The following is a 115343-nucleotide window of genomic DNA, read 5'->3' on the forward strand; positions in this document are numbered from 1 at the left end:
TTTCACTTTTTTTGAAAAAACGGGTAAAAACCAGTTTAAAAACCCTCTATCAACAAATAATTCACAAAAATCTAGTGTACAAGACCGTTTCAAGGGAGTCGAAGGCGCAAAAAAACAACCGCACACCACGAAAAAAAGCCCCTACTCCTTCCAGACGCTCCTTTTTTGCGGCCTTTCGCCGTTGTTTTCCATGGGAGACAAACGAACTTGCTCCAACGGAGAACCTTTCACAACCAGATGCAGGAGTTTTTCAGACAAACTAACATTCGCCGTACGTCCCATTTCACCCCGGACGTCCACCTTGCCGTACGCAAGAACCTTGCCGCGCTTGACATCGGTAATGGAATACTGGGCCTTCACCGTTTTTACACCCGTTGTATCAGCACGTTCGCTTGCAACAATGACGACTGGCGATATCACCACCGCGATTTCTTCCACGTCATCCCTGTATTTTTCGCGAAGCACCGGCACCTCGACCGAATCCGCATCTGCGCCATAGCGATGCCACTGGGCGCGCCGTTCCAGCGCAAACGCAGAATCATCGACGCTCATTACTTCCGCACGGACGCTAAGCGTCGCCGCGGCATAATCCATCTGCTGCTTGAACCAGCCGCTGAAATTGCCGCCGTATTCAGGCCACTCTTTTTTGAACGACGAATACCCGTCGAACATAGGCTCGGAATACAATATCGTAACACTGCGCGGGACGCCTTCCCATTCAGGATCCACCCAGCCGCCAGCCGGCACATGGTCCCTATAGTAGGAATCTTGCGTGTAGTTCATCCAGTCAACGGCGAGTTTCATTACCGTGGTACAGCCACTCAGCACACACGTCATTAAGAACAACATAATCACAAACGAAGGAGCAGTAAACTTTTTCATCGTCCACTCCTTTTGGGCGCACCGAAATGGACCCCGGCAGAAAGATTCAACACCTCGACCAGGCCGCCCTTGTTGCGACCGCCGATCTCGAAGGAGGAATAGCGCAAGGAGAACTGCGCCCGGATATCGATATCAAGGACATTCGTTACGGGAATAAAGCCATCGGCCTGCACGCCAACGAGCATGGTTCTTGACGACGGGATATCGTCTACACCTTTCATTCTCAAACTTTCACTGACCACTCCAAAAATCACATCGGCAGAGAAATATTTCCATTCCATAAGGGCGAAGCCGCCAGACAGCGCTATGGAAAAATCACTGAAATCGTCACCGGAAGTAGAACCCATCTGGAGCAGGAACAGGATGCGCGACATCTGCCATTCGGCCATGATGTTGAACCCGGTCGAAGGCTCCAGCATTTTTTCCAATCCGCCGGAATACATCGCATAGGAATACCCGCCAAGCAGCGCCCAGTGCATCCACTTGGGAGCCTCGGACAGATGCTGATCCTCGGCAGCCTTCGCCGTCTCGGGGCTTGCTGGAGGCACCCAACCAAGGTAAGGGCTACCGGGATAGCGTTTGCGAAATTCATTCCACTCCGCAATAGAATTGCTATAGTCCATCGGTTCGCCACCGCCATAGTTCAGCGCGAGGCGTTCCAAGTATATGCCGTAAAATTCGCGCGTCTCGCGCGGGACATTCCTCACCGCCATGGCAAATCGCAAATCGCGATGGTTCACGTTGATGGCCAGATGACGCTTTTCGAGCAGACATTCCCCACCAACAACCTGCAGTTTTTCGCGGACCGCCACAATGGAATCGTGTTTCGCGAGCAGAAAATCTATATGCTCCCAGTACTTCGGCTTGTCTATGGCATCGGCATCCTGGATAGCCCTGTTGTACAGGAGGAATTCCTCTTCATAAGAAAGGAGTACAAAACCGACAGGCGGCGCGAGGCGTTCCAGTTCCTCGACAGCCCTTTCCGAGGAATACCCGTAAATGGCATCGCGCTTGGCCTTTTCCAAACTTGAATCGGCAGCATAAGCCACCTGTGCAAGCAGCACAAGGCCAAATAGAACTAAACAAAGCTTTTCTCCTCTGGACATGATCACACCTTACCGAAAAACTAATAGGAGGCCCCGAAAACAACTCGAAGACTCTATTAGAATATATATCAACGTTGCAGATTATGAATGTAATTCGTCAGCGTTTTGCAGCGGTCAGTCGGAACGCCACGCAGGCGATATCGACGGCACGGGGCAGGCTCATCTCGCGGCTCATCCCCTGCGGCAGGTTCCTGAATCCGACATTGCAAATCGTGTCGCAAAGTTTCTGCGCCGCACCTGCGACAGAATCGGCAGGCGAGTCTCCCTCGGCATTGCTCGCGGCATTCTGGAGCATGTTCAAAAGCATGAAACCGGCACCGAAACGTTGCTGTTTATCTACCAGCGTCACAAGTCTCGATGTGTCGGCCACAAGGAAGCCTATCTGCAAAAGCGTATCGCCCGCAAGCTTCACCTTCACTTGACGTTCCACGGCAGAGGCCGGACGTACAAATTTCTGAAGGGGCTGCATGTAGGCAACAAAGGGGCGCTTCACCGGCATCCCGGCGGGCACCAGAGCAGCCGCAGCTTCATTGAACCTGGCGCACTCCGCCCTGTAATTCGCCATTACAATTATGTTGTCTGCAATATCCAGATAGTCACCGCAGGCGCCCGCGACAAGAATGAAGTTCATGCCGGCAGAAGCGAGTTCGCGAATGCGGTCGGTCAGCGGGATAAGCGGCTCGCGCTCGTCGCCCAGCAGTTTGCGTACGCGCATGTCGCGAATCAAGAAGTTCACCGCAGAGGAATCCTCGTCGATGAAGAATGTTCTTGCCCCCGCCTCCATGGCTTCGAGAAGGTTCGCCGCCTCGCTCGTGGAACCCGAGGCCGACAGCGTATTGAAATCCTTCGTGCTGATGCCACCCGGCAAGTCGCGGACAAACATCGAGAGGTCCGTACCGCGAACGCTGCGCCCGTCTTCCACACCCACACGGAGCGCAGTCTCGTCAACCACGATTCCCTCGCGACCGTCACCCGGCACATGCGGGTACACCGCCCGCGTCAAGGCCTGCAACAACGTGGATTTCCCGTGGAACGCGCCGCCGGTAATAACCGAAATTCCCTTGGGGATTCCCATGCCGCGAATTTTGCGTCCGCAAACATCCAGAGTCACAGCCATCTCCGCAGGCGAGGCAAACGGCACGGCTCCCTCTAGAGGCATTTCGCTCAGGCCCGAAGCCCTCGGAAGAACCGCCCCGTCGGGCACGAACGCGCAAAGCCCGCGAGTATCGAGCTGCTCCAGAATTTCCTTGCGTTCGGCAAGCACACGGTAGTGTTCCAGCATCTGGGGTTCGTCCGCCTTGCTGAAATACAGCCCCGCCGACACAAGGTCAGGCAGGACCATCGTCAAGATTTCCGCCGCAGGTTCCGCCTGAATCTTGCGGCCCTCGCCCGGGAGCCTCACCTGCAAGCACACACGAATTTCGCCATTGTCTATCCAAAGGCTATTCCGCACCAACATCTCGGGTCCGGCAGAATCGAACAGGACCGCGGCATCTTTCCCGGGGAACCTTTCCTGCACCAGGCGTCCCAGTTTACGGTATAGAAAATCGCTCAGCGCGAGCCTGCGTTCAAAGCTACCGCCCCATTCCGACGCATACCCGAGCGTCGAAAGAGCCGCTTTGAGAATAACCCTCGAAGGCGGCGCATACGGATCGCCCTGCACATGGATAAATTCCAGCACAAAGTCGCCAAAATCCCATGGTTTTTCAGCGAGGCTCTTGTACAGGCCGTAGTTCTTGCCGCTCAGAATGCGGATTTTCTGGTATAGGGCTTTCATAAAAATTGGCTTTTGGGTGTCTCTTAAAAGAATTTTACCTACAAAATATTATAAAACTCTTCCCACTTCAAGGAAAACTTTATATTTTAGGGGTAAACGTAAATAGGAGTAACACTAATGAAGAAACTTTACATCCTCGCCCTTTTGGTGGCATTCCTTGTCTCGGCCGCTGTCGCAGACGACGACCCGCCTCCCCGCGGAAAGCCCGCAACCGTTACCATCATCACGAACCCGCCCAACAGCGAAGTGTACCTAGGTAACGAACTCCTCGGCAAGAGCCCCATCGAGAACATGCAGGTGCAGTCCGGTCGCCAGACCCTCATCGTCATCGACCAGGGCTACGAACTGGTGAACCAGCGCGTGAACGTGTGGCCGGGCAAGGACAAGCGCAACACCTTCGACTACGGCACCAAGATCCCGAAGGGCCACATCGAAGTGACGACCATTCCGGGCAAGTGCCTTATCTATGTCGACGGCGAAAACTCCGACAAGACCGACGGCGCAGCTCTCACCATCCACAACCTCGACGCAGGCGACCACCTCGTGCGCGCAGAATGCTCCAACCGCAAGTCCGCCGAAATGCTCGTGACCGTGAAGGGTGAAGAAACCGTCAAGATTACGCTCGACGCTAGCGGCAAGAAGAAAAAGAAGTAATCGTCAAAGCACCGCGGGTGCACACGAAGAAACTGCAAAGGACGCCGGATGGCGTCCTTTATTGTATATACGAGGCAAGCTCACGATTGCCGGATTTTTTTCTTCGCATACGCCTGCGTATGCGCGAGGCAAGCACACGCTTGCCGAAGTTCTTATCTCTATCGTCCGCAGGTAGCCTTGACCTGCTGTTCCAGTTCCTTGAACTTGAGTTTGCCGATAGCCTTGGAAACGGCTTCGCTTTCCGTCTTCCCGACACCCTTGGAACTCTTCGAGAAGCTGACCCTGTCACCGGAAACGGAAATGGCGACATCAAATGACAGGAGCTGGTTCAGAGAACTCTTGGGAGTCGACTTTACCTCCGCGGCGAGAAGCGGGTAGCGGGAATCGTTTCCGACAAAGATGGATTGCTTGGCCATCTGGTCGGTAAGCGCCTTGCATCCGTCTGCATTGCCCTTGCAGTCAAGGCGCACATTGCATGCCGGCAGCTTAACCTCGTACTGGACCACAAAGCCCTGGGCCATCCCGGCCGCCTTCAAGATATCTTTCGGGAAGTTGGGAACCAGGGTCAAGGTATGTTGGCCAGCACCGAATTCCACATTCTGGATCGTGAACACGGCAACGCCCTGATCCTGGGTGCGACGTTCGGCGAGCGTCTTGCCATTTTGCACGGCCTTCAGCGGGAAATCCGTCACGATTCCATTCGCATCCGTAACCGTCACGTTCAAGTCGGTGATGATATCCTTGTCGATAACCAGGCGCGCCGGTACGGATTGCACGCTGATGTTCGCGAGGCGCGATGCGATAGCGGCCTTGAGACCGGGAAGATTGTGCTTCAGGTTGAACGATTCATTCAGGGTAAAGACCTTGGCAAGTTCAGCCTTCAACTGCGCATACGGCTGCAGGAGAGCCTCTGCCGCGGCGAGGTTGCGCGCAGCCTCGTCATAGCGGGAAGCGTCCAGGGCGGCGCGGCCGGCAGCTTCAAACTTCTCGAGCTTTTCTTTTGCCGTCGCCATCTGCAGGCGGATGTTGTTCGTCATCTCGTCGATATCGAGCGTGGCCGTCGCGCGGAAGCGCTTGCCTTCCTTCGGGAGCGGAGTCACCTTGATCCACTTGAGGTCGACATCAGTCTTCACGTTCTTGTTGGACGTATAGGTCTGCGAAATCTTCTCCTTGCCTCCAGCGGACACATCCTCCGTATAGAGCTTGTCATCGGTCTTGACCGTCGATGAAACCTGCTTTGCGACACCGGCCATCGCAGTATTATTCGCTTCTTCCTGCGATACGGCAGAAGATGCCGTATAGGTAATGACCTTGCCAGCAAAAGCAGCAACAGAGAACGACAACAGCAAAATCGCAATTTTCTTGATGTTCATCTTACTTCAACTCGATAAGAATAAGTTTCTTGGTGATGTTGATTTTCTTGACTGTCACCGAACCCTTCATGCCGCGACGGACGTAGCTGTAGACTTCCTGCGAATCGGCGAACTTGTTCATGTCCGCGAATACGGTCAGGTCGATAGTCTTCGATGTCATCACGTTCACGCTAACACGCTTGAAAGCCTTCTTCAGGAGCTGATCTACGTCATCCTGGATATCCTCGACACGCTGTTCATCGAACTCTCCCTGGAGTTTCATGATGACCTTGTACTGCACGCCGTTCTTACGGTCCACTTCCCAGTAACCCTTGATTTTCTTCTCGAGGCCAGGCATGGCGCGTGTAGCGGCGGCAAAGACTGCGTCAGCAATTTCGCCACGGGAATTTCCCGAAACCATGGCCTGGCTCGTCTGGCTTCCCAGAAGGCGCGCGGTCGCGGCCTCGTAGGCGCTCAGCTCAATCAGCACGACTCCCTTTTCGATGGATGCCGCAAACTTGACGTAGATATCGGCACCGAGAGCAAGACTTGCAAGATAGGAGAGGTCCTCGTCCGTCTCGGCGATATCCTGCTGCATCTGGATGACCTCGTTCAATGTCTCCTGGCCCTGCAGGGACTTGACTTCGTACTGGCGCTGTGTCAAATAGCTGTTGATGGCTTCGGTCGCCATGCGGTTGTTGGGGTTGCTCTGGAAAGCCTGCAAATCACTCATGCCCTTTGCCTTCTGGGCCGGGACGACGAGAATTGTAGGCATGTGGAAGTCCCCCGCATAGGAGGAATTCGACTGCGAAACCGGCCTCTGGGCCGATGCCGGAGCCACCGCCTGCTGCTGGGTCCTCTGTGCGGGAGCCGTCTTCGGGGCGGGCCTTTCCACCCCATCCAATTCGTCATACGCACGGGAAGCGTCGCGCTTGGTCTCCGTTCGCGATGGAGCCCCGAACGAGAGGCCGACCAGGCAACCGAGGAGAATTATGTATTTTGCGATATTTCGCATATCACACCTTCTTTCAAACATCTTGCGATACACCGGCTACCCCTGCCAAACCGCATCAGGGGTCACCCTAGCATCTTAATAGATAGTAATATATACTTTTTTTCACATTGTCAGAGAAAAATGATACGAAAAGTGTGATAAATATCCTATTTATCCGATAAAAGGACTCGGAAAGAAGGCTTCTGGCCCATTTTCTTGTTTTTTCGGACATTCGAGTGTCCGTTTTTTGATTTTTTTTTCTAGTTTCAAGTTTGAAAGTCAATCCAAGGAGTCTATATGAACTTCAAAGCAGTCCTTGCGGCAGGCGCCCTGCTTGCAACACAGTCTTTTGCCATCATCGGCATCGGTGCTCACTACACCCCCAATTTCGGGACGAAGATGACCGGTTTCTCGGCCACCCCAGACAGGTTCGGCAACAGCGTCGACGTTTCCGATGCGGGCGAAGTCAAGCTGTGGCACGGTGGTTTCAACGAGATGATGCACGGTTTCGGCTTCAAGGTGTGGGTGGACATCCTCCCCATCATCGACGTGGAAGCGACATTCAACATCCAGTTCGGCTCCTACGACGCATCGCTGTTCATGCTCGACCCGAGCCTCGCCCTCAAGAGCGCCATGGGCATGGGCTCCGGCGAAGAATACAAGCTGGAAGACTACAAGCAGATTGACCTCGAAATCGAACTTGGCGGGACCCCGTTCGGCAAGGCGAACCCGAAGTTCGTGCAGATGAACGGCGACATCTCCATTACCTACCCCATCACGTTCATCCCCATCATCCGCCCCTACATCGGCGGCGGTCTCACCTACTACATGAACACGTTCATCCTGAACCAGAAGTTCACGAAGCGCGTCGTCGGTGACACCTACAAGACCCTCATCGACACCTTCAAGGACGAAGCGGAAAAGAAGGTTAACGACATCATGAGCGACCCGACCAAGCTGCTCGACCCATCCGCAGACCCGACTTCCATGGCGATGCCCGACCAGGCCGACATCATGAAGACTGTCTCTGACGCCATGGTCGAGAACCTGCAGGATGCCGCCCTCGAAGAAGGTCTCAAGACCAGCATCGGCGGACATATCCTCGTTGGCGTGCGTGCCAAGCTCCCCATCATCCCGATCGCCGCATATGCAAACTTCAAGTACTACTTTGGCGGAGACTTCCCCGAAGAAGTCGAACCGGGCAGGATGGCCGCCGAAGTCGGCGTCGGCTTTGCACTTTAATTTTAAGGAAGGAATACAAAGGAATCAAAGATGGCTCTCAATCCAAGCAGCACAAGCATCCTCATTGTTGAAGACGAAATTGCAATTGCCGAAGGTCTCGTGGATCTCTGCGAACTCAACGGCTACAACGTAAAGCACGTGGCCGATGGCGAAAGCGGCCTTTCCGAAGCCCTCTCCGGGCAATACGGGCTAGTCCTCCTCGACGTGATGCTCCCTGGAATGAACGGTTTCGAAGTCTGTGACAAGATTCGCGAAAAAGACAGAAGCCTCCCCATTATCATCCTCTCGGCAAAGAACACCGACGAGGACATCATCAACGGCCTCAAGTTCGGCGCCGACGACTACATCCCGAAGCCGTTCTCCGTCCCCATGCTGCTCGCCCGCATCGAAGCGGTACTCCGCAGGAGCAGGCAGTCGCTGGAAAACGAAGGCAAGCTCGCCGCCGGCAACCTCCGCGTGAACTTCCGCGAATACGCAGGAACGCGCGGCAAGGAAGAACTCGCATTCACCCGCAAGGAAATCGAAATCCTCGAATACCTCTGGAACAACCGCGACCACGCAGTGCCCCGCTCGGAGCTGCTCCGTGAAGTCTGGGGCTACGAGAATGCCGAATCCGTGGATACGCGCACCGTGGATATCCACATCACCAAGTTGCGCAAAAAGATCGAGGACGACCCCTCGCACCCGAAGCTCCTGGTCACGTTCCGCGGCGAAGGTTACCAGATGCGGTCGACGCCTGAATGCACAAAAACCGCTTAATTGCAATATTCGTTGCCATCTTCGTTGTCATAGCGGTGCCCATCGCGGGGCTCCTCTATGACTCGTACCTGCACATGCAGGACGACACCAAGGCCGAGTGGGCCATGCACGCGAACCAGGTGCTGAAGATGGCGAACAACCGCATCAAGGACGACCTCTCCATCGAAAACAAGCGGTCGTTCATGGAATACCGCTTCATCAAGGTCGCAAAGACCATCTCGGCGGGCGAACAGCCGACCTATTCCGACCTAGCCCTGAACTACCCCGTAGTTTCGTGCGACAACGACTCCACAAAGAACGACTACTGTAGCCAGTACACAGGATTGATCGGGCATTTCCAGATAGACCCGGACGGCGTTTTCAGCACGCCCTATCTGCCGGCAGGTGTGCTCGGCCAAGTGCAGCTCGAAAACCGCGAAGTACGCGAGTCCCTCCAGAACAAGCTCAAGTTCATTGTCCGCGACATGGGCATCAAGAACAAAAAGGCGACCGCGCAGGATTCACTCAAGAACTCGAGCGCGCTCGACCAGCTCGCAAACGAAGTGGACCTCTCCAAGCGCAAGAAGGGACGGAAGACGCGCGTGGAAAGGACGTCCGAGCAGGAGCAGTTCGCATTCAACGTTGAATCGGCCAAGAGGGATACATCCGGTCTCTACCGCATATTCCCCTATGTCGGCACGATGGACATCTCCATCGAATCGTTCCAGGTCGAACTGGACAGCCGCCACATCGTTTTCTACAGGAACGTGCTGCGCGGCGAAGAAAACTTCGTACAAGGTTTCGTCGTCGACATCCGCGAATACCTGAAGAGCATCGTAAGCCTCGAAATCAGCGAGTACGAGAACAGCGACAACCACCTCTCGCTCCGGTTCTTCAAGAAGGGCGAACAGGTCATCTCGTTTGGCGACAGGAACAACAAGACCCTCAAGGTGTTCGAGGAACCGCTTGCCGAACCGCTTGACGGCATCACCCTCGCCATGTATATCGACCAGGACGCCGAGAAATCCAGCGACCACGGCCAGGTCATATCGAACGGGAACTTGCTCATCCTCATCGGCGGCATCATGTTCCTGTTGCTCGGGGGCGGCCTCGTCTCGATTTACCGGCTCACCCAGAGCCAGCTCAACCTCGCCCAGAAGAGGCAGGACTTTATCTCGGCGGTGAGCCACGAGCTCAAGACTCCGCTAACCTCGATAAAGATGTACGCAGAGCTGCTGCAGAATTCGTGGGTGGCGAACGAGGAAAAGCGGCACAAGTACTACAACCTCATCGCAAGCGAAGCGGAACGACTCACGAGGCTCATCCAGAACGTGCTTAATTTGTCCAAACTCGACGGAAACCGCTGGACCGTACAGCTGCGGCAAGACAGGCCCAAGGCCGTCCTCGACGATTTCGTCGCCACCTACACGCGCAACGTGGAGAAGAACGGGTTCTCGCTTACGGTCACCTGCGATACAAGCGCAAGCGAAGTCTCGCTCATGATGGACCGCGATGCCGTAATGCAGATTCTCATGAACCTGGTGGACAACTCGCTCAAGTTCTCGAAGAATGCCGACTACAAGATGATCGTCATCGAACTCAAGAAGGAAGGGAACCACGTGTACCTCGCCGTGCGCGATTACGGCCCCGGCATTCCGCCTTCCGAAATGAAAAAGGTGTTCCAGGAATTCTACCGCGTCGAAAACGAGATGACGCGCGAAACCAAGGGCACGGGCATCGGGCTTTCCATGGTGAAAAAACTCTGCGCACTTTCGGGAATGACCATCGAACTCGAGAACGCGGGGCCCGGATTGAGGACGAAAATACACTTCCCGCCCGCATCCGTCTAGGCCCTTTTTTTGTATTTTAAGGTAGGTTCCGCTAAAGGAACCTCAGAACGCAACAAGGATTAGGCAATGACACAGGAAGACATTCTCCAGAACCCGGACCAGTACGACCTCTCCATCGAGACCGTCGGCAAGGGGACACTTCGGTCGCCCATGAAGGGCATACAGTTCGTTTCGGAAGAAGACCGCATTAGCCTCACCACGGATGTAAAGCGCATCCATGAATTTTACGAGAAAGGCATCGCCATCCCCTCGCTCGAAGCGGCCGGCCCGCGCGAAACCATTTTCCATGACCCCGCCTGGACACGCGCGGGAATCGTCACCTGCGGAGGCCTCTGCCCCGGCCTCAACAATGTCATCAAGGGCCTGGTACAGGTGCTGTGGTTCGACTACGGCGTCCGCAACATCTTCGGCATTCCCTACGGCTACCGCGGACTCAACCCCGCCTACGGATACTCGCCCATCGTCCTGAACCCGGATGTCGTGGACTCCATCCAGGAAGACGGCGGCACCATCCTCGGAAGTTCCCGCGGCACGCAGGAACCCGCCATCATGGTAGACACCCTGATGCGACTCAACATCAACGTGCTGTTCTGCATCGGCGGCGACGGAACACTTCGCGGGGCGCATGCCATTGCCGAAGAAGTAAAGAAGCGCAGGCAGCCCATCTCGGTTATCGGCATCCCGAAAACCATCGACAACGACCTGAATCTCATCGACCGCACGTTCGGTTTCGAAACCGCCGTACTCTCCGCGACCGACGTGATAACGAGCGCTCACAACGAGGCGAACGGGGCGTTCAACGGGCTCGGTCTCGTGAAGCTCATGGGCCGCGACTCGGGCTTTATCGCCGCCTATGCCGCCCTTGCAACGACCGTCGTGAACTTCTGCCTCATTCCCGAAGTACCCTTCACGCTGGAAGGCCTCTTCAAGGCTCTCGAGAGCCGCTACGCAAGCGGCAAGACGCACGCCGTCATCGCTGTCGCCGAGGGCGCCGGACAGGAACTATTCAAGGACCAGGAAGAACGCCGCGACGCCAGCGGGAACATCCTCAAGAACGACATCGGCGAGTTCCTCACGCGCAAAATCAACGAACACTTCAAGAAGGTCGGCAAGGAAGTGAACATCAAGTATTTCGACCCGAGCTACATGGTGAGAAGCATCCCCGCGAAAGGAACCGACGCCATTTTCTGCTTCCAACTTGCTGAAAGCGCCGTGCACGCAGGCATGGCCGGCAAGACCGACATGGTGGTGGGCAGCATGAACGAACAGTTCAGCCACGTGCCTATCGAATACGCCGTAAACGAAAGGAAGAAAATTGACCCGAACGGAACACTATGGCACGCCGTTCTCGGCGCCACACGCCAGCAGGACTATTTCTCCGGCAAGGGCAAAGGCAACAAGTAAACGTATTTTTATTAACTTTACCGCATGCTGAAAAAAGAAGAAAGACTCCTCATCCGCACCTCGCTCATGGAATACCGCAATATTTTGTTCAAGACATACCACGGTACAGACGAAGAGAAGGGGCGGATAGCGCAGGTCAACAAGCTCCTGCAAACCTGGAAAGTATAGGACCCCATGGGAATCGGCTTCAAGACTTTATTCGTATTCGCATTGGCAGCCAGTGCCGCGTTCGCAAACGAGGATCTCCGTTTTGCGGACTCGTGCTATGCGGCCAGGGCGGAACGAGCCAAGGGCGACAAGGCCGACGCGCATAACGCGAAACTCATGATCGACGCCTATCACAAGGCCACCAGCGACGCCTCGGTCGAAGAAGCCGCCACCGAAGGCTACGTGAAAAGTCTTTTCTTCTCGTTCCGGTTCGTGCCCTTCGACAAGAGCAAGCGCGCGAGAAAGCTCGATTCGCTCAAGACTGCCAGCGAGGATGCCTACGGCAAGTTCCCGAAAAACAAGGAAATCGCACACATCTATGCATCCGCCCTTTCCATGTGGGGTGCCGACAAGAATCCGCTGCAGGCCGTAAAGGACGGCGTCGCCGCCAAGGTCCGCGATGTCGCGACCGCTGCCGAGGACTACCAGGTGCTCGGACGCGCGCATTTCGTACTGCCCTACATTCCGCTAGTCCTTTCATGGCCCGACAAGAACCTCGCCGACAAATACCTGACCATGGCGCTGGAAAAGGACCCAAAAGACTTGTACAACTACTTCTTCCTTGCAGAGCTTCGCTTTGACCAGAAACGCTATGCCGACGCGCTCGACCTTATCGAACGCGGTCTTTCCCGCGGTATCCGGACAAACTATTTCATGGAAGACAAGCGCGGCCGCTGGCAGCTGAAAGAGCTCAAGAAGAAGATTAACGCCAAGCTCGACAAGAAATAGGGCAAAGCGTCAATTAAACTGGCCATCCCAGCCAGGAGTCCGGTCGCTATCCCCCAACAGGTTTGCATGTTGACGAAGTTCAACGACCTTCATCTCCGGAGACCGATAATCTCTTTTTTGAACAATACAAGTGTAACAAGACTGCTTGCAGACCTGTTTCCGAGCCGCAGCCACGGACGCTGAACGCGCCAAATAACTGAAAACATAAGTATTCATTGCGGTAGAATTAAATTATATTTATTATACAGCAGAAATTCCAACTTTTCCCCAGGAGACTCATATTATGGAAGGAAACGCTACCAACCAAAAAGCCATGGAACTACTCCATGAGGCCGCCTTCACCTCTTCCCTTATCAAGGCCAAGGAACGCGAAAGCGGCATTGTAACAGAAGAAAATATGTACCCGGTCAACAAGAAAGAGACCGACCGCATGGCAGAACTTCTGGGACAAGCCGAAGCTGCTGCCGACAACGCCCAAGACCCGGCATTCGTCGAAAAATTCGACCAGCTAAACGATATCGTACAGTGGTCCTACGCCCGTCATCGCACATGGAAGTTTAGCCTTATTTGTGGCGTCATCCTTTTGGCCCTTCTTTTCCTATGGGCACGCAGCAGCAGTCAGGACTCGGTCCAAACAGCAAAAGACACTATCGCAAAAGTCGAAGCCTGGACCGAAAACGACACCACCATCTCTTGGGAAAAGAGCGGAACGCACTTCAAATACACTGAACTCTTCGTCTCTGCAAACAAATGGAAAGCGAACAAGCTGGCCTCGTATAAAAACAACTACCTCGAGTGCGAAAAGAACCTGAAGACCCTCAATAAGTCTCTTGAAACGGCCACCACCGACTCCAGCAAGAATGCAATCCAAAAGCAAATTGAATACAACACAAAAGACATGAACCAGAGCCGTGCCATTTTCGACAGCATTGCCGCGATGAACTTCCAGCAAATCAAAGCCAGTGTCATCGCGGATGAAAATCGATACATCAAGAGTTCAGAATCCAGCGCCACAACCTACCTGGTTTTCATCATCCTCCTTGCCGTTCTCATCGGCCTCTACATCTGGACCGGTTACCCCTATGGTTACGAAATGACGCGCAGCCGCACCCGCAACAAGATCCTCGAATGGGTGCGCAAAGTCGGTTTTTCATTGGCAAGCACGTTCTTCGGCGCTGGACTTGCAGCCAAGCTCTTTGCCGATGACTATATCGTAAAGACCACATTCATGGACGGTCACACCGAAACCCGCAGGGAATCGGACATTGCCGGCACCTTCTTCAACATTATCATAAAATTCGGCCTCATGGCAGTCGGTGCTTTCATCTTCATATTCATCTCCATATTCATCATCTTTATCGAAACCGCAGCCGGCCTGATAAACAAGATCCGCTAGACGATCGCCAAAGCCATTTACCCAACAGAAAAGCCGGTAGCAAACGTGATGAAAACCCCGAAAGTTGTATCCAACTTTCGGGGTTTTCATCAAAGCGGTGCTTTTAAGCTTTGCACTAGGATGAGCGGTCGCTAGCTCTTACCCTGCCTGGACGGCGGTGAGGGCGATCGTGTACACGATGTCTTCGACGAGGGCGCCACGGCTCAGGTCGTTCACCGGCTTCGCGAGACCCTGGAGCATGGGGCCGATGGCGATGGTGCCCTGCGCGCTACGCTGCACGGCCTTGTAGCCAATGTTACCCGCAGAGAGGCTCGGGAACACGAACACGGTCGCCTTGCCGGCGACGGTGCTGCCCGGGGCCTTGAGGGACCCGACGCTCGGCACGGTCGCGGCATCGTACTGCAGCGGGCCATCCACGAGCATCTCGGGGCGGGCTTCCTTCACGATCTTGGTCGCTTCGCGCACGAGGTCTGCATCGGGGCCCTTGCCGCTGTTCATGGTGCTGTAGCTGAGCATCGCGACACGGCTCGGGAGGCCGAAGGCCTTAGCGGTGTCGTCGCACTGCATGGCAATCCCTGCAAGTTCCTCGGCGGTCGGGTTCAAATTGATGGCGCAGTCGCCGTAGATGTAAGTCTTGCCGGGCATGCACATGAAGAACACGGAGCTCACGGACTTGACACCCGGGGCGCACTTGATCACCTGCAGGGCAGGGCGCAGTGTATCTGCGGTAGAGTGGATGGCACCGGAAACGAGGCCGTCGACTTCGCCCATCTTGAGCATCATGGTGCCAAGCATTACGTTATCTGCAAGAGCCGCGCGGGCCTGGTCTTCGGTCATGCCCTTCGACTTGCGGAGTTCCACGAGCGTCGGAACGTACTTTTCGGCGAGTTCAGCACTGGGTTCGATAATTTCGATGTCAGCCGGGAGCTGCACGCCCTGTTCCTTCGCGACCTTCAGGATTTCTTCCTTCTTGCCCACGAGCACGGGAACCGCGATACCACGGTCGATTACGAGCTTCGCTGCCTGCACGGTACGCGGTTCGCTACCTTCGGGGAGCACAATGCGCTTCTTCGCCTTGGACGCCTTGAGGAGCAGGCCCGCACGGAACATCGCCTGGCTCGTCTTCCTTTCGGCGGGTTCTGCGGCGAGGTCCTTCGCGAGGCACTTCCCACAGTGCAGCAGGCGGCACGGGCAGAACAGGTCGGCATCCTCGCTATCGGAATAGATCTTCGCGTCGAGCGCGGTCGCGAGGGTGTCGTTGAACTTCTGGGCCATAACGGCGCTCATGCCAACAGCGCCTTCCACCACGACGGCGTCCACGGAATCAAAGTCCTGCTTAAGGAAGTCGGCGGCAATCTTTTCCATGAGCACGGCGGAGTTGTGCTCCTTGAGTTCGGCAACGGCCTCGGCGCCATTCACGCAGGGCTTGTAGGTGGCGGACTTGAGGCCGGCGGCGGCAACGGCGTCGACGACTTCCTTGACTTTGGCTTCCATATTTGCGGAAGCGACCAGGTAGACTCGATTCATAGAATATCTCCGGAATAAAACTGATTGTTGAACGTGTAAAAAGTAGGTTTTAACCGCGGAAAAAATTGGGGACCTGTCCCAAAAACGGCACCCTTCACCCCGCAGTAAACTTTTATTTACATGAATAGGCTGTTTATGCACGTTTTTTGCACGCTTATTTTAAATTGGAACCCTGCCTCCTGTTGCATTTTTACCCAAAATAAGCGATATTTACAGTATCGCCCCACTTGATTGGGATGTGTAATAAGGAGCGATTATTGTGTGGTATAAGGTTATCACTCGTGTGATTCTGTCGACGCTTGTCATGGCAATGTGCGCCATGTCACAGCCCGGGAAGAACAAGAGTTCTTCCTCGGCCGACGTTGCGTCGTCATCGTCTGTCGCCGGACCCGGCGCAGGCGGTTCTACTGTCGTTATCCGGTTCATGCCGAACTGGACCAACACCAACGCCATCTTGAACTACAAGGGCACGGAGACCCCCATGACCGCAGTCAACAACTACTGCGGCTGGTTCCAGGCGACCGTCAAGAACGCCCCCGCAAGCGGTTTCGAGGTCTTGTTCAAGCAGACCATCGGAAACACTTACGTGACCGCGGAAGGCCCGGAGAAGGTGGCGCGCGACCTGCAGCCCGTCGGGACTCCCATCAACCTCGACAGCGTCGCCGCGCTGAACGACACGCTATGGATTATCGGGAATCCCTCGGGACCCCCTGACCTGTTCTCGAAATACCCGAACCGCCTGGGCGACTGCCCGGTCAAGACGCTCTCGGTGATGATGTTCGACTGGTACGACGGCTCGAACAGGGGCGGACGAAACGGCTACGAGGCACGCGGCGTCCCCCAATACGGCGAAGGCACAAACGAAGACTTCGGCAACAGCGGATGCGGTCTCACGAAGGGAATGGTGGAGCCTACGCTCGGCAGCAACGGCGTCCCGGTCCGCGCAAGGGACTTCCCCTCCAGCTGCACGAACGCGACCCACCTCGACTACTGGTTTTTGCCCGAAGTCATCAACACCGGTGCAGACGGCAAGAAATACACGAACGCCACATGCCGCGACCTGGAACTCGAACTGACCGACGACGGATTCTGGCTCGGCCAGCGTGACGACGGCAGCAAGGAAGGCGGGTTATTCTTCCTCGACGACTTCCGCTGGCTCGACGAGGCCGGAACGGTCGAGAACGTGCATTACGATTCCATCAACGGTAACAAGGGCTTCCACAACTTCGGCTTCACCATGAAAATCCAGGCGAAGTTCGAATACGTGCCCGGCCAGTACTTCGAATTCAACGGTGACGACGACGTATGGGTGTTCATCAACAACCGTCTGGTGGTCGACATCGGCGGACAGCACACCAAGGCTTCGGGCTCGGTAGACCTCGACACGCTCGGGCTTGTCGAAGGCAAGACCTACCCGTTCCACATCTTCTACGCCGAACGCAAGCAGACGCAGTCGAACTTCATGATGCGCACCTCCATCGACCTGCGCACCGAGGCAAGCATATTCCTCACCGACATGCGCTCCACGCGGGATATCAAGAACTACGACGTATGGCAAATCGTGAAGAAGGACGCCCTCAGTTGCGACTTCTCCGCGAACGAGCTTGCAGACGTCGACACCGTGGAAGGCCCGTCCAACTACCGCCTTACCGGCGGCAACCTCGGTGAAGCGGGCGTGATGCTCGATACCGCGGGAATGTGGTTCGAAGGCATCACCATCGAGGACAACTGGTACCAGTTCAGCATCGATTCCGCACGCATCGTAGAGAACAACGGGCTTGCCCCGGGCCACTACTACCTCGAGGTCTCGCTCAAGAACAACCCCGAACAGAAGACCGGCGTGTGGATTACCATCCCGCCGTACAAGGTGCCCACGCTCGTGTTCGCTACCGAGGAATGGAAGAACCTTTCATCGGAGATTTCGGGCGACACGCTACAGATCGGCCAGTGGGCATACGAGATGTACAAGGTGCAGGTGATGTTCGAGGAAGACTGGGCGCAGGTATCCATCTACAACCAGAACATCAACCTTTCTTCTAGCGACCCAAACATGAAGACGGTAGACGAGAACGGCAAGCCCATAAGCAAGGTCGTGCTCGACTCCATGGGCCGTGCCACGTTCTACGTCATCGCGAATGCACCCGTTACGGGAGCGACGCTACAGGCGAAGGGGGCGGCATCTTCTGCGGCAACATGGACCGACCTCGTGTTCAAGGAACCTCCCATACCGCGGATCTCCAGCGCGATATTCATTGACCGCAACGGCGACGGGCGCGGCGACAGCCTGCACATCAAGTTCAACAAGGAGCTCGGCGGCAAGAACAACCTCGACTCGCTCAAGTTCGCATTCGGCGAAGGCTTCCCGGTACAGACAAAAGAAAACTGGAAGGTCTCCAGCAACAATACCGAGCTTTCCATCGTATCGAGCAACAACTGCGAACCCTACAAGCTCTGCGGATTCAGTTCCCTCATCTTTACCGGCGGCAAGGAAGATATCTACACCGGAAGCATCGACACCTGGTTTACCTACACCGAAGGCGGCAAGGGCTACCACTTCCACATCGCGGCAGACCCGCTCGAAGACGGCGTGAACCCCATCGTCACGCAAGCCGTCAAGAACATCACGAAGAACGGCCACGTGCTGAGCCTCACCTTCAGCGAGGCGATCACCGAAGAGACAAGGCAATACTTCAAGGACATGTTCCGATACGTCTGCGTGCGTGGCGGCGAACAGGTCAATCCCGAAAAGCCCATGGGCATAGACAACGGGACTTCCCGCAGCACGATGGACCTGCTCTTTACCGTGACCACCTACGATGCGGTGATTCCCTCCGTAGGAGACTCTGTCGGCTTTGTCCCCGGCGTAGGAGGCTCCACCACGAATGTCGCCGAAGACATGAGCGGGGTAAAACCGCACAAGTACACCCCGATGGTGCGCATCTCGGGACAGCAGGACATGCAGATTACCGGAACCGACGTGCTCCCGCTCTCGCCGGACAACCCCATCGTGCAGGATCCGACAACCACGCAGCCTAAGCTCATCACCAACAAGGATGCCGACGCGAAACAGGTTTCCGATTCTCTCGGCGTGCAGGGGCACCTGGTCGGTTTCGACGTGGCCGAACTCATCTCGACCCAGACCGCCGAAGAAATCGCGAGCCTCGACAACCTCATCTCAACGCTGCTGAACGGAGGCAAGGACGACACCACGTACACTGTGCTCGAGATTACCAAGGAAGAATCCATCGCCCAGCTCATCGAGGCCATCCAGGCAAGCACCATCAGCGGCTTTAGCGACAAGGCCATCACCGGGTTCATGGATTCCACGATCAACGCCAGCAACTACAAGAAGAAACTGACAGGCGATGACCTCCAGCTGTTCGAAGAATACGTGCAGCGCGGAATCGAAGCGAGCCGAGACACCATCGTGAACATCACGACCGCGGCCGACATGGATGTCAGTTCGCTGTTCCAGGACATTATCGACGGGACCATTTCCGCGAAAGAACTGAAGAAGAACGGCGTGAGCGAAGAGGTAATCGAGGCCATCAAGAACGGGACGATTACCGCAAGCAACATCGACCGCTACCGCGACGGGACGCTCTCGCTCGTCACGCCCGACGACGTGAAGCTTGTTTACGAGACCAAGTACTACTCGCACCTCGGCAACTACGTGGGCGGATCCTCGGGATCCATCCTCTGCTCCGACAAGGAAATCTATGGCGACGCGGGATGCCTCGCGAACCCGGGCAACCTGTTCCTCGCATGGAACATGCGCGCCGACGACGGACGGCTCGTCGGAACGGGCGCCTACATTGCGCGCCTGCACCTGAAAGTCGTCGTCGGGAAGAAGACCGCAACGAACATCACGCGCGACCTCCTGTGGGGCGTGCGCCGCGGAGGAAACAACGGCATCAACCTGGGAGATATCCTGAACGAAAAGAAGAAAAAGTAGCATTACGGAACCTTTTTTCCCTACTGTAAATTTCTGTTAACCAAAGATACACGAAAAATGGCCATTTTTCGTGTATCTCCTTGTGTTGTAAACAATTATATGGTTGCATTTTCGTTTACAATAAGGCATATTTAAGGTATAGTCTATTAATGGGATGTTAAAGGAGTAACAACCGTGTGGTACAAGTCTATCACTAGAGTTTTATTGTTGACGCTTTTTGCGGTAGTGTGCGCTATGTCACAGCCAGAGGGTGGCCGCAGCTCAACAACGGTAATCCGGTTCATGCCGAACTGGTCCAATACCAATGCTATCCTAATCTACAACGGAACAGAAACCATCATGACCGCAGTCAAGAACTACTGCGGCTGGTTCGAGACCAAGGTGAAGGACACGCCCGCCTCCGGGTTCGAGGTGACCTTCAAGCAGACCATCGGCAACACCTACGTGACTGCCGACGGACCCGAGATCGTCCCGTCCGGATCGCTCCCCGTCGGGGCCCCGATTTCGCTCGACACGCTCAAGGCCAAAGGCGACACGCTGTGGATTATCGCAAACCCCGTGGACGCACCCGAACTCTACGCGGCATATCCGAACCGCCTGGGCGAGTGCCCCGTGAGGATCCTCTCGGTGATGATGTTCGACTGGCTGCACGGTGAAGGATGCGACGGAATAGAATGCAAGGACAGCAAGCCCTACGCGAACGGCGCGAAGGACGTTTATTTCAACGACCCCATCTACGCCATCAGCAACGACTTCGGTAGCGGCGGCTGCAGCGGATCGTACAACAACTACCAGAACAACGCGAAGGACCAGCACAACACAAGCTACATGTCGGGCATGGTAGAACAGCAGCTGGGCGCAAACGGCGCACCGGTTCGCGCACACGACTTCCCCGAGCACTGTCTCCTCACCGAGCACCTCGACTACTGGTTCCAGCCCCTCGTCATCGGCAAGGACGCCGCCGGCAAGCAGTACACGAACGCCACCTGCCGCGACGTGGAACTCAAGTTGACCGACAAGGGATTCTGGGAAGGCAAGAAGGACGGCAGCAGCAAGGAAGGCGGGTTCTTCCTGCTCGACGACTTTGAATTTCTTGACGATGCGAAGACCGTAAAGAACATCTTCTTCGACACGGGGACCAAGGCCAAGGACGGCAAGAACCACAACTTCGGCTTCACCATGAAGGTGCAGGCGAAGTTCGAATACGTGAAGGGCCAGGAATTCGAGTTCTTCGGCGACGACGACGTGTGGGTGTTCATCAACAGGCGCCTGGTGGTCGACCTCGGCGGACAGCACAGCCAGGTGCGCGGCTCCGTGAACCTCGATACGCTCGGGCTCGTCGAGGGCCAGGAATACCCGTTCCACATCTTCTACGTGGAACGCCACACCGGTTCTTCCAACTTTATGATGCGCACGTCCATGGACCTGCACACCGACGCAAGCATATTCCTCACCGACACGCGCTCGACGCCACTGCTCAAGAACTACGACGTGTGGCAGATCGTGAAGAAGGACGCTCTCTCCTGCAACTTCGACATGAACGAAGGCGCACAGGTCGATACCGTGGAAGGCCCCTCCAACTACCGTCTCACCGGCGGCAACCTTGGCGAAGCGGGCGTGCTGCTCGACAAGACCGGCGAGTGGTGGTTCGAAGGCATCTACATCGAGGACACCTGGGACAAGTTCAGCATCGACTCCGCACGCATCGTGGAGAACAACGCGCTCGCCCCCGGCCACTACTATCTCGAAGTTTCGCTCAAGAGCAATCCTGAACAGAAAGCCGGAGTCTGGATTACCATTCCGCCCTACAAGGTTCCCACGCTCGTGTTCGCGACCGAAAACTGGAAGAAGCTCGGCTCACAGGTTCTCGGCGACACGCTACAGATTGGCGAATGGGCCTACGAGACCTACAAGGTGCAGGTGATGTTCGAGGAAGAGTGGGCGACAGTCACCCTCTACAACCAGAACATCAGCCTCTCCTCCTCCGACCCGCAGATGAGCATCCTCAACGAAGAAGGCAAGCCCATCAGCAAGGTCGTTCTCGATTCTACAGGAAGGGCGACCTTCTACGTCCGCGCGAACACTCCCATTACGGGCGCGACCTTGCAGGCCAAAGGAACGGCGGCATCGGCGGCGACATGGAGCAACCTAATATTCAAGGAACCGCCCATCCCGAGGATTACCTCTGCCAAGATATTCGACCGCAACGGAGACGGACGGGGCGACAGCGTGTGCATCAAGTTCAACAAGGAACTCGGCGGCAAGAGCAGCCTCGACTCGCTCAAGTTCGCGTTCGGCGAAGGATTCCCGGTGCAGAAGAAAGGCGCCTGGAAGACCCACAACAACAATACGGAAATCACCATCGTCTCCAGCGAGACCTGTGAGCCCTACAAGTCATGCGGCTTCAGCTCGCTCGTGTTCACCGGCGGCAAGGACGACGTCTACACGGGCGCCGTCGACACCTGGTTCACCTACACCGAAGGCGGCAAGGAATACAACTTCCACATCAACGCGGACCCGCTCGAAGACGGCGTGAACCCGATTGTCACGCAGGCAGTCAAGAGCATCACGAAGAACGGCCACGTGCTGAGCCTCACCTTCAGCGAGGCCATCACCGACGAGACCAAAGATTACTACAAGGAGATGTTCAACTACGTGTGCGTCCGCGCCGGCAAAGTTGTAGATCCGGACAAGCCTATCGGATACGACAACGGCAGCAACCGGAGCAAGATGGACCTCCTGTTCTCCATGGCCACCTACGACGCGATTGTCCCCTCCGTGGGAGACTCCGTCGGATTTGTGCCCGGCGTGGGTGGCTCCACCGTCAATGTCGCCGAAGACATGAGCCAGAACAAGCCGCACAAGTACACCCCGAAGGTAAGAATCTCGGGCGACCAGGAAATGGAAATCACGGGTCCCGATGTCCGCGGAATCAATCCCGACAACCCGATTATCAAGGATACGACCACGACGCAAACATTCCTCGTCACGAACAAGGATGTCGACGCCAAGTATGTTTCCGACTCTCTCGGTGTCCATGGGCACCTCATCGGTTTCGATGTCGCGGAACTCATCTCCTCGCAGACGGCCGAAGAGATTGCGGCACTCGACGCCCTCATCACGGAACTCCTGAACGGGGGCAAGGACGACACCACCATCACGGTCACGGAGATATCGCGCGAGGAAGCCACCACGCAGCTGATAGAGCTTATCAAGGAAAGCCAGGTGACCGGATTCAGCGACGAAGTGTTCAACGGGATTCTCGAAGGGACCATCACCGCCGACAACTACAAGACCAAGCTCAAAGGCGATGACCTCGCGCTCTTCAACGAATACGTGGAAAGCGGCATCGAGGCGAGCCGCGACACGGTCTACGACATCAAGTCCGCCGCCGACAAGAACATCGGGAGCCTCTTCCAGGATATCATCGACGGGACCATCACCGAAAAGGAACTCAAGAAAAACGGCGTGAGCGACGAAGTGATCGAGGCCATCAAGAACGGCACCATCACGGCAAGCAATATCGACCAGTACCGCGACGGCACCCTGAACCTCGTCTCGCCCGATGACGTAAAGCTCCAGTACGAGACAAAGTACTTCACGCACCTCGGCCACTACGTGGGCGGGTCCTCCGGCGTCATCATGTGCTCCGACAAGTCCGTCTACGGCGAAGAAGGATGCCTCGTGAACAACGGCAACCTCTTCCTCTCCTGGAACATGCGTTCGGACAACGGCCGCCTCGCGGGAACGGGCGTCTACATCGCGCGCCTGCACATGAAGATTATCGTCGGCAAGAAGACCGCATCGAACATCACACGCGACCTGCTCTGGGGCGTGCGCCGCGGCGGCAAGAACGAGATTGACCTCGGCTCGATGCTTCCGAAATCTTCCAAGAAATCCCGCAAGAAATAATATTCTCTCTCATTGAAAATTAAGGGCTTGCGGTCTTGCCGCAAGCCCTTAAATTATCACCCGGGGATTATCCTATACAAAGTTGTACAGGTCGGTGATATCCTCGTTGTTCTTGTCGTACACCCAGAACTGGTTCGTATGCGCATGATCGTCTTCCACGAGGTTGATCTTCATGCCGTGCTTGTATTCCAGGTAGTGGAACATACGGCCGAGGTCCTTGCAGAACACATCGACAAGCGGCGTGCTCACCACGAGGGTCACTTCGCGAAGCTTGCCCTTCGCACGGGCGCGGGCGAGCCAGCGGTCGATCATGCCGAGCGTAGATTCGAGAGTCGGGATACGGCCACCGCCATGGCAGACAGGGCAGAGTTCCGTCTTCTCGGTCATCAGGTTCACGCGGACGCGCTTGCGGGTCACTTCCATGAGGCCGAACTGGCTGATGGGAGCCGGGCTGATGGGAGCCTTGTCGCGGCGGATAGCCTTGCGGAATTCCTGGTACACCGCCTCGCGGTCGGCATCGGTCTCCATGTCGATGAAGTCGATGATGATGAGGCCGCCCACATCGCGGAGGCGCAGCTGCTTCGCAATCTCGTGGCAGGCGTCGATGTTTGTTTCGAGGATGATCTTGCTCTGGTCCTTGCCGTGCACCTTCGGTCCGGTGTTCACGTCGATGGAAACTAGCGCCTCGGTCTGTTCGATGACGAGGTTGCCACCGCGCGGAAGCGGGACCTGGCGCTGCAGGGAGCGCGCATAGTCGTTCTCGATCTTGAAGTATTCGAACAGGCTCTCGCTAGAGCTCCAGAGCTTCACCTTGTCGAGCTTGTCCGGAGAAAGCACCTTGAGGTAATCACGGAGGGCAAAGTATTCGTCGCGGTTGTCGATATACACGTAGTCCGTGTTCTCGCCGAAGTATTCGCGAACAGTCTGCTCGATGGAATCGGATTCCTCGTAGATGCACGTTTCGGCAGGCATGGTCTCGAAGTTGTACTTCGTCTGTTCCCACTTGCTCTCGAGTTCGCGCATCTGCTTGCTGATTTCGAATTCGGATTCGTTCAGACCGTTGGTACGCACGATGTAGCCCACGTCGCGGCCCTTGAGGCGGCGGACCACCTTCTTGAACTCGCGGCGCTTGGACGGGTCGCGCAACTGCTTGGTCACGCCGATGAAGTTCGTCCCCGGCATGCACACCAGGAAGCGGCCCGCAAAGCTCAGGTGCGTCGTCAGACGGGCGCCCTTGGTGCTAATCGGTTCCTTCACGACCTGGACCATGATTTCCTGGCCTTCCTTCAAGATCTCGTCGATGGAGACCTCCTTGGAAGAACCGCCCTCGTCGTCATCGTCGCCATATTCGCGGCGAAGCGACTCGTTCCTGTCCATGGCGTCGTCCTGATGGAGGAACCCGGCCTTCTCGAGGCCGATATCGATGAACGCGGCCTTCAGGGCGGGGAGCACCTTCTGGACGACTCCCTTGTAAATATTGCCCAGGACTCGAGTAGACGAGACGCTCTCCACGACAAGTTCCGCAAGGTCGCCGTCTTCCATGATAGCGATGCGCTTCTCGTAAGGTGTCTTGCTAATCAAAATCCCACGCTTACACTTATTTGCCATAAAACTCCTAGAAGTAAATGCAAAACCAATAAAACTTATAAATCCCTAAAAAGCCCTCCAAAAGTATGGAGCGCTTCCGAGTCCCGGGGGATTCCTTGCGGAAAGTACCGAAATTCCACCCCACGGAACCTAGAGAGCCAAAATATAACAAGACAGGAAGCTTTAGGTAGGATTGGGCCGCCCTTTACAAGGACAAAACGCCCTCTTTCGAGGCACTAACCGCCCAAATGGGTCGGCGGATTGCTCGCGCTGCTCCTGATGGCGGCCTTCTTCTTTTCGACAATCGCATCCGCAATGGAGCGAGCCTTCTCGACAAGCCACAGCCACGACTGGGAGCCTTCCGAATAATCAGCCTCGCCGAACATCTGCACACGGTTGTCCCTGCGAAGGGCGTCGACCTGCTTGAACGCGCGGACGTTGCCCTTGGGATAGACGGCGAAGGTGGCGCCGCCATTGTAGTTCAGGATGCTGAACGCAGGCACGTCGGAAGGGCCGTCGGCGATATAGACCATGTTCTCAAAGGGAACGCGGCGGCTCTCGCGAGCGATAGACGAGTTCACGTCGATCGTATCGGGATACTTGTTGCTTCCCTTGTTGATTTCGAAGAGGTAGCGCGTCTTGGAGGTGTTGTCGAGAGCGCAGGCGACCTGGGTAATCTCACGGTCCGGAACCAGGCCGAGTTCCGCGGCAGACGCACTCGATTTCAGGTCCCCGGCCGCATCCAGGAACCCGGGTTGCAAAGCATCCTCGATGAACTCGCAGCCGTAGATGCCGTCGACATAGGGCGCAATGGCACTCCCGCGAATCGTCTCCGCGAAGCCGGTACTAACAACATAATGTTCCAGACGGATATCGAACGCCTTGTATTTCGGGTCTTCGGCGATAAGCTTCTTCATGTCGCCGAAAAACTGCGGGAGGCCCGGATAAAACACGAGCTCCTTGCCGAACTCGCGAAGCCGGGCGTTGTTGAGTCCCTTGAACAGGCCCGCCTTCACATAGGTGAGGATGTGGTTCAGGTAGCTCGTATCAGCATTGACGGATATGCCCTGCGCGGCATAGCGTTCCCTGAGGGCGTTCGCCTCGTCCCAAAAAATTTTTCCGTCCACGCCGTAATAGCGGAAGAGCGGTTCTTGCATGTAAGAACTGATGAGCGTCTTGTCGCAGTCCCAGACCATCGCGATTACATTCTGTTCAAACGGAGCCTGTTTCATTCCCGCACCTCGCCTTGACGTTACTTTGTTATAAAATAGTCTTCCGGATTTACGGGCACGCCATTCACGCGAATCTCGTAATGAAGCCCGACTCCGGATTCGCGACCGCTCTCGTTCACAATGGCAATCGGGGAACCGCGATGGACACGTTCGCCTTGCTGTACCAGCGACTGGCCCAAGTGCGCATAGAAAGTCTTGACCCCGGGCGTATGTTCGATTTTGACCGAGAGGCCAAACCCGCGATGAGAACGCACCTCGGCCACCACTCCCGCACCGGTCGCGTAGACCGTATCCCCCACATCGGCGACAAAATCTATTCCGCGGTGTGGCAGGTCTATTTCGGTAAACGGGTCATGGATCATCTCGAAGCGGTTCCTGACAGCATGGCCGTTCTTGAGCGGATGCAACACCGGAATCGATGCGGCAAGAGCAGGATTCTTCTCGACTCCATTAAGCAGGTTCTTGAAGGTCGTCTCGATTTCACGGATACTTTTCCGTGGGTACAGGCCATTCGCACCGTCGTCGGCCAAGGCATCATCGAGCGTGAACCCGAGCCCGCTGAGCTTGACGGTACTGTCGCGCAAGAGCTTGGTTTCTTCTGCACGGAGAATCGTCTCGTCCACCGATTCGCGAACCTTCTTTATCTCGCGGGAGATACCCCTATTCTGGCGATACACGGATACGGCGTCGCCATCGGCGACACTGTCCACAATCTTCACGGGAGAAAAAAGCACGAACCCCACGACGGCAAGCACGAAGCAAATTCCCATGACAACAAGCCGCATCGGGCTCACGCGGAAGCTCTTGCTGCCGGACGTCCTTTCGGAGAAGGTATGTATCTCGATTTTTCGCACAGGCTACGGACGCTCCCCGGCAATCTTCTTTTCGAGATCCTCGATACGCCGCTTGCCCTCCTCGATTTCGCCCAGGAGTTCCACAACGGCCGGATCGTCCTTGATTGTCCCGAGCAGATCCCCGCGGACCGCCTGGTACAGCTTCTGGCCCAGGGACTGGAACCTGGTTTTCAGGCGGCTTTCTTCCGTCGCCAGTTCAACCCTCGCCAAAGCGGAGCCCGCAAGGTCCTTCGCCTTGGTTTTGAGCTTATTTATTGCCGTTTCGTTCATGTTCCTTTCCTCTTTCGCCTCTAAAAAATAGTAGTTTTTCACTGTTAAAATCAACGGAGACACAACATGAGTCGAAGCGAACGCAGACGCGCAAAGCAGAATGCAAAGAATTTCGTGCCAAAGAAAAGCAATTCCATGAACAAGTGGGTGATCGTGGCTTTGGCCGTTATCGCAGTCGTATTCTTTGTCGGTACGACTATTATCCAAAGAGGTGCCTAAAAAATGAAGTTCGTTATTGAAAAAACCGTTTTCCAGGATGTACTGCAGGCAGCCATCAACGCCGTCCCCAACAAGTCCACCATCCAAATTCTCAACAACTTCGCGCTGCGCCTCGAAGGCAACTTCCTCGAAGTGAGCGCGACCGACTTGAACCTCGGTATCAGGGTCAAGGTCGAAGTCCAGGGCGAACGCGACGGTTCCGTGGTCATCAACGCACGCAAGCTTCTCGAACTCATCAAGAGCCTCGTCGACCCGAGCATCACGACCGTATCCGTCGACGTGCAGGACTTCCTCGCCACCATCCAGTGGAGCGAACGCGGCAAGGCCTCCATCACCGGTTTTGACGCAAGCGACTTTCCGCCGTTCCCCGAAGTTGCCGAGGGCGAATCCCTGAGCTTCGCCGCTAGCGAACTTGCATTCCTCGCCGAGAAGACGACCTTCGCCTGCTCGACCGACGCCATCCGCCTCAACCTGAACGGCGTATTCCTCGAAGCGAAGGACGGCACCGTCTCTATGATTGCGACCGACGGTCACCGTCTGGGCCGTGCCTCCATCGACCAGGAAGGCGCGAACCTCACGAACGGCGCCATCATCCCGAAGAAGGCACTCCAGCTTATCCTCAATATGGCGAAGTCCGACGCGACCATCGAAATCCGCACGTCGGCCACGCACATCCTCTTCAACACCGGATCCACGCAGGTCATCTCGAAGCTCTTCGAAGGCCCGTACCCGAACTACCGTGCCGTGATCCCGCAGAACTTCGAACGCACCGTGCAGATGAACACGACCGAGTTCCTGAACAAGATGAGGAGCGTGCTCTCGATGGCGAACGCCCGCACCCACAAGGTGCGCCTGCAGATCGACGGCAACACCATGGAACTTTCCGCAAGCGACCCGGATGTCGGCGGCGATTCCCGCGAAGCCATCGCGGTGACGCACAACGGCGAAGGCAACTTCAGCATCGGGTTCGATGGCCGCTACCTCACCGAAATCTTCGGCATGTGCAAGAGCGAAGAAGCCATCATGAAGATGAACAACCCGATTGGCGCCTGCATCATCGAACCGGTGGGCGACAACCTCGGGTTCAGCTTCCTCCTGATGCCGACGCATCTGAACGACGACTAACAGTCCAGACAGGCTGTTACGTATACAGATAAACTAAAAACAGGGTTCCGCACGAGCGGGACCCGTTTTTGTGCCGTCCTGATTTTACGGAGAATTATCAAAAAAGCCAAACCCTTTTCCGGGAAAAAAGATTATTTTAAAACCATGACATTGATGATAATCCAACTCCTGGTTGTGCTTCTCGCACTCTACGTGGGTTCCCGTTACGGGAGCCTTGCCCTCGGCGCGATTTCGGGAATCGGCCTTGCCATCCTCGTACTCGGCTTCGGCCTGCAGCCCGGCAAGCCGCCTACCGACGTCATCTACATCATCATCGCGGCGGTGACCTGCGCAGGCATTCTGCAGGCATCGGGCGGCATGGATTGGCTTATCCAGATTGCGGAGCGGCTGTTGCGCAAGCATCCGAACCACATCACGATTTTGGCTCCGCTCTGCACGTTCTTCCTCACGGTGCTCGTGGGTACCGGCCACGTCGTGTACACCCTCATGCCGATTATCTGCGACATCTCGCTCAAGAAGGGCATCCGTCCGGAACGCCCGTGCGCCGTAGCTTCGGTCGCTTCGCAGGTCGGTATCACCTGCTCGCCCATTGCAGCAGCCGTCGCCTCGTTCGTCATCATCTCAAACGCAAACGGGTTCAACATCAACAACCTGCAGGTCATCGCGATTACGATTCCCGCGTGCCTTTGCGGGCTCATGGCCGCGGCAGCCGTTTCGTACAGGCGCGGGCTCGACCTCGACAAGGACCCGGCATTCCAGGCGCGCCTCAAGGACCCGCAAATGAAGGAATACATGTACGGGAATACCGCTTCCGTGCTCGACAAGGAAGTCTCCAAGGAAGCGAAGCGCGCCGTGTTCATTTTCCTCGGTGCCCTCGCCGTCATCGTATTCTTCTCCATTATGCAGATTGCGGGCCACGACATTCGCCCCAAGTTCCCTACAGGTAAAGTAATTGACGGCGTGGCGCAAATGAAGCCGCTCGCCATGAACATCATCATCCAAATTGTGATGATTGCTGCGGCCGCGTTCATGGTTATTTTCTGCAAGGCAGCCCCCAAGAAGGCCGTGGCGGGCGCCGTGTGGCAAAGCGGCATGGTCGCCGTCGTCGCCATTTACGGAATCGCTTGGCTTGCCGACACCTACTTCGCAAACTACATGGACGTGATGCAGGGCGGCCTCAAAGACATCGTGCAACATTACCCATGGGCAATCGCGTTTGCGTTCTTCGCGGTGAGTGTGCTCATCAACTCGCAGGGTGCGGTGGTGGTTGCCATGCTCCCGCTCGCCTATAGCCTCGGCATCGAAGGCCCTGTGCTCCTGGGCGTGCTCCCGAGCGTGTACGGGTACTTCTTTATCCCGAACTACCCCTCCGATATCGCGACCGTGAACTTCGACCGCTCGGGCACAACCGTCATCGGCAAGTACCTGCTGAACCACAGCTTTATGCGGCCGGGCCTCGTGAGCGTCGTCGTCTCGACAATCGTGGGTACACTGCTCGTGAAGCTGTTCTACTAGAATGCGCCCTACCACCTATAATTTTATATTATAGATGAAATGGCAAACGCAATCCGCAAACGCATCAGCAAGAAAATTACCAAGGCTCTGCACGACTTCAATCTGATTGAAGACGGCGACAAGGTGCTCGTTGCCGTAAGTGGCGGCAAGGATTCGAGCGTGCTGCTGATGGAACTCGCAAACCGCATGGGCAAGTTTTTGCCGAACTGCGAAATCGGTGCGATACATATCCAGAGCGACTTTGCGGACAAGGCCCCGCGCGAATTTTTGCAACGGATGGCGGAACAGTACCCGCAGATTCCGTTTTACTTCAAGGACGTGGCGGTAGAAGGACGCCTCAAGGAAGGGCGCAGCCTCAACTGCTACTGGTGCAGCACGCAGCGCCGCACCGAGCTCATCAAATTCGCCCGCGAAAACGGCTACAACAAGATTGCGCTGGGCCACCACATGGACGACATCGTGGAAACGCTCCTGATGAACATGCTGTACAAGGGCGAGTTCAGCGGCATGCCCCCGATGGTACCCTACGAAAAGTACCCGTGCAGCATTATACGCCCACTTTGCTACTGCGAAGAGAGCGAGATTATCGAATATGCAGAGGACGCGGACATCCGCAAGTTCACCTGCACCTGCGAGTTCTCAAAGGCGAGCCACCGCAAGACAATACGCGAAGAAATCAAGAGCCTCACCAAGGGCAATTCCACCCTCAAGGCTAATTTATTCGAAAGCATGCGGAATATCCGCATGGACTACTTGCTATAGGCGCTCGCGGAGTTTATTCAACCGCAAGACATTTACTGCGCCGCTTGCGCGGCCTTGACGCAGCGCACGGAACGGAAGTCCCCCTTGGGGAAGGCGTTCATGCTTGCGGCCTTGCTGCTGAAATCGAGGAACAGGTAATACGCGAGATCGTCGGGCGTGGCAGTTGCGCTCCAGAAGTAGGCGTAGCCGCCGATGCCGTCGTATTTTTCACCGCGATAGCCCGCGGGGAGCGCGTTAAAGCCGAGCGCGTCGGTACCGTTCCCCTTCTTGAACCATCCGCCGGTGGACTTGAGTTTTTCGCCCGCAACTGCCATGCCGTTCGCAAAGTCCGAACCGCCCGCCTCCGTAATTAGCGATGCAAAGTCCGCGCTGTCCGGGAGGCTCCAGCCTTCGGGGCATGCTGCGCGCGCATCGTCCCAAGTGTAGAGCCGCCCATACTTATCGCAGTTGCGGCTGTCGCCCTCGGGGCACACGCTCCCCTCGGTCACGAAATTCAGGTTCTCCGCAAACCAGGTAAGGCCACCAATCTTTACTACGTCGTAGCTCCGACCGTCGCGCGGGTCGGTAAACGACTCGGAGCAGGCGATAAACAGCACCGATACAAGAAGGCAAGGCAGGTATAAAACGCGACGCATAGGAGAAAAATAATAAACGATATCGCCTGTTTCCTGTAAGAACCAGAAAAAGTGTTTTCGGGAAGAATAAAAAGCGCAGCAGGTTGTATATTTACTTTAGAACAACTTTAAGACGGTACCCTATGTTAATTGAAAAGATTGCATCCCCTGCAGATTTGAAAAAGATGGACACGGAAAGCCTCAAGGTGCTCGCGGCCGAAATCCGCACGGCGCTTTTGAACAAAATTTCCAAGTGCGGCGGGCACTTGGCGCCGAACCTCGGATTCGTGGAGCCGACCATCGCCTTGCATTACGTTTTTGAATCGCCCAAGGACAAGATTGTCTACGATGTAAGCCACCAGAGCTACACGCACAAGATTTTGACAGGCCGCGCCGAAGCGTTCCTGAATCCGGACAAGTACTGGAGCGTCACGGGCTACACCGAACCTTGCGAAAGCGAACACGACCATTTTATGATTGGCCATACATCGACTTCGGTAAGTCTTGCACTCGGGCTTGCAACTGCCCGCGACATCAAGGGCGAAAAGGGCAACGTCATCGCTGTCATCGGTGACGGTTCGCTGAGCGGTGGCGAAGCGTTTGAAGGTCTCGACAACGCGGGCGAATACGCGACGAACTTTATCGTGGTCGTAAACGACAACGAAATGTCCATCGCCGAAAACCATGGCGGACTTTACGGGAGTTTGGCCGAGCTCCGCAGAACGCAAGGCAAGAGCGAAAACAATTACTTCAAGACGCTCGGGTTCGACTACCTGTATGTAGAACAAGGTAACGACATCGAATCGCTCACCGCCGCATTCCAGCAGGTGAAGGATTCAACAAAACCTGTAGTCGTGCACATCCATACGCTCAAGGGCAAGGGCTACAGCTTCGCCGAAAACGCGAAGGAAGGATTCCACTGGGCAGCACCGTTTGATATCCCCACCGGCGTGGTGAACTGGGGCAACGGTGAATCGTACGGCAACATTCTCGGCGACTACCTGATGAAAAAAATCAAAGCCGACCCGAAAGTCGTCGTAATCCATTCCGCGGTGCCCGCAGGCATCGGATTCTTTGCCGATCAGCGTAAAGCGGCGGGCAAGCAATTTATTGACGTGGGCATCGCCGAAGAGCACGCAGTCGCACTCGCCTCGGGCCTTGCGAAGGGCGGCGCAAAGCCCGTGTACAGCACGCACAGCACGTTTATCCAGCGCACCTACGACCAGCTCTCGCAGGACCTGTGCGCTAACAACAACCCGGCTACATTGCTCATTACCATGTCCGGCGCCGACGGCATGAACGACACCACGCACCTCTGCATTTTCGACATCGCGATGATGAGCAACATCCCGAACCTGGTGTACCTCTGCCCCACCTGCGTAGAAGAAGCCATCGCCATGATGGACTACGCCATTGACCAAACGGAACACCCGATGGCCATCCGCATCCCGAACGGAGTCGCGCATAGGAATGTGGCATTCGACAAGGATTACTCCAAGCTTAACACATTCAAGATTGACAAGCGCGGAAGCAAGGTTGCGCTCATCGGTCTCGGGAGCTATTACGCCCTCGCCGAAGAAGTCGCCGCGGAACTTGCCAAGCAGGGAATCGACGCCACCATTATCAACCCGCGATTTGCCACGGGCATCGACTGCGAAGTGCTTGAAGGACTGCGCGCCGACCACCAGGTAGTCGTGACGCTCGAAAACGGCGTGGTCGACGGCGGCTTCGGCGAGAAGATTGCCCGCTTCTACGGCAACAGCGACATGCGCGTGCTTGTGAAAGGTCTCAGGAAAGAATTCTACGACAAGGTGCCCTACGGCGAACTCATGGAAAGGAACCGCCTCACGCCCAAGCAGATCGCGGAAGACGTGATGACGGTGCTGGGGTAGCGCCCCTTTCTATCCCGTTTCCGCCAACTGACGCATCCTCCTTCAGGCTCTTTGATTTTTGTCACAAAGTCCCCTAAAATAAATTGCTCATTTTAGAGAAAACTTATATATTAGAATCAAGGTCGCTTATGAAAAAAAAGAATATACTCAATCTTCTAAAGGAGCAGGCTCAAAAAACCGGGCAAAAAGTGGTCAAAGCGGCCAAGGAGATTGCAGATGATAGCGGTTTATCCACAAAGGAAGGCCGTGAGGAACTTTTAAAAAGAACTAAAGATCTCGCAAATAAAACCAAGGCGTCTATACAGGAGACCGCCTTACGTGGGGCATCTGTCGCCAAAAAGAACGTTGACAAATCAATAGAAACGATACAGAAAAAAAGCAACCAACTAAAAGAGGCCATCAAGAAACAGAAAGAAAAAAAAGCTGAAGCAAATTCTAAAGAAGAAACAAGCAAAGAGAATTCATTAATTACAAAACCGAATGAGACAAAAACAACCCGTTCTAAAAGAAGTCATCAAAACCAACAAAACCAAACAGCAACAATGGTTGGCGTTATCGCGGGAATTGCAATAGGGGCTGTAAGTATTGCCTCTGAATTTTACGATTTTGGAAGTCCTAGTAAAGATACAAGACTCTATAAACCATCTAGCGAACATTGCGCAGTCTATTCTCTAGAAGAAGAATACAACATGATGACAGATTGCATAGATAAAAACGAAGATCAGTACTCTAATGTAGTTGGTGTTTGTGCTGATTATATAAAACAACATGTGTGCGACATGCAAAAAGAACGTAATCAAAATATACACTCAACAAAAATCTATCGCCCAAATAATAAAACTCATTGCGCATTTTTCTCTCTAGAGCAAGAATATCACCTTATGCATATATGCGTAGAATCATGCGATGGGAACACATCGAGATGCTCAGAAGAAATCCGTTTGTTCGAATGCTCTGAAGGAATTACTTATAATGAGGCCGAGCGAAAAGCGGAATCTTGTCCGATAAGGGATAATAACTATTATTACAGATAGAACCTTTTTTACGAATGCAGTATGGATGAACTGTTGACATGGCGCAAGCTTCGAAATGAACTTGAAGACATGCTTAAAGCTCGAGGCATGAGCTATCCGGATGCTGTAAAAAAATACTATTTAAGTTATCCCAAAAGCAACTTCAATACAGACAATTTTGATTATAAAAACAGCGTAGAAAAAAAATATTGGAAAAGACGTCACAAGCATGGCGAAGCCCCTGATGACGACACGTTAAATGGAAAAAATGCGTCTAGGTATCCCAAGGCCATTGAATTCTTCACACAGCTAAAAGACTATCTCATAACGTTAGATTGCCCCAAGTCAGATCAATGGATTGTTGAAAATATGGGATCAGATTTCTTTAGTCGTTTTAGTAATGAAGTCATACAGCCATTAAAAAGAGAAGCCGAAAATCGCCAGAGTGATTGTTCTACAGAAAAAGATTGTACGGATGAACTGTTGACGTGGCGCAGGCTCAGAAACGAACTTGACGACATGTTTGAAGTTTACAAAATCAAATCTCAAAAAGAGAGCTATAATTATCGAGATGCGGTGATTGATTTCTATAAGGCACATCCAAAAGATTTGTCAGAAAAGAAGTTAAAAAGAAAGAATGATATTAAATTAAATTTAAATGGGAATGACCCTATTGCGAATGATTTCTTTGATTTTGAAAGTAGCGTAGAAAAAAAATATTGGAGAAATCGACCTAAGAGTGATGAAGATTTAAGCAACGATCGGCTTGGCGCAAACAATAAATGTAAAACAGAGGATAAAGCCAAATATTTCAAAACCATTAAATCTAGATATTCCAAGGCAATAGAATTTTTCAAGGAACTTAAAAATTTCATCGCTTCGCAGAATCGTATAAAGCCAGACGAATGGATTATTGAAAATATGGGAAAAGATTTTTATAGAACTTTCCGTTCTGAAGTCATTCAACCGGTAAAAAAAGAAATTAAAGAACGTAAGTTTAAGCCATCCAAAGACCTGAACGGCATGGATGAATTTGATTTCTAGGAGATTCCAATAATGAAAAAATTATTCATTGCAATTTGCCTGCTGGGGGCAATAACCTTTACTCGGAGTGAAATACAAACTCCTTCAAAGCAGGATTCTGTGCAAATGTGTCCATGCCCAGAGAAGAAAGGACTTTGGGCTAAAGCAAAAAGCTGGGTTAAAGATAATCCAGAAACGGCAACGGCTATTGGAACAGCCATAGCTGGAGCCGCACTAATGGGATATGAGGCATATAGTGGCTGCGACCGCTATGATATTCTGATAGAATATAAACTTATGCATGCCTGCGTCCAAAATTGCGCAAATGAAAATAAATGCGCTAAAAGTATTTTTGAATGGGAATGCAAGCAAAAAATCAAGCCTCAAAATGCCGAAATGAAACTCAATTCCTGTTCTCTAGAATAAAAAAAACTCCTCAAGATGAAATCCTGAGGAGTAAAGAACAATTAAAAATTACCTATTGGCCTCCCTTGTATAGTTTACTGGTTGGATTCATCTGAACAGAACGGTTTTTATGAACAGCCAAGTACTGTTTGTTGAAACCGCTCGTGCCCTTGTTGGCATTATGTTGGTTTGCGTGATTGTCACGCGGTGAGAGTTTAGACATAAGAGTCTCCTTGTTAATTGTTTATGTTATGCAGCGTCGTCTTCGTCTTCATTATCGGCGCATAGCGATTCAAGCATCTCCTTGCCGAGTTTGAAGTGGACGTCGTAAGATTTGAGATTGCTCTTAGTATCAGGCGTTCCCTTTATGGTGACATCGCCATTTATGGGATTAAGCTTCGCCTTGAAATCGGTCTTGATGTATGTTTGACGCATCATCTTGCCGATTTCGACAAGCTTCACCTTGTCGGAACATAGTTCAACATTTTGCATATTCTTGCCGTATGTCTCGGACATGTCTACAATCTCATGCGAACCCTTGTCATACCAGTGGTCGGGTACGGGCTGAATATTCAGCAAAAACGGGGCGAATCCAGAATCAGGCGTCCACAAGGTAACCGCAAATGCGCCCTTGAGCCCTTGCCATATCTCGCAAGATTCAAACGCTTTAAGGCCTTCCTGAGTAAGCTCGTAGCCATTTATTTTGTCATAGCAAATAAGGCCACTCTGCTTGAAAAAGAAAAGGATGTTTTTCACGGCGCTTAAGCGGGCTTTCCCGTTGTCGCAAAACAGTTCGCGGCAGATATCCTGTTCGTTTGCTTGCGGATGCTCCTGAATGTACATCAGGAAACCGCGTATCCATGGGTTGGGACGCAAAGATTGGATTTCTCCCTTTACAATGCGATAACTGATGTTAGAATTGGTGATGTTGGTAATGTCGAGAATCATGGTTGTCTCCTTGTTGTTAGTTAAAGGTTATGGGTTACATTTTTCAGTTTCTGAACGATACGCCCGAGAGCGCCTTGCCCCTTGCTCATTGCACGCCAGTTGCCTACGTAAACCATCATGTAGCGGGCACGAGTAATCGCTACATTCAGGCGGTTAGGTGCGCCTATAAAACAAGTGGGGCATTGGTTGCTGTAGCTAAGGAATACGAGGTCGGCTTCGTGACCCTGGAAGGAATCAACAGAGCCTGCGCTGTAGGTAACGAACTTGCTGCAGTCCTTGAATACGTGCTGGCAGATGTTTTTCAACTCCTCCGCCTGTTCTTTGTAGAACGACAGCACTGCCACAGACCACTTTTCCTTTTTATTTGGCTTTGCTTTAGCGAACTCACGAAACTTTTCAAGTTCGTTTTTAATCCACTTCTGTTCAGCCTTGTTGCGGTTCTTGTGGTCGCAGCGACCCTTGATGTTTTCCCAGTGGTTGTGCTTCTTTCCGAAGCGGCGGTAATCCCACTCGCGCTTACCATTCATGTGTTCAGAACGCATTGCCTTTCCATCGTAAAACTCGTCGGAGGCGATTTTTGCGATATCCATATGGCAACGGTGCTGAAAGGATAGCTGTATGCGACGTTGGTCCAACATTTCCTTGGGAATGCCGCGGAATAGGGCCAAGTCCTTATATTCGCCATATCCCTTGAGCAACAGTTCCATGCAGGAGGGCAGGTAAATCTGCTCAAAAATATGCAGGTTCTTTTTGCAGTTTTCCTTGTCGCTAGCGGGAATCAGCTTTTCGATTTCCTCCTGTAGGCGGGCTAAAGTACTATGGTCCGCATTCACCTTGTTGTCGCGCTGTTCAAACATACGGATAAGACGCCACGAAACTTCATCGTGCCATTCCTTCGGTGTGTTCTCGTCATAACGGTCAAAAAGAACTTCACGGTTATAGCGAGCAATGCTTACCCATTCCTGCATTTCTTCTTCGTGGAGAATGCGCCCGCTTTTCTTATCTTGGGCAGGGCGCACTGTTGTAATGCGAGGAGCGAGCTTATCGCGGTGATCATTGAATGCCTTTAAGGAACCGACAATAATTGTTGCGCAGGGCAGTATTTCTACGTCCTCTTGCTTGTCCGCATCGGCGAAGAGAATGTCATTTTCCTTGGCGTATTTGCGGTATAAATAAGGCAAGTAGGCGTCTGCTTCGTTTTCCTTCTCCACGAGAATCACTGTTTGACGGAATCCTTTCCCCGACGAAGCCAACAGAGAATCCGACGCGACAGTATATTCATTTCGTTTATCGGCATCCTCCGGATAGCAAATCTGAAGATTTTCGGCAACGTCATCGTCGTTTACATAAGGGGATAGCTGCTTGATGTCACCGACAATGATCCAGTGCTTGCAAAGAACTGCCGGTACCAAGAATTCCTGAACGGTTGTCTTGGAAGCTTCATCGAGAATCATGTAGTCGAAGGGAGCCTCGGTTTGACCTTTCGAATGAAGTTTCTCCATTTCCGCAAGTGCCGCTCCAAAGATAGTGCCCGCCACAATAGGGACGTTTTCTTGGATGATGCTGTAAAGCATCTCGTTATCTTTGGGTTCGCAGTTGTCCAGTAAGAATTGCTGCTCTGCAGTACGATTACCTTCTGGGATGTTTTGGATGCGGCTTTGAAGCGCTTTGGCCTCGGTTTTGGAGAAATTCTTTCCAAGAATGAATTTCTTGCCGTCCGGGCTAATTCTGTCGTTATCGCTATCGCCGTAGCGCAGCACGCAGGCTTTGTCCAAATGCACCTTCAGGCGTTCAAGGATGTTGTCAACGGCCACATTAGTAGAGGCTACCAGTAAAATACGTTTCCCCTTTTTAACCAACTTGACGATTGTTTCCAAAATGGATGTTGTTTTTCCTGAACCTGCAGGCCCCTCTTTTATCGTAAAATCAGGAGTTGATAGTACGTTACACACAAATTGACGCTGCTCGCTATTGCCGGGACGGTTGTTGTCCTTTAGAATCTCATATTCGGCATCGTCCAAAATCTGAGGCGCGAACGGCGGTAACTGGATATTTTCTGACTGCAAAAGGGCTTGTAGCGCAGGTGGGATGACTTCGGGAATAGCGTGCCTTTCTTCAAACGAATCGACCTCGTTACGGACGATTTTGCTTAAATTGGCGCGTATTCCGCTGACATGCTCCATTGCCGATATTTCGGCCGCAATTTGGATTGTGCTAGGAGGCAAGCACAAAAGATGCTTGTCCTTGATTTTTTTGTCCAGAGCGAGGCAAAGTCGCTTCTTTTTCGTTATGGAATCAAATTGAACCTCGCTGGTGAAAACGCTTAACAGATTTTCTGGAAGTAACTGAGCCTTGGGAACTTCCTGTTCTGGGACCTGGTAACACTCTATCGTCTTTTCGAAGGAACGACAGATATCTTCGAACGAAGCGTTGGTACGGTCCGATTCTTTCAATTCATAAACATGCTTGATGTGGGTTCCAAATTCATCGGCGTACTCCTTGGGGCCGATATAATCAGGAACGGCTACGCATGTCTGGTATCCGTTTAGACGGAGTTCAATTTCTTTCTCCAATGCCTGGAGATAATTGACTGCTGTACACATAAGTTACTCCTTTATTATGCGCTTAAATAGCGGTTATAGTGTTTGTGATCCATGAGCAACAAGATTGACGAGTTGTTCATTCTGATTAGTCGAAAACAATCGGTAATCCTGCAGGATTTAAGCTGACTGTCGCGTTGGGTCTTGCGCCAGCGAACTTTCCCGGATTCGACAATCCGATTGGCTTTGACAAGAATTTTGAGAGGGACCGAACCCTCAGTTCGAATTGTGAAATTCATAAGTTTCCTTTTTTGTTGAACCGCAATTGCGGTGGTGTATTTTTTTCGTTGGGACTTATTCACCGTAGATGTCAATCTGCTGGTCAAGCTCGAAGGCTCGGCTAATCGGATGGTTTTCCCCGCCATCGAATACAAAGCTAACCCCCCGATTAGGGACAAAAGGGGACAACGCCCATCTAGGCAAAATGGGCTTTTTTTGCTTATTTTCTAGAAAATCAGAAAGTAGCGGGGATTAGAACTGAAAAGTTGTTATATTGTAATAGGCTCAGGTCCTCCGGCAAATTCGTGCTTAGGAAAGCAACAGAGATGGGCTGCATCCTGTTGCTCAATATCGCCAAGTTTTTTACTTTTCCCCTCCCTGATAAAGCTTGTTGTTGGGATTATCTTGGTTCGCGTGATTGTCCATACGAGCCTTGTACTGGCTGTTATTCGGGTTCATCTGATCCGCATGATGGTTCAGATTAGCTTGGGACTGATTCGATTTCATACATAATCCTTTTAGTCATTCACTTCGACATTGAAGTGTTAAGAAATTAGATTTTCCCCTTTTTAAACTCAATATGGCAAAGGCGGCGTGTTACTCCCAAAAAATGTTTGGTACTAAAAAAGCCATGGTCCTTACCATGGCTTTGAGGATTTGTAGGGTATGTAAAGATTTCTTATTTACTTGAATCTATCTCGATTGTCATTAAGATATTTAAGAATCTCATCAGCTTTGTAGAATTCGGCGACATCCCAACAATTGAACTGTGGATAATCTTTGCTGGTTTTGCTTCGTCCAATTTGGGTAGGATCGCCACCATAATCAATAAGCAACTTAAACATATCAAAGGCTCCATTCTCTATAGCCATCATTAGAGGAGTGTTTCCTACAAGTCCGTTAACATTGTGGCCATAGTTTGGATCCGCTTTATTTTCTAACAGAACTTTAGCTATTTCGTAAAGAGACTCGTTATCATACGATTTAGCTTTTTGTTTTAATTCAGCTTCATTTATAGAACGCACAAAAGGATCATCCATCATTGAATTGACGAATTCAGCAACTTGATCATTTGTTTTCCCTCGAAGAAATTCAAACTGCCGTCGGAATCCATCATAAACTTCAGGACTAGTTCTTTTATTTATAAATTTTTCCAAAGAGATCTTATTTTTATAATGTTTTACGACTCTATAAAGGAGAGTCTCTCGATCCGTTGACTGTATTGCACATTCATTATAATTTTCAGTAGATATCTTTGCTCCCATTTTGATTAGTTTTTTAACGACACTAACATCGCCACAAAGAACAGCCTTTCCCAAGCAGGTTTCTTTTTTCTTGTCAAGAGGAACATTGACAGTCTTAGGATCGTGTACTTTACTACTAATTAAATCAAACAGTATTTTCCCAATTTTTCGTTCTTCTTGGTTGTTGTCGGGAGTCATATGCTCTAAAGCCCAAAATAGTGCCGATTCTCCAGATGAAGTCAACTTATTTACGTCAGCGTTAAGTTCAAGTAATTTTTTTACGGCATCAACATTTTCAAATGCGGTAAACCATACTAGTTGGGGCCACTTTTTCCAATCTGTCACATGCATATAATTTGGATCAGATAATACAGGTTCCTTTAGTGAGTCTTTGTCTATTAATAGAGGCACGTCTACATTCTTTTTTAATGGGATAATTTTTTCATAACCAGTTATCATTTCTTTTGGGAGCATTTTAAAGAAATTGCATATCCATTGGTCTACTTCCCAGTCTTCTACAATGAGCTCCTTTGCTCTTGAATTTTTGTTGACATGAAAGTCCCAATAGTTTTTTTGTTTTTCTAAAACTTCTTCAGTAGTTGGTTTCTCTGTCTTTATGGGTAATCCAAAATGACCAAATAATATTCCATAAGCTTTCATTCTTTTTAAGAATGGACCGTCTTTACGACCGTCTTTACCAAAGCTTCCAACAGACAAAGCTAAATCAAAGAAGGTAAATTCTTTCCGAAAAGGATAAAAAAAGAGATTCCTCCTATCCGCAGAATAAAGTGCTAGGGGGATGGCTTCTTCAAAAATGGAGATTGCACCTTTATAATCGCCTGTTAAAACTTTGGCTTCTGCTTGGAGTAATTTGCTTCGCCATCCAACAGCAGGTTCTTCGGCGCCATAATTATCGCACTTTCGCTCAAAAGATTTGACAATTATGTCGTAATCGGCATTTTTTTGGATAGTCCTTTCCCACATTGTTTTTTGTGAGTCAATAAATTTCTTATGAGCGACATCTGTTATATTTTTATACAAATCGCTTGGAGTGTCTAAATATTTTCTTTCATTAAATATATTGTCAAATATGGTGTTTATATCTAAATCATCGGGAAGGACTTCTGCCCGAGTATTGTGCATTACCATAGAAATGAAAAATATTTCGCAAATTTTTGCATATTTATCGCTAAGTTTAGTTTTATATTTCCTGATACATGCGAAGAGATTCTCCATAGTTGTTTGTCTAGAACCGGTTTTCCATTCGGAGATTTTTCTACGCTCTTCGCCGTCAAACATGTCCATGAAATCGGGCTTTAATTCTTGTGCCAATTCAAAACCGTATTGAAGAGGCTTTTCCGTAATGAGCATCTTATGAGCAATTCTTGAATCGTTGCTAAAAATATCGCATACAAAGTCATGTATTTGTTTTAATCCACACTCTATTAAATATTTGTGGTAATCATTACTTGTTTTAAATATTTCTGCAGGGAAATTGTAAATTCGTCTTTGAATGGAATCGAAAAAATTATCGGATATTCTATTGATAAAGAGTTCGCATTTATTTTGTAAATGCCTAACGGGAGCATTTTTTTCTTTGATTTCGTATTTGAATGGCAATTGGAAAATCATATTCTTGAGATAGATGAGCATCTCAATGTCCAAATAGGAACTTGTTGCCATGCGGTCCAAATGCTTGTCGTAGTTACCTTCGGGACGTGTTCCTAATATGCGGGAGATTAATCGCAAAAGGTCTGCGATTATAGGGAAAGGAGGCGAGAATTTGTTTTCGTTATCCATAAAACTAATTATCCTCAATCGTCATAACATTTTTTTCAAATTTAATATTTGAATATGAAAATGGGGGCTTTATCAATGTTATGCTACTCCCAAAAAATGTTTTGCCTTTTTTGACAAAAAAACGAAATTTTTACTTATAAATATTCCGCAGGCTAACCCCTTCTCTCAAAAAACGGATTTTTACATTTTCTGTAAAACCCGTTTTTTCTAGCCAAATTGAACCATTTCCACAAATTTTTTCATATATTCCCTACTATGGACACGGAAAAGAAAATAGCCCTGATTATCGACTGCGACAACGCCAAGGCGGACGCCATCTACGGCATCATGGAAGAACTCTCCAAGTTCGGGGAGACGAGCATCCGCAGGGCGTATGGCAACTGGAAAGGGAGCAACCCCTGGGAAGAGGTCCTGCATCCGTTTGCGATTCAGCCGATACAGCAGTTCCCCTACACGAAGGGGAAGAATGCGACCGACCTCGCGATGACTATCGATGTGATGGAACTCCTATTCACAGAGAGTATCGACATTTTCGCCATCGTGAGCAGCGATTCGGATTTCACACCGCTCGCCATGAAGCTCAGGGCAAAGTCAAAACAGGTAATCGGGTTCGGCGAAGAAAAGACACCGCAGCCGTTCATCGACTCGTGCAATTCCTTCATCTACATCGACAAGTTCAAGAAGCCGACTGAATCGGACGAGGCGACAAACAACATCGAACCGCTTGATCGCAACAAGCTGCGCGGCAATGCAAAAATCATGAATGCCATCCGCAAGGCAATCAGCGAGGAAGCCGACGAAGCGGGCTGGGCCATCGCATCCAAGATTTCACAGCAGATCAACCGCCAGATTTCGCTGAGTCCCAAGAATTTTGGTTACGCCAAATGGCCCGCCCTTATCCGCGCCACGGAGTATTTCGAGGAAGGAAAGAATTCCAAGGGGCAGCAGGTTTTCCGCATCAAGAAGAAATAACGCTATTTTTCACAAAAGCGGGACAGCGATTGCCACGGGTTCTACGAACCCTCGCAATGACACGCGAGGAGAGAGCAGCAGAACCGCTTGCGGGTTCTATCGCCGAGCCGAAGCAGTCATGCGCTCTGTGCAATGACGCGAAACGCATTGCACTTTAAATCTCAAATTATTTATATTCCCTACTATGCGCGTCACGAATAAACTCATGATTGTTCTCGCTTTTTTCCTCGCCGTCGCCGGCATCATCCATGGCGAAGACGAGATGTATTTTCACGACAACGAGAGCAACGTGGGGATGACCATTTTCCGCTGCGACGGAGTGTACCTGGCCTATCTGGACAACCAGAAAAAGTGGGAGCGCCTGCACTTTGCACCACGCGGAGTCGGCCTGGACGACGGGGGATTCGCCTATGCGGTCGCGGATGTCGACCGGGCTTACGGAGGGCTCGCCGGCTTATCGGGCGAGCTGCGCGTCCTGAGGGTCAACGAATCGCACCCTGTCGCCTTCAAGGAAATACTCAAGAGGGGCTTGATCGAGGACTACGACCCCGCGCGCTACAGGTTCTGGGGACTTCGCATCCTGAAGACAAAAAGGGGGACGCACATCGCCACGAGCACCAACGGCATCGCCTACCGCCTGTATAGGGACGGGAATTTCGTAGGGAGCTACAAGACGACTCTCGAGCTCGAGAGGGATGCCGGACTGAATACCATGATGGATTCTACCGTGACGCTGCAAAGTGCCGGGAAGTTGCCGTTCTACGTCATGCGCCTCGGGAAGACGTATTATGCATACGCTTCGCATATGGACTTGAACAAATGGACTCCGCTCCTGAACAGGATGTTCAAAAACGATCCCGTGTACTTTTCCCTGGAAGACGGCGAAGCCGCGGAACTCCAGACAACTGCACTCAAGGTGAACGGCGGGAAAAAGAAATACGAAAACGCCCCGATGTTCGTCGATTCGGTCGACCTCTTCCAAAAAATCCGGTACGACGCTCTCGCCCACCATTTACGCTTGAAGCCCTGGGAAGAAGGCGCATCCCTGGAAGAGGCGGAATTCCGGCAGTACCAGGACAAAAGCGGCCAATACCTGATTGTCTACCTGGATAAAAATTACTGGGTCTACTACGAAGACCATTCGGAACAGAAGAAGCGGCTGCTCGGAAAGTTCCGCAAGGCCTCCGATGTCGACAAGGCACTAAAGCGACAGTAATCGTGACTCAAATCACGTTCGCCCTCGACGATTGTTTCTCTCTGCCGGAACCGAACGGGGAATCGCATCAGGGCTGCTGGTACACCTCCGACGAAACGTCCGTGACCGAGTTCGAAGTGACAGCCGTCGGGCTGATTACCAGGACATGGACCGTCGAAGGCGGGAAGGTCATGAGAACCACGGACTACGATGACGGCAATGCGCCATCGGTTGAATAAGAATCCAGCATGAGTTCTCTGGATGATGCCTTGGCAGAAGAAAAGGATGGCATCTGCAAAAAGATAAAAACCGCAATGTGCAAGTAATATGAATAGAATTCCGGCCGCGAGGCCGGATTTTTTTATACTGTTTTTTGAATTTTTGATTTTAGGTTCAAAAGAATATATATTTCCGTTATGAAGGTCATAAAGAAAATAATACTCTTTGTATATAATCTCATCGTCGGGTCAATATTCAAATTGCTGTTGTGGGGGCTCATGGCGGGCGTCGTATTCGGCGTATGCATTTTCTTCCCACCGTCACACTGGATAAATGTACTGGATAGCGAGCGCCTGACCGAAGAACAGGCAGCCGAAATCGCCCCAGAGATTACCCTTAAATGGGCAACCGAGACAAGCAAGCTGATCACTCGCGAAAAAGCAGCTACCGTAAAAGCCGGAACCAAGGTCAAGGTGCTTGGAGTCTTTGATGTTTTCGCAGAAGGCGTACTGTGGCATATATATTATGACGAAGCCCAATACCTTATTCAATTGCCCGATGGAAGTAAGGTTATCGCGAAACTGCCCGAAGCCGCCAAATTGGCACGCGCCATAGTCCTAAAAACGGGCGACACGGTCAACGTGCTGGACGTCAACAAAAAAAAGAATACCTATTCATTCAAGACCTCCGACGGAAAGGTCCACAAGTACAACGAGCTCCTGTTTATTCCGTCCACGCTACCGATATACTTCGAAAACACACTTCAAATCTATGCAAGCCACTTCGAAATCGTGAACAAAGTATACAAGCCACTTCCTAAACGTGGGCTGGCATATGTTCCTACAGGTATCTACAAGAAAAAATACACGATAGACCTGTTCGCTGGCAGGTACGGAAAAATTATAGCGCGCGGCCTATCGGGCGTATTCGACGCCCTCCTGATGATACTTTTCATTTTTGTTGTCACCTTCAGCATTTCCCGTCTATTGACAATCATCCCAGTAGGCTCAAACAGTACATTAAAAACTATCGGAGGCCTGTTGTACATTCCGCTTTTCGCCGCCTATCTGCTCTTTGTATGCGGAGTAAGCGGCAACATTTTGATATTGATCGGCGGACTCGTGCATGCCATAAAAAAGACAAACGAGCAAATTGTATTCCACCGTTGCGACTTGTGTCACCATGCATACAAGCTGGACCACCTGGGAAAAGTGCTGATGGACACACTCATCGAAAATACACGCGGGACATTCCACGATACCGAAAGCATGAAGGTCGGGGTAGAAAAAACCGTCGAGCGCGATCTGAACTCGGGATACCAGAGGGAAATCGGAAGCCGGGACATCTACAAGACGCGTTCCGTTTCTGGCGAACGCTGCAAGACCAAGCGCACCGAAACATGGGAACACCGTTTCTACTGCCAGCATTGCAAAAAATACAGCACCTTCGAATTCCAGGTCGTAGAAAAGAGCGAATCGTACAGCAACGTGAAAAAAAGCGACTGGAGATAATCTCCTAGCCGCTCCTCCGAAAATAGGTATATATTTCAGGTATGGCAATCTCGCGGCCCACATTCCGGCATGCACTCCCCGCACTCCTGTGCGGAGCGTTTTCGCTTGCAGCGGGGCCGTTTGCCGTCGCAGTTCATGCAGCGAACGCCGCGGGAATCGCGGGCGTATTCGATGCCGGATGGTCAACCGCCTACTACCCGCAGGATTCCATCACGCACATGCACCAGCGCCTGCACGCGCTCGGGATGGACGAAGTCGTGTTGCAATATGCCGCGGTCGAGGCGACGCACCTGTATTACCCTTCGCAACTGGATTTTCTGCAAAACACGCAATACAAGAACAACGAGCTTTTCCCCAAGAGCATCGAGGCGGCAAAAACTGTAGGCACCAAAATCTGGCTCGGGCTATACTACAATGGCGACAACTGGTATACGCCGCCGACCGCCGAGCAACTTGATACTTTGTCTGCACGCAACCTGAAAGTGCTTGAAGAAATTTACGCGCTGTACGGGAGCGAGACCGTAGTCGCGGGCGTGTACATTCCGCAAGAAATTGCGCGCTACTACTGGGACGGCCTGCGCGATGACGCGACTCCGGAAATGCTCACGGAACACTTCTTGAAGCCCGTTACCGAGGCCGCGCAGGCGAAGGGCTGGAAGGTGATGGCGGCCCCGTTCTACAACCAAAACCTGGAAACTCCCGAGAAACTGCAAACGTTCTTCGAGAACCTCTTTGCCGCAGGATTCAAGCCCGACATCATCGCCGTGCAGGATGGCGTAGGCGCGAGCGACGCAGGCAAGCACCATGCCGAAACTACGAACGTGGGCAACTACGAACGCGCGGTGGCCGAGGCCTGCAATCAATACGGGATTGAATTCTGGGTGGATATGGAACTGTTCCGCACCGACGACTCGCACGCGCTCGCAGACAGCGCAAGGATCTCGGCGCAACTCGACACCGCATACGCCGCGGGTGCCGTAAAGGTCATCGGCTACGACCTGGCCGTTCTCGGGAACGCGGGCCTCAATTCCCTCGAGAAGTGGAAACTGGAATCGAGCGTGGAGCCACCGGCCGGAATTGCGGCACCTCGTACCCGCAACGAAAAATCGCAGAAACGCGAACTCTTCCTGAACGGGCGTTTACAGAACAGCCGTTCCCTGAACGAGAATTCGCAGTATTTCAAGGCAAACGGCGCGAAGGTTAAGCAGAATTAACGCCCACCGGGCCGCAAAAAGTATATATTAGTAGCATGAAGAATCTAGTGGGTTTAGGAATCGCCCTCACCATGGGCTTGGCTACGACTATCTATGCGGAAAGGTGTCCTAACGCATGGCCCGCGGAGGGCGAAAACTACGCCTCCGGCACGATAGACGGTACAAACTACAGTTACGAAGTCTGGCGCGATGGCTACAATGCTTATTTGGAGTGCTACGATGATGGCGGCTACTTAGTTTACTCCAAGGTCGCGGACGCTATCGTGCGCTTTGGTCCCAAGTTCGACGAGCCAAAGACCTTCGACCAGCATGGCAACTTTGCGGCGGACTACAAGTTTCGCACAAAAGGCGGCGGCTTCGGCACCCCCTATTTTCTGGTTGGCATCCAAGGCAATACCACCGAGCCGAAAACCGAATTTTATATCATAGACTACTGGATAATCAGAGATACAGCCGACACATCTGCTTTCGGAACCAGACTCGGCGAATTCACCGTCGATGGCGACACCTACGACATCTGGCAGAACACTGCCAACAACTACTTGGGCGTCCAGGGCGACATATCGTACAAGCGGTATTACAGTATTCGCCGCACCGTACGCGACAGCGGCCACATCGACATTACCGCCCACTTCAAGAAGTGGGAAGAGCTCGGCCTGAAGGTGGGCAAGATAACCGATGTCATGGCGCTTGTGGAAGGGTATAAGGGGCAGAGTTCCATCAACTATTTTCAAATTGACTACTTCAACATCACCGAAACGGCAGATACTACCGGCACAACATCAGACAGCACCGGCACGACAGCGATTTCAAGGCGCGCAAGCCTTCCGCTCCTAAAGGGCGACGCACGCGTGTTTGACATGCAGGGCCGCTACCTCGGCACCGGCGAACAAAAAATCAGCCCTGCCGTCAGGACCGTGAAGAAGCGTTAAATCACTTCACGCACCTAAGGCTATACATTCCGTATAATTCACAAACCCACAGAAGTACATACTCGTCTATTCCGGAACCACCCCAGCAAGACATGTAATTCGAATTTCTTGAGGACGTCCAATAGCGGGCGCCCCATCTTTGTCTAGAAAAGCTCCACGAGCCTGCTTCATCACGCACCGCTCCGCCAGAGGGCAACATGGTAAACCCGGACTCGTTCGTATACGTCCTGTGAGCGACGAACCTGTTTTCATTCATTTCATACCACTTATGCGGACTCAAAAGGTATTCAGCCACATAGGACATGTGGTTGGACGTTTCGATATTGTATTCATGACCGAAATAGCGTCCCAGCTCGATAAAGTCCGAATCCGTCGGTACATGGAATCCAGCGGGGCAAATTCCTGCCACATGTTTCTTATCGTCAATGTAATCTGCCGACAAATCGCATTCCGAAGAATCCTGAGGGCATTCTTCCAAAGTCTTTCCCACCGCCACATGCCACGGATAAAGCCTTCCGTACATATCGCAATTTGCAGAATCATTGTCAAAGCAGTAACTGGAATCTGCCGCATAGTTCAGGTTTTGCGCCATCCAGACCTGGTCACCCAATTTCAAGGTGCGGTACACGTGATTATCACGCTCATCGAGCAGTTCGCCGTATTCCACATCCGGATTCAACAGGCTCACATCTTGGCAATCGTACTTTGAACAGTCATACTGTTTAGAGGGAATCTTTGCAGGCTCAAAGAATTCAGACAAGGTGTAGTCCGAAAGAGAATCCGTCCCTATATACAACTTCGTCAATTCTACGATATTGACATTCTGGTATTCATCTTCCACCTTCAAGCGGATCTGGTAATAATCCGTATCGCCCCAGCGGATATCATCGAGAGTCGTATCCAAGACATTCAACAGGTAATTGGTCGTATCTTTTTTCAAAACGACGGAATCAGAATAAATCGTCTCGTATTTTTCTTTATCATATTCAGCGGCCTCCAAATAAACCTTCGCAATCCTTTCTGCACCATATACGGGCTGAATCAAGTCAAAAGAGAATTTGAACTGGGTCATGTATTTGTCGCTGACCCTATAAATCGAAGCCTTATAATCCTTCGGCACATTCACAATTTCAGGAGCACTTTGGTCGACAACGAATGTAGTATCCTTGACCGCTCCAATAAGCCCCTTTCGGACATTCAAGTTTTCATCGATGGCCCAAGCCAGTTTTTGATCAATCGTGCTATCTGCACCATCGGTCATCAACAATTTCAGGTACATGCTCGTGTCAGGCGCCACAATACCGGAAACCGCCATAAAGCGCAAGGTGTACCGGCCTTCAGGCAACACACCCCAAAGCGAATCCACGGAATACAAAAGCCACGGGGTAAAAGTATCGGGCTTGTAGAATTGCTTTACGGTATCGCCTTTAGAATTCATCAACATCATCTTGTAGATATGCTCGCGGAAACGGCAACCATCGCAGAACACCTCTACATTCTTATGTTCTTCGGTAAAGTCAAGTTTCCAAGCAATCTTGTCAAACGTGCGAGTCAATAAAAATACAACATCGTAAGGCTTGCCGTATAATTCCAACACTGCCTTATAATAGCCATCTGCCAGTTTAGACTTTTTGTCCAGTTCAGTCAGATTGTAGCTCAGGTGCCATACGCGCGAATTAGCCGTATCCTGCACCACCTTCACTTTAAACGAGCCCACTTCCTTATACGATGCAGGAACACCGAGTGTCCTGTATTTTCCTTCAACGGATTCATCGTAATACAAGGTCCCCGTTTCAAGCTCAATTTTCTTGTCACAGCTAATGGTGTTGACTTTTGCCGTAAAATCAAAATCAAGGTCCGCGATATAGGAATCGTTCAATGGCCAAACCGGACTCAATATTGGTGGCACACTACAAGGAGTCTCGTACACCAACGCACTGCTACTCGAACTGGATTCGCTGCTGCTCGATTCTTCCGGTGCGCTGGAGCTATTGTCGTCGCCGCATGCGCAAAGGCCTACACAAAACGCAACGGCCAGCAAGCAATCAAATAAAAAAGAATGATTCTTCATTTTTCCCTTAACATATTGAGTTTGTATAAAAATATATAAAAAACGGCCCGGATAATTCCGGGTCGTCTTTTAACTTTTGCTTTCGCGGGTTATTTCACGAAAGCGCCGTAGATGGCCTTGATGGCCTTCTCGGTATCGGCTTCGTCAACACCGGTGATGATGTTGATCTGCGAAGAACCCTGGTCGATAATACGGACGTTCACCTTGTTGTCGGCGAGAGCGGTGAAGAGCTTTGCAGCCACACCGATCTTGTTCGTCATGCCATGACCCACGGTAGCGATGAGCGAGATGCCCGGGAACACCTTGATACGGTCGGGGCGCATCTGCTGCGTGATGTCTTCGAGAACCACGTCCTGCACGGCGTCGAGAGCCTTGCTATCCACAACGATGCTCATGGAGTCGATGGCGCTCGGGCACAGTTCGTAAGAGAGGCCTTCGCTTTCGAGCACGGCGAGCACGCGGCGACCGAAACCGACTTCCTTGTTCATCATGGACTTTTCGATGTAGATCATCGAGAAGCCCTTACGGCCGGCGACACCCGTAATCGGGAGCTTCGCTTCTTCCGGAGTGGGGCCGATGATGGTGCCAGCGTCTTCGGGGCGGTTCGTGTTGCGGATATTGATAGGAATCTTCTTCGCGCGGCACGGGGCAATGGATTCGTCGTGGAGCACGCTGGCGCCGGAGTAGGCGAGTTCGCGGATTTCGCGGTAGCTCACGTATTCGATGGGCAGCGGATTCTCGACGATGCGCGGGTCTGCCATGAGCATGCCCGAGACGTCGGTCCAGTTTTCGTACTTGGCGGCATCGATGCCGTTGGCAAGGATTGCGCCCGTGATGTCGGAGCCGCCACGGCTGAAGGTCTTGACTTCGCCACGGAGGTTTGCACCATAGAATCCCGGCAGCACGTAAAGCTGGTTCTCGTCGGAGAGGGCCTTCGCGATGTCTTCGTAAGTCTTCGGGACAATGCGGTACTTGTCGTCGAAGGTAATCAGCGGGAAGGTATCCACGAAGTTTGCGCCCAGGTACTTGGCCATGAGGCGTGCACACAGGAATTCACCACGGCTTACCAGGAAGTCGGTGCTGACGGATTCGGGGTGGTTCTTCAGCTTGTCCTCGAGGCTGTCGAGGTCTTCGGTCAGCTTGTCTTCGAGACCGAGGTCCTTGCAGATTTCGTCATAGCGCTGACGGATCAGGTTCCACGGGGTCGAGAAGTCGAGGCCCTTGGAGGCGAGGTCGTAGGTGCTGTAGAGGAGGTCGGTAAGCTTTGTTTCCTTAGGATTGCGCTTGCCGGGGGCGGAAACGACGATGACCTTGCGGTTCTTGTCGGATTCAACGATGGCCTTGATCTTCTTGAACTGGCCTGCATCGGCGACAGAGCTGCCGCCGAACTTACATACGATTCTTTGACTCATTTTTTCCTTTCGGGCCACCAAACCTCTCGGCTTCGAGCGCAACCGCTTTCCTCACGGTCGTCGTGCCCAAGCCTACCCATCTGGCCAGCCACTTGGTTTTTGTGTCTATGTCTGCCGAGGAGAATCCCCGAGCGCGGACAAAGATAGAAAAACGGAGAAAGTGCGGCAAGGTTTTGTAAAAATTGCGACGCAAATGTAAAAAAACGGCATCGGCAGGGAACAAAATGGCGTTTCAATCGTTTTTAGGGTAGGAGACACCCATGAAACAACCGAACGAACTGCTGAACATCGCCGCAAAATCCTCCGTCCCCGTCCTCATCCAGGGGGAATCGGGTGCCGGGAAGGAGGTCGCCGCACGCTACATCCACGAACACGGCCACCGCAAGCACGGCCCCTTCATCGCCGTCAACTGTGCGGCGCTTTCGCAGAACCTGATCGAGAGCACCCTGGAAGGTTCGATAAAGGGTGCATACACCGGCTCCGAAAGCGACCAGAAGGGAATCGTGCGAGCCGCGAACGGCGGAACCCTTTTCCTCGACGAAATCGGGGAGCTGCCCCTGGAGGCGCAAAGCAAGCTGCTGCGGATACTGCAGGAACGCACGGTAATGCCCGTCGGAAGCACCCGGAGCATCCCCGTCGATTTCAGGCTCGTCTGCGCCACCAACAGGAACCTCAAGGAGGAAATCTCCGCAAAGCGATTCCGCGAAGACCTCTTTTTCAGGTTGAACGTATTCCCGGTGCAGATCCTTCCCCTGCGCGAACGCGACGATTTCGACGACATCGCCACGTCAATATGGAACGGTATTCTCGATAACGTAAGCACGGCCACCCTCGAAGAGATTCCAAACAAGCTCACCGCCTACAACCTCGCGGCGCTACAGCGGTTCAGCTGGCCCGGAAACGTGCGGCAGCTGAAAAACGTATTGCAGCGGTTCGCCCTCCTCTGTCCGCACGGAATCAAGCTCGAAGAAATCCTCGAAGAAGAATTCGCCACGCCGGCGGTGTTCGATTCCAAAAAGAACATCATGCGCATCTGGACAAGGCGCCGCAAAAACGCCCCCGACTGGGACATCATCAAGGACGCCCTGGATTCATGCGACTGGAACAAGTGCAAGGCTTCAAGGAAACTCGGTATCAGCAGGGGCTGCCTCTGCTACCAGATACAGAAGCACGGATAGCGAGAAGGCTAGAACCTGTAGCTCACTCCGAGGTAATGGTTGCCCGAAGCGAGAGCCGGACGCGGCGAATAACCGTAATCGAACACGCAGGAACCGAAGGCAATGCCGATACCCGCACTCAGACCGTCCTCGGTTTCGGGGCGCAACGCATAGCCGGCGCGAAGCGAAACAAATTCCTGATACGAAATTTCGCCACCGAAGCGCCATTCAAAATCTTCCATGTCGGCACGCCTGTAGATATCGGCGGAGAGGTGCACGTCCCACATGCTTTCCAGGTGCAGGAGGCTACCTACAGGAATGGAACCCGTGATTCCCGCCTGCAAGGCCATCGGGGCGGCTTCATGTTCGCCGCTGTATTCGCTTTCGGTCACGTAGCCGAAATTCGTAACTGTCGCACCGAACGCGACAAAGCGATTCACACGGTAGGATGCGCCCGCATCGGCCAAAATGCCTAGCGTCGATTCATCGTCGATCGCCTGGTAGGCAAAACGCGTCTGCAGCGACCATGCGAACGGGCGGCCGTGATTGCCGATTCCCGCCTGGGCCGCCCAAGCATAGGCCGAATAGTCCGACGTGACGAACCCTTCCTCGTCGCGGCCCTCGATATCGCCATAGCCCAGGAACTCGAGCCCCATCGAAAGCACGAACAGGTCATTGAGCGGAAGCCCGTAGTAAATGGAGACAAAGTTGTCTGCACCCGCATCGCCAAAGACAATCTGGCTGAACCCGATCTCCGCCTGCGAGACGGTCGTGGCGGCCAGCGGATTGCGCGTCAGTTCGGAGAGGCGCACGGGAGAAGCGACACCCGCACCGGATAGGGCCGCACTTCGAGGCGACGCCTGCATCGAGAGGAACTTCATCGTCGTGCCCCCGAGCCCCGTATTCCAGTAGCGGCCGCTCGCGGCAAACGCGGCGACGCTTAGCAGAAGCAGGGGCAGGAGGATTTTCTTGGACATATGGGACAAGATACAAAAATTAGCCGCGCCAGCCTTCCATGATCTTCATGCAGCCGGCAAGGAGCTCGGCGGAACGTTCCTTGTCGCCCGTTTCCACGTAGCAACGGAACTCAGGAGCGTTGCCGCTCGGGCGCAGGTGCACAATATCGCCGGAATCGAACTCCATGCGGTAGCCGTCGGTCTCATCGATGGAGACGATGTCGCCGTGGAAGGGTGCGGGCATCTTGCCGTCGGCACCGGGTTTCGCGAAACGGTTCGGCTTGGCAGTAAGCGCACCGAAGAGCTTGTGCCCGAGCTTCTGTTCGCGGATTTCGGCAAGCTTCGCTTTCGATGTCGCGGTCGGGAATTCCTTGAGGCGGTCGCTGAGCGTAAAGCGTTTCGGGAGTTTCTTCAGGAGGTCGACGACGCAGAGGCGTTCTTCACGCACGCGCACCATCACCGCAAGCATCGGGAGCAGGGCGTCACGTGTCGGGAGAGCCGGCAGCGTTCGCGTGCCATCCTCGAATTTGCGCGTGAGGTCGGTCTGCAGCAGGAACCCGCCGTTCGCCTCGTAGCCAGCGACAGAGACGTTTGCATCGTTTGCATCCACCAGGCTTTCCATGCCGGCAATCACGTAGGGGCTACCGATGCGGGTGCGGCAAATTTTCTCGAAGCTGCCGCATTTTTCGAGCGACGTGTTGCAACTCACCGGAGTTGCAATGCGCTTGATGCCAAGCGCCTGGGCAGCCAAAATGCCCAGCACGTCGCCACGCAGCCACATGCCGGTATCATCTGCCAAAAGCGGGCGGTCAGAGTCGCCGTCGGTGCTGAAAATCGCATCGACAAAATCCTTGTGTGCGAAATCGCGGGCAAGGTCTTCGTCTTCCTTGCGGATAGCTTCCGTATCGACCGGGATAAACGTCTCGCTGCGAGCGAAGGGCTTCACCGTGGCACCCAGGCTCTCGAGCACCTTCACCACAATGTCGCGGCCCACGGCGGAATGCTGGTACACGCCGATGGTGAGGCCCGAGAGAGCCCTGCTGCCGAAGAACGCGGGGTAGCGCTTCAGGTAGTTCTCTTCAGCTTCCATCTCCACGGCGGGGAGTTCCGGGGCATTCTTCAGCATGCCCTGCGCGTCAAAAATGCTCTCGTCAAAGTCGACGGACTGCGAAACGATTCCCTGTTCGTCCTTCTTGGAAATCTCGCCCTGCGGGTGGTTGAACTTGATGCCGTTGCGGTCGGCCGGGATGTGGCTACCCGTGACCATGATGGTCGGGAGCGCCTTGTCGATGCCGTACAGCGCAATCGCCGGACTCGGGATGCGGCCGCAGTACACGACCTTCCACGCGCTGTCCTCGCCCGCCTTCACGAGCGCCTTCAGAATGCGTTCCGTACTCGGGCGCAGGTCACCCGCAATCGCAATCGTGCGTTCGCACTTGTAGCTCGCCTCGCAGTACTTGATAAAGCAGCGCGCGTAAACATAGCACACGCGGTCCGTCATCGCCGTCACCAGGCCGCGGGCACCGCTCGTGCCGAAAGCCACGCCGGACTCTTTCATCACATCTTGCATCGAAATGCTCATAAAAAACCTCTCGGGAACAAAAATACAAATTTGCGGTCGCTACAGAATCGCCCGATAAGCCTCGACAAGCTTTTCCATCGAGACGGCGCAGTTCGCGGGCGATGTCGAGGGCAGCTTCACGGCATCGATTCCCACTTCGGCAGCGCAGTATTTCTGGTACAGCCTGTAAGCCGTGGCGCCCGTGCAAAAGATGCGCGAAACCTTCGAGGCCTTCACGAGACCGCTTATTTTGTTCGGAACCACGTCCTCGATGCTCGTGTCGCTCGCGCCTACGATAGTGCAGCTTTCCAGCACATCCCAGAGCGCAACATGGTGCTTTTTGAGCATGACTTTTTTCTGCGGAATGGTCGCGGGGGCATCTTCGCCCAGGACGGCGGCAAGCACTTTCCAGAACCGGTTCTGCGGATGCCCGTAATAGAACCCCACCTCGCGCGACTTGGGAGACGGAATCGACCCCAGCAGAAGCACACGCGATTCCCGGTCGTAAACCGCCGGAAACTCGTGCGACACCCTTTCCCGTTCAAGCGCCATCGTTACGGCTTCCCGCCATAGATAATATAGTCGCCGTTTGCGTCGGTAAACTTGATTGCCCCTCCCGTATGTTCAAAACGGTAGGCGGGCCTTTGTCTGGGGAACCGGTCATCCTGTATAAGATAGAAGCCGTTGTCTATCCTGACATAGCTCCCGACGAACCTTGCCGAATCGGAACTGCACCGCTCCAGTTCCAGGGTATCGAGATCATTGCCCTTCCTGTCGCTCAGTATCGCCCCGCAGGTCGAGAAGTACTTGTCGAGTTTTTCGTAGCGAATGGTATAGTCGTCCGTTTCGGCCTTCTGGGGTAGCGTATCCTGTGCAGAACTGCCTCCCTTTCCGCACCAGTACGAATTCATCCTTACCGGATAATAGCTTGCATCCTTCGTCCAGTGGAAATCGTCGTCCCATCCCATCAGGTGGTGGTCGTGTTCCTCCCCCCATTGCTCGAGCGCTACGCTCACGAGGGCCGTAGAATCATCGACGAGACCTACAAATCTCCAGGTATGGCTTTCTTTCTCGATTTCATAATCCGTCATGGAGCAGCCTGTCAATAACGCTGCGCACAGGAATGCGGTAAACGACAGGAACTTCACGAAGCGAGCATTTCTCATTCTTCCCTCCTGTCGCTAACGCAAATCGCCTGCACCATCGGGTAGAGGTCCTTGGGGCATTCGACAATCCCGCTCATAATGCCCTTCTCTCCATACCAGCCGTTGTCCGCCTTGGCATATTCAAAGCAGTACTGCGTCTCCGAATCCTTTTCCGTGCTGGTCCACACGAAGCTGTACTCTACATCGAAGATCCCGTAATCGCCGGAATCCTTCTTCTGCCTTACCCGCAGCGCGCGATCCTTCGCGATACTGAACCAATCCGCATAATTCTGGCACAGCCATTCATCCGCGCTCGGGATGTGCGACCCCTCGGGGCAGAAGTCCTTCGCCTGTTCCCAGGTCGTGTAGGAATTCTCGTTGTAATGGTTGAATACCACGTCGACCGTAGACGTGCCCCAGTCCGAAACGCAACTGATTCCGGTGATAGTCGCATCCGGGCAACCGGTCGATTCCACCACCTGCTGCTTCCAGTCCGTAAAGTAGGCATCGAACGATGCGCTCTTTCCGTCAATCGCGTCAAGCGCTACGGCACTGTCGCCGATCGCGGCACGAATCACCATCTCCCTCCTAAGATCGTTCATTCCCGTAATTTCGAACGGCGCACCTGTCTCCGAAACGACCGACTTGAGGTTCAATATCCCGTATTTGTCTCCGCTGCTGCTCAGACCGCTAATGTAGAACGAGTATTTCCATCCGTTCCTGGTTATGATGTAGTCACCATTCTCGTATGTGCCGCCGGCCACGTCTCTCGGATCATGGATATCCGCAAAGGCCGCATACTTCATGTCGTAGCGTACCTGTCCCCATCCATAGTTCGCCTCCGTGAACTTTTCGACGCAGCCGTAAAGCGCAGTGTCAGCTTCGTCCCAGAAGATGGATGTCCGGTCCGTGCCATTGAAGCAAAGGTCCGGCTTGTACTTGTTGCGCACTATCGCCCTGTGCACCTTGAGCTCGTAATCGGTGGCCTTCTCCCATACCGGGAAGCCGCACTTGTAGCCCACGCCGCCATATTCGACAACCTCGCCCTCGTTCGCCATCTCGCAAAGGTTTCCGTTCCTTACAGGTTCCGCAATGTCCGTATAAGACGGGACTTCCCAGTGGGAACCCGAGAATCCGGCCCTGGCCCTGCAGATATACAGGGTTCCATCGTACTTCTTCACATAGCCGGCAAGTTCCGGCTTGCATTCGTCTCCGTAGTAGTCTGGTATCAGGACCTCTTCCCATTTCGAGCCAGACCTGGGCCATTCATCCGGCCTGCATATAAAGTAGCCGACTGAATCATGGTGGGCCTTCTTGCCCCTCCCCAGGCTGTCACATTCGCCCAGGAAATAGGTATTCCTGTCGCTTTCCTTCCACACCGAATCCTTGCACAGGTAATACTTGCCTTCGATCAGGGCCATTTCGCCAGAGCGCCCGCCATTGCACAGGCCCTCGTGCTTACGGACAAAGATGTTCACCGGATCGCTCCATTGGTCATCCAAGGGCACCTTCCATTCCCAGATGACCCTGGAAAGCCAATCCGTGTGGCTCGCACAGACATAGTAAACCGAATCGTAAAGGACGCTGTCGCCTTCGACTTCGTTCCTGCATTCTCCGTAAAGATAGAGGAGCCCCTGCTTTTCGGGCATCTTCTTCCATTCCGCCCTTGCAGAGTCGCACACGTACACCACGTGCCCGAAACCGGCCGTATCACGCAGGGCGGGAGTGCATACGCCGATATCCTTTTCGAAATCCGTCATCAGGCGCCACTTGTACTTGTTCACGTATTCAGGATTGTCGCACACGAACACCTCCCCGTAATGGGCGCTCTCCTTGTTCTTTACGCTCGCAGTATCCTTGTAGTTCGAGCTATCGCATGACGGAAGCCCGAACGACTTTATCCAGAAATCCTCCCACCTGTTGCGGTTGAAGAGGGTGTCCCCAATCTCGGCTTCCGAAAAGAGGTCGCGCCAAGTCTTGTCTTCGCCCATGGCATCGCGCAGTTTCATGTAATTGGCAAAGAAGGCGGTATCGGGCTTTTCGATAATGCATATCTGGTTGATATAGACCGTCATGGATAAATCGCCCTGGACGTCGTAATCGAGCAGTGAACGGATTTCGCGGTTCGCTTTCCGCCTTGCGCCCTCGAGATCGAACCCATCCTCCTGCACTAGGAATTCGATGCGCTTGCTTTGCAGGGCGTCCGACAGGGAAAGCACCGTCACGCTGTCCTTGTCAATATCGGCATACTGCACAAAGTCCATCTTGAGTCCGCTGGAAGAATCCGCGTAGACGCAGGTAAACTTTATGCGCAATAGCGACGAAGCGAGATCCAACGAGTCGGAGGCAAAGGAAGTCGCACCGTTACGGTGGCGCACGAGTTTCACGTCGACCGTCCCGATGGAATCGAGACGCTCGTCAAGCAGCGTCACCTCGACAGCGACAGGGACAAGGCGCACGTGCAGGTAAAATCCTCCCTGCAAGGCGGTCCAGCGGCTTTCGGGATAGACACTCCCTTCGATATACCTGCCGCCCGAAACCGAATCGCCGCCCTCCCCGCCGCAAGCGACAAGGAATACGGACACCGAAAGCGCGGCCATCAGCAAAAGCATTTTCACGAAGTTCCGCATCATTCCTCCTCCCCGTCCTTGAAGCACAACGTCTGCACGCCCGGATAGAGATCGTTCGGACATTCGACGGTGCGGCCCAGCGGACCGGTATTGCCCTCGTAGCGTACCTCATAGCAGTAATGCGTTTCCGAATCCTTCGAAGCCGAAGTCCAGTAGATATCGTAGAGGTAGGTCGTCCCATCGTAGCGGACCTTCAGCGGACTGTCCTGGCTATAGCGCTCTTCCACCGGGAAGCTCTTCAGCAGATCTTCCGTCCACTCGGTCGTATCGGGCAGGTGGAAACCATCCGGGCAGAAGCCCGCCGCCTTCTCGAAATCCATGAACGAATCTTCGCCAACGCGCGTGAACCGCACGCCGAAAGCGGGGAGCACGCCATCCGAATGCATATACTGCGCGATAAAGCTGTCGAAACTTGCGCTCTTTCCGGGGAAGGACTCGACCGCTATGGAATCGGCCCCCTTCTTGCCGGAAAGGTACGGAACCTTGTTCCTGAAAATCGCCCCGTATTCCTTGCCGCCGATATCCGCCTCGACATTGACGACACCGAAGAGCTTATACCAGGGACGCATCCTCTTGACGGTATACGTAAAATCCCCATGCCGGGCGACGATGGTGGAAGAATCCACGAATACTCCCCCGTCAAGAATGCCTATCCCGTAATTATTCCGTTCATCGAGCTCCATGTAGTCCCATTCAGGCGCCTCATCGCTGCATGCAGAGTAGGCGTTCGACGAATAGTAATTGCTTATCGCCTCGTTCCAGTAAATGGTCGTTCCTACAGGGCCATTCTTGCATTCGTCCTTGTGTTCCCGGCTGAACGCGTAAACGATGGACTCGGTGAAAGTCATTTCCCTCCACGCATAGCGCGCACCGTCATGGACACAGGTCCAGTAGCGGCCGTTGACTTCTTCCTTGCGCCCGCTTGTAGAATCGACGCAGAACAAGCCGTTCCTCTGGACAGCGGGAATGGTGTCCGCGGCCAGTTCGTACCAGAACGTGCCGACATATTCGCCGTCGCGATAATACCCGTGGCACCTGTAAACCTTGTCACCGTATTGCGCTATGTTTCCCAGAACGCACCGCTGCAAATCCTTGACCGGAGGAACGACGAACTCGTCCGGAATGCGGATCCACATAAATCCACCGTCACATCTAAAATATTCCCCGTCGCGGATCATGATATCGCCCTCTTCCCCGTAGTCTTCGTAATAGGCGGGCGACATGATGGGAACCCATTCCTTGCCCTTGCACATGTAGTACTTTCCCGTATCGAGCATCACCTTCTGCTGTTCGCGGTTGATGGTACACTCCCCGAACTTTTCGGCGGCGGTCACTTCGTGCAAGGAATCCTTCGCCGTTGTATCGGGAACATCGGCGGTATCGCGCGGGGCCACCGTATCCGCCGTGCAGGTCAAGGTATCGTCTACAATCCGCCGCGCCATGTCGTAGCGAAGCAGTGTCCAGTCGATATCCTTCTTCAGTTCGTTGCGGACAGTCGTGTCGCACTGCGATTGCCCGAGCCTGTAATACTCGATTAGCTTGTCCGAAATCTTCTTCCGGGAAAGGACCTCGTCCCACTTTTTCTCGCCGCCGACTGCCTTGGAGAGTTTCTTGAAATTCTTGTAGAAAGTCGTGTCCTTCATAAAGAACAGGCTGTAGAGATATGCGAAGGTTTCGAGCGTGTCGTATCCGTAGGGGGCGTTCTCGATACCGTATTTGAATTCCGTCTCCGGGTCGAGCAAATCGTGAATCGCTTGGTGCGAATGCTTCTGCGCAAGGTCAAACGACTCGCCCTCCTTCTGTATGAGGTTTTTCAGGTACTCGCTTTCGAGAAGTCGGTACAGGTTGATGTTTCTCGCGCTTTTGTCAGAAAGCTTCGCGATGGAGCGGAACTGCATCTCGGTCGTGTCCTTCGAATCGCGGAATCTGCAGGTGAGGTCGAATTCCACATACGGTTCCGTGAAGAACATCTCCTTTACCTTGTAGGTAAAGTCAATCCTGTTCCGCTCGATTCGTGCCGTGACAGATTCCTGTTTATCCAGGTCCTTGTCCAGGGAGCCGATTTCGAGCTTTACCGGTTCCAGGAAGGATGCCAGGTTGAATCCCCCCTCGATCGAGCGGAGGGTATCGGCAGCGACTTTTTCGACTGCGCCGGAATCTGCTTCCTTGAGGCCGAATTCCCTGTCGCAATTCCTGTAATCGTCCGCATAGTACGTGTCGGTAGTGCATGCGGCCATCATGGCCATGCATATAAGCAACAGGATCGCTATGGAATATGGAGCCCGGAACATCTTCATGGTTCCTCGCTGTATTCGACCTTGACAATCGTATCCGGAATACCTTCAGGATAGTATTTGTTTATGGCCGCGGTGTCGTTCATCCAGGCGTATCCTGTCTTTTCTTCCGTGTAGCCCATGCTGGCGTATGTCGAATCGATATACAGGTAGGAACTGCAGATGTAGGGCGTGCCCCTGAATTCGCAGATGCTTTGCTGGTTCCACCTGTAGCATTCCTTGTATATGGACTTGAGCACGGTGTTCATGTCATTGACTTCTTGCCAGCTGTTCCCGCTGCAAAGGTAGAATGTCGAATCCTTTTCGGTGAGGGTTTCCTTGCCGTTAATGCAGTACCCGTATTTTCGTTCGTCGGGGGTGATGCGCCGCCAGTAGGGAATCTTGGGGTTCATGATATTGTTGCCTGTATAGTCGCATACGAGCACGCTGTCATAGAATTCGCTCCGGCGGTTCGCAACGGCAATCGTGTCCCCGCTCCGTTCGATGGAGCAGGATTCAATTCCGAGTGCGTTTTCGCGGAAGTTCGCGATGGGGTAGATGGAACTGTTGGCGTAGCTGTCAATGCCGCGGACTCCGATCCATCCGCTCTTGTCGTAGTAGCGCATCAAGGCGTCGGCGGCGCGCACGCGGAAAAGCGTATCGCCCCATTCCCCCTTGTCGATGGCGTCTTCGAGCTCGTGGAAATCGCTGTAGAATATGGAATCCGAAATGAAGTAGCGGCAGTAGACATAGGGCAGCAAATACTCGGGGCTGTTTGTGAAATACCCGCTTTCGAAGTTGTAATTCTCGATACCGAAAAAATCGTCGATACCTGCGTAGGCGAGCGCAGTCGCGGAATCGAGAGACAGGGAATCCGACAGCATCAGGCGCCTTATGGGTTTCGCGGCCAGCGCCGTATAAATATTGAGCGCCGGCGCATATTCGTCGACCGACGCAAACCGCGAGAACAGCAGTTTCGCCTTTTTTTCGTGGATGGTAGCGGAGGTATGCAAGGTTATCTTGACATAGGGAACCGGAGTCGTCTTCGGCAGCCTCAACGGCTCCGTTTGGTACGATTCGTAATACAGCATGGTGCTGGGAATCATCGGGTATGTCCGGATTTCGGTCAAGGACGAATCCAGCAGGGTCAAGGTTACCGAATCATGATGGATTTGCTTATCGAAGGCTACTATGGCGCTGAACGTCAGCCAATTATTTTGCGTTCCCTCGCCATCCGTGTCGATAGAACTGATATCGTCCGAGCAGGCGACAGACAGCGCAAGGGCGAGGCCCCCAATTATGCATCCTAACCATTTCATTTACTCAAAATATAGATTCAGGGGACATTTTCCGCAATAACGTTCCTCAGCAGTTTTTGCACTTTATCGGTTTTTGGAGGGTAAAAAGGGCGAAAAAATACCCCTCCTTTATTTTTTTTATGTATTTTTCCAAGTAAATACAAGTAGAGATCTACCCGAGAGGTTCCATATGAAACTGTCCTACCTTGCAGCAACCGCATGTCTCGCGCTTTCCCTGTCGGCCTGCGGCGACGATTCGCCGAGCGCCCCGACCACAAGTTCCGACAGCAACCAGCCCCAGAGTTCCACCGCCGTGGAAACATCCTCCACCAGCCAGGATAGCCAGACCGGCTCTTCCGACTCCGCGACGCAGAACCCGACGGAGAGCAGTTCATCGGTTGCACTGCAGCCCGAATCCTCCGCAGCAACCCCCGTCGATCCCTATGCCGTAGGGACGGACGTCGATGAACCTTCTTACAAGACGACCTGCACCGTGAAGCCCCTCGAAACCGGCAATGGCGACGCCGTCTACTGCGACACCACCTACGCGGGTCCCATCTTCTACGATACCGACGAGAGCGCCTACGACCCGACCGCCGCCGATTTCGGTTCCACCTTCGTCAGCATCAACAAGGTTTTCGCCTCCCTGAAAGCCGACGACAAGGTCGTGTTCGTGTTGCGCCATGCCGACAGGCAAGCAAGTTCCGGACGCACCTCCCACCTGACCGACGTGGGCATTTACCAGGCCCGTAGCGTAGGCGAAAAGATTGCATCCGCCGAAGGCGCCTACTACGCCCACTCCGAATACGTCCGCACGCGCGAAACCCTCGAGAACATCGCCGTCGGCCGCGGAGAAACCGAATTTGTCCACGACGCCTACCCCATCCTCAACGGCAGCTGGTACATCAAGGACAACGCGAAATACGACGAATACAAGTCCCAGGGCACCGACATGAACTACATGGTAACCACGGGCTGGGCATACAACGGCGAATACGCCGACGCCTTCTACGACCTGGACGAACGTACCAAGCAGTTTGTCGACGACTTCCTGGTGGGCGTCATCTCGAAAAAGAGCCGCATCAGCGTCGTGTGCTCGCATGACCAGTTCCTCGTCCCGCTCGTGATCTCCATCTCCAACAGGAAAATCGGGCTCCGCTATTTCGAAGACCGCCATTGGATCAACTACCTCGCCGGCATCGCCGTGGTCATCGGCGCCGACGGCAAGCAGACCCTCGTGCCCGTCAAGGGACTCAATAGCGGCACCAACTAAGTCTCCATGAAATTTTTCCGGGCCATATCCGCGTTAGCGGCGCTCCTGTGCCCGGCAGGTTGGCACAAGAACGGTTCCAACCAGCACGGGTTCAGCGCCCAGTACTACGACGCCTTCGAAAACAAGCACGAAGGGCAGGGAAAACACGCTCAGAAAGTGAAGCTCGGGCCCCGACAAGTTCCGAATTCCTAAAAAACGCAAAAAACATGCGGAAAATCACACTTCCGCACCCCGAAAATTATTCATTGCTTACGGAGTTGGCCTTTTGGAGGTCAACTTTGTATTTTATGCCCATGAATTCCCACGAGCTTCACATCGTAAGGCAGATTGTGCTGTTAACCGCCGTGGCCGTCACCCTCGGCTTCCTCTACGGCTAATTCCATAGAGCCGCCCGCGCGACTCAGGTAATCCAGGAAGAGCCTCTGGGCCGGCTGGTCGTACATGACCACGTCGTAGATTTCACCATTGTATGCCGTCCTCGATTCCACGAGGAGCCCCGCCACGGAGCCCTTCTCGGTCGGGAGGAACGCGGGTTTCCCATCGCCGTTGTTCTTGAATTCAAGGTAGCCTTCCGACACATACCAGTCACGGATCGTCTTGTAGTATATCTTCGCGATGTCCCCTTCCGGTTCCAGGAGCGCATTGAGGCGCCGCGCAATCTCGCTCACGGGAACGGCGGTCTCGTCGGCGGGATATTTCGCGAGCTGTTCACCATCCAGATGGAACTTCTGCTTTTCCCTGCGGGCGGGGCGTTCCTTCACGGGAGCATCCCCCGTACGGGCGATGCGTTCGTTCGCGATAGCGACACACTTCTGGATATTGTCGAGGATAAACTGCTGCGCGCGCTGCCAGCACTGCGTGTAGATGTTGTGGTGTCCGCGGAGTTCGGATTCACCCTTCTCGAAGCCGTAGCTTTCGCCGAGGGCCGTCGGCAGGTTCGCTTCCTTGCCGTTTTCCGTCTCCTGGCGCGAAAGGATTCCCTCGTGCACCAGGAAGTTCGCCACGTCGGCATAGGCAAGCGTATTCATGCCCTTCGGCAGCAGTTCGTTCACGTTACGCACCACGCGCGAGATAGAAACAGGGTAGTCGAAAAAACGGTAATGCGAAAGCATCTCGGAATCGATGGCGAGTTCCTTCAGCGAAGGCATCTGCTTTTGCGCACGCGGTACCTGCTGCTTGCGCGGAAGCTCCTGCACCGGGGCCACCTCGTCGTGGTTCAGGCGCTGCTGCAACAGGGAGGCGACGTAGGCAAGGCACTTACAGATGCGCTCCTGGCGGCAGGAATCTCCTTCGGGCAATATCTCGTCCGTCAGCGGATTCACTCCGCAAGAAAGTTTCCGCAGATACATTTCAGCACGCTCGATAATCGCATTTTCCGATGCCATAGTCCTACTCCTCAAAGGTCATAAAAAATCCGGAGACAAAGATAGAAAATCCGTCCCAAAAAAGCCCCGCGCCCGCCTTCCAGCAATGGAGCGTGTCGAGCACGTCACTCAGCAGGCGGCATGATTTCTTCTGGCAAGTCGTAAGCCGAATCAACATTGTCGTCTTTAAACCCGTTAAACATCCACTTGAAAAAGCCTACCGTCCCGCCCAATACGGCGCCCACAACAAAACCGCCGGCAGCGGCAGCAATTCCCCAAAAGGCAAGCTCACCCCATTCTGAATCCGAACCAGTTTCTTCCGCCACGGCCCCGCCCACGCACAAGGCGACAAGGCCCGGACCCGCCAAAGCAGCACCAGTATTCACCCCATAACGAATCATGGGGTTCGGGTTCCTGCTCATGGCGCAACCCACGAGGCTCAAGGCAAGCAATACACAAACAACAGCTTTCAACACTCTCATGTTCCGTAATATAAAGTCAAAGAATCCATTTGCCAATAACTTAATTTACAATTAGTGATAATCCAGCAAAAAACAAGGATAGAATACAGAAAAGCCCCGCGCACGCACGGGACTTTATCCAGAATTTTTCAGGTTTACGGAATTTCGCAACCGGCGCTCGGATTTACCCAGCCCTCTTCCGGGGGAGCCTCGCCCGCCTTCCAGCAATGGAGTGTGTCAAGCACGTCGCCTTTCTTGAAAGTGGACCAGTCCTCAACCTTCCTGTAGTTGTTTTCCAAAGAAGTGTTGTATCGGGTCATGTAATGGTCGATCAAGTACTGCGGGCATTCAACTTCCTCGATGTAGTAGGTCGGATTGTCCGCAGCCATGTACCAGTCAGCAAACCAGTGGCAACCGCGCAACAGGTTCGGGAGGCCGGCGTCAGCGAAAGCAGCGTCGCACATGTCCTTCACGCACGTCTGGTATACAGCGAGGGTCGCGTCGTAACCGAATTTGTTCTGGCATTCGGTCAGGAACCCGCCAAAGCCTGCGCCCCAGTTAAAACCGGTCCCCTTGTTCACCTGGGTAGAGAGCGCGTCAAAGGCACCCACGCCGCCACCCGGCACCATCAAGTCGAACTGGCCTGCAGGCAAATTCGGATTGCCGCCCGCCACATCCATACCGATGTTAGAGGCCATCACGATCATGTGCTTGCCCTTAAGCGCCTTATGGGTTTCCCTGGGCGGGTTGTTTTCCATCTCGTTCGCGAAGTGGCCATCGTACTGCAAGTGATAACACTTGCCACACTTGCTATCGGCAGTGCCCGCAACGTATGCATAGGAAAGAGTATCGTTCACGGCAATCGGCGCCATGTCGGTGCAGGTGAACACGCCCTTTTCCTTTTCGTCGCCGCAGGCGCTTCTTGTACCTTCGTAACTGCGCCAAGCCTTTGACACGTTACCCACGGTAAAGGTAGGGACTTCGACATCGTGAATGTTGCAGTTGCGCGCAGTGGCAAATTCGGCAAGGTACGCCTCGTCAGAAGAAGTATCGGCACGAGTCTTGTCGCTCGAACTTTCCTTAAGCCAGGAACAGTGCGGCTTGCAGGCGTCCCAGTAGCGGGTATTCCAGCCGCGTTTTGCCGTAGCGCTGATGTCCTTAGTGTATTCGGCCGGAGGAGGGCCGTAAGATTCTAGAGTCGGGAAACCGTTCGCGTCAAGTTCCGGTTCCGTATTTGCGGAACTGCTGGAACCTTCAGGAGCCACTCCGGCACTGGAACCCGGAATAACCGTACCGCTCGAGCCGAAATTCACGGAGCCACTGGAATTCGGGCCGACAACCGCACTGGACGTCGGGTCGATTACCGCGCTCGAGAAGCCGGGCTGCTGATTATCCGGAGACGACGGATCGTCTCCGCAAGCGCAAACCATGGCGACCGCACCGGCCACAAGCATCGACTTGAACAGCTTACGTTTCATAGCACCTCTTTACGGAGCGAAAGACTAGTAGGTCTTGGCCTTGTCTGCAGCCAGCTGGTCGGGGTCGCAGTATTCGCCCTGTGCATTCGGGGTCTTGCTGCAGGCGTCCGTCGTGATAAGGTCTCCGCCCTTGTATTTGGACCAGTCGGACTGGTACAGAATATTGGTCTCGATGGAAGTGCTGATGGTCGTTTCGTACTTGTCGACCAGGTACTGCGGGCATTCCACCTCTTCCCACTGGTAGGTCGGGTTGTCGGCAGACATAAACCAGTCGGCAAACCAGTGGCAGCCGCGGAGCAGGTTCGGATACTTGGAGTCGCCAAAGGCAGCGTCGCACATTTCCTTGACGCAGGTCTGGTAGCAATCCAGCGTTCCATCATAACCGCACTTGTTGTTGTTCTGGCAATATGTCAGGAAGCCGCCGTAAGTAGCGCCCCATTCAATGCCGGGCTTGGTAATCTGAAGCTGCAAGGCATTGAAGATACCCGGACCACCGCCCGGAACCATGAGGTCGAACTGGCCAGGCTTCACGTCGTGGCCGATGTTGGACGCCATGACAATGATATGCTTGCCCTTGAGCGCCTTGTGGGTCGCCTTGGGTGCATTGTTGCCATCCGCATCCTTGAAGCTTCCGTCATACTGCAGGTGGAAGCACTTGCCGCACGAGGTTGTAGCATCGCTGCCAGCAACGAAGGCGTATGCCAGGGTGTCGTTCACGGCTACAGGAGCCATATCGGTACAGGTGAAACCGCCACCAGATGCGGGATCCGCTTCCTGGCACGCATTCGGAGTATTCTGGATATCGATCCAGTAACGTTCCAGGCCCTTGCTGTAAGTGAACGTGGGGATTTCAATGTCGTTAATGTTGCAGACGCGGGCCGTGTAGTGGCTAGCTGCGTATTCTTCCTGGGTATCATTTTTTGGCGTGCCTTCTTTACCACCCATATTGGTCTGGGAGCAGTGGGGCTTGCAGGCATCCCAGTAGCGGGTATTCCAGCCGCTGGTACCGTTACCGAGAATGTTCTTGAGCGTGGGCACAGGATAGTTCTTAATATCCTCTTCGGGATTGCCAATCGGCTTGTACGGTTCCTCGCTGCTGGAACTCTCGGCCTCGGCGCTCGAGTTCGGGTTCACGGACGCACTGGAACCGGGATTCACGGCAGCGCTCGAATTCGGGTCAACAATCCCCGCACTGGAACCGGGGAGCATGGCGTCGCTCGAGTTCGGGCCAATGACTCCGGCGCTCGAGTTCGGGTTGACAGCGTCCGCACTGGAACCGACCGGCTGCACCTGGCAAACCTGGAGCGCACCGACATCGACACCCGTAGCAATCTGCCCACCGTCAACGCCAACGACATTGCCATCGACAAACTGCGCGACGACATTCCCGGCAGCATCGGTCACCCTGCCGTCCGGATAAATCAAGTAAGCCTTGTCCGCATTGAAAAGCCATGCATCGGAAAGAACCGTGACATTTGCACACGGGTCGTTCGAAGTCGAAGATGTCGGGCCGGGAGCCGGGCCTGCAGGGTCGTCACCACATGCCGAAAAAACAGCGGCGACACCCATCGCCACCACAACGTTCAAAACCTTCTTTTTCATAGGTCTCCTTTTCACTTTTGACTTTAAAAATATATTTATGGCACCGCTCATGCACGAAAAAAAGTTATTTGGAACATATTAATGTTCCCAAACTGTGCCCGAACGTGTCACAACTCACACATTTGCGCGACTTTTCGCCACAAAAAAAGACCCTCGCCTTCGCGAGGGTGACGATATAAAATATCGAGGGTGACGATTTAGAATCGTGAGAGCGACGATGCAGAAGCGCGATTAGTCGCGGAACTTCACCTGCTTGGTGCCGGCAACGACTTCACCGATCTGCGTCCACTTCTCGCCCTTGGCTTCGAGGTGTGCAACGACTTCGGCCTTGTCTGCCGGGTCGATGAAGATGAGCATGCCCATACCCATGTTGAAGGTATTGTACATCTCGTCCTTCTCCACAGAGCCGGCCTGCTGGATGAGTTTGAAGATCATCGGCGGGTCCCACGTGGTGCGGTCGATAATCACGTCGACGTTGTCCGGGAGGATGCGCGGGATGTTGCCCTGGTAGCCCGAACCCGTGATATGGGCGAGGCCCTGGATAATCTTCTTGTTGCAGAGGTCGATGAGACTCGGGTAGTAACTCCTGTGCGGCATCGCGAGCGCTTCGCCGATGGACTTGTCCATGCCGTCGACCATGGTGTCGACCTTGTAGCCTGCCACGTCGAAGAGCACCTTGCGGGCGAGCGAGTAACCGTTGGTGTGGAGACCGGTGGAAGGCAGGCCGAGGATGATAGTACCCGGCTTGATTTTCTTGCCGTCAATGATGTTCTCGCGTTCCACGACACCCACGATGGTGCCGGAAATGTCGTAGTCGCCCGGACCGTAGAAGCCCGGCATTTCGGCAGTCTCGCCGCCGATGAGTACGAGGTCGTTCTCGCGGCAGGCCTTGGCCATACCGGCAACAAGCTTGTCCATGACACCCGGTTCCAGGCGGCCCGTAGCCACGTAGTCCAAGAAGAACAGCGGACGTGCACCCTGCACGAGGATATCGTCGCAGCAGTGGTTCACGATGTCCTGGCCCGGCAGTTCGTGCGTACCCATCTCGATATCGACCTTGAGCTTCGTGCCCACGCCGTCGACGGAACTCACAAGGACAGGGTCCTTCATGCCGAGGTGATTGAGCGTGAAGAGGCCGCCGAAATTGCCGACGTCGCCCAGAACGCCCTGGTTGAATGTAGTACGTACGGATTTCTTGACACCGACCATCGCCTCGTCGGCCCTGGCCAGAGAAACTCCTGCGTCTGCGTAATTCATCTTTTTTCCTTTGCCCTAGAGTCGGGCATTTTGTTTTGCCCTATTTACGGGCACCTTGTTTTTCATCAATATTTCTGAGCGCATCCAGAATGAGGCTCGTGGTATCGGCCATCTGGTTGATGTTCGTCGTCTCGGGCATCAGGTGCGTATCGAGCTTGTACATGGAGTCGTCGCCCCACGCAAGGATTTCCTCAAGCGCATCCGGCCCTGCCAGTTTGCCGCACTTGGCACAGCAGATGCGGCCGTCCTGGAACGCGACAAAGCCCTTGCCCTGTCCGGATTCACAAATCACCGTACCCGTGATGCGGCTCTTTTCCATGGTCTGCGCGAAATCGATAAACGGGAGCACCTTGCCCGATGCAAGGAGCGAGAGGCGCTGGAACTCGTCGAACGCCTTGTTCTTCGCGCGGAGGCTGTCGCACACCACCTTGTACAAAAACACCATGATGTTCGGGTTCTTGTCGAGGAACTTCACGAATTCGGCCTTCGGGATGTGGAGTACCGTGCAGCCGTCCTCGGCCGCGATAATCGTATTGCTCGTAAGCTCGTTGCAGAGGATGGACATCTCGGCGAAGCATGCGCCGCTCTCGATGTAGGCGAGCACGCTGTAGTGCCCATCGGGCAGAATCTGTCCGCACACCTCGGCGCGCCCACTCTGCATCACGCAGAAGGACTGTCCTTCCACGCCGCCCTGGATAATGATTTCGCCAGCGTCATATTCGCGAATCTGGGCATTCAAAAGTAAAAAGTCGGCACATTCACGCGGCACCTGCTGCAAGAACGGAACCCGCGCCTCGTAGCTGGAAGCAATCCAACCGCCAATACCTGTAGGAGTCTTCATCATAATCAAAAATTATAAATATTTCTATACCACTTGTAAGTGGTGTCCACCGAATTTATGTTCTTTGGGGCCGGAATGTCGGGGTAAAAGCACCTCGCCATGTTCCACAGGAGCTCCACCGGGCGCGTCGGGGCGCTTTCGAAGAAGTCGTTGCCGCCGCCCGGCCCCCTGCGGGCGTCGTTCTGGAACACCTTCCTGTTCCTGAACGCTCGGATCTTCTTGATCCGGGGTTCGGCGGCGAGCATCTCCTTGGGCGAGGAGAACATCCCGGGGTTCACCCACACGTCGGCGCTGTCCGCGACGGCAAGCACCTTCTCGAGCGGGAGGCGCAATTCGCTGCCCGCCTCGGAATCCCACAGGTAGCAGCCGCCCGCGTCCCTGATGAGCCGCGCCGTGTAGCTGTCCGCGCCCGGGGCATGCCACACGCCGCCGTAAGCCATGCCCGCAAGCACGCGCACGCAGCGCTTCGCTCCCGGAGCCTTCGCGGCCTTCTTCCTCGATGCGGGAAGCGTATCGGGCGATACCTTGACATCCCCCATCCGTCCCAGGAACTGCATTATCTCGAAAGTCTCCATGAGGTAGCCCACGCGGATATCGCCAAAGAGCGAAAGTCCCGATTTGCTGCGGTCGTCCAGGTCAAAGAGCTTGACGAACAAGTTAATCCATTCCGCCTTGGCCACCGGATCGGACTCCTGCCATTCGGAAGTGAGCATCAGCGGGAGCCCGAGGGCACCGAGCCTCTCGTAGTCGTCGTTGCTGCCGCCCGTAGCAAAAGTCATCACCAGGTCGGGCTCAAGCGCCACCACCTTCTCGAGCGAAATCGAGGGGCCGTTCCCGACCTCGGCCACCGCACCGGAAGCCACGCGGGCATGCAGGGCGCTGTCCGCAACATAATCGCCTTCGCCCACGGCCACAATGCGGTCGGCAGCGCCAAGGCGGACAAGGTAACCGATATGCGTCGAGGAGAGGGCCACCACCTTCCGGATAGGCAGCCGCAAGACGGTCGCGTCCGTCCACCCCACGGGGAAGCGGCGCCTGTGCAAGTCGGAACCGTCGCCCGCGGCCTCGGCGGAATCGAGCATCACGAAACGCTTCACGACGGTGTCGCGGCCGACAATGGCACGGATTTCCGTCACGTCGACGCCGCAGAGCCTTCCCATCCGCAACAGGCGGCTCATCGAGTTGAAATACTCCGGAGCCTCCGCGCAGGCCTGCGGCAGGGGCCTCGGCTGCGGAACCGGTGCCGCCTGGGCATCGCCTTCGGCAGCACCCCGATCGCCATCACGTTCGCCGGTCCCACAACCCGCGAGCGCGGCGCTCAAAACCAGAAGTCCGAGGCAAAAAAAACGGGGGAAGCCCAACCGGCACCCCAGGAACGAGCAAAAAAATGCACGTAAATCGTTGATTTTTAACATCTTATGAAAATTTTCCCTGCACATTCGCCAAAGATAATGTATTTTATAACTCGGAATTTCCTTTTTAGGAGTCTTGTATGAAGACAAAGATAGTTTACTTGGTCGCCCTCCTGTGCGCCCTTACATTTTCAACAAGCGCATTCGCAGATGCCGAAACCGGTTTCTACGAAAAGGACCACATCCGTGGATTCATCTCCATCGGCGGTGACTACCGCGGCATGCTGGACGCATTCCAGAAATACGTGAACTCGACAGCCTTCTGGAACGACGGCCACGAGCTCAAGGCCAACGACTCGGCCACCACGACGGAACACTTCTCCGGCACGTTCTCGTATCCGCAATTCGACGACTGGTACATCGGGCTGCACGTGAACATCGGCGCCCAGTACAAGCAGTTCCTCACCTGGTTCAACATCAACTTCATGCCGACCCAGATTTCCGAGAAGTCCTCCGACACCTACACCGTCTCTTCCGAAAGCGGCAATAGCGCGAAAATGCCCCTCTTCGACGTCAAGTGGTTCACCTACGGCGCCGACTGGATGTTCGGCTGGAAGCTCTTCGGCGAGAACACCTTCATCAACCTGATTCCCTCGGTCGGCTTCGGCTTCAACCTCATCAACTTCCACATGGCCTCCATCTTCGACATCAAGGACCAGTCCAGTTCCAACGTGGTAAAGATGCGCGACCGCTACTACAGCACCATGGCGCTCTCCCTTGCCGCCGAACTCGAGTTCCGCCTGGAATTCGGCCCCTTCGGCATCGGCATCTACGGCGGCTACCGCTACATCGACTATAACGAGCTCGAAGTCGAAGGCAAGAGACTCACGAACTACGCCTACGACACTGACAACTGCGGCGACACCTGGTTTGTCGGTCTCCGCCTCACCTGGACGTTCATGAGCGACTGGGAACGCAAGCAGGCAGACAAGCTCTAATCCCCCGAGCACGATTTTACAAACAAACTAAAGCCCCGCGGATTGCGGGGCTTTTTTATGGCACAATCACACGGCTACCGAACAGGCATCCCGGAGCCGCATAATAGGGAGCGTTCCGTTCCGCCACCCGGTCCATCGTCACGTAGTAGGTGCTCGTTTCCATGAGCCCGGAATCCGTCTTCCAGCGGACGATGCGGTCATCCTTCGGATACGAAAAATTCCAGCCCAGGAGCAGCGTGGGGATGCCCCTCATCTGCAGGCGGTCGGGCAGCTGTGCGAACTCCCCCTGCGTACTGAGCAGCACGGCGGCATCCATCCTGCCGTAGTCCGCAAAGAGAAGGGCATCGTTGAAAAGCCCCATGTTCGGCCCGAGGCCGTCCATCACACGCTCGTTGAAATGCACCTGGAACCCCACGTGCCGGAGTTCACGCATAAACGACAGCATCCCGTAACTCTTGGCGCACCGTCCCGGATCCTTGTAAGGATGGTAATAGTGGCATTCCATCAGCGCGTAGCTCTCCTGCGGCGAAAACAGGCGCACGGCCTCGCGGCGCGCCCAGTTCTTGAGCGAACGGAAATCGATACGCGAATGGAAAGGATGGTAGAACCTGTAGAACTCGTTCACCTTCTTGAGGGTATATCCATCGACAAAGAAAAAAGGACGGAACGGCCTCTTGCGCGTCATGTATTTTCTCCATTTTTAGGGTTTCTATTCCTAAAAACGGAGATACCCCCCGAAACAAGCCGTAAAAAGTTATTTACGCGCCATTTTTTACATTAGAGCAGGTCGCGCGACTCGAGATCGTCGACCAGCGAGGCGGGCATCCAGCCGCGCCACTTTGCGAAATCCGGATCCGAAAGTTCCTTGCGCCACGCATCCATCTTCTGCCTGTCGCCCTGGTCGGCATAGATGCGTACGAGGTTCATCACGGCGCACCAGTAGCGGATGGACTTGCCTGTCCGCGACCTGTAATCCGCGGCGCTCTTCTCGTAGATGGCGGCGGCTTCCTTGTAGCGGCGGAGCTTGTAGAGCATGTCGGCCTTGACCTGCAGGAGCACCGGATGGTTCGGCGCCTTGGAAAGCCCGCGTAGCGAAAGCTTGAGCCCCGCGTTGAAATCGCCCTTGTCGTAATACATCCACACGAGCGAGGTGAGGAACAACGGCCAGAACCGCTTCGAGGATGACGACGCGGAATCGAGAACGGCGAGGTATTCGCCGCGGCGGTCAGACTTGAAGGGGACCCAGCTGAAACTCTTGTCCACGTAGTAGGCGTAGATGGCGTAGAACGCGCGAGCTTCGAGCTCCGCGGATTCCTCGAAAAGCTTTGCGGCCGAACGCGTCGTCATGGCGCCCTTCACGGAATGTCCCGTCTCGTTCTGCACGTAGCCAATCTCGAACTTGCGAAGCGCCTCCCACAGGCCCGACGACGAACATTTCTCGAGGTTCGCGCCCGCACGCTGTAGCGAAAGCGTATCGCCCAGGTCGTCGTAGCGGCTCACAAGCACCACGTTCTCGAGAACACAGCCGACTCCCGCATCCTTCGCGCGCACCTGTCCCGCAAGCGAGAGGGCGCCACCGTAATCCAGGGCCATGGAACGCTCGGTCGCCTTCTCCGCAAGTTCCATGAGCGGAGCGGGGAGCGAAAGCGTGAGGCCATCGGCAAGGGCGGATACCGCAAGGAAAGCGGCTACAAGCAGCGGACGCAAGGACATAACACGCCAAAGATACAAAAATCGCATTCCAATGTGGAATATGCGGGAGCCGGAGCCCAATGCGCGCCATGCGCAGATTCCACGGAAAGTGTAATTTATTGACATACAACAGATTACCCCCGACAGCAGCCCGTTACGCCATGGGGCTTCACAGGCAGTTTCTGCCACGGGGCGAATCTTACGATAATCGTATTAAAACGGCAGGAGTGGTCCGGGGGCACAATCAAAATCTATAATAAGAACAGGAATTTCACAAGCTTTCAACATTCGTGCCACCAACTGTCGGACAAGGGGACGAGACCGGTACGAAACGTGAATTAATAATTGCGAAATCGAATGGAGGCAATTATGAGACTCATCCATAAAACATCCGCCATCTCCTTCCGCCTCTTCCACACCGGCTTCCAGACCTTCAAGGACCGCATCAGGGAAGAGCTCAGCACCGTCAGCCGCTTCACCCTCGACTCCGTCATCGACGACGCGAGCCTCTACTCGTATTACCGCAGCGGGGAATCCGCCGAATTCGTGGCGGCGAGCATCGCAGGAACAAACTTCGATTTCGACGACGAATACGCCGACGCAGGGTAATTAAAAAAAAACTTCGGCAATCGAGTCTGCCTCGCGCATACGCAAGCGCATGCGGTCAGCAGCTAATTTATTTCTTCTTGTCGTCCTTCTTCTCTTCCTTCTTGTCGGAAGGGAGCGCCTCTGCGGGAAGGTTGCAGCCGTTCATCACGTAGAACTTGCTCTTGCGGACCGTCACCACCTTGGTGTTGGTGTTCATGCCGCGCACGAACTTGATATCGCCATAGACGCTTTCGAAGGATCCTGCATTATTGATATACTTGGTGAGGCTCTCGACGTTATTCAAAATGCCGGAGAAGACGATCTGCGCGGCATCGTAGCTGAGTCCGCTCACCTTGTCCTCGGCAGGGGCGGTGCCCCACTTTTCCTCGAACGCCTTGGCAAACTTGTCGTAGGCTTCCTTGTTGCTCGAAAGGTCAAGCCCCGGCACGCTGAAGTAGGTGCTGTCCACGAGATGCTTGCCCTGGATCAGGAGCTCCCGGCCATACCAGCCGGACGTCCCGAGCATGGTCCCCTTGATCTTGTTGTAGGCCACCTGGCCCACCATGAGGCCCGCATCGCCAGGGTTTGTCGACGGGATGAACACGCCGGGAATACTCATCGTCGAATCGGCCAGGTACCTGCGACGCTCGTTCGCATTCACGGCATCGAGGTCGGAGGCTCCTCTCGCGATATTCCTGCGGCGGTTTTCCTGCTTGTAGCGGACATCGCGCAGAAGCTTGAACTCGGTCGCGTAATCAGGGCGCCCTTCCTCGTAGCTGCCGAAGGCGACGACGCTTCCGCCACGGCGTTCGACCGCGCGGGTAAAGCTCTGGGACATGGCCGACCCGTAATCGCCCAGCGGGCTCAGGACGGCAAACTCGCGGATGTCGAGGCACTTGGTCGCGAAGTCGGCAATCTTCTGGGCGAGGTTGTCCATGGTGACGTTCACCTGGAAGATGTTCGGACCCATCTTCGCGATGCCGTCGTCGGTAGCCGTCGGGGTAAGCATCGGGATATTCTGGAAGTTGCTGCCGAGCCATGCGGCAACAGTCGCCGCCGGGGCGCTCATGATGGGGCCGATGACGGCGACAATGCTGTCCTGGTTCACGGCCTGCTGCGTGCGCATGAGCGCGATGCCCGCATCGGCATGGGTATCGGCGATCCGGATGCGGACCTTCCCCTGGAGGCCGGCCTGCTCGTGGGCAAGGTAGACGCCCTGCACGGCGGCGGCACCGAATTCCGCAAAGTCACCCGAAAGCGGGGCGAGCACGAGCACCGTGGGCTGGCCGGCACCGAGACCGTCCAGCGACTCGAGACCCTGCTGAGCCGTAGAGCTGAGGTTCTCGGCAACACCGCCGTTCACGACCTTCTTGTACCAGTAGCGGGCGGCACGGTAGCGCTTCGCGTTCTGGCACTCGCGGCCAATCTGGAGCTGCATCCAGCCCACCACGTCCTTGTCCACCGGATACTTTTCGAGGAGCGCCTGCAGCTGGTCGGCGTTCAGGAGGCTTGCCGCAAGCGTCTGGATAGCGACATCCTTGGTGTGGCTACGGGCGGCCGGATTCTTGGAATAGGCGAGGATACGGAGCATGGCCTCGACACCGTCGTAGACGGAGCCCTGCTCGATAAGCACAATAGCACGGGCGAGTTCCATGCGCTCGCGGTATTCCGAGGACACGTGGTATTCGAGGAACCTCGACGCGAGATTGAGGGCTTCGGGGCGCTTGTGTTCGCGCAGGTAGCATTCCGTGAGGATGACGGACGCCTGGGCGCCCTCGTGCTTGCGGAAGCTGGACTTCGAAACTTTCTGGAGGAGAGGAACGGCTTCGGCGCACTTGCCCTCGCCGACAAGCGCCTTGGCCTTCGCGACTTCGCCCTGCGCGAAAGCCGACGCACAGAGGGATGCCACCAGGAAAAATGGAATTAGACGATTCATCGTAACCTTACCGCGCTAGTCCTCGGCGGCAGCCTGAACCACGTCGTGCTCTTTCTTGATCTGTTTCTGCATGGATTCCGGAAGCTTGACCCAGTCGATGACATCGACCCGGAAGGGGAGCCCGCTTTCGGCGAACGCCTTCTCCACGGCAGTCATGGCCTCGAAGGAAAGGGGCCTCTCGGCGATGACCGCGAGGTCGAGTTCCGTTTCGGGAGTCAAGTCAACCCCCGTGAGGCGGGGGCCGTACGCCCAGACTTCCAGCCCCTCGAAGTGGAGGGAGAGGATGCGCTGGACGGTTTCCAGTTGTTCTGTTTCTAAGCAAAGTGCCATAGTGCGCCAAATATAGTTAAATGGGGGCGGTCAAAACTGGCACGGAAGTTGGCATGCGTGCCAAAAACGGCGAAGATTAAGACGTGATGTAAATCACATATTTTTGCAGAGCATATTGCGAAATTCGCCCAAAAACGGCAAATAAGCATGGCAATACGCACTTTTTTGCGGAAAAATGTTTTTTTGCGCAAAAAACGGAGCCTTCCCTGTATATGGGAGCAATCCTAGTCCATGACGCAGCGGACGCTGTTATATGTATATGTCAGAGCGGAATTATATAATACAGCATCACTAGATGATTCTATCTCAAACGTATTAGAGCCAGGTTCATTTAAGCCATCCTCATCCATCATATAGAAATCTTCACCACGAACCCAGAACGTAGCACGAGATCCAATATCATCATACTTTTCTTGTGCATATGACCCAGCAGGAAGCACTCTGAAGGAATAGTCATCCGTCCCGTTTTTATTCTGTTCCCAGTGATCAACACTCTTCAATCTTTTCCCCGCTATGGAGTCCCCGCCAACCGTTTTCGCCAGTGCTCTAAACTCATCCAGATCCGGCAAATGCCAACCCGTAGGACATACCTCCATCGCATCACTCCATTCATAGAGCCTTCCATACAAATTAGTTTCTGAATCCTGCGCATACGCAACGCCCCAAACGCTATCCTTACTGGGACCGGCATACCTCATATTCTCCGCCATCCACCTCTGGTTCCCAATTTTCACAACCCGATACTTATTCTGATCCCTCGGGTCAATGAAAGTCTCCGTAGAATTTTTCGCTTCCGCCATGGCCTTTTCCTCGGCAACGCGAGTCTTTTCCGCTGCCATGCGCTTTCTTTCTGCCTTGACGGCCTCTCCGGAGCCATCCGTATCTTTAATGCAACGAACGCTATACGCAGAAAATTCTTTATAGAACCAATTTAAAGCCGCATCCTCGCGATCATACGTCATCGCTACACAATATACCTGAGCGCTATCATATTCCGTCGAGCTCCAGAATGTCGTTCTGGTCATCCCGCCTTCAAATCTACCTAACGACGCTTCCCCAGCAGGCAAAGCATTGAACGAGAAAATATCATATGACTTTGGTTCGTTCTTCCATCCGAAACCCCAACCTGAAGCGGCCTTAAGTACAGTCCCTGCTATGGAATCGCCACCCACCACATTGATCAAGGTTTCAAAATCACTTTTCGAGGGCAGGCGCCACCCTTCAGGGCACGCATACATAGCAGCATCCCATGTATACAGGCGTCCATTTTTCTGACATTCACTTGGATTGTTTTCATCACAATAGCTTTCTTCCATTTCGTAATTCAGATTTTCCGCCATCCATTCTTGATCACCGATAATCACCGTTTTGTATTCTTTCTGATCCCTAGAATCAGTAAAGCTCTTACGAATCGAGCATGGTATTTTTATCGGATCATAGGATGAATTATTGGCATAGATATAATTCAAAAATTCTCCGCAATCATAAGGGTTCTCGCCAATTCCACAATAGGAAACTTCAAAAGAGTCCGTATTTGTGTGTAAAACAAATTGAACTACAACCTTCTGCGGATTATCGCATTGTTTTTTTCGTTCGGCTAGCGGAATAAGCTGTTTACCTGGCCAGCCGCTCGCTTCGACAACTCTCACGCCCTTCTCCGTCTCAAAATACTTCCATTCCACGTTACCGAGGACACTTTCAATAGCCCTACCGATAGTTGTCTGTTCGTAGCCATTCAAGGTGCCATTTTTTACCTTTTCCACTTCCGAATCACAGCCACACAGAAAAGCGGCCAGAGAGAACGCGAAAACTAACTTAAGGGTTCTGTTTTTCATGTTTTGCTCCTTGCATTAAACCCGATTACTTCTCCGGGCAGATGTAACTCTTTTCATCTTCGGCACGAGTTGCATTGGTCCATTCGCCTTCGGTGCAGCAATATCCACTAGGTAGGATTTCATTGCTTTCCAGATACTTGTCGCAGTCCTTCTCATACCAATTGGAACCAAGGCAGATCTGATCTTCCAGAACCTTGCCTTCTGTCCCTTCGTCACCACACCTGGCAGGCTTCCACACCTTATCCGTGCAAAGAACCATCCTCTCGCTAGCGGCAGCTATTTTCATCTCGCCTGATTCACAAGGCTCCTCGAGCTTTTCAGCTTCAAGGTATCCCTTTCTATCTATGCAGCCGATACCCGTAATCTCAATCGAACCCGTTTTCTCGAAATGCCAGGTAAAGTTCGTCACCTGCCCGTTGACCCCTTCGATAGTTTCTTCGCCGCAAACACGGCCCCAACATTCATATTGCAAGTAATCCCAGGGAATATAGACAGTTTTCCACTCATCACTGTCCGTAATATATATGTAGTAGTCGCCATCTTCGCCACCCAAGGGCGATCCCGCAACAAACTTGTGACCGTTCCCCTTGTAGGAGTATTTTATGACTTCGCAATCAGAATAGTCCTCCGGTTCGCCGCGCTCGTTCAGCCAATAGCCCAAACCCGCATAGTCGTAACCTATCTTTTTCCCGATATCAAACGACGCCTTGATGGTATCGCCAGCGTTCCTATACGAAATAGTGGAGACACCTCTGTCCACCGAGTCCGTATAGGCTTTCCAGTCATCATAGATTTTCTTGAGCCAGCGGCCATCCTTGCACCTGAATGTCGCATGCGCAAGTTCGCTCAGGCTGTTCTTGTTATCCCTCAATTCGCCTTCCGTCTTCTTGTCGCAGTCGCCGAGTCCGTAGTTTTCCCACCAGAACTTGTCAACCGACTTCTCGAATTCCGGAATCGTATCGGAGAGTTCCCAGTCCTCCATGTTCTTGCGGATAGAGGCATAGTAATCCCCTTCGCTTCGTGCGCTTGCCCAGTCCGCAACCTTCGTCGCAGTCACGCTATCGTCCCACACGCCGTCATCCTCGATGTCGTATGCGAAATCCGCAAGTCTCTCCGAGAACCCGGCCTCGGAGAGGTCTCCCTGCATGAGGATGCTGATGGCGAGCAAGGCCGCGTTTCCCTTGCCGGACTCGAATATGGACAGGCCCTCGAACCCCTCGATGGATTCATCCGCGACACGGAACGCCTTGAGGATTTCCTGTTCCGCCTGCTTTTTCGCCTCGGCCACGGAGGAACCGTCATCTACCAAGTGCTGCATGCGTTCGTAAGCAAGGTGCGTGAGCAGGTTGATGTTCGCCGTCTCCCTGTCGGATACGTCCACCAGCGCATTGAGCGAGATGGATGCCACTGAATTCTTGCCGCTCACCTCGTTGCGGTAGAAACCGTTTGCCTCCAGCAACACATACTGCGATTCCAGATTGAGATGCGTGAAGCGGAAGTCACCGCGATCGCTCGCAATCTTTCCCGTAAAGGCACGACCGGTCTGCCCCAAGTTATCCACGTTCAGTTCGTAGAGCCTTACCGCAGAACCCTTCACGAAAGGCCCCTTCTCGGACACGCCCGCAATGGTCTTGTCCTCGATGGCAATCTGCGTCTCTTCGGTAGCACCGCCCGTATGCTTGTCTTTATCGTCGGAGGAGCATGCGCACAATCCGAACGCGGTAAACGCAAGGGCAGTGTAACTGGCTATTTCCAAAAACTTCTTCATAAAGTTTAATCCTTCTTCGGCTTCACGCTCCATGTGAGCGGGAAAAGTTGCAAGTTCAGTCGATAGACGCGTTCCATGTCGTCGTCTTCGGTAGCGATGGCGATAATACGCCTTCTAAAATCCGCAAGTTCTTTCACTATCTTCTGGAACGACTTCTGCGTGAGCCCTAGCGTAAGGCCCGAAACGGAGCGCTCGGAAAGCGGCACGTTCTTGATGGCGTCAAGCGCGAAGGCACCCATCTGCAGGTGCATCTGCTGTACCGCGAGGGGCACAAAATCCATCTTGCCCGTAGAAATCGTCTTGTTAGTTTGTTTAAACTTATTCTTGCCGGCCTTTTTCAGGAGCCCCATAGCCGTCAGGTACTCTATAGTCGCAGACACCTGCTTCGCGGTGATTTTCGGCATGCACTGTACCGCCACCTGCTTCGGTTTTTTGCCGGGCATGTGGGGCACCAGCTCCCTGAGCACGGGGTTCAGCCACGACTCGAAATACCCCATGGACTTCTGCCCGAGCACATTGACGCGGTGCGCCTTCGATAGTGCCTGCATCTCGTCGAAATGCTTCTGCCTTATGGCTTCGCGCCTTGCCTGATTGAACGCCACGAGCGACCTGAAATACGCAAGCTCGAAGCCTTCCAGCCCCATGGCCCGCGCAACACGCAATATTCCGGGCCCGCGGAGTCCCGACTTCCCTTCACATACCAGCTTCAGGTAAACCGGCGAGCGGAAGCCCGCAAGTTTCGAGAACTCGCGCCACGTTATCGCCGTGTGCGTTTTCTTGTCGCTGAACCAGTCGCGCATAAAGGCGTGATAGTCCTGGTATGTGATTACGGAATTCATTTACTAGGAATATATACGCTTGCTACGAAAAGCGATGTGACAATAGATACAGAATCGCCAAAAAACAACTAATTTACGACAACATCACAAAAATTTACTTTTTTATGATACAAAAAAGCCTAAAACAAAAGAAAAGTGGAAATTTCCACTTTTCTTTATAAATAATTTTTTCAAAAATTTACAAAACTACAGGTCGATTACCCTGTCGTTCTGGAGCAATTGTTCGAACGTCTGCCTTTCGCGGATGACCTTCAGTTCGCCGTTCGTGTACATGGTCTCGGCGGCGTAGCGGCGGCTGTTGTAGTTGCTGCTCATGGCGGCACCGTAGGCACCAGCATCATGGAGAATCAGCAAGTCGCCGACCTTTGCCTTCGGGAGCTTGCGCGTCACCACGAAGCCACCTTCTTCCTGCGTGAACACGTCACCGGATTCGCAGAGCGGGCCCGCCACCACTGCGTCCACCATCTCGTTCATTTCGCGACCGTCGCGGGCGATGATGGAAATGCCGTGATAACTGCCGTAGAAGCTCGGGCGGACGAGATCGGTAAAGCCCGCGTCAAGCAGGTAGAATAAATTGTCGCCCTGTTTTTTGACGGCGCGGATTTCGGCCATCAGGTAACCGCTTTCGGCCACCAGGTAGCGACCGGGTTCGACTTCCAGGTGAACCTCGTGGCCGATGCTCTGCTGGATGTTCTTGCGGGCCTTGTCCCACAGGTCGTAGTAGGCCTGCATGTCGATGCGGTTGCCCTTGTCTTCTTCGTGATACGGAATCGGGAGGCCGCCCCCTGCACTGATGGTGCGGAGGTGAGAGCCCAGGCGGCGGCTAGCGTCCACCATGGCGTCGCAAACCTGCGAGAGGTGCTCGAAGTCGGAGCCGGAACCGATGTGCATGTGGAGCCCGGTAATCCACATCCCGTTTGCCTGCGCGAGCTTGACGCAGTCCTTGATCTGCTCGTGCCACACGCCGTGCTTGCTGAGCGGGCCACCGGTATTCACCTTGCTTGAATGCCCGTGACCGAAACCCGGATTCACGCGGAGCGTAAGTTCCGACTTCACGCCGAAATCGGCGAGTTGCTGGATCATGTCGGGCGAACCCACGTTCACCGCGATGTCGTACTTCTTCACGAGTTCAAGCGCGTCGCGGTCGAAGATGTCTGCGGTGTAAACAATCTCGGGGGCCTTGCCTTTCTGGACTCCGCCCTTGAAGCCCGCCTTCAACGCGCGGACGATTTCGCCTGCAGAGACGGCATCCACTACGCCGCCGAGCTTGCGCACAAGCGCCACGATGGAGAGGTTCGGGCATGCCTTCTGGGCAAAGCGCACGGTGTCGAAAACCTGAACTTCCTTGACGCGCTTCTCGATGGTGGCGCGGTCATAGAGCCAGAGGGGGGTGCCGTACTGTTCGGCAGCCTTCACGAAAACTTCTTGAGGAATAGAATAATTTGCCATACGGAGAAAATTTAGAAAATGTGTAGTGCGTAATGTGGAATGTTAGTCGAGGGAATGATTGCCTAAAGCCGCAGCCCTCGGGCTGGCTCCGCTGCAAGCTTTACACAAAATGAAAAATGACGAGCGATTTGCCCAGCACATTCCCGAGCGATTGGCCCGGCACATTCCTCACAAGTTCTACAGGCTCATCGCCAGTCTTGCACCCACCGACTTATTGAAAGGATCGACGAGCGGGACAAAATCCACCTTGACATGCTGCGGCTTTGTTCGATACCGCCCCGCCGTATTGCGATACTCCTCCGCCTTCCTGATCCTCATGTCGCTTTTGACGCCGAGACCGATACCTTCAGCAATTCCCAGCACGCCACCTATCAAAAGGATAACGCTCGGAATCCCGACAATGACCACGGCGACACCGCCGCCCTCCAGCGAGCCGCTATGCCCAGTAGACCATATGGTGCCAACACCGCCCACAACACCCATCAGCAAGCCAAAACCGATACTCGACGTAGCCTCGCTCATCAGCGAGTCACCTTCAAGCTGCAGACGTGCCGCCAGCGAGTCGTAGTATACGGCGCTGTCAATAACCACGCTATCCGCAATGGTTACGTTATCCGCAGTGGGGGGTGCAGCAGGTTCGCCCGGCGCAGCAAGGAGGGGCGAACAAAGCGCCAGGAACAATATGGCGATAAGCTTTTTCATATACCATGAATATATGTTATTTGCAAAAAAAAAGGCCCCGGTAACCCGGAGCCTTCCGATAAACGAACAAAAACGCGCGATTAGACGTGCTTGATCTTGTTGTCGCCAGCGTCCCAGTTCTTGCCGTCGCACACGAACTTGTATTCGTAGTCGCCAGCGGCGAGGGAAATCTTCGCGGTCCAGAGGCCAGTCTTCTTGTCCTTCTTGAGCATGTCCTTGTCGACAGCCCAGTTGTTGAAGGAACCGGCGACGGAAACGGTTGTTGCGAGCGGGCAGTCGGCGACGAATTCGACGGCGACCTTCTTCGCGGCGGCGGCCTTCGGAGCGGCCTTCTTTTCGGCGGCCGGCTTGGCAGCAGCCTTCGGGGCAGCCTTCTTGGCGGCGGGCTTTGCACAAGCCTTAGCGCAAGCCTTCTTTTCGGCAGCCGGCTTGGCGGCGGCCTTCTTTGCAGGGGCCTTTGCGACCTTGTTTGCAGTAGTCTTAGCCATGATTTTATCTCCTAATGTTGAGTACGGGCTCAAAGTTAGTAAAAAATAAGTTTCGTGGCTAGGTATAAAATATTATGGTTTATTATCGATTTTCCCGATAGCGGCGCACGCCCAACCAGGCTTTTTTCTACCTTTTCAGGCATGTTGAAGCAAATTATCGCCCCCAGCGTCCTGAACGCAAACTTCCTCGAACTCGGTAACGGCCTCAAGGCCATCGAAAACGGCGGCGCAGGCCTCGTGCACCTCGACATCATGGACGGACACTTCGTGCCGAACATCAGTTTCGGCCCGGGAATTTCGGCCTGCGTGGGCAAGGGCACCAAGCTCCCGCTCGATTGCCACCTGATGATCGAGAATCCCGAGAACTACGTGGGCGAATTTGCGAAGGCGGGTGCCGCCATCATCAGCGTGCACGCCGAAACCACGAACCACCTCGACCGCCTGCTGCACCAGATAAGGGAGCTCGGCGTAAAGCCCGCGGTGGCCATCAACCCGGCGACCCCTCTCGAAAGCATAAAGTACGTGCTCGACATCGTGGACATGGTGCTCATCATGTCGGTGAACCCCGGCTTTGGCGGCCAGAGCCTTATCCCGTACTGCCTCGACAAGATCCGCGAACTGCGCGCCATGAAGCCGGAACTCGATATCCAGATTGACGGCGGCGTGAAGCTCGACAACATTCTCGCCTGCAAGGAAGCGGGTGCGAACGTGTTCGTGGTGGGCTCCGCGATTTTCGGGAAGAGCGACCCCGAGGCGGTGTGCCGCGAGTTCGTGGCGAAGGTCGACGGCTAGGCGCTCCCCATCCAAATAATCTTTCCCTTTGAAAACAGAAACGGCCCGCATGAGCGGGCCGTTATTTTAGTTTTCGCCATGACGCCTTTCGGTCTCTTCGCGATCCACCGTCCGTGTCAGATATTCCTTGAAATCCCGGTCGATCTTCACTCCGTCGAAATCCATGTTGTCGTCCTTGAGGACAAACACGGCCGACGGGTTATCGATCCAGCCACGGATATCGAATTCCGTTAGCACGATGGAATTGTTTCCCGGCCCCTTCGCCACGTACTCGACCTTCGACTTTTCCACCCATCCCTGACCGCAACGGCCCTTGACGAGCACCTCCGTCTCTGCATCCTGTACAATGACCAACTCGTCGTTGAAGCCAGCCGTGCAGACCACGCTGCCACCGCCCCTGTGGGACATGACATCGAGATCTCCCCTTTTGGACTTCACCGTCCCCGTCGCAGTTGCAAACGAAAACGAGACCGACAAAGCGAGGGCAACAATCATCATCAACATTACGCGTTTCATGATGGACCTCCCTTGTTTGAGGAACGGAACCTCCGTCCCTGTAAATCAAGTTACAAAGTCCACCATGCAGAAACCACTTTATTCGTAGTACAGCTTGGAATAGCTGACTATTACTTTGTTCTAAATTCAAGCTATTTGCAATGTTTTGTCAGGCTTGTGTTCGGGTTATGTCACAAGACCGGTAGCAGCCTCGGGTTCGTATCGCAGAGGCACATCGAAAGCGAAACCTTTTTATCCAAAAATGCACCGCCGGAACGTAAAACCATGGACATCGCGCAAAAAAATTCTGCCGATTTGCAAAAAAGGATATAGATTTTACCATATGAATCGCAAAGTCATTTCCACAACAACCGCATACGGGATTTCCGTCCTGGCGCTCGCCTTCATGGCCACAACTGCGAATGCGCAGACCGCAAGCGCAAATGCCGCTCCCGAAAACGACAAGTCCGCCCTCGTCGACGAGGCGCCCGCACCCGCGGCACCCGAACCTGCACCGGTACAGGCAAAGCCCGCCGAAAAGGCTGCACCGCAACAAAAGACGGAATCCAAGGAGACCGCCACAAGCAAACAGGCAAGCGAACCCGCACCGTGCGAGCCCGCGCCCGCCCAGGATTCTGGCAGCAAGATTCCCGTATTCCCCATAGTCCTTTCTTCCATCGCGACGATTGCATTTGTCGTCCTCGCCATCATCTTCTGAGGAGGCCGTCATGCGTAGTTTGTACAAAGTAATAATGACCGTCGCGACGTTCGCCATGCTTGCCGCGCCCGCCATGGCCGAGGACCCGGCATGCGTAAACCTCTGCCAGGCATGTACGCCAGGCGACAGCACCTGCAACAAGATCGAGGCCGCATGCCAATGCAAGATGCTCCTCGACAGCATCAAGTCAGCGAACACCGCCATCGAAATCAACCAGCGCAAGCTCGCCAAGGAAATCTTCGCGGGTTGCGACAAGCCCACCTGCGCCCGCAGCATCACGTTCGAGAACGGCATCTTCAAAAAGATGGAGAAGGGACGCACACCGCTCAGCAAGCTCGAACTCACGACAGGGGTGAGCGATGCCGCGCAGAGGGCGGCCCAGCAGCTGCCGCTCGAAATCAAGGCCGCAAGGTTCACCGTCGATTCCCTCACCCGCAGGCAGAGCGTGCTTCCGATTGCGCCCATGTCCATGGAGTGCAACGACAACTGCAAGACCTGCGCCGACCCGAACGCCGCAATACCCGCAATGACCCCGGCAAGCGCACAGCCCGCACCCGTGCCCGAACCGGCCCCCGACTCCGCTGCCGCTTCTGACACCACGGCAAAGGCGACCCCCGTTCCCGCAGTCGATTCCGCCGCCATCGCCGATTCCATCGCGAAGGCAGCGGCGACACAGCGCAAGGCCTTCTGCCAGCTCACCGAATCGAAATGCCAGTGCAAGGCGCACGAACAGAACGAACGCGACATCGTATCGCTCGACAGTGTCCTCGCCATCAGGACATCGCGCCTCGACAGCCTCGAAAAGAACCGCCCCGAAATCCTCCGCACCGAGATGGCGCGCAGCATCGCCGACCAGGTGCGCGAGAAATGCAAGGCGGCCGCCAAGTGCAGCTACACGGTCACCTTCACGAACAAGGAGCTCGCCCTGCTCGAAATGCACGACACCGCGCTCGATACGGTTAAACCCGCACCCGCGCCCGCTCCGGAGCCCGAACCGCAGGTAACCGCAGAACCCGAACCTGCCGCGACAAGTGCAGACACCGCAGCACCCACGCCTGCCGAAGCCTGCATCCAGCCGGAAGCCGCGCCCGTCGATTCCGCAGCCGAAGCCGAAAAGGCGAAAAAGGAAAAAGAAAGGCGCATCTTCTACAAGGCCATGGAAATCACCTACGGCAAATTCGGCGAGAACGACTACTACAACATCGACCTCGGCCGCGTCAACAACCTGCACGGAAACGGACTTGAAATCGGAATCGCCTACCTGCTGCGCTTCTACTTCTATGACGGCGGCGCCTTCAGCATAGGCCTCGGGACCTTCTACCACTACAACGTCCTCGAACCCGACTCGGGCTACTATACCGAAGCGCCCGACTTCAAGATTACCTACCACAACGCGGGACTCGAAATGCCCGTCTCGTTCAGGCTCGGCGCTCCCGTCGTCCCCATCCTCAAGCCGTTCGTGAGCGAAACGTTCACCATGCGCTGGAACGTGGTCGAGGTATTCAAGGTCGAAGGGCTCGAAGACGAAGATGAAAATGCGGTCGACCCGTTCTCCGGAACAGTCAACATGTCGAAGATGGTCCTCGGCGACTGGGACTATTCCATGAACAGGCATCCGCATTTCGAATACGCCGTATGGCTCGGCTTCGGCCTAGAAATCACGCACCACCTCTCCATCGAATACCAGCTGAACATGGGCTACCTCACCACGGGCCACAGCCACAACTACGACGCCGACAAGACATGGCGCATCGTTGCCGACTTCGCCTGGTAGCGTCCACGCCGCCACATTCCGGCATGTACAAAAAGAACCGCCCCTGAAGGCGGTTCTTTTGTTTTAAAACCTTAAGAAGCCTAGCGCTTGAGGCCTGCCGCTTCGAAGAACGGTATATTGCGCGGATTGGGGAGCGCGACCTCGGTAATCCAGTTGTATTCCGCGATGCCGGCAAGACCGATTCGGGCACACAGCTGGTCGCGGGCGACATTGTAGGCATCGAGAATCTGGACCTTCTCGCCCTCGCTCGCTTCTTCGATTTTCTTGGACCAGGTGACACCGAGTTCGACAAGCGCGGCGCTCGCCTTCACATAGCGCTTCGCCTGGTCGGCCGTCACCACGGGTTCGGCCGGGGCAGTGAACGGATCGACCTGCACGATAGGCACGCTCTTGGGCGCTATCGCCTGGTTCTGCACCACCTGCGGAGTCACCTGTTCGTCTTCACAGGCAACAAAAAAAGAGGCGATAGCCAGAATTGAAATTGCAAGAATCCTTTTCGACATATGCGCCTCTTTTTTTAATAGCGGTTCAGGGATTTGAACCCCGGACCAATGGATTATGATTCCAGTGCTCTACCGCTGAGCTAAACCGCCATGTAGGGGCAAATATAGAAACGCATGGAATCATTTTCAAGGTATCGGGGCCAAAAAAACTAAAAATGCACGGTGTTTTTGAGGGTGCCGTCTCCCCATTCGATTACGCACCAGCCGGGTTCGCTGCTCTTGAGAGTAAAATACGGCCTGTCCGGATCAATCTGCATCTGGGTGGAAGGTGCAGCATGGACAACCACGTGCCCGAAGCTCTTCTCGAATTCGTGGTGGTAGTGGCCGCAGAACACATGGTTCAGGTTCTTGAAACCGAGCAGGACTTCCTGCACCTCGACCATGTTCTTCAGGTGATAGCGCAAGTCCATGAACTTGTGGTCGCAGAAGCATGGCGGATGGTGCATGAACAGGAGCACTTCGCCTTCCACTTTCGGGACTTCCGCCTTGAGCCAGTCGAGCTGGTCACGCGAAACCTCGCCGCAGGCGCTGTCGATAAAGAAGATGGAACGACCCTTGATGTCGTAGCGGTAATAGCACTTGCCGTTATGGACTTCGAGGTCGAAATACTGCTGCATGACTTCGATACGGTCGTGGTTCCCCGGAATGATGCAGACCGGGACAGGATAGTCCTTGAGCGAATCCACGAAGAACTTGTATGCTCCAGGTTCGGCGTCCTCGTTGGCGAGGTCGCCGGAAAGCACCAGGAGGTCGATATCCTTCATGGACTCAGACTTCAGCGCCTTGAAAAAATTGGCACGGACATCTATGCCCTGAACAAGCTCAGTATTCTCGCCGATGTGAGAATCCGATATCTGACCTATCTTCAACAAATTAGCTGCCATACAACGTTTGTAATAATATAAATTATACTAGCATGTAAAACAAGAAAATAATTTTTTTTGATTGAAATGTGACCTTGCTCAACATGCGGCTCGAAAAAATTCCCTTTTTTCAATATCCCGGAGTGACTTTTCTGTTGACAGATGTCAAGAACACGCGTCCAACATCTGTCAACATTGAAAAATGTGAGCAGGATTCGAGTTTTCAACATCTATAAACGGTTGTGATTTTTTCATAACTCGTTATCCTGCACAAAGATACACGTCACAGCCGGAATATTTATCCACTATTCACTCCACCATAATCATAATCTTCTATATAAATAGATTGATTATTATGATAGGTGTGTGGGTAAAGGGCTATACCTTCTCCTTGGGCTGGGCTGCCTGTGCGGGAACGCCCATCTGGCAGTTGCCCTGGAAGATGGCGCCTTCCTGGATAATGAGCTGCTTGGTCTTGATGTTGCCCACAAACTTGGACGTGCTTTCCAGGATGAGCTTTTCTGCGACGTCGATGTTGCCCTTGATGGAACCGGCAATGACCGTGTTGGTCGCCTTGATTTCGCCCTCGATATAGCCGCTGCGTTCGACGATGAGCTCGCCGTTGATGTTGATGCTGCCGTTAACATTGCCTGCAATGCGCACATCGCTCTTGCCGCTGATATCGCCCTTGATAGTGACACTGCCGCCGATTTGGGTAATTTCCTGTTCTTTTGTAGCCATTTTAGCCTCTTAGTAGTTGATAAATGTTTCGGGGTCCTGGGGAACTCCGTCCTTCTTGATTGAATAGTGTAGGTGCGGCCCGGTCGCTGTGCCTGTCTGGCCGACCGAACCTATGACGTCGCCCTTGCGGACAGAGCTTCCCTTGCGGGTCTTGATGCTCTCGAGGTGCGAGTAGCTCGTCGTAAAACCGTTTCCGTGGTTGATGACAATCGTGTTGCCGAGTTCGCCCATCTTGCCCGCGGATTCCACCATCCCGCTGCCCGTAGCGAAGACGGGGCTCCCTGCCTGGGCCGAAAAGTCCGTTCCCTGGTGTCCCGTCTCTTCGGAAAACTTCTTGCTGACAAGCCCGACGACCGGGATGATGTCCGGGATTTTTTCGATCCTGAGCTTTTCTTCGAGCGGGATCCATGTATAGCCGCCCTCGAAGTTGAGCTCGTTCTTCTTGGAGGGGGTATGCGTGAACAGGTTCCTGTCGATGATGCTGTTGATTTTGTTGGAATCGTTCTCGATGAAGGTCTCGAAGATGTTCTGGATCCTGTTTTCCATTATCCAGAGCGAATCGAGACGCATGAGCATTTCCTCGTAGTTCTGGTTCTTCTTGATAATCTGGGCATTCGAGACGCGCATCTTCTCGTAGCTTGCGATGATCTTGTTCATCTTGCCCAGGTTATAGATGAAAACTCCGGATACGGCTATGAACACCACGAGGAAAATCCGCAAGAAGACGAACCACCTTGTGGATATCTTGAACTTCTTTATCTCGTGCGAATCTTCCGGGATAATCTGTATGGTGTAATACTTGCCTTTCACGATTCTACCGTTAGCGGTTTTCCATGATTTCCTGGATGCGGGTCAGGTCGTCCATGGAGTAGTAGTTGATGACGATGGTCCCCTTGCCGCTGTCCGATGCGCTCGGGTTCAGCTGGACCTTAGTGCCGAAGAACGTCTCGAGTCTGGTCTCGAACTGTTTCATGTCGGCGCTGAGTTCGGGCTTGGGCTTCGCGGGGGTCTCGGGCTTCTTGGCCGGTCCGTCGCCCTGTTCTTCGTCCCTGTCGTCGTCGCCACGGATAATCGCCTCGATCTGGCGCACATTGAGGCCTTCCTCGATGATGCGTTCCGCGAGCGATTCGGGGTCGCCGATCTTGTCGCTGCAGAGGGCGCGGGCGGCGCCGCTGTTCAGCTTTCCTTCCTCTATCCACAAGAGCACCTGTTCCGGGAGCTTGAGGAGGCGGAGGCTGTTGGTAATCGCGGAGCGCGACTTGCTCACAATCTTGGAGAGGTCTTCGTGCGTATAGCCGTGCTTATCGATTAGCTGTTGATAGGAACGTGCAATTTCGACCGGGTTCAGGTCGACGCGCTGGATGTTCTCGATGAGCGCCCATTCCGCCATCGCCTTGTCGTCGAGATTTTCGAAAACCTGCGCCTTGATTGTGGACAGGCCCGCGAGCTTGCTTGCACGGGTACGGCGCTCGCCGCTGATAATCTGGTAGCGTTCCCCCACCTTGCGCAGCGCGATCGGTTGGATGAGACCCTGCTGCTTGATGGACTCGGCCAGTTCGGAAAGCTCTTCGTCGTCGAATGCCTTGCGCGGTTGGAACGGGTTCGGGTCGATAAGGTCGATCGAGATTTCAACAATCTTCTCGAACTTTTCGCTATTTTCGGCGGGATTGTTGATAGTGTCCGTCTGTTCACCTTTAAAATTGATGTCGTGGTCCTTCATGATGGCGGAAAGTCCGCGGCCGAGGGCGAAAGATTTTTTTCCCATAATATATATGCGTGTTGAAAAAGGTTGTAGGTTTTACTTGCCCTTGTTCAGGATTTCCTCTGCGAGCTTCATGTAGGCCTGCGAGCCTGTGCTCTGCACATCGTACAGGATAACCGGCTTGCCATGGCTGGGCGCCTCGCTCAGTCGGACGTTTCTCGGGATCATCGTCTGGAAAACCGTGTCGGAGAGGTTTTCGCGCACTTCCTCGGCCACCTGCTTGGAGAGGCTCACGCGGTTGTCGAACATCGTGAGGAGGGCGCCTTCGATTTTGAGGTTGCCGTTCAGGTTCTTCTGCACCTCGCGGATGGTCTTGAAAAGTTCGGTCATGCCCTGCAGGGCGTAGTATTCGCACTGCACCGGAATGAGCACGCTGGTCGCGGCCGTGAGCACGTTCAACGTAAGGAGGTTCAGGCTCGGGGGAGCATCGATGATGATGAATTCGAACTGGTTCTTGAGCACGTTGAGGACGCGTTCGAGCCTGTGTTCGCGGCTCATGGCGTTCACGAGTTCAATTTCCATGACAGCGAGGTCCGGTCCCGAAGTGATGACTTTCAAGAAATCCAGCGATGTATCCGAGACGGCCGGCATGATGTTTTCGAGAGTCATGTTGTCCGGGTTTTCGGCCATATCCAAAATTTCGTGGATGTCCATCTCCTGCGATTCGGTAAAGCCGAGACCCTGCGAGGCGTTGCCCTGCGGGTCCATGTCGATAAGGAGTGTCTTCTTTTCGAGAGCGGCAAAACTTGCAGCCAGGTTCACGGCCGTCGTGGTCTTGCCCACGCCGCCCTTCTGGTTGCATATTGCTATCACTTTACTCATTTATTACCTCGAGTGACTAAGGCGTAATCCTGTTCTTCGTTCGGCAGCTTGTATTTCCAGATGTTGACTGCCGGGTCGTTTTCCAGGTGTGAAATGCTATTGAAACTTTTTAATGTGAGGAATAGTCCACCCTTCTTGAGGGCGGGCTGCGCACGTTCCCAGTCGTTTTCGAAAGTCGAGAGGGCGCGGCAGCTGATGAAGTCCAGGTCGGCAAGGCCCGAAGTTTCAAAGCGCTTGCCCACCACGGTCAGGTTCTTGAGTCCGAGTTTTTCTTTCGCGTAGTTCATGAACTCCACGCGCATGTGGCGGGGTTCCACCGCATAGAACTGCACCTCGGGCATTGCGATGGCGAGCGGGAAAACCGGGCACCCTGCACCAGCACCCATATCAGCCCATGTCTTAGACGAAAGATCGCTTCGCTGGTAGACGATAGACGATAGGGTACCTCTTTCGTCTTTCTCTTCAAATAATCTTTCGTCTTTCGTCTTTCGTCTTTCGTCTATATATATATAGGGAACGAGCGAGTCGGCGATGTGGCGGCTCAAGAATTTCTCGGAATCCTTCGCCGAAATCAGGTTGCCGAATTGCTTGGTCTCTACCACCAGATCGGCAAAGTCATAGAGCTTGTCCATTTGCTCTTTGGACAACTCAGAGAGAATATGTTCCTTCAGGAACTGGTTCAGGAGATTCTGCTGCTCTATGTTTGTTTTATAACCCATTATTTGTTCCACGTGAAACATGCGATAGCGAGTGTCGCGACGGGGTGCTTGCACACCGGCATGACCGAGCATGAGCATGTAGGACACGAAGTGTCCAAACAATTTAGTATATCTCACAAAAAAAAGAGAACGCCGACATCGGCGCCCTTTCACTTTTTTAAAATATCCGTTAATAACTTTTTGATAGATGTTGAGATGCTGTGAACTTACTTCAAAAATTCTACAGTGTATTTTCCCTGGGCGGGGCGACCGAGTAGGTCGAAGTGTCTTGCATTTTTGTAATTGACTGCCGGACGAACCTTGCGGAGGATTGCATCGGTTCCTGCTTTTCGACGGAACATGAAGTAAGTCATCACCTTGTGGTCTAGCCCATCTTCGATATAAGTCTTGCTAACAATGACCCTGTCATTTTTAACTTCAGTATCGTAACGGTACCAGGTGGTCACGTAGTCGTCGCGACTATCCTTCACATAGCAGGTGTTGGTGTCCTTCTCGTCGTTGACGATAATTTCGCTTTCAGAACGCCTGAAGAGGGTATCATTTCCCATGACATATATATTAGTGTACTTACCGGCTTCGTCAGTGCTGGTAATGGCCAGGGAGTCCCCGTCAAAGTAGATACTAATTGTGTCGCTCACTCCATTTACCGATCCTATAATGGTCCAGTTATTTTCTACATGGTCGATATCGAAAACTACCGAGTCAGGATTTATGGTAGTCTTGTATTGCCATTCCCCGTTGCGGAGATTCGCTTCGTAGGCGCTGTCGACTTTATCGCCGGTCCGATAGTACTTCAGGATATAGATGGAGTTTCCCCTGGTGTTGGCAGTGCCTTTGTCTACATACATGCTGTCAAATAGCAGGCCGTCAAAGCTCTTGTCGTAACCAGCGATTGTTGCCTGTTCATATTCAAAAACTGTATGGATGCAGTCGGCAAAGGACTGGGAGAATAATGCCAGAGTGGCGAGAATAAGAATGAGTTTTTTCATATGAGGAAATATGATAAAAGATTTATGTTGGGCGCTACTTGTTTCACGTGAAACCAATTTTTGGTTCCACGTGAAACAATGAGGTGATTCAAAACTTTCAACATTAGTCCGCAAATATATTTCTAGAACTTTGCTGGTGAATTTGGGTCGCACCAGATGGGGCCGTGTCCACCGAATGCTGCCGAGAGGGCTGCGCCCGTGACGCAGAGCCCCGTCCAAATGAGTGAATTTTTCAAGTAATTTCCTTTTTCTTGCTCTTTTATGGAGGGATTGATTTTCCTGGAGCTCGAATCCGAAGCCTCGGCCTTGTCGCTATTGTCCACCTTGAATATCATGGCGCGGTCGATTTTCGGCAAATCTTCGGCTTGTTTCTGTGGCAATAGTTGGGCGAACGACAGCGGTGCAGTCGCCAGTAAAAGGATTGCAATACCGTAAAGCCTCATGATAACCCCAAAATGTTCTCCTGCAGATAATATATATAATTTCATGGAATTTTTCGCAAGAAAATGACGGATGACATTATTTGACTCTAGAAGTTTATATATTGCCGACAGGACTATTTCAGGGAGGTTCCCGTGTGTTCCCTCATTGCGGCAATTTTCATAACGGTGCTGCTTATCATGTGGTATAAATAGTATATTTATGCCGGAGGCCTATATGGTAGAAATCGAGATTATCCAGGGCGACATCACCAAGCTTGCAGTGGATGCCATCGTGAATGCGGCGAACTGTTCGCTGCTGGGTGGCGGCGGTGTGGACGGCGCAATCCACCGGGCGGCAGGCCCGGATCTTTTGAAGGCGTGCATCCCCCTGAACGGTTGCGAAACGGGCAAGGCGATAATTACCCCCGGGTTCAGGCTCCCGGCAAAGTTCGTCATCCATACTCCGGGTCCCATCTACCGGGATGGCCTGCACGGCGAACCCGAACTGCTGGAATCCTGCTACAAAAGTTGCCTCGATTTGGCCGAGGAGAACGGCTGCGAGACGGTCGCCTTCCCCGCTATTTCTTGTGGAGTTTATGGCTACCCCTGGGAGGCCGCTACCGAGATTGCGGTAAAGAGCGTCCGCGAATTCCCGGCGCAGAAAGTCAAGAAGGTCATCTTCTGCTGTTTCGGTGAACAGATGTTGAAAATTTATCGAGAAGTGATGGCGAAAGCGTCTTGAAAAAAAATGAAGTTTTATCGTTTATTTTTACCCTTTCTAATGGTACTCGTGATGGCGGGCATCTCATTTGCCAACGAGGAACAGGCCCCCAATGTAGCGCAGGATTCCACTAGGGTGCAGCAGAACTCTGGAAAAACTTTCTTTCGGGAATTGGTTCCTTGGAATATGTACCTGGGAGGCGGCACAGGTTTCGCTTTTGGAGCAGATTGGGTTTTTGGTGATTGGAATTATATATACATTAAAGGTGATGATTCCAGTTTTATACCAAGTCACATTTGGTTGTGGACTATTGGGACGCATGCGTTTTTTGCGGACGGGTTCAACTTCCTGCTGCAGCCAAATATCCTATATTTCTACGAAAGGGGCATCTCGTTCAAGTTTTCCCTAGGTCCAGAACTGGGCTACATTAACGAGACTGGCTTTGATTACGGCTTTTCGCTCTGTATCGGGACAATCATCGACATATTCAATGTCAGGGTGGGCTATCTGGTACGGACGAAGAGTCCTTATTTCCATATATTGTTTAACTTGCCGGTAGGCATTGGTATGTGGGTATAATAATCTATATTTTAGCAAACAAGTATTGAATTTTTTCAAAAAAAAGGAACATCTTATGGAAGAAGTCGTAAAATTTCTCAAGGCATGTGGTGCGTATTTCCTCGCGACGGCCGACGGCGACCAGCCGCGCGTCCGCCCGTTCGGAACCGCCAACATTTTCGAGGGTAAGCTCTATATCCAGACCGGCAAGTCGAAGGACTGCTCCAAGCAGATCCAGAAGAACGGCAAGGTCGAAATCTGCGCGATGAACGCCGCCGGTAACGAGTGGGTCCGCGTCGCCGGTACCCTGGTCCGCGACGACCGCCGCGAACCGAAGGTCGACATGCTGGAGCACTACCCCGAGCTCAAGTCGATGTACTCCCCCGACGACGACAACACCGAGACGCTCTACTTCAAGGACGCGACCGCTACGTTCTACAGCTTTACGGCGGCTCCGAAAGTCGTGAAATTCTAGGCGCTAGTTTCACGTGAAACTCCTGCCGCGCGGATTGCCCGGCAGAAAAATTTGCCTCGACGGCCTCCTCGTCGGGGCTTATTTCATAGGGTCGTCATTTTCGGATGTTGATATGATTGTAAACATTCTATTAACTAAATTTCGATGTATGGTCTGAAAACATATGATGGACGTGGATAAAGTTGGGGATAGGTGCCTGTTTTTGGGGATGTTTCACGTGAAACGTCATTTGCTCATGTGGATAACTTGTGAGGTTTGGAAATTGCGCATTTAGGCGCCCTTTAAATTGTAAACATGTTATCAACAAAAATCTATATGAAGGGGCATGTTTCATATGATGCGAAAAAGCAAAAAAAAACGCTTGTTTTTTTTATTTTGTTACAAATAAATGCGCTAGTTTGAGTGTGATAGTTGTATATTTTCCAATATCAGAAGTTAGGAGCTACCATTATATGAAAAAGTTAGGAGCAATCGTTATCTTCATTCTCGTGTCGGCTGCCTCGGCGTCCGGCATATCCTGGAAAACCTTCGACGTCAAGACGGGCCCCCTGCTTGGCGGCTGGCTCGAGTCTTCTACGTCCATCGGCTGGTCGCTTTCGCTGGTGAAGCCGCTGACCCCCTATATAGGCGTCGGCGCCATGATCGAGGTCGCGACAAGCCATTCGATGTGCTGCGACTGCGCGGAGTACGACTTCGACGAACTTTCCGAAGGGCTGCTGGTGAATTTCGACGCCCCCCTTGCTTACGGGTTCAACCTGATCGCCAACTTCATGTTCCTGCTACACTGGGAGGAAGGGACGGTCGAAGGCCTCTACTACCCGTGGCGCGTTGAGGAGGATCTTTACGATGCGGACGGCGAGCCGGTCTACGGTCTCTACAGGATGGAGGAAGACAACAACGACTACGACTTCGAATCGTTCATGTTCCGCTCGAACCTCGGGGTCGCCTGGCGCACTTCGGGCGGGCGGTTCGGCCTCGAACTCTACCCCCTGGACTTCGCCCTGGTTCGTGGCGGCGACGCCCGCTACACGATGTCGCTGAACGCGGTTGTCCGCGTGTTCTAGCCCGCGGATACCCCAAATATATTGCCTTGGAATATTATATCGCGAGCCTTTTCGGAAAATAGTGATTATATTTATAGCGTGTGTTGCGCCCTATGGGCGTAGTTGTTGTCTTATCCCGAGAGGCTGTATCTATGTTGAGAAGCTTAACGCTATGGGTGATTTTGGGTGTCACGCTCTCGCTGGCCGCTCCCCAGAGTGGCAAGGTGCGTTCTGTTCTTGGGGACGTCTCGTTCAAGAAAAAGGGAAAAGGGGACTGGGCCAGTCTCCGCGTGGGTGCGAAGGTCCAGGAAAAGGATGTCATCCAGACGGAAATTGAATCGGGCGTGCTGATTTCGATGCCCGACGGCAGTACTATCTCCATCGAGGAGAACGCGCTGGTCGAGTTCTCGCAGATTCTGATGATCAAGGATTCGCAGGTCTCCGAGGTGGAAGTCAAGAAGGGCATGCTCCGGTTTGACGCCCAGAAGCAGAAGGGGCCGCAGAGCAAGTTCAGGTTCAGGACCGGTACGGCGACTGCATCGATCCGCGGTACGGACGGTGTCATCGGCGTTACGGAAGGCGGCCTCCCCTACGGCGCCCTCAACACCGGCGAGATGGTGATGGAAGAGGACGGCAAGGAAATTTCCGTGAAGGCGCAGCAGTACGTGGCCTTCCGCAAGGGGCAGGCTCCCGTTGTGGTCGAGGCCAAGAACGCGGGCGACCTCGACTTCATCAAGATGCTCAGTGCCGCCGTGGACGACACCGCGAAGTCGGTCGAGGATATCCAGGCGAGCGCAAGGGAAATCGACGCGAAGATCGAGAAGAGGAACGAGGACCTGAGGCTCCAGTACAAGTGCCGCCTCTATTCCGTGCCTCCCGTCATCTCGACGAATACGGTCACTATCGAGGCTCTCTGCTCTCCCGGCGTGACGGTCACGCTCGGTTCCGAGACGTTCGAATCTAGCGGCCAGACGTTGCGCTTCACCCCGAGCTGGGCGGACGGCGCTTTTGGCGAGAAGAAGTTCCGCATGACCTGCTCTGTGGAGAAGAACACGTTCGAGTGCGGCAATATCTCGTTTGTCTACAGGGTCGATCGCCGCATCAAGTTCATGCGGTATGACGAGCACAAGTGCGAGGCTCTCTATGCGACTACGGGCTTCAACGGAAATGACGGCAAGTTGCGCGTGTACGTCGGCGACAGCCTCCTGAGGGACCTCATGCTCGAAAGGGATATCGCCGCGAGCTTCCCGCTGCTTCCCGGCGTCAACACCTACCGCATTGTTCCTGAAAACGAGGACAGTTCCGTCGGCGTAATCGAGCGCGAACTCAAGTGCTTCCCGAAGACGGGAGTGAAAATCCAGTTGCGAAACGGCAACAAGGCCGTCTTCAAGAAGAAGGTCTCGCAGGGTGCCGCGGTCTATCCGGAACTCGAGTTCGACGTGGTGAAGGTCGTGAACAACGACCCGTCGCAGATAAAGTCCGTGGAAGCGAGCGTCAACGGCAAGCCGTGCGAGCTCAAGATGATTCCGTCCGAGAGCGGCCTTGGCTACAGCACCAAGCTGCAGGTGCGCCGCGGCAAGTCGACGAAGGTTGATATCAAGGTCACCATGCTGAGCGGCGAGGTGGCCAAGGAATCCAAGATTTTCGAGTACAAATAAAGGTTGTACTAAAATACTTAATACTTTGTTATAATTTTAATAAGTTCGCTTTTTGCAACAAAAAAGCGAACTTATTTTTATTTTTGTAAACAAAATTATACCACACAGTGTGTTGACTGCGTAGTTTATTTGCTAGATTTGTGCCAAACCTGATACAAAACATAGTGGGCAAAAAGGTGTCTGGATGAAGTCCAACGTCCGCTACGAAGTTTGTATCAACTGAGGAGAACAAAAATGAAAAAGATCATTGCATTATGCTCTTTCGTGTTCCTGCTTTGCTCCTGCGCAGGCGTGAACGTCAAGAAACCCGACATCGACAACGTGAAAAAGGTCGCCATCCTGAGCGTTACCGGTAGCGAAGATTACGAAGATATCGAATCCGTGAAGGGCAACAAGGAAAACCTCCTTTCCGTCGTCGGCAACATTATCAAGGACAATGTCGAGATGATCAACGAGCCGCAGGTGAATATCGCCACCCACGGCGCGAACGCCCTTTTCCAGGCGCTCAACGGTATCGAAGGCTGGAGCGTGATTCCGTTCGAGACTGTGCTCGACAACGAAGAGGTGAAGGCCTTCTTCGAGAACAAGGATACCTGGGGCAAGGTCGAGGACTTTGCGAACAAGGTTGCTCCCCGCGACGGCAAGCGCCGCGTGCCCGCAAGAGGCATGTATGAACTTTCCTTCGACAAGGTCGTGCCTGAAGGCTATACCTGGGTGAACGGCGAACGCATCGAAGCCCCTGTCCACCGCGCCCTCGGCAAGATGTGCCAGTCCCTCGGTGTCGACGCTATCGCTGTTGCAGAATTTTACTTCTACTACGAAACCGGCATGATGACCAAGATTACGAGCAACGTGACCCCGATCGTGCTCGTGAATGTCGCGATGATCGACAAGAACGGCGAAAAGGTGCTCTTCACCGACCGCGGCTGGAAGCAGATCGAAGGCAGCGAATCCGCGAAGATTCACCACAACTACGTGGACCTGCGTGACGACCGTTCCGTGAAGGCCTACAACCTCGCCATCGACAAGATCATGGACGAGTTCCGCAAGGAAGCCGCGAAGAAACTCGCAAAGTAATCCAGTTTTTACTCCTTGGGAGGGGCTGTGCGTTGCGCGCGGCCCCTTTCACTATTTTCACTGTTGTTTCAGATATAAACGCTGACACGCTGGCATGAATTATGCTAAATTGTGTCCGTAATTTTTAATTGTGGCTACAGGTGTGCCTGCGGCCGTTATAAAGGAATACGATGAGCATAGTAGATACCGTACTTCACAAGGTTTTCGGGACTCCCCACGAACGCAAGGTAAAGCAACTCCGTCCGGTCATTGCCAAGATTCACGAGGCGCGTGCCGCCCTCGAGGCGCTGGACGATGCGGCGCTCGCTGCGAAGAGCGCGGAATTCCGCGAGAAACTCAACAACGGCGCCTCCCTCGAGGACATCAAGGTCGAAGCCTTCGCCGTGTGCCAGGAAGCCTGCGACCGCCGCTTGGGTATCTTCAACATCTTCAAGCCCGAATTCGGTTTCGACTTCAGCCGCCTCGGTCCTGAACTCCAGGGTGCGGTGGAAACGGCCAAGGCCGAACTTGCGAGCGGCAAGAACGAATGGAAAGTCTACCTGCCCGCCGCCCTCTACGCGAAGGTGCGCGAACTCTACCCCGAGTCGGTGAAGCCGTTCCGCATGATGCCCTTCGACGTGCAGATGATCGGTGGCCTCGTGCTTCACGAGGGTGCGATTGCCGAAATGGCGACCGGTGAAGGTAAGACCCTCGCCGCAGCCCTCCCCGTCTACCTGAACGGCCTCGGCGGCCACGGCGTGCACGTGGTGACGGTGAACGACTACCTCGCCGGCCGTGACGCGAAGCAGATGGGCCTCGTGTACAAGTTCCTCGGGCTCACCGTGGGCCTCATCGTGAACGGGCTCGATTCCGAACAGCGTCGCGAAAGCTACAACAGTGACGTGACCTACGGTACCAACAACGAGTTCGGCTTCGACTACCTGCGCGACAACATGGCGGTCGACCCGTCCCAGCTGGTGCAGCGCGAACTCAACTTCTGCATCGTCGACGAAGTGGACTCCATCTTGATTGACGAAGCCCGTACTCCGCTCATCATCAGCGGCCCTGCCGAAGATGCGACCGACAAGTATGCGAAGGCCAACGAGATTGCGCAGAAGCTCGTGAAGAACAAGGATTTCTCCGTCGACGAGAAGGACAAGAACATCCAGCTCACCGAGAAGGGCGTGAACCATGTCGAGAGCCTGATGCAGATTACGAACCTCTACGGCGAACATGCCGACTGGGTGCACTTCCTCGACCAGGCGCTCCGTGCATGGCACCTCTACGAGAAGGACGTGGACTACATCGTGCGCGACGGCGAGATCGTAATCGTGGACGAGAATACGGGCCGCCTCATGGAAGGCCGCCGCTACAGTAACGGCATGCACCAGGCCATCGAGGCCAAGGAAAAGGTGCAGATCCGCCGCGAGAACCAGACGCTTGCGACCATCACGTTCCAGAACTACTTCCGCATGTACAAGAAGCTTTCGGGCATGACCGGTACGGCCGAAACCGAAGCGACGGAATTCATCAAGATTTACAACATGAACACCTGGGTCATCCCGACCAACAAGCCCTGCATCCGCAAGGACGAACAGGACCTGGTCTACAAGTCGGAAGATGCCAAGTGGAAGGCGATTGTCGCAGAAATCAAGACGCGCCACGAGAAGGGCCAGCCGCTCCTCGTGGGTACGGCTTCCATCGAGAAGTCCGAACACCTCCACGGCCTCCTGGAAAAGGAAGGCATTCCGCACGAGGTGCTGAACGCGAAGAACCACAGCCGCGAAGCCGAAATCATCCAGTACGCGGGCCACGCGGGCAAGGTGACGATTGCGACCAACATGGCCGGTCGTGGTACCGACATTGCGCTTGGCCCCGGAGTGACGGAACTCGGCGGTTTGCATGTGCTTGGCACCGAACGTCACGAATCCCGCCGTATCGACAACCAGCTGCGCGGCCGTTCCGGCCGTCAGGGCGACCCGGGTTCGAGCCAGTACTTCCTCAGCCTCGACGACAACCTGATGCGCATCTTCGGCGGCGACAGCGTGAAGAACCTGATGAGCCGCTTTGGCGTGGGCGAGGACGAGGTGATTACGCACCCTATCGTGAGCCGCTCCATCCGTAGCGCACAGCGCCGCGTCGAGAGCCAGAGCTTCGATATCCGTAAGCACTTGCTCGACTACGATAACGTGATGAACGAGCAGCGCAAGGTGATTTACGGGCTCCGCCGCCGCATCCTGAACGGCGAGGACATCCGCGACGAAATCATGAACCGCATCGAGGATGCCTGCGACATCAAGGTTTCGGGCTACATCCCGGCGAAGAGCTACCCCGAGAACTGGAACCTGGAAGGCCTGCATACCGATCTCCAGCGCACGCTCGGCATGGAATACAGCCTTACGTTCGAGGAAGCGACGAAGCGCACGCCCGAACAGGTGCTCGACGAAATCATCGCGCTCTGCAAGGCGCGCTACGACAAGCTCACGAAGATTATCCCGGATGCGGACTTCCGCAACATCGAACGCCGCTTCCTGCTCATGACCATCGACCAGGTGTGGAAGGAACACCTCTACGCCATGGACCAGCTGAAGGACGCCATCCGCTTCCACGGATACGCCCAGAAGGACCCGCTCATGGTCTACAAGAACGAGGGCTACAAGATGTTCGAGGGTTGCCTCGAGAAGATCGCGACGCTCACGGCGCTCCGTATCTTGAACATCCGCATTACGCTCCCGAACGGCATGACCGTTTCTCCGGACCAGCTGCAGCTCAAGAGCCAGGAACAGATCGACGCCGAGAAGAAGGCCGCCGAGAAAGCTGGGAACGCCGCCGGCGAGTCTACCCAGGAAAACGGCGCCGAACAGCTGAGTGCCGATGGCGCCCAGGCCGCAGGCCTCGCGGGTGCCGCCGCACATTCCGAGAGCAACGCGATTTCGGAAGAGCAGCAGGGTAGCCAGCCGATGCCGCAGTCCGCTTTGCCGGGCACGCGCCCGACGGTGCGCCGTACCTATACGAACCCCGCCGTGCTCGCCGCCGCAAGGAAGCGCGCGCAGCAGCAGGGACCGAAGCTCGGACGCAACGATCCGTGCTGGTGCGGTTCCGGCCTCAAGTACAAGAAGTGCCACGGCAAGGACCTCGAGTAATACGGCTGCCTATGCAGACGGCGAAGCGCTTCTTTAGCCTGGAAGGTATCGACGGGTCCGGAAAGTCGACCCAGATCGACATGCTTATCGCGAGGCTCACGGCGGAAGGCTATTCCGTCGTGAAGTTGCGCGAACCCGGCGGCGCGAAGATTTCGGAACGCGTGCGCGAGATTCTCCTGGATGCGTCGTTCAAGGGCGTCATGGGCGACAAGACCGAGCTGCTGCTTTACAATGCGGCGCGTGCCCAGGTAATTCACGAGATTATACAGCCTGCGCTCGATGCGGGGAAGATCGTGATTGCCGACCGTTTCGCGTGGAGCACGTTCGCCTACCAGGGCTATGCCCGCGGGCTCGGCGCCGGCATGGTGCAGAAGCTTACGGAACTGACCTGCGGAAGCTGCTTCCCGGAACTCACCGTGGTGCTCGATCTGACTGTCGAACGGAGCCGCGCGCGCACTGCGAAGCGGGGCGAGGCACCCGACAGGCTCGAACAGGAAAAGGCCGACTTTTTCGAACGGGTGCGCCAGGGATACCTGGCCGCGGCGCGCGAGTATCCGGAATGTGTCGCCGCAATCGATGCCGACCGCAGCCCCGAAGAAGTATTCGGCGATTTGTACAAACTAATAAAGTCGAGACTCTAGTTTCGGGGCGGAGGGCCGTGCCTTAGATGTCCTTGCCGCTGCGGGCGCAGAATGCGAGCACGATGAACGCGGCTGCGATAATGCCGATCAGGGGAAGGTCCGCCTGGCCGTACAGGAACATTTTAAGGAGCCGCACCAGCTGCGACGACATGAATGCGTAGCCTGCGCTGCATAGCAGTACGAACAACGCAAAACGCCCGAGGAAGGGGAGGCTCTTCGTAATCTTCTTGAAGTAGCCGTTTATGTGGCCGCCGTAAATGATGAGCAGTGTCGCGACGAGGCCGATGGCAATTGAGTTGAGATGGAGTCTCAGGAAATCGGCAAACTGGTGGATGTAGGGCTGCATGCGGAAAATATAGATAGTTTATCTGAGCAGTTCTTCGGGGACGCATTCGGCCATGGCCTCGTACGCCTTGGCGCTCGGGTGCAAGTGATCGCCCGAGTCAAAGCCGCTGCTGAAAGCTTTCGGGTTGTCGTGGCCACGAACGGCCGCGTCGAAGTCCACACAGCCGTCGAAATCGGGTGCGGTGCGGAGCCACTGATTGAACGCCACGCGGATGATATCGCGGTTTTCGTTGTAGGTGCGCCAGCCGTAAATGGGCAGGAGCGTGCCGCTGTAGATTTTGAGCCCAAGCTTGCGTGCGTGCATAATATAGAGCGTGCGCACGCCGTTGATGAGGTCGTCGGCCGTGGGCATGTCGCTCCAAGGGCGGAACTTGTTGACTTCGACACCGACCGGGTGGATGATATCGTTGATGCCGTGCTGCACGATGACAGCGCGTGCGCCTGCCACGTTCATTTCGATGGGGAAACGCGTGGCACCCTTGAGTCCGTATGCCGCGTAGGTGATGCAGCTGTATTCGCGCAAGATGCGCGTGCCGCTTACTGCGCGACGGATAATCGAAACGTTGTTGAAGCCCTCGCGTGCGCAACGCAGCGTGAGGTAGTCGGGCCAGTCCTGCGCCGTGATGGAATCGCCAAAACACACCAGCGCAAAGTTCTTTTCTTCGGTGAAAATGTCGATGGTGTTGAGGAAATAAATCCAGTTCGTTTTGCGCGTTAAGTCGTCTGGCAGCGTTGCAGACTTTGCGAAGTTGCCGTAGCTGTACTTGCCGCCCGAAAGCGGGCCCGTGATTGCCGTGCCGGCGTTCATCTGCGTAAAGTCGGCGAAGTAGAGGCTCACGTCGAAAGTTTCGCCCGCGGTGACGCTGAATGCGATTTCGTCGCTCAAGATTTCTTCGCCCGCGGGGATTGCGGTGGATGCGCGGCCGCCGAAGGTGATGGGGGTCGGGGAGTATTGCACGTTATCAAGATGCGCGTCGCTTGTAAACTGCGCGGCCTTTGCGACGTACGCCTCGCTAATCGTCACGGGCTCGGTGCCGGTGAGATTCGAAAAATGGAACCGCAGCTTGTTGCCCGAAAAGCACGCGCGTATCGGGTAGCGGAGCGTCAAGTCTTTCGCGTAGGTCGCTTCCTTGCGGTCGGTAATGGAGGTCGCGTTGCCCCAGCAGGCAACCCATTTCGTGAATTTCTCGGGCATGTGCCAAAGATAGATAATTTGCGGTGGCAGCCGCCCCCGCAACGCCCCGGCAGTTGTCAAGTATTCCTTGACAACTACTCATGTGCGGAATACGAACTACACGAAACAAATTCTATTCCCCCTCTTGCAGCAGCCTTTCGAACAGTGCACGATACCCCGCGATATCTTCCAGCTGCATGATGGTCGTGATTTTGTTGCCGGCATCCTTACTCGAAGCTCCGCAGTGGAAAAGTTTCTCACTATCGGTCCCGAAATCTAAATAGATGTACCTGTCGTGGAACATGTTCCCCGTGGTGCGAACATCGTCAAGTTCAACGTCCGGGCGGGCGGCCCTGAAGTCCGCCAACATGCTCTCGGTCAGGCGGGTGCGTCCGTGCTGCTCGCTGAAAATCTGGACCGAAACACCCTTCACCACGCACCGCAATAAATCGAGCGTCTTTACATCCAGGTAGTCATCTACAATCAGCACCGACTTTTTCGCCATGCCGTAAATCTGCGTGTAGGCGACATCGGCCTCCAGCCGCTGCCCGTTCAGAATCAAAAAGTGCTTGAAAGTGCTCGGATCGACGAAATTTTTCATGACTTTTTGCAGGTCCAGGTTCACCTTTCCGAGGTTTTCACGCATATCATGGACTTCACCAGAAAGTTCCCTAATACCGGCAGAGTGTTTCGCGATATCCCTCGTATTTTGTGCAGTCTGCAATGCGATTTGAGCAAATCCGTCATTTCCTAGCAATTGCTTGTTTTCCGCCGCAATGTAGTCCTTCATCTGCTTGAAAAGACGGATGAGGGCCTTGCTCTGTGCGGTCGCCTGTTCGCCCTTGAGAACCGTCATGAGCATGTAGATGCCTTGCTCGGTAAAGGCGTAAGGAGCGTACCTAACACCGCCCCAACTTGAGGCCGATTTTTTCGACCTCAAGATTTTCTGCGGTTCAAGTTTATCTCCGTCACTTGAGGTGCAATTTGGGGATGCGGACGAATAGTTGGACACGACTAGAGGACGCATCATGCATTTTACAGAAGCACAAATTGCCAAAGCCCTGGAAACCTTTCGCGATCTGAAATCAGCGACCAAGACTGTAAGGCTTTTAGGCTATCCATCGACAAAACAGCTATATAAGTGGATAAAGAAAGAAGGTCAGCCGCGCCAAGAACAAAGAAAACGTTATAAATGGACAAATACACCGGAACATCCGGCTCATGCTCCAATCAAGGTAAAGCTTGACGCGATCCACAGATGCTACGAAATGGGCGAACCGATGATTTCTGTAGCCAAGGATATTGGATATACGTATGCAAGTATCTATTATTGGTACCAGAACTATAAAAAGTACGGACTTATGGGACTGCAGAACAAACCAAGACCAACGAAGCGGAAGCAGGCGAAGGAAAAGGATCTTTCTTCCGAAGACGCGAAGGCGCTGAACGAGAAAATCCGAAGTCTCCAGCTGGAAGTCGACATACTGAAGGAGACGCTGAACATAATAAAAAAAGACCCAGGCGTTGACCTGTCTGCCCTCCGGAACAGGGAAAAAACACAGCTTGTCAACGCCTTACGCAACCGCTACGAATTAAGGGAAATCCTACTTGCTCTGGGGATGTCCCGAAGCGTCTATTACTACAACGTGAAACACATGGACGACCGTAACAACAAGGATCGTCAGTTGCTCAAGGAACTTGTCCCCATATTCAACGAGTCCAACAAGACTTACGGCTACAGGCGAATCCACAGCGAACTTTCAAGAACCGGAAGGAAGGTTTCCGAGAAGGTTGTCAGACGCGCAATGAAACTCGGTAACCTCGTTGTCTACAAGCCCAAGAAGCTGAAGTACAGTTCATACAAGGGCGAGATCACGCCCGCCGTCCCCAACATACTCAACCGTAACTTTCATGCCGACGCTCCCAATCAAAAATGGCTGACGGATATAACGGAATTCCCGCTGCATGATGGCAAAGTGTATCTATCACCGATTATCGACTGCTTCGACGGGGCGCCAGTGTGCTGGACAATCGGGGAATCACCTGACGCAACCCTTGTCGACGAGATGCTGGACAAGGCCGTCGCGACACTCCACGAGGGAGAGACCCCGATAATCCATACGGACAGAGGAAGCCATTATAGATGGCCTGGATGGATCGAGAGAATGAAAAAATATGGTTTGACACGATCCATGTCAAGGAAGGGGTACACTCCCGACAATGCCGCCTGCGAAGGTTTTTTCGGGGTACTCAAGAACGAATTTTTTTACAGTAGAAATTGGAGAAATGTCGACAAGGAAGAGTTCAAGGCTGAACTTGAAAAATATCTGGAATGGTTTTGCTCGAAACGGATAAAGGTCGGACTCAACGGAATGAGTCCAACAGATTATCGGAAACTATATTTGGATAAACAATCTGTCTAAATTATTGTCCGCATCCCCTTTTTGCACCTCAAGTCGTCTTCTTGCTCAAATTTACTCCTCTCACTTGAGGTCCAAATTTTGGACCTCAAGTTGTCTTTTTTATAAAAATTGTCGAAATTCGGCGAATTTCCGCAGTTTGAAGTCAAAATTTTTGACTTCAAGATTTCAAATTCCTCTGAAGTCAGCCGAAACCGAAAATCCTCATCGAATTTTTCGATATTGTTTTTGACCTGTTCATTAAATTTCTTTGTTCTATACCCGTAAATTTCTGCCAAATCGGCATCGAGCATCACCTTTACCCCGCGGATGGTATATATCCGCGACTTGAGCAAATCCTCGTCTATCAGGGAAAATTCGGGCTTTTTCGGCGCAACGGCCATGTTTTTCGGCATTTTGGGCTCCTTTTGCATAAAAAAAGGACCGCTCCGCCTTTTAAGCGGGAGCGATCCATAATACCACCTTTTCTGGTGCTGGGAGTAATATACAAAAATTTAGTGCACCGGGATAATCTGTTGGATGTTTTGATTTATATTATTTACGATGCCTATCATAAGGGACTAGCCGTATGTTCGAATTCTTCAGGTACTTCAAGGGCGAAAGGGAGAATCCCTTCGAGGGCGTGCCCGAAGGCTACAAGGCGCTGCTGTTCAACTGGTACATGAAAATGGCCTTTTCCGTAGTGGATGAAATTCCTGCATTCAAGGCCTTTTACGAGAAGTGGTACGGGTAAACGCAAAATCGATATAAAAAAATATCGATAAGTGGTTTGATTGGCTAAAAAACGGGTGGATAAGCTCTAGTCGACGAGATTTGCCATGACTTTCTGGAGAAAAAATCGGAGTTTCAGATATTAGGGTCCAACATCTCATTTTTCCCCTCCCTTGTCACTCCATTGTCATTCCATTATTATATATTTCCGGCATGCCTAGAACAAAATCGTCTTCCGCGCAGTCTGCGCCCGCAAAAAAGAAATCCGTCCCCGAAAAGTCCGTAGAGGCGTCCCTCTGGGAGTCTGCGAACAAGTTGCGCGGCAGCGTGGAACCCGCCGAATACAAGCACGTGGTGCTTTCGCTTATCTTCCTCAAGTTCGCAAGCGACAAGTTCGAGGAACAGCGCGAAAAGCTCATTGCCGCCGGCCGCCAGAAATACGTGGAAATGCCCGAGTTCTACAACAAGGACAACGTCTTTTACCTGGAAGAAACTTCACGCTGGAGCTTTGTCATCGAGCATGCCCGCCAAAGCGACATTGCGCTCCTGATCGATACCGCGCTTGCGAACATCGAAAAGAAGAACAAGGCGTTGCGCGGGGCGCTCCCCGACAACTATTTCTCGCGTTTGCAGCTCGACACCGCAAAACTCGCGGCGCTCATCAGCGACATCGACGGCATCGATACCATCAAGGACAAGGAACAGGATGTCGTTGGTCGCGTCTATGAATATTTCCTCGGCAAGTTCGCCATCGCCGAAGGCAAGGGCAAGGGTGAATTCTATACGCCCAAGACTATCGTCGGGCTCATCGCCGAAATGATTGAACCCTACCGCGGCAAGATTTACGACCCCTGCTGCGGTTCGGGCGGCATGTTCGTGCAAAGCATGAAGTTTATCGAGGCGCATCACGGCAACAAGCGCGAAGTCTCCGTATATGGCCAGGAATACACCGGTACCACGTACAAACTAGCAAAGATGAACCTCGCCATCCGCGGCATCTCCGGCAACCTGGGCGACAAACCCGCCGACACCTTTGCCGAAGACCAGCACAAGGATTTGAAGGCCGACTTTATCATGGCGAACCCGCCGTTCAACCAAAAATCGTGGCGTGCCGAAAACGAACTCCAAGATGACCCGCGCTGGAAGGGCTACACCGTGCCGCCCACGAGCAACGCGAACTACGGCTGGATTCTGAACATCCTCTCGAAACTCTCCGAAAACGGCGTGGCAGGCTTTTTGCTCAGTAACGGCGCGCTCAGCGGCGAAGGCGACGAACAGCAAATCCGCAAGGAACTATTGCAGAACGACAAGGTCGAGGCAATCCTCATTCTGCCCCGCAACATGTTCTATTCCACCGACATCAGCGTGACGCTCTGGATTCTGAACAACAACAAGACCGCCCGCGAAGTCAAGGTCGGCGATGCCATGCGCAAGTACCGTAACCGCAAAGGCGAAGTGCTCTTTATGGACCTGCGCCAGATGGGCGAACCCTTCGAAAAGAAATACACCCAGTTCAGCGCCGAGGACATCGCAAAAATCAGCGGCACCTACCACAAGTGGCAAACGCAGAAAATCAAGGACGAACCCGAATACTGCGCCACCGCCACCCTCAAGGAAATCGAGGCGAAAAACTGGTCGCTTGTGCCGAGCAAGTACATCGAATTCAAGAACCGCGACGAGGCCGTGAACTTTGACGAAAAGATGCGCGAACTCCAAGCGGAAATGCGCTCCCTCCTCAAAGCCGAAAAAGAAAGCGAAAAGGAACTCGCCAAAGTGTTCAAGAACCTGGGATTTGAATTGTAGCGTGATGGAAAGCAGGCGCTATTGCATACAAAAGCGGTTGAATGTATATTAGCCAAGAGATTAACCTTTAAGGAACGATATGCCCGAAAGTCAAAATATCGAGTACAAGGAATCGTGGCGAGACGAGTATATCAAGTGGATATGCGGTTTTGCGAATGCTCAAGGTGGAAAGATTTTTGTAGGCGTAGATGACAAGGGGCGTGTCGTCGGATTGCAGAATGCCAAGAAGCTCATGGAAGATATCCCGAATAAAGTCAGGGATGCATTGGGTTTGTTGGTCGATGTGAACTTGCTTTCTGTAGATTCCAAGGAATACATCGAAATCTCGATTTCTCCGAGTACATATCCCGTAAACTATAAAGGCGAATATCATTACCGGACCGGGAGCACAAAGCAGCTTTTGCAAGGTGCTTCGCTCACGCAGTTTTTGCTGAACAAGACCGGAACAAAATGGGACGCGGTCCCTGTCGATGGAGTCAGCTTTAGGGATTTGGACAAGGAAAGCTTCGACATCTTCCGCCGGGAGGCGAAAAAGTCGGGCCGGATGACTGCGCAAGATTTGTCGATGACGGACGAAGAACTGTTGGACAGCCTGAATCTGGTTGTAGATGGAAAATTGACCCGGGCCGCAGTCTTGCTTTTTCACCGCAAGCCGGAAAAATGGTTTGGCGGCGCATACGTGAAAATAGGCTTTTTTGGCGATGGGCCCGATTTGCAATACCAGGATGAAATTTACGGCTCGTTGTTCATTCAGGCGGATCGAGTCGTAGAACTCATTTACCTCAAGTATTTCAAGGCACGCATCAGTTACGACGGCCTGATCCGGGTGGAACGCTACCCCATTCCAAAGGATGCCATGCGCGAAGCCGTTTACAATGCCCTGATGCATTCGAATTACTCGTCCGGAGTCCCGATTCAAATTCGCATACACGAGAACGAAGTTCTTATAAGCAATGACTGCATTTTCCCGGCCAATTGGACTGCAGAAACATTGATGCAAAGGCATCGCTCGGAACAATACAACCCCAAAATCGCAAACGCGTTCTTTAGGGCGGGCTACGTGGAAGCGTGGGGCAGGGGCATCGAAAACATGTGCAAACTTTGTAAGGATTATGGAGTCAAGACTGAATATACCGTACATCCCGAAGATGTGATGCTTGCATTTTTTGCCAAGCAAGAGACTGCGGCCACCCAATCCGCCACCCAATCGACCACCCAATCCGCCACCCAATCGACTCAAAAATACTTGCCGATTGAAATTAAACTTATGCATTATCTGGTAGCCAATCCACGTGCAACTCAGGGTCAAATTGCAAAATACTTGGGAATGAACTTGAATACCACCAAGTATTATTTGAACAAACTAGGTAAACTTGAAGTCCCCGCGATTAAGCACGAAGGCACGACAAGAAAAGGCTCGTGGATGGTTTTGATAGACTTGGAGAATCTATGACAGGGCAGAATATGAAACGGCTTGGAGACTACATACGGCCCGTAGATGTGCGGAACAGGGACTTGAAAGTGACGCGGTTACTTGGCGTGAGCATCACGAAAGAATTCATGCCCTCTATCGCCAATATCGTCGGCACAGATTTGTCTGCCTATAAAGTGGTGACCAAGGGGCAATTTGCTTATGGTCCCGTAACGTCTCGCAATGGTGATAAAATTTCAGTCGCCTTGTTGGACGGATATGACGACGCCATCATTTCGCAGGCCTATACCGTTTTTGAAGTCGTTGACAAGAATGCCCTGGATCCCGAATATCTGATGATGTGGTTCCGTCGCCCGGAATTTGACCGCTACGCCCGATTCCATTCTCACGGCAGCGCCCGCGAAGTCTTTGACTGGGAAGAAATGTGCGAAGTCCAGGTCCCCGTCCCCGCGATAGAAAAACAGCGCGAAATCGTCGCCGAATACAACACCCTCGCCACCCGCATCGAAACCAACAAGAAACTCATCGCCACCCTCGAACAAACCGCCCAAACACTCTACCGCCACACCTTCGTCGACAACATCGACCCCAACAATCTGCCGCAGGGGTGGAGGATGGGAACCGTCGCGGATTTGGTAACCACACAGTATGGTTACACTGAAATTGCAACGGAAGAAAAGGTTGGACCAAAATTCTTGAGAATTACCGACATCGTTGGTTCTCAGATAGACTGGAACTCAGTTCCCCACTGTCCAATAACAGAGTCTGAGTATAAAAAGTATCAGTTGAAAGAAGGTGATATCGTTGTTTCTCGAACAGGAGCGAATATCGGTTACGCGAAACAGATTCGTGGTGAAATTCCAGAAGCTGTTTACGCATCATTCCTAGTTCGCTTAAAACCAATTGATGAAATATATAATTGGTATTTAGGACTATCTGTCGATTCTCAAGAATACAAGGATTTCATCTTTGCTAATCAGCAAGGTTCGGCCCAACCGCAAGCGAATGCCAACGTCATGGGGCAATATCCGATTGCGATACCTGATGAAAATACATTGAAAAATTTCAATTCTGTAATCTATCCAATATTAAGAAAAATATCCTTACATCAACTAGAAATCAATAAACTGAATGAAATGAAACCCCTTCTCCTCTCCAAAATGGGAGTGTAACGATACTATGAGAAAAATACTTCGAATCAGTTTTGAAGGGGAAACCTATGAGGTTGAAGTAGATAATCAACCATTTCAAAATTCTCAAACAAGTACTATGAATCTTTTAAAAGAAATAAAAAATAAAAGCAGAAAAGATTGCAAGGACTTTTTTTCGAGATATTCTGGTGAATCGCTAAGCGATGGATCTATTTTAGAAATAGAAACGGAAAAATGTTTTTCGTTCTCACAACAATATAAATGTTCTTTAGTAAAAAATTGCCAATACAATGCAAGCGGAAAAATTTTTAAAACGGATGCCATACGATTTGAGGTAAACCAAATTGAACTGACTAATTGTGTTTTTTTTGGCGGAGTTGATATTGTATTAAATGGAGATAATTCGAATGTAATGATAGATAAGTCATTTATATTTGGATATATTCGAATATTTGGAAAGAATTCAAATAGTTCTGTAGTAATTCAAGGATCTGCTTTAGATAGAATTGAAATTAGAAAACAATTTGGTTCCATAGAATTAGTTCAAAGTACTTTTGGATGGTTGG

The 115343-nt window shown here is 53.4% G+C and carries 100 protein-coding genes, 1 tRNA gene and 1 pseudogene (1 of these 102 running past the window's edge); 46 read left to right on the top strand and 56 right to left on the bottom strand.

All coding sequences use genetic code 11. The annotated features are described in order from the left end of the window. Positions 1-141: 141 nt before the first annotated feature. The 3 genes from B4A77_RS09895 to B4A77_RS09905 form a co-directional block, all read right to left on the bottom strand. The gene (locus B4A77_RS09895) at positions 142-882 is read right to left on the bottom strand and encodes a hypothetical protein (RefSeq protein WP_290740360.1); all 741 of its coding nucleotides are present in this window, start codon (positions 880-882) and stop codon (positions 142-144) included. Beyond that, positions 879-1946 carry a hypothetical protein gene (locus B4A77_RS09900; protein ID WP_290740363.1) on the bottom strand — a complete coding sequence of 356 codons (1068 nt, stop codon included), beginning with the start codon at positions 1944-1946 and terminating at the stop codon, positions 879-881. The genes B4A77_RS09895 and B4A77_RS09900 overlap by 4 nt, the downstream gene beginning before the upstream one ends. Positions 1947-2085: 139 nt before the next feature. Next, complete coding sequence (locus B4A77_RS09905; protein WP_290740366.1) at positions 2086-3765, bottom strand: ABC-ATPase domain-containing protein; 1680 nt, start codon at positions 3763-3765, stop codon at positions 2086-2088. Between the two features lie 117 nt (positions 3766-3882). On the opposite strand from B4A77_RS09905, the gene B4A77_RS09910 reads away from it, so the two are divergent. Beyond that, positions 3883-4419 carry a PEGA domain-containing protein gene (locus B4A77_RS09910; protein WP_173366008.1) on the top strand — a complete coding sequence of 179 codons (537 nt, stop codon included), beginning with the start codon at positions 3883-3885 and terminating at the stop codon, positions 4417-4419. Between the two features lie 158 nt (positions 4420-4577). Here B4A77_RS09910 and B4A77_RS09915 read toward each other — a convergent pair whose 3' ends face one another. Beyond that, entirely contained in the window at positions 4578-5792 is a 1215-nt protein-coding gene (locus tag B4A77_RS09915; RefSeq protein ID WP_173382093.1) for a hypothetical protein, read from the bottom strand. Between the two features lies 1 nt (position 5793). Next, on the bottom strand, positions 5794-6786 hold the full coding sequence (locus B4A77_RS09920) for a DUF6175 family protein (RefSeq protein ID WP_173382092.1): 993 nt from the start codon (positions 6784-6786) through the stop codon (positions 5794-5796). Positions 6787-7062: 276 nt separating this feature from the next. Here B4A77_RS09920 and B4A77_RS09925 point away from each other — a divergent pair, with 276 nt between their 5' ends. The 7 genes from B4A77_RS09925 (at position 7063) to B4A77_RS09955 (ending at position 14331) form a co-directional block, all read left to right on the top strand. Next, positions 7063-8007 carry a hypothetical protein gene (locus B4A77_RS09925; RefSeq protein ID WP_290731178.1) on the top strand — a complete coding sequence of 315 codons (945 nt, stop codon included), beginning with the start codon at positions 7063-7065 and terminating at the stop codon, positions 8005-8007. Between the two features lie 30 nt (positions 8008-8037). Next, positions 8038-8766: a response regulator transcription factor gene (locus tag B4A77_RS09930; protein ID WP_173366004.1), complete on the top strand. Its 729-nt coding sequence runs from the start codon at positions 8038-8040 to the stop codon at positions 8764-8766. Beyond that, positions 8748-10595 carry a sensor histidine kinase gene (locus tag B4A77_RS09935; protein WP_173366003.1) on the top strand — a complete coding sequence of 616 codons (1848 nt, stop codon included), beginning with the start codon at positions 8748-8750 and terminating at the stop codon, positions 10593-10595. Before B4A77_RS09930 ends, B4A77_RS09935 begins: the two co-directional genes overlap by 19 nt. Before the next feature lie 66 nt (positions 10596-10661). After that, positions 10662-11999 (top strand): ATP-dependent 6-phosphofructokinase, encoded by a 1338-nt coding sequence (locus B4A77_RS09940; RefSeq protein WP_173366002.1) that lies wholly within the window; start codon positions 10662-10664, stop codon positions 11997-11999. 24 nt (positions 12000-12023) lie between these two features. Further along, positions 12024-12167, top strand: a complete 144-nt coding sequence (locus B4A77_RS09945; protein WP_173366001.1) for a hypothetical protein — start codon at positions 12024-12026, stop codon at positions 12165-12167. 6 nt (positions 12168-12173) lie between these two features. Next, complete coding sequence (locus B4A77_RS09950; RefSeq protein ID WP_173366000.1) at positions 12174-12935, top strand: hypothetical protein; 762 nt, start codon at positions 12174-12176, stop codon at positions 12933-12935. 283 nt (positions 12936-13218) lie between these two features. Continuing rightward, entirely contained in the window at positions 13219-14331 is a 1113-nt protein-coding gene (locus B4A77_RS09955; protein ID WP_173382090.1) for a hypothetical protein, read from the top strand. Between the two features lie 138 nt (positions 14332-14469). Here the strand turns inward: B4A77_RS09955 and pta are convergent, their stop codons facing one another. Next, positions 14470-15858 (bottom strand): phosphate acetyltransferase, encoded by a 1389-nt coding sequence (pta, locus tag B4A77_RS09960; RefSeq protein WP_290740370.1) that lies wholly within the window; start codon positions 15856-15858, stop codon positions 14470-14472. Between the two features lie 259 nt (positions 15859-16117). Here pta and B4A77_RS09965 point away from each other — a divergent pair, with 259 nt between their 5' ends. After that, on the top strand, positions 16118-19813 hold the full coding sequence (locus tag B4A77_RS09965; protein WP_290740373.1) for a fibro-slime domain-containing protein: 3696 nt from the start codon (positions 16118-16120) through the stop codon (positions 19811-19813). Between the two features lie 234 nt (positions 19814-20047). Then, on the top strand, positions 20048-23725 hold the full coding sequence (locus tag B4A77_RS09970; protein WP_290740377.1) for a fibro-slime domain-containing protein: 3678 nt from the start codon (positions 20048-20050) through the stop codon (positions 23723-23725). 72 nt (positions 23726-23797) lie between these two features. Here B4A77_RS09970 and B4A77_RS09975 read toward each other — a convergent pair whose 3' ends face one another. The 4 genes from B4A77_RS09975 to B4A77_RS09990 all read right to left on the bottom strand — a co-directional run bounded on the left by B4A77_RS09975 (position 23798) and on the right by B4A77_RS09990 (position 27668). Continuing rightward, positions 23798-25333 carry an Rne/Rng family ribonuclease gene (locus B4A77_RS09975; protein WP_173366049.1) on the bottom strand — a complete coding sequence of 512 codons (1536 nt, stop codon included), beginning with the start codon at positions 25331-25333 and terminating at the stop codon, positions 23798-23800. A gap of 215 nt (positions 25334-25548) precedes the next feature. Continuing rightward, the gene (locus B4A77_RS09980; RefSeq protein WP_173382087.1) at positions 25549-26544 is read right to left on the bottom strand and encodes a haloacid dehalogenase-like hydrolase; all 996 of its coding nucleotides are present in this window, start codon (positions 26542-26544) and stop codon (positions 25549-25551) included. A gap of 20 nt (positions 26545-26564) precedes the next feature. After that, positions 26565-27398: a M23 family metallopeptidase gene (locus B4A77_RS09985; protein ID WP_173366047.1), complete on the bottom strand. Its 834-nt coding sequence runs from the start codon at positions 27396-27398 to the stop codon at positions 26565-26567. 3 nt (positions 27399-27401) lie between these two features. Further along, positions 27402-27668 (bottom strand): hypothetical protein, encoded by a 267-nt coding sequence (locus B4A77_RS09990; protein WP_173382086.1) that lies wholly within the window; start codon positions 27666-27668, stop codon positions 27402-27404. Between the two features lie 66 nt (positions 27669-27734). Between B4A77_RS09990 and B4A77_RS09995 the strand changes: the two genes are divergently transcribed. The 4 genes from B4A77_RS09995 to B4A77_RS10010 all read left to right on the top strand — a co-directional run bounded on the left by B4A77_RS09995 (position 27735) and on the right by B4A77_RS10010 (position 31289). After that, a complete protein-coding gene (locus tag B4A77_RS09995) occupies positions 27735-27887 on the top strand; it encodes a hypothetical protein (RefSeq protein ID WP_173366045.1) in 153 nt (50 codons plus the stop codon). A gap of 3 nt (positions 27888-27890) precedes the next feature. Further along, positions 27891-29012 carry a DNA polymerase III subunit beta gene (gene dnaN, locus B4A77_RS10000; RefSeq protein ID WP_290722839.1) on the top strand — a complete coding sequence of 374 codons (1122 nt, stop codon included), beginning with the start codon at positions 27891-27893 and terminating at the stop codon, positions 29010-29012. A gap of 144 nt (positions 29013-29156) precedes the next feature. Then, on the top strand, positions 29157-30527 hold the full coding sequence (locus tag B4A77_RS10005) for an anaerobic C4-dicarboxylate transporter (RefSeq protein ID WP_290731196.1): 1371 nt from the start codon (positions 29157-29159) through the stop codon (positions 30525-30527). A gap of 39 nt (positions 30528-30566) precedes the next feature. Next, positions 30567-31289, top strand: a complete 723-nt coding sequence (locus B4A77_RS10010; protein ID WP_173366043.1) for a tRNA 2-thiocytidine biosynthesis TtcA family protein — start codon at positions 30567-30569, stop codon at positions 31287-31289. A gap of 32 nt (positions 31290-31321) precedes the next feature. On the opposite strand, the gene B4A77_RS10015 is transcribed toward B4A77_RS10010, so the two are convergent. Beyond that, the gene (locus B4A77_RS10015; protein ID WP_290740380.1) at positions 31322-31924 is read right to left on the bottom strand and encodes a fibrobacter succinogenes major paralogous domain-containing protein; all 603 of its coding nucleotides are present in this window, start codon (positions 31922-31924) and stop codon (positions 31322-31324) included. 122 nt (positions 31925-32046) lie between these two features. Between B4A77_RS10015 and B4A77_RS10020 the strand changes: the two genes are divergently transcribed. The 4 genes from B4A77_RS10020 (at position 32047) to B4A77_RS10035 (ending at position 36257) form a co-directional block, all read left to right on the top strand. Beyond that, the gene (locus B4A77_RS10020; RefSeq protein ID WP_290740382.1) at positions 32047-33795 is read left to right on the top strand and encodes a 1-deoxy-D-xylulose-5-phosphate synthase; all 1749 of its coding nucleotides are present in this window, start codon (positions 32047-32049) and stop codon (positions 33793-33795) included. Positions 33796-33923: 128 nt separating this feature from the next. Beyond that, positions 33924-34829 (top strand): hypothetical protein, encoded by a 906-nt coding sequence (locus B4A77_RS10025; RefSeq protein ID WP_173382080.1) that lies wholly within the window; start codon positions 33924-33926, stop codon positions 34827-34829. A gap of 21 nt (positions 34830-34850) precedes the next feature. Next, positions 34851-35852, top strand: a complete 1002-nt coding sequence (locus tag B4A77_RS10030) for a hypothetical protein (protein ID WP_290740387.1) — start codon at positions 34851-34853, stop codon at positions 35850-35852. Between the two features lie 12 nt (positions 35853-35864). Next, positions 35865-36257, top strand: a complete 393-nt coding sequence (locus B4A77_RS10035) for a hypothetical protein (RefSeq protein WP_173382078.1) — start codon at positions 35865-35867, stop codon at positions 36255-36257. Between the two features lie 228 nt (positions 36258-36485). Here B4A77_RS10035 and B4A77_RS10040 read toward each other — a convergent pair whose 3' ends face one another. The 4 genes from B4A77_RS10040 to B4A77_RS10055 form a co-directional block, all read right to left on the bottom strand. Continuing rightward, complete coding sequence (locus B4A77_RS10040; protein ID WP_173382077.1) at positions 36486-37184, bottom strand: hypothetical protein; 699 nt, start codon at positions 37182-37184, stop codon at positions 36486-36488. 20 nt (positions 37185-37204) lie between these two features. Beyond that, positions 37205-39787 carry an AAA domain-containing protein gene (locus B4A77_RS10045; protein ID WP_173382076.1) on the bottom strand — a complete coding sequence of 861 codons (2583 nt, stop codon included), beginning with the start codon at positions 39785-39787 and terminating at the stop codon, positions 37205-37207. 579 nt (positions 39788-40366) lie between these two features. Further along, complete coding sequence (locus B4A77_RS10050; protein ID WP_173382075.1) at positions 40367-40510, bottom strand: hypothetical protein; 144 nt, start codon at positions 40508-40510, stop codon at positions 40367-40369. 176 nt (positions 40511-40686) lie between these two features. Beyond that, positions 40687-43047 (bottom strand): ankyrin repeat domain-containing protein, encoded by a 2361-nt coding sequence (locus tag B4A77_RS10055; protein WP_290740394.1) that lies wholly within the window; start codon positions 43045-43047, stop codon positions 40687-40689. Positions 43048-43302: 255 nt separating this feature from the next. Here B4A77_RS10055 and B4A77_RS10060 point away from each other — a divergent pair, with 255 nt between their 5' ends. The 6 genes from B4A77_RS10060 (at position 43303) to B4A77_RS10085 (ending at position 49090) form a co-directional block, all read left to right on the top strand. After that, on the top strand, positions 43303-44019 hold the full coding sequence (locus tag B4A77_RS10060; protein WP_173343670.1) for an NYN domain-containing protein: 717 nt from the start codon (positions 43303-43305) through the stop codon (positions 44017-44019). Positions 44020-44203: 184 nt separating this feature from the next. Then, complete coding sequence (locus B4A77_RS10065) at positions 44204-45235, top strand: hypothetical protein (RefSeq protein WP_290740400.1); 1032 nt, start codon at positions 44204-44206, stop codon at positions 45233-45235. 2 nt (positions 45236-45237) lie between these two features. After that, positions 45238-45453 carry a hypothetical protein gene (locus tag B4A77_RS10070; RefSeq protein WP_290740403.1) on the top strand — a complete coding sequence of 72 codons (216 nt, stop codon included), beginning with the start codon at positions 45238-45240 and terminating at the stop codon, positions 45451-45453. A 177-nt stretch (positions 45454-45630) separates the two neighbouring features. After that, positions 45631-46944 carry a hypothetical protein gene (locus tag B4A77_RS10075; protein WP_173382072.1) on the top strand — a complete coding sequence of 438 codons (1314 nt, stop codon included), beginning with the start codon at positions 45631-45633 and terminating at the stop codon, positions 46942-46944. Between the two features lie 41 nt (positions 46945-46985). Further along, positions 46986-48158 carry a DUF4434 domain-containing protein gene (locus B4A77_RS10080; RefSeq protein ID WP_290740406.1) on the top strand — a complete coding sequence of 391 codons (1173 nt, stop codon included), beginning with the start codon at positions 46986-46988 and terminating at the stop codon, positions 48156-48158. Between the two features lie 35 nt (positions 48159-48193). Beyond that, positions 48194-49090 carry a glycoside hydrolase family 11 protein gene (locus B4A77_RS10085; protein ID WP_290740409.1) on the top strand — a complete coding sequence of 299 codons (897 nt, stop codon included), beginning with the start codon at positions 48194-48196 and terminating at the stop codon, positions 49088-49090. A gap of 1 nt (position 49091) precedes the next feature. On the opposite strand, the gene B4A77_RS10090 is transcribed toward B4A77_RS10085, so the two are convergent. Together B4A77_RS10090 and B4A77_RS10095 are read right to left on the bottom strand one after the other, a co-directional pair. Continuing rightward, positions 49092-51161, bottom strand: coding sequence for an FISUMP domain-containing protein (locus tag B4A77_RS10090; protein WP_290740412.1), 2070 nt, complete (start codon positions 51159-51161; stop codon positions 49092-49094). Between the two features lie 89 nt (positions 51162-51250). Beyond that, complete coding sequence (locus B4A77_RS10095; RefSeq protein WP_072807953.1) at positions 51251-52573, bottom strand: aspartate kinase; 1323 nt, start codon at positions 52571-52573, stop codon at positions 51251-51253. A 260-nt stretch (positions 52574-52833) separates the two neighbouring features. Between B4A77_RS10095 and B4A77_RS10100 the strand changes: the two genes are divergently transcribed. Then, complete coding sequence (locus B4A77_RS10100) at positions 52834-53751, top strand: sigma 54-interacting transcriptional regulator (RefSeq protein ID WP_173381699.1); 918 nt, start codon at positions 52834-52836, stop codon at positions 53749-53751. 8 nt (positions 53752-53759) lie between these two features. Here the strand turns inward: B4A77_RS10100 and B4A77_RS10105 are convergent, their stop codons facing one another. The 7 genes from B4A77_RS10105 to B4A77_RS10135 are packed head-to-tail and all read right to left on the bottom strand — an operon-like array spanning position 53760 to position 63614. Next, positions 53760-54707, bottom strand: coding sequence for a PorV/PorQ family protein (locus B4A77_RS10105; RefSeq protein WP_290740416.1), 948 nt, complete (start codon positions 54705-54707; stop codon positions 53760-53762). A gap of 19 nt (positions 54708-54726) precedes the next feature. After that, complete coding sequence (locus B4A77_RS10110) at positions 54727-56268, bottom strand: phosphomannomutase (RefSeq protein WP_290740419.1); 1542 nt, start codon at positions 56266-56268, stop codon at positions 54727-54729. Between the two features lie 39 nt (positions 56269-56307). Beyond that, positions 56308-56799, bottom strand: coding sequence for a DNA-deoxyinosine glycosylase (locus B4A77_RS10115; protein ID WP_290727865.1), 492 nt, complete (start codon positions 56797-56799; stop codon positions 56308-56310). Positions 56800-56801: 2 nt separating this feature from the next. Beyond that, positions 56802-57413: a hypothetical protein gene (locus tag B4A77_RS10120; protein WP_290740422.1), complete on the bottom strand. Its 612-nt coding sequence runs from the start codon at positions 57411-57413 to the stop codon at positions 56802-56804. Continuing rightward, positions 57410-60025 (bottom strand): hypothetical protein, encoded by a 2616-nt coding sequence (locus B4A77_RS10125; protein WP_290740424.1) that lies wholly within the window; start codon positions 60023-60025, stop codon positions 57410-57412. Before B4A77_RS10125 ends, B4A77_RS10120 begins: the two co-directional genes overlap by 4 nt. Next, positions 60022-62319 carry a hypothetical protein gene (locus B4A77_RS10130; protein WP_290740427.1) on the bottom strand — a complete coding sequence of 766 codons (2298 nt, stop codon included), beginning with the start codon at positions 62317-62319 and terminating at the stop codon, positions 60022-60024. The genes B4A77_RS10125 and B4A77_RS10130 overlap by 4 nt, the downstream gene beginning before the upstream one ends. Beyond that, positions 62316-63614, bottom strand: a complete 1299-nt coding sequence (locus B4A77_RS10135; RefSeq protein WP_290740431.1) for a hypothetical protein — start codon at positions 63612-63614, stop codon at positions 62316-62318. The genes B4A77_RS10130 and B4A77_RS10135 overlap by 4 nt, the downstream gene beginning before the upstream one ends. 169 nt (positions 63615-63783) lie before the next feature. On the opposite strand from B4A77_RS10135, the gene B4A77_RS10140 reads away from it, so the two are divergent. Both B4A77_RS10140 and B4A77_RS10145 read left to right on the top strand, forming a co-directional pair. Further along, a complete protein-coding gene (locus B4A77_RS10140; protein WP_290740434.1) occupies positions 63784-64866 on the top strand; it encodes a histidine phosphatase family protein in 1083 nt (360 codons plus the stop codon). 6 nt (positions 64867-64872) lie between these two features. Further along, entirely contained in the window at positions 64873-65058 is a 186-nt protein-coding gene (locus B4A77_RS10145) for a hypothetical protein (RefSeq protein WP_290722890.1), read from the top strand. Between the two features lie 143 nt (positions 65059-65201). On the opposite strand, the gene B4A77_RS10150 is transcribed toward B4A77_RS10145, so the two are convergent. The 7 genes from B4A77_RS10150 to B4A77_RS10180 all read right to left on the bottom strand — a co-directional run bounded on the left by B4A77_RS10150 (position 65202) and on the right by B4A77_RS10180 (position 73191). Further along, the gene (locus tag B4A77_RS10150) at positions 65202-66251 is read right to left on the bottom strand and encodes a hypothetical protein (RefSeq protein ID WP_290733991.1); all 1050 of its coding nucleotides are present in this window, start codon (positions 66249-66251) and stop codon (positions 65202-65204) included. Positions 66252-66355: 104 nt separating this feature from the next. Further along, positions 66356-66712, bottom strand: a complete 357-nt coding sequence (locus tag B4A77_RS10155) for a hypothetical protein (RefSeq protein WP_173381710.1) — start codon at positions 66710-66712, stop codon at positions 66356-66358. A 134-nt stretch (positions 66713-66846) separates the two neighbouring features. Further along, positions 66847-68169, bottom strand: coding sequence for a glycosyl hydrolase family 5 (locus B4A77_RS10160; protein WP_290740436.1), 1323 nt, complete (start codon positions 68167-68169; stop codon positions 66847-66849). Positions 68170-68193: 24 nt separating this feature from the next. Further along, positions 68194-69771, bottom strand: a complete 1578-nt coding sequence (locus B4A77_RS10165; RefSeq protein WP_290740439.1) for a glycosyl hydrolase family 5 — start codon at positions 69769-69771, stop codon at positions 68194-68196. A 231-nt stretch (positions 69772-70002) separates the two neighbouring features. Continuing rightward, entirely contained in the window at positions 70003-71028 is a 1026-nt protein-coding gene (gene purM / locus B4A77_RS10170) for a phosphoribosylformylglycinamidine cyclo-ligase (protein ID WP_173381712.1), read from the bottom strand. A 40-nt stretch (positions 71029-71068) separates the two neighbouring features. Then, on the bottom strand, positions 71069-71872 hold the full coding sequence (locus tag B4A77_RS10175) for a cyclic nucleotide-binding domain-containing protein (RefSeq protein WP_290722903.1): 804 nt from the start codon (positions 71870-71872) through the stop codon (positions 71069-71071). A gap of 2 nt (positions 71873-71874) precedes the next feature. Continuing rightward, positions 71875-73191 carry an ABC transporter substrate-binding protein gene (locus B4A77_RS10180; RefSeq protein ID WP_290740442.1) on the bottom strand — a complete coding sequence of 439 codons (1317 nt, stop codon included), beginning with the start codon at positions 73189-73191 and terminating at the stop codon, positions 71875-71877. A gap of 170 nt (positions 73192-73361) precedes the next feature. Between B4A77_RS10180 and B4A77_RS10185 the strand changes: the two genes are divergently transcribed. Next, a complete protein-coding gene (locus tag B4A77_RS10185) occupies positions 73362-74219 on the top strand; it encodes a hypothetical protein (protein ID WP_290722907.1) in 858 nt (285 codons plus the stop codon). Between the two features lie 55 nt (positions 74220-74274). On the opposite strand, the gene B4A77_RS10190 is transcribed toward B4A77_RS10185, so the two are convergent. Next, on the bottom strand, positions 74275-74904 hold the full coding sequence (locus tag B4A77_RS10190; RefSeq protein ID WP_173366771.1) for an NYN domain-containing protein: 630 nt from the start codon (positions 74902-74904) through the stop codon (positions 74275-74277). A gap of 92 nt (positions 74905-74996) precedes the next feature. After that, positions 74997-75932, bottom strand: a complete 936-nt coding sequence (locus B4A77_RS10195) for a tetratricopeptide repeat protein (RefSeq protein WP_290740444.1) — start codon at positions 75930-75932, stop codon at positions 74997-74999. A 348-nt stretch (positions 75933-76280) separates the two neighbouring features. On the opposite strand from B4A77_RS10195, the gene B4A77_RS10200 reads away from it, so the two are divergent. Further along, positions 76281-76520, top strand: coding sequence for a hypothetical protein (locus tag B4A77_RS10200; protein WP_290722913.1), 240 nt, complete (start codon positions 76281-76283; stop codon positions 76518-76520). Between the two features lie 67 nt (positions 76521-76587). Here B4A77_RS10200 and B4A77_RS10205 read toward each other — a convergent pair whose 3' ends face one another. The 8 genes from B4A77_RS10205 to B4A77_RS10240 form a co-directional block, all read right to left on the bottom strand. After that, positions 76588-78408: a penicillin-binding protein activator gene (locus B4A77_RS10205; protein WP_290740447.1), complete on the bottom strand. Its 1821-nt coding sequence runs from the start codon at positions 78406-78408 to the stop codon at positions 76588-76590. Positions 78409-78450: 42 nt separating this feature from the next. Beyond that, the gene (locus tag B4A77_RS10210; protein ID WP_173366768.1) at positions 78451-78765 is read right to left on the bottom strand and encodes a nucleotidyltransferase domain-containing protein; all 315 of its coding nucleotides are present in this window, start codon (positions 78763-78765) and stop codon (positions 78451-78453) included. A 224-nt stretch (positions 78766-78989) separates the two neighbouring features. Further along, positions 78990-80600 carry an FISUMP domain-containing protein gene (locus tag B4A77_RS10215; protein WP_290722922.1) on the bottom strand — a complete coding sequence of 537 codons (1611 nt, stop codon included), beginning with the start codon at positions 80598-80600 and terminating at the stop codon, positions 78990-78992. 25 nt (positions 80601-80625) lie between these two features. Then, positions 80626-82368: a carbohydrate binding domain-containing protein gene (locus B4A77_RS10220; RefSeq protein ID WP_290740451.1), complete on the bottom strand. Its 1743-nt coding sequence runs from the start codon at positions 82366-82368 to the stop codon at positions 80626-80628. 5 nt (positions 82369-82373) lie between these two features. Then, positions 82374-83207 (bottom strand): TIGR02147 family protein, encoded by an 834-nt coding sequence (locus tag B4A77_RS10225; RefSeq protein WP_290727834.1) that lies wholly within the window; start codon positions 83205-83207, stop codon positions 82374-82376. Positions 83208-83393: 186 nt separating this feature from the next. Continuing rightward, on the bottom strand, positions 83394-84656 hold the full coding sequence (lysA, locus tag B4A77_RS10230; RefSeq protein ID WP_290740454.1) for a diaminopimelate decarboxylase: 1263 nt from the start codon (positions 84654-84656) through the stop codon (positions 83394-83396). Between the two features lie 177 nt (positions 84657-84833). After that, the gene (locus B4A77_RS10235; protein WP_290740457.1) at positions 84834-85358 is read right to left on the bottom strand and encodes a hypothetical protein; all 525 of its coding nucleotides are present in this window, start codon (positions 85356-85358) and stop codon (positions 84834-84836) included. Between the two features lie 80 nt (positions 85359-85438). Beyond that, positions 85439-85846: a glycogen-binding domain-containing protein gene (locus B4A77_RS10240; protein ID WP_073115016.1), complete on the bottom strand. Its 408-nt coding sequence runs from the start codon at positions 85844-85846 to the stop codon at positions 85439-85441. A 141-nt stretch (positions 85847-85987) separates the two neighbouring features. Between B4A77_RS10240 and rpe the strand changes: the two genes are divergently transcribed. Continuing rightward, positions 85988-86638 (top strand): ribulose-phosphate 3-epimerase, encoded by a 651-nt coding sequence (rpe, locus tag B4A77_RS10245; protein ID WP_290740459.1) that lies wholly within the window; start codon positions 85988-85990, stop codon positions 86636-86638. 66 nt (positions 86639-86704) lie between these two features. Here the strand turns inward: rpe and B4A77_RS10250 are convergent, their stop codons facing one another. Continuing rightward, positions 86705-87154, bottom strand: a complete 450-nt coding sequence (locus tag B4A77_RS10250) for a hypothetical protein (RefSeq protein ID WP_290722938.1) — start codon at positions 87152-87154, stop codon at positions 86705-86707. A gap of 322 nt (positions 87155-87476) precedes the next feature. On the opposite strand from B4A77_RS10250, the gene B4A77_RS10255 reads away from it, so the two are divergent. Both B4A77_RS10255 and B4A77_RS10260 read left to right on the top strand, forming a co-directional pair. Next, complete coding sequence (locus B4A77_RS10255; protein ID WP_290740462.1) at positions 87477-87851, top strand: hypothetical protein; 375 nt, start codon at positions 87477-87479, stop codon at positions 87849-87851. Positions 87852-87861: 10 nt separating this feature from the next. Next, complete coding sequence (locus B4A77_RS10260; RefSeq protein WP_290740466.1) at positions 87862-89625, top strand: hypothetical protein; 1764 nt, start codon at positions 87862-87864, stop codon at positions 89623-89625. A gap of 80 nt (positions 89626-89705) precedes the next feature. Here the strand turns inward: B4A77_RS10260 and B4A77_RS10265 are convergent, their stop codons facing one another. The 10 genes from B4A77_RS10265 to B4A77_RS10310 form a co-directional block, all read right to left on the bottom strand. Continuing rightward, positions 89706-90128 (bottom strand): hypothetical protein, encoded by a 423-nt coding sequence (locus tag B4A77_RS10265; RefSeq protein ID WP_290727822.1) that lies wholly within the window; start codon positions 90126-90128, stop codon positions 89706-89708. 18 nt (positions 90129-90146) lie between these two features. Further along, positions 90147-90218 (bottom strand) — tRNA-Met (locus B4A77_RS10270). Positions 90219-90277: 59 nt separating this feature from the next. Then, positions 90278-91012 carry a metallophosphoesterase gene (locus B4A77_RS10275; protein WP_290740470.1) on the bottom strand — a complete coding sequence of 245 codons (735 nt, stop codon included), beginning with the start codon at positions 91010-91012 and terminating at the stop codon, positions 90278-90280. Between the two features lie 357 nt (positions 91013-91369). Further along, positions 91370-91732: a bactofilin family protein gene (locus tag B4A77_RS10280; protein ID WP_173366529.1), complete on the bottom strand. Its 363-nt coding sequence runs from the start codon at positions 91730-91732 to the stop codon at positions 91370-91372. 9 nt (positions 91733-91741) lie between these two features. Further along, positions 91742-92542, bottom strand: a complete 801-nt coding sequence (locus B4A77_RS10285; protein ID WP_290740473.1) for a M23 family metallopeptidase — start codon at positions 92540-92542, stop codon at positions 91742-91744. A 10-nt stretch (positions 92543-92552) separates the two neighbouring features. Further along, positions 92553-93497 (bottom strand): ParB/RepB/Spo0J family partition protein, encoded by a 945-nt coding sequence (locus B4A77_RS10290; protein WP_290734015.1) that lies wholly within the window; start codon positions 93495-93497, stop codon positions 92553-92555. 33 nt (positions 93498-93530) lie between these two features. Continuing rightward, positions 93531-94316 carry a ParA family protein gene (locus tag B4A77_RS10295; RefSeq protein WP_290740476.1) on the bottom strand — a complete coding sequence of 262 codons (786 nt, stop codon included), beginning with the start codon at positions 94314-94316 and terminating at the stop codon, positions 93531-93533. Continuing rightward, positions 94313-95035 (bottom strand): 16S rRNA (guanine(527)-N(7))-methyltransferase RsmG, encoded by a 723-nt coding sequence (locus tag B4A77_RS10300; protein ID WP_290740479.1) that lies wholly within the window; start codon positions 95033-95035, stop codon positions 94313-94315. The genes B4A77_RS10295 and B4A77_RS10300 overlap by 4 nt, the downstream gene beginning before the upstream one ends. Positions 95036-95241: 206 nt before the next feature. Beyond that, positions 95242-95883 (bottom strand): hypothetical protein, encoded by a 642-nt coding sequence (locus tag B4A77_RS10305; protein WP_173381336.1) that lies wholly within the window; start codon positions 95881-95883, stop codon positions 95242-95244. A 263-nt stretch (positions 95884-96146) separates the two neighbouring features. Beyond that, on the bottom strand, positions 96147-96467 hold the full coding sequence (locus B4A77_RS10310) for a hypothetical protein (protein ID WP_173381337.1): 321 nt from the start codon (positions 96465-96467) through the stop codon (positions 96147-96149). A 214-nt stretch (positions 96468-96681) separates the two neighbouring features. Between B4A77_RS10310 and B4A77_RS10315 the strand changes: the two genes are divergently transcribed. The 8 genes from B4A77_RS10315 to tmk all read left to right on the top strand — a co-directional run bounded on the left by B4A77_RS10315 (position 96682) and on the right by tmk (position 105741). After that, entirely contained in the window at positions 96682-97188 is a 507-nt protein-coding gene (locus B4A77_RS10315; protein WP_290734021.1) for an O-acetyl-ADP-ribose deacetylase, read from the top strand. Positions 97189-97227: 39 nt separating this feature from the next. Continuing rightward, positions 97228-97746: a hypothetical protein gene (locus B4A77_RS10320; protein ID WP_290731640.1), complete on the top strand. Its 519-nt coding sequence runs from the start codon at positions 97228-97230 to the stop codon at positions 97744-97746. 55 nt (positions 97747-97801) lie between these two features. Then, entirely contained in the window at positions 97802-98200 is a 399-nt protein-coding gene (locus tag B4A77_RS10325; protein WP_097035981.1) for a pyridoxamine 5'-phosphate oxidase family protein, read from the top strand. A 452-nt stretch (positions 98201-98652) separates the two neighbouring features. Further along, on the top strand, positions 98653-99264 hold the full coding sequence (locus B4A77_RS10330) for a hypothetical protein (protein WP_290740484.1): 612 nt from the start codon (positions 98653-98655) through the stop codon (positions 99262-99264). Between the two features lie 131 nt (positions 99265-99395). Further along, positions 99396-100901, top strand: a complete 1506-nt coding sequence (locus B4A77_RS10335; protein WP_290740486.1) for a FecR family protein — start codon at positions 99396-99398, stop codon at positions 100899-100901. Positions 100902-101135: 234 nt separating this feature from the next. Next, positions 101136-101978 carry a hypothetical protein gene (locus B4A77_RS10340; RefSeq protein WP_173381343.1) on the top strand — a complete coding sequence of 281 codons (843 nt, stop codon included), beginning with the start codon at positions 101136-101138 and terminating at the stop codon, positions 101976-101978. A gap of 170 nt (positions 101979-102148) precedes the next feature. After that, positions 102149-105100 carry a preprotein translocase subunit SecA gene (secA, locus tag B4A77_RS10345; protein ID WP_290740489.1) on the top strand — a complete coding sequence of 984 codons (2952 nt, stop codon included), beginning with the start codon at positions 102149-102151 and terminating at the stop codon, positions 105098-105100. 11 nt (positions 105101-105111) lie between these two features. Next, on the top strand, positions 105112-105741 hold the full coding sequence (tmk, locus tag B4A77_RS10350; protein ID WP_290740492.1) for a dTMP kinase: 630 nt from the start codon (positions 105112-105114) through the stop codon (positions 105739-105741). Positions 105742-105763: 22 nt separating this feature from the next. Here the strand turns inward: tmk and B4A77_RS10355 are convergent, their stop codons facing one another. From B4A77_RS10355 to B4A77_RS10365, 3 genes are all read right to left on the bottom strand, one after another. Then, on the bottom strand, positions 105764-106087 hold the full coding sequence (locus tag B4A77_RS10355) for a DUF3392 family protein (RefSeq protein ID WP_290734033.1): 324 nt from the start codon (positions 106085-106087) through the stop codon (positions 105764-105766). An 18-nt stretch (positions 106088-106105) separates the two neighbouring features. Further along, on the bottom strand, positions 106106-107281 hold the full coding sequence (locus B4A77_RS10360) for a GDSL-type esterase/lipase family protein (RefSeq protein WP_290740495.1): 1176 nt from the start codon (positions 107279-107281) through the stop codon (positions 106106-106108). 112 nt (positions 107282-107393) lie between these two features. After that, entirely contained in the window at positions 107394-108200 is an 807-nt protein-coding gene (locus tag B4A77_RS10365) for an ORF6N domain-containing protein (protein ID WP_290740498.1), read from the bottom strand. A gap of 88 nt (positions 108201-108288) precedes the next feature. Between B4A77_RS10365 and B4A77_RS10370 the strand changes: the two genes are divergently transcribed. Beyond that, positions 108289-109683, top strand: coding sequence for an IS3 family transposase (locus tag B4A77_RS10370; RefSeq protein WP_290740501.1), 1395 nt, complete (start codon positions 108289-108291; stop codon positions 109681-109683). Positions 109684-109733: 50 nt separating this feature from the next. Here the strand turns inward: B4A77_RS10370 and B4A77_RS10375 are convergent. Next, a pseudogene (locus tag B4A77_RS10375) lies at positions 109734-110063 on the bottom strand (ORF6N domain-containing protein); the annotation flags it as partial. A gap of 185 nt (positions 110064-110248) precedes the next feature. Between B4A77_RS10375 and B4A77_RS10380 the strand changes: the two are divergent. The 5 genes from B4A77_RS10380 to B4A77_RS10400 all read left to right on the top strand — a co-directional run. Further along, positions 110249-110413 carry a hypothetical protein gene (locus B4A77_RS10380; protein ID WP_290740506.1) on the top strand — a complete coding sequence of 55 codons (165 nt, stop codon included), beginning with the start codon at positions 110249-110251 and terminating at the stop codon, positions 110411-110413. A 191-nt stretch (positions 110414-110604) separates the two neighbouring features. After that, positions 110605-112194, top strand: coding sequence for a type I restriction-modification system subunit M (locus B4A77_RS10385; protein ID WP_290740509.1), 1590 nt, complete (start codon positions 110605-110607; stop codon positions 112192-112194). A gap of 79 nt (positions 112195-112273) precedes the next feature. After that, positions 112274-113647, top strand: coding sequence for an RNA-binding domain-containing protein (locus B4A77_RS10390; protein WP_290740512.1), 1374 nt, complete (start codon positions 112274-112276; stop codon positions 113645-113647). After that, the gene (locus tag B4A77_RS10395; RefSeq protein ID WP_290740515.1) at positions 113644-114798 is read left to right on the top strand and encodes a restriction endonuclease subunit S; all 1155 of its coding nucleotides are present in this window, start codon (positions 113644-113646) and stop codon (positions 114796-114798) included. Before B4A77_RS10390 ends, B4A77_RS10395 begins: the two co-directional genes overlap by 4 nt. A 7-nt stretch (positions 114799-114805) precedes the next feature. Further along, positions 114806-115343 carry the beginning of a potassium channel family protein gene (locus B4A77_RS10400; protein ID WP_290740518.1) on the top strand. Its footprint extends 641 nt past the window's final position, so the window shows 538 of its 1179 coding nt (coding positions 1-538); the start codon lies at positions 114806-114808; its stop codon lies off the right edge, out of view.

Origin of the sequence: Fibrobacter sp. UBA3718 (genome assembly GCF_002371935.1) — a bacterium.
Lineage (GTDB): Bacteria > Fibrobacterota > Fibrobacteria > Fibrobacterales > Fibrobacteraceae > Fibrobacter.

Bases quoted from the DNA above. Each gene is read 5' to 3' on its own strand.
- B4A77_RS09895 (WP_290740360.1), bottom strand. From the start codon at position 882: ATGAAAAAGTTTACTGCTCCTTCGTTTGTGATTATGTTGTTCTTAATG.
- B4A77_RS09905 (WP_290740366.1), bottom strand. From the start codon at position 3,765: ATGAAAGCCCTATACCAGAAAATCCGCATTCTGAGCGGCAAGAACTAC.
- B4A77_RS09910 (WP_173366008.1), top strand. From the start codon at position 3,883: ATGAAGAAACTTTACATCCTCGCCCTTTTGGTGGCATTCCTTGTCTCG.
- B4A77_RS09915 (WP_173382093.1), bottom strand. From the start codon at position 5,792: ATGAACATCAAGAAAATTGCGATTTTGCTGTTGTCGTTCTCTGTTGCT.
- B4A77_RS09920 (WP_173382092.1), bottom strand. From the start codon at position 6,786: ATGCGAAATATCGCAAAATACATAATTCTCCTCGGTTGCCTGGTCGGC.
- B4A77_RS09925 (WP_290731178.1), top strand. From the start codon at position 7,063: ATGAACTTCAAAGCAGTCCTTGCGGCAGGCGCCCTGCTTGCAACACAG.
- B4A77_RS09930 (WP_173366004.1), top strand. From the start codon at position 8,038: ATGGCTCTCAATCCAAGCAGCACAAGCATCCTCATTGTTGAAGACGAA.
- B4A77_RS09935 (WP_173366003.1), top strand. From the start codon at position 8,748: ATGCACAAAAACCGCTTAATTGCAATATTCGTTGCCATCTTCGTTGTC.
- B4A77_RS09940 (WP_173366002.1), top strand. From the start codon at position 10,662: ATGACACAGGAAGACATTCTCCAGAACCCGGACCAGTACGACCTCTCC.
- B4A77_RS09945 (WP_173366001.1), top strand. From the start codon at position 12,024: ATGCTGAAAAAAGAAGAAAGACTCCTCATCCGCACCTCGCTCATGGAA.
- B4A77_RS09950 (WP_173366000.1), top strand. From the start codon at position 12,174: ATGGGAATCGGCTTCAAGACTTTATTCGTATTCGCATTGGCAGCCAGT.
- B4A77_RS09955 (WP_173382090.1), top strand. From the start codon at position 13,219: ATGGAAGGAAACGCTACCAACCAAAAAGCCATGGAACTACTCCATGAG.
- pta (WP_290740370.1), bottom strand. From the start codon at position 15,858: ATGAATCGAGTCTACCTGGTCGCTTCCGCAAATATGGAAGCCAAAGTC.
- B4A77_RS09970 (WP_290740377.1), top strand. From the start codon at position 20,048: ATGTCACAGCCAGAGGGTGGCCGCAGCTCAACAACGGTAATCCGGTTC.
- B4A77_RS09975 (WP_173366049.1), bottom strand. From the start codon at position 25,333: ATGGCAAATAAGTGTAAGCGTGGGATTTTGATTAGCAAGACACCTTAC.
- B4A77_RS09980 (WP_173382087.1), bottom strand. From the start codon at position 26,544: ATGAAACAGGCTCCGTTTGAACAGAATGTAATCGCGATGGTCTGGGAC.
- B4A77_RS09990 (WP_173382086.1), bottom strand. From the start codon at position 27,668: ATGAACGAAACGGCAATAAATAAGCTCAAAACCAAGGCGAAGGACCTT.
- B4A77_RS09995 (WP_173366045.1), top strand. From the start codon at position 27,735: ATGAGTCGAAGCGAACGCAGACGCGCAAAGCAGAATGCAAAGAATTTC.
- dnaN (WP_290722839.1), top strand. From the start codon at position 27,891: ATGAAGTTCGTTATTGAAAAAACCGTTTTCCAGGATGTACTGCAGGCA.
- B4A77_RS10005 (WP_290731196.1), top strand. From the start codon at position 29,157: ATGACATTGATGATAATCCAACTCCTGGTTGTGCTTCTCGCACTCTAC.
- B4A77_RS10010 (WP_173366043.1), top strand. From the start codon at position 30,567: ATGGCAAACGCAATCCGCAAACGCATCAGCAAGAAAATTACCAAGGCT.
- B4A77_RS10015 (WP_290740380.1), bottom strand. From the start codon at position 31,924: ATGCGTCGCGTTTTATACCTGCCTTGCCTTCTTGTATCGGTGCTGTTT.
- B4A77_RS10020 (WP_290740382.1), top strand. From the start codon at position 32,047: ATGTTAATTGAAAAGATTGCATCCCCTGCAGATTTGAAAAAGATGGAC.
- B4A77_RS10025 (WP_173382080.1), top strand. From the start codon at position 33,924: ATGAAAAAAAAGAATATACTCAATCTTCTAAAGGAGCAGGCTCAAAAA.
- B4A77_RS10030 (WP_290740387.1), top strand. From the start codon at position 34,851: ATGGATGAACTGTTGACATGGCGCAAGCTTCGAAATGAACTTGAAGAC.
- B4A77_RS10035 (WP_173382078.1), top strand. From the start codon at position 35,865: ATGAAAAAATTATTCATTGCAATTTGCCTGCTGGGGGCAATAACCTTT.
- B4A77_RS10040 (WP_173382077.1), bottom strand. From the start codon at position 37,184: ATGATTCTCGACATTACCAACATCACCAATTCTAACATCAGTTATCGC.
- B4A77_RS10045 (WP_173382076.1), bottom strand. From the start codon at position 39,787: ATGTGTACAGCAGTCAATTATCTCCAGGCATTGGAGAAAGAAATTGAA.
- B4A77_RS10050 (WP_173382075.1), bottom strand. From the start codon at position 40,510: ATGAAATCGAATCAGTCCCAAGCTAATCTGAACCATCATGCGGATCAG.
- B4A77_RS10055 (WP_290740394.1), bottom strand. From the start codon at position 43,047: ATGGATAACGAAAACAAATTCTCGCCTCCTTTCCCTATAATCGCAGAC.
- B4A77_RS10060 (WP_173343670.1), top strand. From the start codon at position 43,303: ATGGACACGGAAAAGAAAATAGCCCTGATTATCGACTGCGACAACGCC.
- B4A77_RS10065 (WP_290740400.1), top strand. From the start codon at position 44,204: ATGCGCGTCACGAATAAACTCATGATTGTTCTCGCTTTTTTCCTCGCC.
- B4A77_RS10075 (WP_173382072.1), top strand. From the start codon at position 45,631: ATGAAGGTCATAAAGAAAATAATACTCTTTGTATATAATCTCATCGTC.
- B4A77_RS10080 (WP_290740406.1), top strand. From the start codon at position 46,986: ATGGCAATCTCGCGGCCCACATTCCGGCATGCACTCCCCGCACTCCTG.
- B4A77_RS10085 (WP_290740409.1), top strand. From the start codon at position 48,194: ATGAAGAATCTAGTGGGTTTAGGAATCGCCCTCACCATGGGCTTGGCT.
- B4A77_RS10090 (WP_290740412.1), bottom strand. From the start codon at position 51,161: ATGAAGAATCATTCTTTTTTATTTGATTGCTTGCTGGCCGTTGCGTTT.
- B4A77_RS10095 (WP_072807953.1), bottom strand. From the start codon at position 52,573: ATGAGTCAAAGAATCGTATGTAAGTTCGGCGGCAGCTCTGTCGCCGAT.
- B4A77_RS10100 (WP_173381699.1), top strand. From the start codon at position 52,834: ATGAAACAACCGAACGAACTGCTGAACATCGCCGCAAAATCCTCCGTC.
- B4A77_RS10105 (WP_290740416.1), bottom strand. From the start codon at position 54,707: ATGTCCAAGAAAATCCTCCTGCCCCTGCTTCTGCTAAGCGTCGCCGCG.
- B4A77_RS10110 (WP_290740419.1), bottom strand. From the start codon at position 56,268: ATGAGCATTTCGATGCAAGATGTGATGAAAGAGTCCGGCGTGGCTTTC.
- B4A77_RS10115 (WP_290727865.1), bottom strand. From the start codon at position 56,799: ATGGCGCTTGAACGGGAAAGGGTGTCGCACGAGTTTCCGGCGGTTTAC.
- B4A77_RS10120 (WP_290740422.1), bottom strand. From the start codon at position 57,413: ATGAGAAATGCTCGCTTCGTGAAGTTCCTGTCGTTTACCGCATTCCTG.
- B4A77_RS10125 (WP_290740424.1), bottom strand. From the start codon at position 60,025: ATGATGCGGAACTTCGTGAAAATGCTTTTGCTGATGGCCGCGCTTTCG.
- B4A77_RS10130 (WP_290740427.1), bottom strand. From the start codon at position 62,319: ATGAAGATGTTCCGGGCTCCATATTCCATAGCGATCCTGTTGCTTATA.
- B4A77_RS10135 (WP_290740431.1), bottom strand. From the start codon at position 63,614: ATGAAATGGTTAGGATGCATAATTGGGGGCCTCGCCCTTGCGCTGTCT.
- B4A77_RS10140 (WP_290740434.1), top strand. From the start codon at position 63,784: ATGAAACTGTCCTACCTTGCAGCAACCGCATGTCTCGCGCTTTCCCTG.
- B4A77_RS10145 (WP_290722890.1), top strand. From the start codon at position 64,873: ATGAAATTTTTCCGGGCCATATCCGCGTTAGCGGCGCTCCTGTGCCCG.
- B4A77_RS10150 (WP_290733991.1), bottom strand. From the start codon at position 66,251: ATGGCATCGGAAAATGCGATTATCGAGCGTGCTGAAATGTATCTGCGG.
- B4A77_RS10155 (WP_173381710.1), bottom strand. From the start codon at position 66,712: ATGAGAGTGTTGAAAGCTGTTGTTTGTGTATTGCTTGCCTTGAGCCTC.
- B4A77_RS10160 (WP_290740436.1), bottom strand. From the start codon at position 68,169: ATGAAACGTAAGCTGTTCAAGTCGATGCTTGTGGCCGGTGCGGTCGCC.
- B4A77_RS10165 (WP_290740439.1), bottom strand. From the start codon at position 69,771: ATGAAAAAGAAGGTTTTGAACGTTGTGGTGGCGATGGGTGTCGCCGCT.
- purM (WP_173381712.1), bottom strand. From the start codon at position 71,028: ATGAATTACGCAGACGCAGGAGTTTCTCTGGCCAGGGCCGACGAGGCG.
- B4A77_RS10175 (WP_290722903.1), bottom strand. From the start codon at position 71,872: ATGATGAAGACTCCTACAGGTATTGGCGGTTGGATTGCTTCCAGCTAC.
- B4A77_RS10185 (WP_290722907.1), top strand. From the start codon at position 73,362: ATGAAGACAAAGATAGTTTACTTGGTCGCCCTCCTGTGCGCCCTTACA.
- B4A77_RS10190 (WP_173366771.1), bottom strand. From the start codon at position 74,904: ATGACGCGCAAGAGGCCGTTCCGTCCTTTTTTCTTTGTCGATGGATAT.
- B4A77_RS10195 (WP_290740444.1), bottom strand. From the start codon at position 75,932: ATGTCCTTGCGTCCGCTGCTTGTAGCCGCTTTCCTTGCGGTATCCGCC.
- B4A77_RS10200 (WP_290722913.1), top strand. From the start codon at position 76,281: ATGAGACTCATCCATAAAACATCCGCCATCTCCTTCCGCCTCTTCCAC.
- B4A77_RS10210 (WP_173366768.1), bottom strand. From the start codon at position 78,765: ATGGCACTTTGCTTAGAAACAGAACAACTGGAAACCGTCCAGCGCATC.
- B4A77_RS10215 (WP_290722922.1), bottom strand. From the start codon at position 80,600: ATGAAAAACAGAACCCTTAAGTTAGTTTTCGCGTTCTCTCTGGCCGCT.
- B4A77_RS10220 (WP_290740451.1), bottom strand. From the start codon at position 82,368: ATGAAGAAGTTTTTGGAAATAGCCAGTTACACTGCCCTTGCGTTTACC.
- B4A77_RS10225 (WP_290727834.1), bottom strand. From the start codon at position 83,207: ATGAATTCCGTAATCACATACCAGGACTATCACGCCTTTATGCGCGAC.
- lysA (WP_290740454.1), bottom strand. From the start codon at position 84,656: ATGGCAAATTATTCTATTCCTCAAGAAGTTTTCGTGAAGGCTGCCGAA.
- B4A77_RS10235 (WP_290740457.1), bottom strand. From the start codon at position 85,358: ATGAAAAAGCTTATCGCCATATTGTTCCTGGCGCTTTGTTCGCCCCTC.
- B4A77_RS10240 (WP_073115016.1), bottom strand. From the start codon at position 85,846: ATGGCTAAGACTACTGCAAACAAGGTCGCAAAGGCCCCTGCAAAGAAG.
- rpe (WP_290740459.1), top strand. From the start codon at position 85,988: ATGTTGAAGCAAATTATCGCCCCCAGCGTCCTGAACGCAAACTTCCTC.
- B4A77_RS10250 (WP_290722938.1), bottom strand. From the start codon at position 87,154: ATGAAACGCGTAATGTTGATGATGATTGTTGCCCTCGCTTTGTCGGTC.
- B4A77_RS10255 (WP_290740462.1), top strand. From the start codon at position 87,477: ATGAATCGCAAAGTCATTTCCACAACAACCGCATACGGGATTTCCGTC.
- B4A77_RS10260 (WP_290740466.1), top strand. From the start codon at position 87,862: ATGCGTAGTTTGTACAAAGTAATAATGACCGTCGCGACGTTCGCCATG.
- B4A77_RS10265 (WP_290727822.1), bottom strand. From the start codon at position 90,128: ATGTCGAAAAGGATTCTTGCAATTTCAATTCTGGCTATCGCCTCTTTT.
- B4A77_RS10275 (WP_290740470.1), bottom strand. From the start codon at position 91,012: ATGGCAGCTAATTTGTTGAAGATAGGTCAGATATCGGATTCTCACATC.
- B4A77_RS10280 (WP_173366529.1), bottom strand. From the start codon at position 91,732: ATGGCTACAAAAGAACAGGAAATTACCCAAATCGGCGGCAGTGTCACT.
- B4A77_RS10290 (WP_290734015.1), bottom strand. From the start codon at position 93,497: ATGGGAAAAAAATCTTTCGCCCTCGGCCGCGGACTTTCCGCCATCATG.
- B4A77_RS10295 (WP_290740476.1), bottom strand. From the start codon at position 94,316: ATGAGTAAAGTGATAGCAATATGCAACCAGAAGGGCGGCGTGGGCAAG.
- B4A77_RS10300 (WP_290740479.1), bottom strand. From the start codon at position 95,035: ATGGGTTATAAAACAAACATAGAGCAGCAGAATCTCCTGAACCAGTTC.
- B4A77_RS10305 (WP_173381336.1), bottom strand. From the start codon at position 95,883: ATGTATGTAGACAAAGGCACTGCCAACACCAGGGGAAACTCCATCTAT.
- B4A77_RS10310 (WP_173381337.1), bottom strand. From the start codon at position 96,467: ATGAGGCTTTACGGTATTGCAATCCTTTTACTGGCGACTGCACCGCTG.
- B4A77_RS10315 (WP_290734021.1), top strand. From the start codon at position 96,682: ATGGTAGAAATCGAGATTATCCAGGGCGACATCACCAAGCTTGCAGTG.
- B4A77_RS10320 (WP_290731640.1), top strand. From the start codon at position 97,228: ATGGTACTCGTGATGGCGGGCATCTCATTTGCCAACGAGGAACAGGCC.
- B4A77_RS10325 (WP_097035981.1), top strand. From the start codon at position 97,802: ATGGAAGAAGTCGTAAAATTTCTCAAGGCATGTGGTGCGTATTTCCTC.
- B4A77_RS10330 (WP_290740484.1), top strand. From the start codon at position 98,653: ATGAAAAAGTTAGGAGCAATCGTTATCTTCATTCTCGTGTCGGCTGCC.
- B4A77_RS10335 (WP_290740486.1), top strand. From the start codon at position 99,396: ATGTTGAGAAGCTTAACGCTATGGGTGATTTTGGGTGTCACGCTCTCG.
- B4A77_RS10340 (WP_173381343.1), top strand. From the start codon at position 101,136: ATGAAAAAGATCATTGCATTATGCTCTTTCGTGTTCCTGCTTTGCTCC.
- secA (WP_290740489.1), top strand. From the start codon at position 102,149: ATGAGCATAGTAGATACCGTACTTCACAAGGTTTTCGGGACTCCCCAC.
- tmk (WP_290740492.1), top strand. From the start codon at position 105,112: ATGCAGACGGCGAAGCGCTTCTTTAGCCTGGAAGGTATCGACGGGTCC.
- B4A77_RS10355 (WP_290734033.1), bottom strand. From the start codon at position 106,087: ATGCAGCCCTACATCCACCAGTTTGCCGATTTCCTGAGACTCCATCTC.
- B4A77_RS10360 (WP_290740495.1), bottom strand. From the start codon at position 107,281: ATGCCCGAGAAATTCACGAAATGGGTTGCCTGCTGGGGCAACGCGACC.
- B4A77_RS10370 (WP_290740501.1), top strand. From the start codon at position 108,289: ATGCATTTTACAGAAGCACAAATTGCCAAAGCCCTGGAAACCTTTCGC.
- B4A77_RS10380 (WP_290740506.1), top strand. From the start codon at position 110,249: ATGTTCGAATTCTTCAGGTACTTCAAGGGCGAAAGGGAGAATCCCTTC.
- B4A77_RS10385 (WP_290740509.1), top strand. From the start codon at position 110,605: ATGCCTAGAACAAAATCGTCTTCCGCGCAGTCTGCGCCCGCAAAAAAG.
- B4A77_RS10390 (WP_290740512.1), top strand. From the start codon at position 112,274: ATGCCCGAAAGTCAAAATATCGAGTACAAGGAATCGTGGCGAGACGAG.
- B4A77_RS10395 (WP_290740515.1), top strand. From the start codon at position 113,644: ATGACAGGGCAGAATATGAAACGGCTTGGAGACTACATACGGCCCGTA.